This window comes from Flavonifractor hominis, assembly GCF_040095835.1.
In the GTDB taxonomy this organism is placed as follows: Bacteria; Bacillota; Clostridia; order Oscillospirales; family Oscillospiraceae; genus Flavonifractor; species Flavonifractor hominis.
Genome location: NZ_JBBMFT010000002.1, coordinates 230,686 through 343,291 on the forward strand (window position 1 = coordinate 230,686; position 112,606 = coordinate 343,291).

The 112,606-nt window shown below is 58.9% G+C and carries 112 protein-coding genes, 2 tRNA genes and 1 riboswitch (2 of these 115 running past the window's edge); of the genes, 28 read left to right on the plus strand and 86 right to left on the minus strand.

Annotated features, from left to right (window positions below):
• The 3 genes from selB to WMO45_RS05335 form a co-directional block, all read left to right on the plus strand.
• A protein-coding gene (gene selB, locus WMO45_RS05325; protein WP_349139533.1) for a selenocysteine-specific translation elongation factor crosses the window boundary here: on the plus strand, positions 1-563 show its end. The gene continues 1,234 nt to the left of window position 1, outside the view; only the last 563 of its 1,797 coding nucleotides appear in the window; its start codon lies off the left edge, out of view; it ends in the stop codon at positions 561-563.
• A gap of 17 nt (positions 564-580) precedes the next feature.
• Positions 581-676 (plus strand) — tRNA-Sec (locus tag WMO45_RS05330).
• 43 nt (positions 677-719) lie between these two features.
• Positions 720-932: a ferredoxin gene (locus WMO45_RS05335; RefSeq protein ID WP_349139534.1), complete on the plus strand. Its 213-nt coding sequence runs from the start codon at positions 720-722 to the stop codon at positions 930-932.
• Between the two features lie 58 nt (positions 933-990).
• Here the strand turns inward: WMO45_RS05335 and eno are convergent, their stop codons facing one another.
• From eno to trmL, 5 genes are all read right to left on the minus strand, one after another.
• The gene (gene eno / locus WMO45_RS05340) at positions 991-2,292 is read right to left on the minus strand and encodes a phosphopyruvate hydratase (RefSeq protein WP_349139535.1); all 1,302 of its coding nucleotides are present in this window, start codon (positions 2,290-2,292) and stop codon (positions 991-993) included.
• A gap of 121 nt (positions 2,293-2,413) precedes the next feature.
• Positions 2,414-3,934, minus strand: a complete 1,521-nt coding sequence (gpmI, locus tag WMO45_RS05345; protein ID WP_349139536.1) for a 2,3-bisphosphoglycerate-independent phosphoglycerate mutase — start codon at positions 3,932-3,934, stop codon at positions 2,414-2,416.
• Positions 3,935-3,979: 45 nt separating this feature from the next.
• On the minus strand, positions 3,980-4,753 hold the full coding sequence (tpiA, locus tag WMO45_RS05350; RefSeq protein ID WP_349139537.1) for a triose-phosphate isomerase: 774 nt from the start codon (positions 4,751-4,753) through the stop codon (positions 3,980-3,982).
• A gap of 127 nt (positions 4,754-4,880) precedes the next feature.
• A complete protein-coding gene (locus tag WMO45_RS05355; protein ID WP_349139538.1) occupies positions 4,881-6,152 on the minus strand; it encodes a phosphoglycerate kinase in 1,272 nt (423 codons plus the stop codon).
• Complete coding sequence (gene trmL / locus WMO45_RS05360; RefSeq protein WP_349139539.1) at positions 6,149-6,640, minus strand: tRNA (uridine(34)/cytosine(34)/5-carboxymethylaminomethyluridine(34)-2'-O)-methyltransferase TrmL; 492 nt, start codon at positions 6,638-6,640, stop codon at positions 6,149-6,151. Before trmL ends, WMO45_RS05355 begins: the two co-directional genes overlap by 4 nt.
• A gap of 208 nt (positions 6,641-6,848) precedes the next feature.
• Between trmL and proB the strand changes: the two genes are divergently transcribed.
• From proB to WMO45_RS05375, 3 genes are all read left to right on the plus strand, one after another.
• Positions 6,849-7,664, plus strand: a complete 816-nt coding sequence (proB, locus tag WMO45_RS05365; protein WP_349139540.1) for a glutamate 5-kinase — start codon at positions 6,849-6,851, stop codon at positions 7,662-7,664.
• A 19-nt stretch (positions 7,665-7,683) separates the two neighbouring features.
• Complete coding sequence (locus tag WMO45_RS05370; RefSeq protein WP_349139541.1) at positions 7,684-8,931, plus strand: glutamate-5-semialdehyde dehydrogenase; 1,248 nt, start codon at positions 7,684-7,686, stop codon at positions 8,929-8,931.
• An 89-nt stretch (positions 8,932-9,020) separates the two neighbouring features.
• On the plus strand, positions 9,021-9,356 hold the full coding sequence (locus tag WMO45_RS05375) for a hypothetical protein (RefSeq protein ID WP_349139542.1): 336 nt from the start codon (positions 9,021-9,023) through the stop codon (positions 9,354-9,356).
• Between the two features lie 51 nt (positions 9,357-9,407).
• Here the strand turns inward: WMO45_RS05375 and WMO45_RS05380 are convergent, their stop codons facing one another.
• The 5 genes from WMO45_RS05380 to WMO45_RS05400 form a co-directional block, all read right to left on the minus strand.
• Entirely contained in the window at positions 9,408-10,778 is a 1,371-nt protein-coding gene (locus tag WMO45_RS05380) for an amidohydrolase (protein ID WP_349139543.1), read from the minus strand.
• A gap of 13 nt (positions 10,779-10,791) precedes the next feature.
• The gene (gene ade, locus WMO45_RS05385) at positions 10,792-12,552 is read right to left on the minus strand and encodes an adenine deaminase (RefSeq protein ID WP_349139544.1); all 1,761 of its coding nucleotides are present in this window, start codon (positions 12,550-12,552) and stop codon (positions 10,792-10,794) included.
• Positions 12,553-12,668: 116 nt separating this feature from the next.
• Positions 12,669-13,256, minus strand: a complete 588-nt coding sequence (locus WMO45_RS05390) for a chromate transporter (protein WP_349139545.1) — start codon at positions 13,254-13,256, stop codon at positions 12,669-12,671.
• A complete protein-coding gene (locus WMO45_RS05395) occupies positions 13,253-13,846 on the minus strand; it encodes a chromate transporter (RefSeq protein ID WP_349139546.1) in 594 nt (197 codons plus the stop codon). The genes WMO45_RS05390 and WMO45_RS05395 overlap by 4 nt, the downstream gene beginning before the upstream one ends.
• 3 nt (positions 13,847-13,849) lie before the next feature.
• On the minus strand, positions 13,850-15,772 hold the full coding sequence (locus WMO45_RS05400) for an NAD(+) synthase (RefSeq protein ID WP_349139547.1): 1,923 nt from the start codon (positions 15,770-15,772) through the stop codon (positions 13,850-13,852).
• Positions 15,773-16,411: 639 nt separating this feature from the next.
• Here WMO45_RS05400 and thrS point away from each other — a divergent pair.
• The 4 genes from thrS to WMO45_RS05420 all read left to right on the plus strand — a co-directional run bounded on the left by thrS (position 16,412) and on the right by WMO45_RS05420 (position 21,720).
• Positions 16,412-18,178, plus strand: coding sequence for a threonine--tRNA ligase (thrS, locus tag WMO45_RS05405; RefSeq protein ID WP_349139548.1), 1,767 nt, complete (start codon positions 16,412-16,414; stop codon positions 18,176-18,178).
• Positions 18,179-18,409: 231 nt separating this feature from the next.
• Positions 18,410-20,110, plus strand: a complete 1,701-nt coding sequence (locus WMO45_RS05410; protein WP_349139549.1) for a C69 family dipeptidase — start codon at positions 18,410-18,412, stop codon at positions 20,108-20,110.
• Between the two features lie 135 nt (positions 20,111-20,245).
• Positions 20,246-21,220, plus strand: a complete 975-nt coding sequence (locus WMO45_RS05415; RefSeq protein ID WP_349139550.1) for a LysO family transporter — start codon at positions 20,246-20,248, stop codon at positions 21,218-21,220.
• Between the two features lie 14 nt (positions 21,221-21,234).
• Positions 21,235-21,720: a CYTH domain-containing protein gene (locus WMO45_RS05420; RefSeq protein WP_349139551.1), complete on the plus strand. Its 486-nt coding sequence runs from the start codon at positions 21,235-21,237 to the stop codon at positions 21,718-21,720.
• A gap of 43 nt (positions 21,721-21,763) precedes the next feature.
• Here WMO45_RS05420 and WMO45_RS05425 read toward each other — a convergent pair whose 3' ends face one another.
• From WMO45_RS05425 to proS, 45 genes are all read right to left on the minus strand, one after another.
• Positions 21,764-22,870: a M20 metallopeptidase family protein gene (locus WMO45_RS05425; RefSeq protein ID WP_349139552.1), complete on the minus strand. Its 1,107-nt coding sequence runs from the start codon at positions 22,868-22,870 to the stop codon at positions 21,764-21,766.
• Entirely contained in the window at positions 22,867-24,138 is a 1,272-nt protein-coding gene (locus tag WMO45_RS05430) for an HlyC/CorC family transporter (RefSeq protein WP_349139553.1), read from the minus strand. Before WMO45_RS05430 ends, WMO45_RS05425 begins: the two co-directional genes overlap by 4 nt.
• A 220-nt stretch (positions 24,139-24,358) precedes the next feature.
• Positions 24,359-24,760 carry a hypothetical protein gene (locus WMO45_RS05435; RefSeq protein WP_349139554.1) on the minus strand — a complete coding sequence of 134 codons (402 nt, stop codon included), beginning with the start codon at positions 24,758-24,760 and terminating at the stop codon, positions 24,359-24,361.
• A gap of 142 nt (positions 24,761-24,902) precedes the next feature.
• Positions 24,903-25,244, minus strand: a complete 342-nt coding sequence (gene rplQ, locus WMO45_RS05440) for a 50S ribosomal protein L17 (protein ID WP_349139555.1) — start codon at positions 25,242-25,244, stop codon at positions 24,903-24,905.
• Between the two features lie 146 nt (positions 25,245-25,390).
• On the minus strand, positions 25,391-26,344 hold the full coding sequence (locus WMO45_RS05445; RefSeq protein ID WP_349139556.1) for a DNA-directed RNA polymerase subunit alpha: 954 nt from the start codon (positions 26,342-26,344) through the stop codon (positions 25,391-25,393).
• 81 nt (positions 26,345-26,425) lie between these two features.
• Complete coding sequence (gene rpsD, locus WMO45_RS05450) at positions 26,426-27,028, minus strand: 30S ribosomal protein S4 (protein ID WP_349139557.1); 603 nt, start codon at positions 27,026-27,028, stop codon at positions 26,426-26,428.
• An 18-nt stretch (positions 27,029-27,046) separates the two neighbouring features.
• Positions 27,047-27,448 carry a 30S ribosomal protein S11 gene (gene rpsK / locus WMO45_RS05455; protein ID WP_007494608.1) on the minus strand — a complete coding sequence of 134 codons (402 nt, stop codon included), beginning with the start codon at positions 27,446-27,448 and terminating at the stop codon, positions 27,047-27,049.
• A gap of 15 nt (positions 27,449-27,463) precedes the next feature.
• Positions 27,464-27,832, minus strand: a complete 369-nt coding sequence (gene rpsM, locus WMO45_RS05460) for a 30S ribosomal protein S13 (RefSeq protein WP_349139558.1) — start codon at positions 27,830-27,832, stop codon at positions 27,464-27,466.
• A gap of 19 nt (positions 27,833-27,851) precedes the next feature.
• Positions 27,852-27,965 (minus strand): 50S ribosomal protein L36, encoded by a 114-nt coding sequence (gene rpmJ, locus WMO45_RS05465; protein WP_006573428.1) that lies wholly within the window; start codon positions 27,963-27,965, stop codon positions 27,852-27,854.
• 99 nt (positions 27,966-28,064) lie between these two features.
• Positions 28,065-28,283 carry a translation initiation factor IF-1 gene (infA, locus tag WMO45_RS05470; protein ID WP_009258089.1) on the minus strand — a complete coding sequence of 73 codons (219 nt, stop codon included), beginning with the start codon at positions 28,281-28,283 and terminating at the stop codon, positions 28,065-28,067.
• A gap of 4 nt (positions 28,284-28,287) precedes the next feature.
• Complete coding sequence (locus tag WMO45_RS05475) at positions 28,288-28,566, minus strand: KOW domain-containing RNA-binding protein (RefSeq protein ID WP_349139559.1); 279 nt, start codon at positions 28,564-28,566, stop codon at positions 28,288-28,290.
• A gap of 2 nt (positions 28,567-28,568) precedes the next feature.
• On the minus strand, positions 28,569-29,321 hold the full coding sequence (gene map, locus WMO45_RS05480; protein WP_349139637.1) for a type I methionyl aminopeptidase: 753 nt from the start codon (positions 29,319-29,321) through the stop codon (positions 28,569-28,571).
• Positions 29,322-29,333: 12 nt separating this feature from the next.
• The gene (locus tag WMO45_RS05485) at positions 29,334-29,966 is read right to left on the minus strand and encodes an adenylate kinase (protein WP_349139560.1); all 633 of its coding nucleotides are present in this window, start codon (positions 29,964-29,966) and stop codon (positions 29,334-29,336) included.
• Positions 29,967-29,981: 15 nt separating this feature from the next.
• A complete protein-coding gene (gene secY / locus WMO45_RS05490; RefSeq protein ID WP_349139561.1) occupies positions 29,982-31,313 on the minus strand; it encodes a preprotein translocase subunit SecY in 1,332 nt (443 codons plus the stop codon).
• Positions 31,314-31,754: a 50S ribosomal protein L15 gene (rplO, locus tag WMO45_RS05495; RefSeq protein WP_349139562.1), complete on the minus strand. Its 441-nt coding sequence runs from the start codon at positions 31,752-31,754 to the stop codon at positions 31,314-31,316.
• A gap of 13 nt (positions 31,755-31,767) precedes the next feature.
• Positions 31,768-31,950 carry a 50S ribosomal protein L30 gene (gene rpmD / locus WMO45_RS05500; protein ID WP_087240991.1) on the minus strand — a complete coding sequence of 61 codons (183 nt, stop codon included), beginning with the start codon at positions 31,948-31,950 and terminating at the stop codon, positions 31,768-31,770.
• A 14-nt stretch (positions 31,951-31,964) separates the two neighbouring features.
• Entirely contained in the window at positions 31,965-32,465 is a 501-nt protein-coding gene (gene rpsE, locus WMO45_RS05505; RefSeq protein ID WP_087328901.1) for a 30S ribosomal protein S5, read from the minus strand.
• A 19-nt stretch (positions 32,466-32,484) separates the two neighbouring features.
• Positions 32,485-32,844, minus strand: coding sequence for a 50S ribosomal protein L18 (gene rplR, locus WMO45_RS05510; protein WP_349139563.1), 360 nt, complete (start codon positions 32,842-32,844; stop codon positions 32,485-32,487).
• 14 nt (positions 32,845-32,858) lie between these two features.
• On the minus strand, positions 32,859-33,407 hold the full coding sequence (rplF, locus tag WMO45_RS05515) for a 50S ribosomal protein L6 (protein WP_349139564.1): 549 nt from the start codon (positions 33,405-33,407) through the stop codon (positions 32,859-32,861).
• A 16-nt stretch (positions 33,408-33,423) separates the two neighbouring features.
• Positions 33,424-33,822: a 30S ribosomal protein S8 gene (gene rpsH, locus WMO45_RS05520; RefSeq protein WP_349139565.1), complete on the minus strand. Its 399-nt coding sequence runs from the start codon at positions 33,820-33,822 to the stop codon at positions 33,424-33,426.
• Between the two features lie 130 nt (positions 33,823-33,952).
• Entirely contained in the window at positions 33,953-34,138 is a 186-nt protein-coding gene (locus tag WMO45_RS05525; RefSeq protein WP_006573415.1) for a type Z 30S ribosomal protein S14, read from the minus strand.
• A gap of 14 nt (positions 34,139-34,152) precedes the next feature.
• A complete protein-coding gene (rplE, locus tag WMO45_RS05530; RefSeq protein WP_349139566.1) occupies positions 34,153-34,707 on the minus strand; it encodes a 50S ribosomal protein L5 in 555 nt (184 codons plus the stop codon).
• Between the two features lie 19 nt (positions 34,708-34,726).
• The gene (gene rplX, locus WMO45_RS05535) at positions 34,727-35,044 is read right to left on the minus strand and encodes a 50S ribosomal protein L24 (RefSeq protein ID WP_349139567.1); all 318 of its coding nucleotides are present in this window, start codon (positions 35,042-35,044) and stop codon (positions 34,727-34,729) included.
• 16 nt (positions 35,045-35,060) lie between these two features.
• Positions 35,061-35,429 carry a 50S ribosomal protein L14 gene (gene rplN, locus WMO45_RS05540; RefSeq protein WP_349139568.1) on the minus strand — a complete coding sequence of 123 codons (369 nt, stop codon included), beginning with the start codon at positions 35,427-35,429 and terminating at the stop codon, positions 35,061-35,063.
• A 12-nt stretch (positions 35,430-35,441) separates the two neighbouring features.
• Positions 35,442-35,702 carry a 30S ribosomal protein S17 gene (gene rpsQ / locus WMO45_RS05545; protein ID WP_007494646.1) on the minus strand — a complete coding sequence of 87 codons (261 nt, stop codon included), beginning with the start codon at positions 35,700-35,702 and terminating at the stop codon, positions 35,442-35,444.
• A gap of 17 nt (positions 35,703-35,719) precedes the next feature.
• Positions 35,720-35,923: a 50S ribosomal protein L29 gene (gene rpmC, locus WMO45_RS05550; RefSeq protein ID WP_494337556.1), complete on the minus strand. Its 204-nt coding sequence runs from the start codon at positions 35,921-35,923 to the stop codon at positions 35,720-35,722.
• A complete protein-coding gene (gene rplP / locus WMO45_RS05555) occupies positions 35,920-36,354 on the minus strand; it encodes a 50S ribosomal protein L16 (RefSeq protein ID WP_349139570.1) in 435 nt (144 codons plus the stop codon). The genes rpmC and rplP overlap by 4 nt, the downstream gene beginning before the upstream one ends.
• On the minus strand, positions 36,354-37,220 hold the full coding sequence (gene rpsC, locus WMO45_RS05560) for a 30S ribosomal protein S3 (RefSeq protein ID WP_349139571.1): 867 nt from the start codon (positions 37,218-37,220) through the stop codon (positions 36,354-36,356). The genes rplP and rpsC overlap by 1 nt, the downstream gene beginning before the upstream one ends.
• Positions 37,221-37,235: 15 nt before the next feature.
• Positions 37,236-37,568, minus strand: coding sequence for a 50S ribosomal protein L22 (gene rplV / locus WMO45_RS05565; protein WP_007494654.1), 333 nt, complete (start codon positions 37,566-37,568; stop codon positions 37,236-37,238).
• A 15-nt stretch (positions 37,569-37,583) separates the two neighbouring features.
• Positions 37,584-37,856 (minus strand): 30S ribosomal protein S19, encoded by a 273-nt coding sequence (gene rpsS, locus WMO45_RS05570; RefSeq protein ID WP_007494656.1) that lies wholly within the window; start codon positions 37,854-37,856, stop codon positions 37,584-37,586.
• 15 nt (positions 37,857-37,871) lie between these two features.
• Positions 37,872-38,705 (minus strand): 50S ribosomal protein L2, encoded by an 834-nt coding sequence (gene rplB, locus WMO45_RS05575; protein WP_349139572.1) that lies wholly within the window; start codon positions 38,703-38,705, stop codon positions 37,872-37,874.
• 15 nt (positions 38,706-38,720) lie between these two features.
• Positions 38,721-39,020: a 50S ribosomal protein L23 gene (rplW, locus tag WMO45_RS05580; RefSeq protein WP_349139573.1), complete on the minus strand. Its 300-nt coding sequence runs from the start codon at positions 39,018-39,020 to the stop codon at positions 38,721-38,723.
• Positions 39,020-39,640, minus strand: a complete 621-nt coding sequence (gene rplD / locus WMO45_RS05585) for a 50S ribosomal protein L4 (protein WP_349139574.1) — start codon at positions 39,638-39,640, stop codon at positions 39,020-39,022. Before rplD ends, rplW begins: the two co-directional genes overlap by 1 nt.
• A gap of 17 nt (positions 39,641-39,657) precedes the next feature.
• Positions 39,658-40,383, minus strand: coding sequence for a 50S ribosomal protein L3 (gene rplC, locus WMO45_RS05590; protein WP_349139575.1), 726 nt, complete (start codon positions 40,381-40,383; stop codon positions 39,658-39,660).
• Positions 40,384-40,504: 121 nt separating this feature from the next.
• Positions 40,505-40,819: a 30S ribosomal protein S10 gene (gene rpsJ, locus WMO45_RS05595; protein WP_006573401.1), complete on the minus strand. Its 315-nt coding sequence runs from the start codon at positions 40,817-40,819 to the stop codon at positions 40,505-40,507.
• A gap of 357 nt (positions 40,820-41,176) precedes the next feature.
• Positions 41,177-42,571 carry a shikimate dehydrogenase gene (gene aroE, locus WMO45_RS05600; RefSeq protein ID WP_349139576.1) on the minus strand — a complete coding sequence of 465 codons (1,395 nt, stop codon included), beginning with the start codon at positions 42,569-42,571 and terminating at the stop codon, positions 41,177-41,179.
• A gap of 35 nt (positions 42,572-42,606) precedes the next feature.
• Entirely contained in the window at positions 42,607-43,038 is a 432-nt protein-coding gene (gene aroQ / locus WMO45_RS05605; RefSeq protein ID WP_349139577.1) for a type II 3-dehydroquinate dehydratase, read from the minus strand.
• A complete protein-coding gene (locus tag WMO45_RS05610; RefSeq protein WP_349139578.1) occupies positions 42,956-43,528 on the minus strand; it encodes a shikimate kinase in 573 nt (190 codons plus the stop codon). The genes aroQ and WMO45_RS05610 overlap by 83 nt, the downstream gene beginning before the upstream one ends.
• Positions 43,525-44,682 (minus strand): prephenate dehydratase, encoded by a 1,158-nt coding sequence (pheA, locus tag WMO45_RS05615; protein ID WP_349139579.1) that lies wholly within the window; start codon positions 44,680-44,682, stop codon positions 43,525-43,527. The genes WMO45_RS05610 and pheA overlap by 4 nt, the downstream gene beginning before the upstream one ends.
• Positions 44,683-44,697: 15 nt before the next feature.
• Positions 44,698-45,732 carry a chorismate synthase gene (gene aroC / locus WMO45_RS05620; protein ID WP_349139638.1) on the minus strand — a complete coding sequence of 345 codons (1,035 nt, stop codon included), beginning with the start codon at positions 45,730-45,732 and terminating at the stop codon, positions 44,698-44,700.
• Positions 45,729-46,937 carry a 3-phosphoshikimate 1-carboxyvinyltransferase gene (locus WMO45_RS05625; protein WP_349139580.1) on the minus strand — a complete coding sequence of 403 codons (1,209 nt, stop codon included), beginning with the start codon at positions 46,935-46,937 and terminating at the stop codon, positions 45,729-45,731. The genes aroC and WMO45_RS05625 overlap by 4 nt, the downstream gene beginning before the upstream one ends.
• Complete coding sequence (aroB, locus tag WMO45_RS05630) at positions 46,934-47,998, minus strand: 3-dehydroquinate synthase (protein WP_349139581.1); 1,065 nt, start codon at positions 47,996-47,998, stop codon at positions 46,934-46,936. Before aroB ends, WMO45_RS05625 begins: the two co-directional genes overlap by 4 nt.
• 27 nt (positions 47,999-48,025) lie before the next feature.
• On the minus strand, positions 48,026-49,045 hold the full coding sequence (gene aroF, locus WMO45_RS05635) for a 3-deoxy-7-phosphoheptulonate synthase (protein ID WP_349139582.1): 1,020 nt from the start codon (positions 49,043-49,045) through the stop codon (positions 48,026-48,028).
• A gap of 305 nt (positions 49,046-49,350) precedes the next feature.
• Positions 49,351-50,142, minus strand: a complete 792-nt coding sequence (locus WMO45_RS05640) for a ZIP family metal transporter (protein WP_349139583.1) — start codon at positions 50,140-50,142, stop codon at positions 49,351-49,353.
• 83 nt (positions 50,143-50,225) lie between these two features.
• Positions 50,226-51,665: a proline--tRNA ligase gene (proS, locus tag WMO45_RS05645; RefSeq protein ID WP_349139584.1), complete on the minus strand. Its 1,440-nt coding sequence runs from the start codon at positions 51,663-51,665 to the stop codon at positions 50,226-50,228.
• Positions 51,666-51,810: 145 nt separating this feature from the next.
• Here proS and WMO45_RS05650 point away from each other — a divergent pair, with 145 nt between their 5' ends.
• Positions 51,811-52,287, plus strand: a complete 477-nt coding sequence (locus WMO45_RS05650) for a hypothetical protein (protein ID WP_349139639.1) — start codon at positions 51,811-51,813, stop codon at positions 52,285-52,287.
• A 49-nt stretch (positions 52,288-52,336) separates the two neighbouring features.
• On the opposite strand, the gene WMO45_RS05655 is transcribed toward WMO45_RS05650, so the two are convergent.
• Positions 52,337-54,643, minus strand: a complete 2,307-nt coding sequence (locus tag WMO45_RS05655; protein WP_349139585.1) for an S-layer homology domain-containing protein — start codon at positions 54,641-54,643, stop codon at positions 52,337-52,339.
• A 158-nt stretch (positions 54,644-54,801) separates the two neighbouring features.
• Between WMO45_RS05655 and WMO45_RS05660 the strand changes: the two genes are divergently transcribed.
• Together WMO45_RS05660 and WMO45_RS05665 are read left to right on the plus strand one after the other, a co-directional pair.
• Positions 54,802-56,136, plus strand: coding sequence for a transglutaminase-like domain-containing protein (locus WMO45_RS05660; protein ID WP_349139586.1), 1,335 nt, complete (start codon positions 54,802-54,804; stop codon positions 56,134-56,136).
• 70 nt (positions 56,137-56,206) lie between these two features.
• Positions 56,207-56,581: a hypothetical protein gene (locus tag WMO45_RS05665; RefSeq protein ID WP_349139587.1), complete on the plus strand. Its 375-nt coding sequence runs from the start codon at positions 56,207-56,209 to the stop codon at positions 56,579-56,581.
• On the opposite strand, the gene WMO45_RS13675 is transcribed toward WMO45_RS05665, so the two are convergent.
• Positions 56,483-57,010 (minus strand): DUF5104 domain-containing protein, encoded by a 528-nt coding sequence (locus tag WMO45_RS13675; protein WP_353963430.1) that lies wholly within the window; start codon positions 57,008-57,010, stop codon positions 56,483-56,485. The two genes, WMO45_RS05665 and WMO45_RS13675, sit on opposite strands and share 99 nt — an antisense overlap.
• Before the next feature lie 217 nt (positions 57,011-57,227).
• On the opposite strand from WMO45_RS13675, the gene mtnA reads away from it, so the two are divergent.
• Positions 57,228-58,292, plus strand: a complete 1,065-nt coding sequence (mtnA, locus tag WMO45_RS05670) for an S-methyl-5-thioribose-1-phosphate isomerase (protein ID WP_349139588.1) — start codon at positions 57,228-57,230, stop codon at positions 58,290-58,292.
• Between the two features lie 49 nt (positions 58,293-58,341).
• Here the strand turns inward: mtnA and WMO45_RS05675 are convergent, their stop codons facing one another.
• Positions 58,342-59,880: a recombinase family protein gene (locus WMO45_RS05675; RefSeq protein ID WP_349139589.1), complete on the minus strand. Its 1,539-nt coding sequence runs from the start codon at positions 59,878-59,880 to the stop codon at positions 58,342-58,344.
• Between the two features lie 182 nt (positions 59,881-60,062).
• On the opposite strand from WMO45_RS05675, the gene WMO45_RS05680 reads away from it, so the two are divergent.
• Complete coding sequence (locus WMO45_RS05680; RefSeq protein ID WP_349139590.1) at positions 60,063-60,695, plus strand: polysaccharide deacetylase family protein; 633 nt, start codon at positions 60,063-60,065, stop codon at positions 60,693-60,695.
• A 312-nt stretch (positions 60,696-61,007) separates the two neighbouring features.
• Entirely contained in the window at positions 61,008-61,625 is a 618-nt protein-coding gene (locus WMO45_RS05685; RefSeq protein ID WP_349139591.1) for a TetR/AcrR family transcriptional regulator, read from the plus strand.
• 64 nt (positions 61,626-61,689) lie between these two features.
• Here the strand turns inward: WMO45_RS05685 and WMO45_RS05690 are convergent, their stop codons facing one another.
• The gene (locus WMO45_RS05690) at positions 61,690-62,979 is read right to left on the minus strand and encodes an S-layer homology domain-containing protein (RefSeq protein ID WP_349139592.1); all 1,290 of its coding nucleotides are present in this window, start codon (positions 62,977-62,979) and stop codon (positions 61,690-61,692) included.
• A gap of 13 nt (positions 62,980-62,992) precedes the next feature.
• A complete protein-coding gene (locus tag WMO45_RS05695) occupies positions 62,993-68,002 on the minus strand; it encodes a fibronectin type III domain-containing protein (protein WP_349139593.1) in 5,010 nt (1,669 codons plus the stop codon).
• Between the two features lie 387 nt (positions 68,003-68,389).
• Between WMO45_RS05695 and WMO45_RS05700 the strand changes: the two genes are divergently transcribed.
• The 6 genes from WMO45_RS05700 to WMO45_RS05725 all read left to right on the plus strand — a co-directional run bounded on the left by WMO45_RS05700 (position 68,390) and on the right by WMO45_RS05725 (position 83,474).
• Positions 68,390-74,062, plus strand: coding sequence for an S-layer homology domain-containing protein (locus WMO45_RS05700; protein ID WP_349139594.1), 5,673 nt, complete (start codon positions 68,390-68,392; stop codon positions 74,060-74,062).
• 220 nt (positions 74,063-74,282) lie between these two features.
• Positions 74,283-75,344: a substrate-binding domain-containing protein gene (locus WMO45_RS05705; RefSeq protein WP_349139595.1), complete on the plus strand. Its 1,062-nt coding sequence runs from the start codon at positions 74,283-74,285 to the stop codon at positions 75,342-75,344.
• A 103-nt stretch (positions 75,345-75,447) separates the two neighbouring features.
• The gene (locus tag WMO45_RS05710; RefSeq protein ID WP_349139596.1) at positions 75,448-80,751 is read left to right on the plus strand and encodes a glycosyl hydrolase family 28 protein; all 5,304 of its coding nucleotides are present in this window, start codon (positions 75,448-75,450) and stop codon (positions 80,749-80,751) included.
• Between the two features lie 124 nt (positions 80,752-80,875).
• Entirely contained in the window at positions 80,876-82,141 is a 1,266-nt protein-coding gene (locus WMO45_RS05715) for a putative DNA modification/repair radical SAM protein (protein WP_349139597.1), read from the plus strand.
• Positions 82,142-82,401: 260 nt separating this feature from the next.
• On the plus strand, positions 82,402-83,166 hold the full coding sequence (locus tag WMO45_RS05720; RefSeq protein WP_349139598.1) for a TIGR03915 family putative DNA repair protein: 765 nt from the start codon (positions 82,402-82,404) through the stop codon (positions 83,164-83,166).
• A complete protein-coding gene (locus WMO45_RS05725) occupies positions 83,163-83,474 on the plus strand; it encodes a TIGR04076 family protein (protein WP_349139599.1) in 312 nt (103 codons plus the stop codon). The genes WMO45_RS05720 and WMO45_RS05725 overlap by 4 nt, the downstream gene beginning before the upstream one ends.
• Positions 83,475-83,977: 503 nt before the next feature.
• Here WMO45_RS05725 and WMO45_RS05730 read toward each other — a convergent pair.
• The 8 genes from WMO45_RS05730 to WMO45_RS05765 form a co-directional block, all read right to left on the minus strand.
• Entirely contained in the window at positions 83,978-84,823 is an 846-nt protein-coding gene (locus WMO45_RS05730; RefSeq protein WP_349139600.1) for a zinc dependent phospholipase C family protein, read from the minus strand.
• 123 nt (positions 84,824-84,946) lie between these two features.
• Entirely contained in the window at positions 84,947-85,648 is a 702-nt protein-coding gene (locus tag WMO45_RS05735) for an ABC transporter ATP-binding protein (protein WP_349139640.1), read from the minus strand.
• Between the two features lie 13 nt (positions 85,649-85,661).
• Complete coding sequence (locus tag WMO45_RS05740; RefSeq protein WP_349139601.1) at positions 85,662-86,513, minus strand: ABC transporter ATP-binding protein; 852 nt, start codon at positions 86,511-86,513, stop codon at positions 85,662-85,664.
• Positions 86,510-87,595, minus strand: a complete 1,086-nt coding sequence (locus WMO45_RS05745; protein WP_349139602.1) for a branched-chain amino acid ABC transporter permease — start codon at positions 87,593-87,595, stop codon at positions 86,510-86,512. The genes WMO45_RS05740 and WMO45_RS05745 overlap by 4 nt, the downstream gene beginning before the upstream one ends.
• 10 nt (positions 87,596-87,605) lie before the next feature.
• The gene (locus WMO45_RS05750; protein WP_349139603.1) at positions 87,606-88,478 is read right to left on the minus strand and encodes a branched-chain amino acid ABC transporter permease; all 873 of its coding nucleotides are present in this window, start codon (positions 88,476-88,478) and stop codon (positions 87,606-87,608) included.
• 195 nt (positions 88,479-88,673) lie between these two features.
• Complete coding sequence (locus WMO45_RS05755) at positions 88,674-89,873, minus strand: ABC transporter substrate-binding protein (protein ID WP_349139604.1); 1,200 nt, start codon at positions 89,871-89,873, stop codon at positions 88,674-88,676.
• Positions 89,874-90,006: 133 nt separating this feature from the next.
• On the minus strand, positions 90,007-90,729 hold the full coding sequence (gene ymfI, locus WMO45_RS05760) for an elongation factor P 5-aminopentanone reductase (protein ID WP_349139605.1): 723 nt from the start codon (positions 90,727-90,729) through the stop codon (positions 90,007-90,009).
• Complete coding sequence (locus tag WMO45_RS05765) at positions 90,726-91,517, minus strand: alpha/beta hydrolase (protein ID WP_349139606.1); 792 nt, start codon at positions 91,515-91,517, stop codon at positions 90,726-90,728. The genes ymfI and WMO45_RS05765 overlap by 4 nt, the downstream gene beginning before the upstream one ends.
• 125 nt (positions 91,518-91,642) lie before the next feature.
• Here WMO45_RS05765 and WMO45_RS05770 point away from each other — a divergent pair.
• Positions 91,643-91,718 (plus strand) — tRNA-Val (locus tag WMO45_RS05770).
• Positions 91,719-91,882: 164 nt separating this feature from the next.
• Here the strand turns inward: WMO45_RS05770 and WMO45_RS05775 are convergent.
• The 11 genes from WMO45_RS05775 to WMO45_RS05825 form a co-directional block, all read right to left on the minus strand.
• A complete protein-coding gene (locus WMO45_RS05775; RefSeq protein WP_349139607.1) occupies positions 91,883-93,298 on the minus strand; it encodes a tyrosine-type recombinase/integrase in 1,416 nt (471 codons plus the stop codon).
• Entirely contained in the window at positions 93,256-94,464 is a 1,209-nt protein-coding gene (locus WMO45_RS05780) for a tyrosine-type recombinase/integrase (protein ID WP_349139608.1), read from the minus strand. Before WMO45_RS05780 ends, WMO45_RS05775 begins: the two co-directional genes overlap by 43 nt.
• A gap of 112 nt (positions 94,465-94,576) precedes the next feature.
• Positions 94,577-96,187, minus strand: a complete 1,611-nt coding sequence (locus tag WMO45_RS05785; RefSeq protein WP_002605633.1) for a recombinase family protein — start codon at positions 96,185-96,187, stop codon at positions 94,577-94,579.
• 100 nt (positions 96,188-96,287) lie between these two features.
• Positions 96,288-96,470: a transposon-encoded TnpW family protein gene (locus WMO45_RS05790; protein ID WP_002605634.1), complete on the minus strand. Its 183-nt coding sequence runs from the start codon at positions 96,468-96,470 to the stop codon at positions 96,288-96,290.
• Positions 96,467-97,324: an ATP-binding protein gene (locus WMO45_RS05795; RefSeq protein ID WP_002605635.1), complete on the minus strand. Its 858-nt coding sequence runs from the start codon at positions 97,322-97,324 to the stop codon at positions 96,467-96,469. Before WMO45_RS05795 ends, WMO45_RS05790 begins: the two co-directional genes overlap by 4 nt.
• On the minus strand, positions 97,321-98,079 hold the full coding sequence (locus tag WMO45_RS05800) for a phage replisome organizer N-terminal domain-containing protein (protein ID WP_002605636.1): 759 nt from the start codon (positions 98,077-98,079) through the stop codon (positions 97,321-97,323). Before WMO45_RS05800 ends, WMO45_RS05795 begins: the two co-directional genes overlap by 4 nt.
• On the minus strand, positions 98,069-98,260 hold the full coding sequence (locus tag WMO45_RS05805) for a hypothetical protein (protein ID WP_006058351.1): 192 nt from the start codon (positions 98,258-98,260) through the stop codon (positions 98,069-98,071). Before WMO45_RS05805 ends, WMO45_RS05800 begins: the two co-directional genes overlap by 11 nt.
• Positions 98,261-98,446: 186 nt before the next feature.
• On the minus strand, positions 98,447-100,069 hold the full coding sequence (locus tag WMO45_RS05810) for a relaxase/mobilization nuclease domain-containing protein (protein WP_002602093.1): 1,623 nt from the start codon (positions 100,067-100,069) through the stop codon (positions 98,447-98,449).
• The gene (locus WMO45_RS05815) at positions 100,041-100,439 is read right to left on the minus strand and encodes a plasmid mobilization protein (RefSeq protein ID WP_002602094.1); all 399 of its coding nucleotides are present in this window, start codon (positions 100,437-100,439) and stop codon (positions 100,041-100,043) included. The genes WMO45_RS05810 and WMO45_RS05815 overlap by 29 nt, the downstream gene beginning before the upstream one ends.
• A gap of 533 nt (positions 100,440-100,972) precedes the next feature.
• On the minus strand, positions 100,973-101,176 hold the full coding sequence (locus WMO45_RS05820) for a helix-turn-helix domain-containing protein (protein ID WP_002602095.1): 204 nt from the start codon (positions 101,174-101,176) through the stop codon (positions 100,973-100,975).
• Positions 101,166-101,570, minus strand: a complete 405-nt coding sequence (locus WMO45_RS05825; protein ID WP_055151961.1) for an RNA polymerase sigma factor — start codon at positions 101,568-101,570, stop codon at positions 101,166-101,168. The genes WMO45_RS05820 and WMO45_RS05825 overlap by 11 nt, the downstream gene beginning before the upstream one ends.
• Before the next feature lie 300 nt (positions 101,571-101,870).
• On the opposite strand from WMO45_RS05825, the gene tet(O) reads away from it, so the two are divergent.
• Both tet(O) and tet(40) read left to right on the plus strand, forming a co-directional pair.
• Positions 101,871-103,790, plus strand: coding sequence for a tetracycline resistance ribosomal protection protein Tet(O) (gene tet(O), locus WMO45_RS05830; protein ID WP_000691758.1), 1,920 nt, complete (start codon positions 101,871-101,873; stop codon positions 103,788-103,790).
• A gap of 69 nt (positions 103,791-103,859) precedes the next feature.
• On the plus strand, positions 103,860-105,080 hold the full coding sequence (tet(40), locus tag WMO45_RS05835) for a tetracycline efflux MFS transporter Tet(40) (RefSeq protein WP_349139641.1): 1,221 nt from the start codon (positions 103,860-103,862) through the stop codon (positions 105,078-105,080).
• Positions 105,081-105,251: 171 nt separating this feature from the next.
• Here the strand turns inward: tet(40) and WMO45_RS05840 are convergent, their stop codons facing one another.
• The 6 genes from WMO45_RS05840 to WMO45_RS05865 all read right to left on the minus strand — a co-directional run bounded on the left by WMO45_RS05840 (position 105,252) and on the right by WMO45_RS05865 (position 109,355).
• A complete protein-coding gene (locus tag WMO45_RS05840) occupies positions 105,252-105,458 on the minus strand; it encodes a hypothetical protein (protein ID WP_349139609.1) in 207 nt (68 codons plus the stop codon).
• Between the two features lie 2 nt (positions 105,459-105,460).
• Positions 105,461-105,733 (minus strand): DUF6809 family protein, encoded by a 273-nt coding sequence (locus WMO45_RS05845; protein ID WP_349139610.1) that lies wholly within the window; start codon positions 105,731-105,733, stop codon positions 105,461-105,463.
• Positions 105,734-105,878: 145 nt separating this feature from the next.
• Entirely contained in the window at positions 105,879-107,846 is a 1,968-nt protein-coding gene (mobP3, locus tag WMO45_RS05850) for a MobP3 family relaxase (protein WP_349139611.1), read from the minus strand.
• The gene (locus WMO45_RS05855; RefSeq protein ID WP_349139612.1) at positions 107,834-108,247 is read right to left on the minus strand and encodes a hypothetical protein; all 414 of its coding nucleotides are present in this window, start codon (positions 108,245-108,247) and stop codon (positions 107,834-107,836) included. The genes mobP3 and WMO45_RS05855 overlap by 13 nt, the downstream gene beginning before the upstream one ends.
• A gap of 314 nt (positions 108,248-108,561) precedes the next feature.
• On the minus strand, positions 108,562-108,990 hold the full coding sequence (locus WMO45_RS05860; protein WP_349139642.1) for a helix-turn-helix domain-containing protein: 429 nt from the start codon (positions 108,988-108,990) through the stop codon (positions 108,562-108,564).
• Between the two features lie 149 nt (positions 108,991-109,139).
• Positions 109,140-109,355 (minus strand): helix-turn-helix transcriptional regulator, encoded by a 216-nt coding sequence (locus WMO45_RS05865; protein WP_349139613.1) that lies wholly within the window; start codon positions 109,353-109,355, stop codon positions 109,140-109,142.
• 149 nt (positions 109,356-109,504) lie between these two features.
• On the opposite strand from WMO45_RS05865, the gene WMO45_RS05870 reads away from it, so the two are divergent.
• From WMO45_RS05870 to WMO45_RS05880, 3 genes are read left to right on the plus strand one after another with little or no spacing between them, the layout of a single operon-like run.
• Positions 109,505-109,639: a hypothetical protein gene (locus tag WMO45_RS05870; protein ID WP_349139614.1), complete on the plus strand. Its 135-nt coding sequence runs from the start codon at positions 109,505-109,507 to the stop codon at positions 109,637-109,639.
• A 38-nt stretch (positions 109,640-109,677) separates the two neighbouring features.
• Positions 109,678-110,727 carry a DUF6076 domain-containing protein gene (locus WMO45_RS05875; protein WP_349139615.1) on the plus strand — a complete coding sequence of 350 codons (1,050 nt, stop codon included), beginning with the start codon at positions 109,678-109,680 and terminating at the stop codon, positions 110,725-110,727.
• The gene (locus WMO45_RS05880) at positions 110,724-111,569 is read left to right on the plus strand and encodes a sigma-70 family RNA polymerase sigma factor (RefSeq protein ID WP_349139616.1); all 846 of its coding nucleotides are present in this window, start codon (positions 110,724-110,726) and stop codon (positions 111,567-111,569) included. The genes WMO45_RS05875 and WMO45_RS05880 overlap by 4 nt, the downstream gene beginning before the upstream one ends.
• A gap of 195 nt (positions 111,570-111,764) precedes the next feature.
• A riboswitch (cobalamin riboswitch) is annotated at positions 111,765-111,956 on the plus strand.
• Positions 111,957-112,044: 88 nt separating this feature from the next.
• Here the strand turns inward: WMO45_RS05880 and WMO45_RS05885 are convergent.
• Positions 112,045-112,606: the 3' portion of an adenosylcobinamide amidohydrolase gene (locus WMO45_RS05885; RefSeq protein ID WP_349139617.1), read on the minus strand. 551 nt of this gene lie beyond the right edge of the window; 562 of the gene's 1,113 nt are visible here — the last part of the coding sequence; the start codon falls outside the window, past its right edge; the stop codon is at positions 112,045-112,047.

Consider the following 112,606-nt stretch of genomic DNA (forward strand, 5'->3'; position numbering starts at 1 on the left):
CGTTCCTCTCTCCCCAGGGAATGGAGGAGCTCTGCCGCCAAGTGCTGCTTCAGGTACAGGCCAGGCCGGGCATTACCCGCAGAGCGCTGCTGGGGCTGCTGTTCCCGCCCCCTGCCCGGCGGGAGGCGGCCTTCCTGGACGCGGCGGCAGACCAACTTAACCTGGTCCGGGAGGGGGAGGCGCTCTTTCCACCAGGCAGCGGGACAGCCCCCAGGCAAGACGCTGCGGTGGAGGCCTTTTACCGTCAGGCCGGCCTGACCCCGCCCTCCAATGCGGAGGCGGAATGCGAGTTTTCCGGCGGCCCGGCTGCCTTTCGTCAGGCGGCGGACCGTCTGGTCCGCCAGGGCGTACTGACCCAGCTCAGCCGGAGCTACCGTATCCACACTCCCGCCTGCCGCCAGGCACTGGAGCTTCTGCGCACCCGGTTCGGCTCCCAACCCTTTACCTTGGCACAGGCCCGGGACGCACTGGGCATTTCACGGAAATACACCCTGCTGCTACTGGAGTATTGGGACCGGCAGCGGCTGACCCGACACATCGGGGATGCGCGCACATTGTCGTAGCGCCATCCCCGCTATATGGGGGCGGATGGGCGCCTGGTGAGCCCCGCGGTCTTCAAAACCGTTGCGGACGGTATTCCCGTCCGGGTGTGTTCGATTCGCACCCGCCCTCGCCATACACAGCCCCGGCGGATGAGTCCTTCTCCGCCGGGGCATGCTATGTTCCGAAAGGAGCGTGGAAATATGGAAGTGACCATTGACCGGGCCAGGTGCATTGGCTGCGGTCTGTGCGTATCCGCCTGTCCTGACGTGTTTCATCTGGCAGAGGACGCCCTGGCCCAAGTACACCGGCAGCCCGGCCCCGCCCATCTGCCCGCCGTCCGGGCCGCAGCGGAAAGCTGCCCGGTAGGCATTATCCATCTGGACGCATAAGTCAACAAAAACACAAGGGGCCGCTGCCAATGGCAGCGGCCCCTTGTAGTTACTTCGATTACTTCAGGTTGAAGAAAGCGTCCATGCCCAGGTACTGAGCCACGTCGCCCAGCTCCTCCTCGATGCGGAGCAGCTGGTTGTACTTGGCCACACGGTCGGTGCGGCTGGGAGCGCCGGTCTTGATCTGGCCAGCGTTCAGGGCCACAGCGATGTCGGCAATGGTGGCGTCCTCGGTCTCGCCGGAGCGGTGAGAGACGATGGCGGTGTAGCCGGCGCGGTTGGCCATCTGGATGGCGTCCAGGGTCTCGGTCAGGGTGCCGATCTGGTTGACCTTGATCAGGATGGCGTTGCCCACCTTCTTCTCGATGCCGGTCTTCAGACGCTCGGTGTTGGTGACGAACAGGTCGTCGCCCACCAGCTGGACACGGTCACCGATGGCCTTGGTCAGCATGCCCCAGCCTTCCCAGTCGGTCTCGGCCATGCCGTCTTCCAGGGAGATGATGGGATAGGTGTCAACAAACTTCTTCCACATGTTGACCAGCTGCTGCTGGGTCATCTTCTTACCGGACTTGGGCTGGATATAGCACTTCTCTTCCTCGTTCCACCACTCGGAAGAAGCGGCGTCGATGGCGATCTTGAAGTCCTCGCCGGGCTTGTAGCCGGCCTCCTCGATGGCCTTGACGATGACCTTCAGAGCATCCTCATCCTTCTTCAGGTTGGGAGCGTAGCCGCCCTCGTCGCCCACGCCGGCGGCGGGAGTGCCGTTCTCCTTCAGGGTCTTCTTCAGGGTGTGGAACACCTCGGCGCACATACGCAGAGCCTCGCGGAAGCAGCAGGCGCCCACGGGCATGATCATGAACTCCTGGATCTCCACGTTGTTGGTGGCGTGAGCGCCGCCGTTGAGGATGTTCATCATGGGCACGGGCAGGATCTTGGCGTTGACGCCGCCAATGTAGTTGTACAGGCTGGTGCCCAGGCTCTCAGCGGCAGCCTTGGCGCAGGCCAGGGAGGCACCCAGGATGGCGTTGGCGCCCAGCTTGGTCTTGTTGGGGGTGCCGTCCAGCTCGATGAGAGCCTTGTCGATGGCGGTCTGGTCCAGCACGTTCATGCCCACCAGGCACTCAGCGATCTCGGTGTTCACGTTCTTCACAGCGGTCAGCACGCCCTTGCCCATGTAACGGCTCTTGTCGCCGTCACGCAGCTCGCAGGCCTCATAGATGCCGGTGGAAGCGCCGGAAGGCACAGCGGCGCGGCCAACGGTGCCGTCCTCCAGGTAGACTTCAACCTCAACGGTGGGGTTGCCACGGCTGTCCAGAATCTCACGGCCCAGCACGTCAACGATCTCAATGATCTGCTTCATAATGGTATGACTCCTTTCGTGGTTGTGGACGCCGAAGGCGCCCAGACACAGGTTTTCTCTGTGGGGGCGGGCATTTTCCCGCCAGTGGTTCTATCGGTACGGCGGAATCCCGCCGAATACCTCAGTTCAGGATCAGCGTCTCCCCGTCCATTTCCGCGGGCTTTTCCAGGCCCATCAGATCCAGCATGGTGGGGGCAATGTCGGCCAGGCGGCCGTCCCGCAGCTTCACATCGGCACCCACGATATACAGGGGCACCTGGTTGGTGGTATGAGCGGTGTAGGGGGTCTTGCCGTCATCATCCAGCATGCGGTCAGCATTGCCGTGATCGGCAGTGATGAGGGTGATACCGCCCATCTTGGACGTGGCCTCCACCACCTTGCCCACACCGGCGTCCACGGCCTCCACGGCCTTCACGGCGGCGTCAAACACACCGGTGTGGCCCACCATGTCGCAGTTGGCAAAGTTCAGAATAATCACGTCATAGTTGCCGCTCTCAATGCGCTTGACGGCCTCCTCAGTGACCTGGGGAGCGCTCATCTCGGGCTGCAGGTCATAGGTGGCCACCTTGGGGGAAGGAATGAGGCAGCGGTCCTCGCCGGGGAACACCCGCTCCTCGCCGCCGTTGAAGAAGAAGGTCACATGGGCATACTTCTCCGTCTCGGCGATGCGCAGCTGGGTATAGCCTTGCTGGGCGATATACTCACCAAAGATATTCTTCAGCTCCCGGTGAGGGAAGGCAACAAGCACATTGGGCATAGTGGCGTCGTACTCGGTGGTGCAGACATACGTCACGGGGAAATAGCCGTGCTTACGCTCCACATCGGTGAAGGCGGGATCCACAAAGCAGCGGGTGATCTCCCGGGCGCGATCGGGGCGGAAGTTGAAGAAGATGATGGAGTCGCCCTCCTTCACCTTGCCGTCCTTGGTGCACACGATGGGCTCCACAAACTCGTCGGTCACACCGGCGTCATAGGACTTCTGCACGCCGGCAACAGGATCGCTCTCCTGATTGCCCTCGCCCAGAGTCATAGCGTTGTAAGCCCGCTGCACACGGTCCCAGCGCTTATCCCGGTCCATGGCGTAATAGCGGCCCATAATGGTGGCCACCTGGCCCACACCCAGCTCTTTGCACTTTTCCACAATCTTTTCCACATAGCTCTTTCCGGAGGCGGGGGGCACGTCACGCCCGTCCAGGAAGCAGTGGACATATACCCGGCTCAGGCCACGCTTTTTGGCCATCTCCAGCAGGGCATAGACATGGGTGATATGGCTGTGCACGCCACCGTCGGACAGCAGGCCCATCAGGTGCAGCGCGCCGTCTCGCTCCTTGCAGTCATCCATGGCCTCAATGTAGGCCTCGTTCTGGAAGAAGCTTCCGTCCTCCACAGCCCGGCTGATGCGGGGCAGGTCCTGGAAGACCACGCGGCCGGCGCCGATGTTGGTGTGTCCCACCTCGGAGTTGCCCATCTGGCCATCGGGCAGGCCCACATCCAACCCGGAAGCCGCCAGCTTGCAGCCCGGGTTCTCGGCAAAAATCCGATCCAAATTGGGTTTATGGGCGGCGGTAATGGCATTGCCTTCTTTTTCGGCCCGCAGGCCAAAGCCGTCCATAATGATCAGGGTAGTCGGTGTTTTACTCATAATAACCTCAAATCTATATTCTCTCTTGCTGTACGCGGTTCCGGTTTACTCCTGGTTGGCCGCGTTCACAATGGCCACAAAGTCGGCAGGCTTCAGACTGGCGCCACCAATGAGGCCGCCGTCCACATCCGGCTGCTCCAGCAGGCTGGCGGCGTTGCCGGCGTTCATGGAACCGCCGTACTGGATGGTGACCGAACGGGCCACACGGGCGCCGTAGAGCTTGCGCACCACAGCACGGATGGCCTCGCACACCTCGCCGGCCTGCTCGGCCGTAGCGGTCTTGCCGGTGCCGATGGCCCAGATGGGCTCATAGGCGATGACCACATGGCGCATTTTGTCGGCGGGAACGCCGGACAGCGCGGCCTTCACCTGGTAGGAGATCAGGTCCATGGTGACCCCAAGCTCCCGCTGCTCCAGGCTCTCGCCTACACAGACGATGGGATACAGTCCTGCTTCCAGCGCAGCATGGACTTTTTTATTGACGGTAAAATCGGTCTCGTTGTAGTACTGCCGCCGCTCGGAGTGACCGATGATAACATATTTAACCCCCAGCTCCTTGAGCATGGCCGGGGAAACCTCTCCGGTATAAGCACCGCTGTTTTCATAGTGGCAGTTCTCTGCGCCAATGGACACGCGGCTTTCCTTAAACAGCCGTACCGCAGCCTGGATATTCACTGCCGGTACGCACAGCACGACCTCACACCACTTGGGTCTGCCCAGCAGCGGCTTGAGCTCTTCCGCAAAGGCCCGGGTCTCGGAAAGGGTCTTGTTCATCTTCCAGTTCCCGGCGATGATAGTTTTCCGGTATCTACGATTCATGGGTGGGATGGCCCCCTTCTATCAAAATCTGGTGACCAGCTGTCCCGGCACCGGACCTCCCCCCGACGAGGGGTCCGGTGCCGGCAAGTCTTTCTTCTCGCTGTCTGATTGGCCGAAGCAGCGCTTCTTACTTGTCCAGCAGGCAGGCCACGCCGGGCAGCTCCTTACCCTCCATAAACTCCAGGGAGGCGCCGCCGCCGGTGGAGATGTGGGTCATCTTATCGGCATAGCCCAGCTGCTGCACAGCAGCCGCGCTGTCGCCGCCGCCGATGATGGTGATGGCGCTGGTCTCGCTGAGGGCCTTGGCTACGGCCTCGGTGCCCTTGGCAAAAGCGGGGAACTCAAACACGCCCATGGGCCCGTTCCAGATGATGGTGCCGGCGTCCTTCACCGCGTCGGCATAGGCGGCGATGGCCTTGGGGCCGATGTCCATGCCCATGCAGTCGGCGGGGATGTTCATGCTGTCCACAGTGATGGGCTCAGCGTCGGCGGAGAACTCCTTGGCGCACACGGTATCCTCAGGCAGCAGGAGCTTGACGCCCTTCTCCTTGGCCTTCTTCATCATGTCGTTGCAGTAGTCCAGCCAGTCCTCCTCCAGCAGGGACTTGCCGACAGAACCGCCCTGAGCCTTCAGGAAGGTGTAGGTCATGCCGCCGCCGATGATGATGGTGTCGGCGATCTCCAGCAGGTTGTTGATGACGCCGATCTTGGAGGAGACCTTGGAGCCACCCAGGATGGCCACCAGGGGACGCTTGGGATTGGCCAGGGCGCCGCCGATGATCTCCAGCTCCTTCTGGATCAGGAAACCGGACACAGCGGGCAGATAATCCGCCACGCCGGCGGTGGAGGCGTGCGCACGGTGGACCGCACCGAAGGCATCGGACACATAGACCTCTGCCATGGAAGCCATGGCCTTGGCCAGCTCGGGGTCATTCTTGGTCTCACCCTTCTCAAAGCGGGTGTTCTCCAGCAGCATGATCTGGCCGGGCTTCAGCGCAGCGGCCTTAGCCTGGGCATCAGCGCCCACCACGTCGTTGGCCATGATGACCTCACGGCCCAGCAGCTCGCTCAGACGGGCAGCCACCGGCTTCAGGGACAGCTTGGCCAGGGACTTCTTCCACTCCTCCTCGGTGATGGAGGCGGGGTCCTTGCCCTTCTCGGCCTGCTTCTTCACATAGGAATCAAAGGTAGCCACGGGCTTGCCCATGTGGGAGCAGGCGATGACGGCGGCATTCTGATCCAGCAGATACTGGATGGTGGGCAGAGCAGCCCGGATACGCTTGTCATCGGTGATAACACCGCTGCCGTCCTTGGCCATAGGCACATTGAAGTCACAGCGCAGCAGGACCTTCTTGCCCGCTACGTCGATGTCTTTCACAGTCTTCTTGTTGTAGTTCATATGCTAGCTCCTTTCATCTCGCCTTCCCCGGTCAGACCGGGGAAATCCAGTTGCCGTAGGGCTTCATATACCAAAACTGCCGCAGAATTGGACAGGTTCAGGCACCGCGCCTCCGAGCGGATGGGAATGCGGATACACCGCTCCCGGTATGCCTGCCGGAATGCCTCGGGCAGGCCCGCCGTCTCTTTGCCAAAGATGAGGTAACATCCATCCCGGAACTGCGCCCGGGTATAAGGCTGAGGCGCTTTTGCGGTGGCCAGCCAGATATCCTGTGCCCCCGTCTTGCGGAAAAAGTCCTCCAGGTTCTCATAGACCCGCAGGTCCACCAGGTGCCAGTAATCCAGTCCCGCTCGCTTGACCGCCTTATCGCTGATGTCAAAGCCCAGAGGCTTGATTAGGTGCAGCCGGGTCCCGGTCACAGCGCACGTACGGGCAATATTCCCCGTATTTTGTGGGATCTCCGGCTCAAACAACACGATATTGAGCATTCTCCCACCTCTTTCCGCTCTCCTTTTGGTCAGCGGAGGCTATTGTACTCCAAAATGCAAAGAATTTCAACCGTAAATCGGCGAAAAAGTATTGAAACCTCGAGTTTTCTTTGTGGAATTGGTCCATTTCCGCACTTTCTTCTTTTCCGCTTTCACCCGGGATGGAAATGTGATATGATACGGTACAGATAAGAGGAGTGTGAATCAAGTGGAAACGTCACGGACCTATCGCCGACTGGTGGTCAAGGTGGGTACCTCTACCCTCACCCGTGAGACCGGCAGTCTGAATCTACAAAACATGGAGCACCTGGCCCGGGTGCTCTCCGACCTGGAGGGGATGGGCTATCAGGTGGTGCTGGTTTCCTCCGGCGCCATTGGCATCGGCACCCGGAAACTGCGCCTGGACGCCCGGCCTACGGAGCTGCGTATGAAGCAGGCCACCGCCGCCGTGGGCCAGTGCATGATGATGCATATTTATGACAAGCTCTTCGCCGAGTATAACCGCACGGTGGCCCAGATCCTGCTCACCGGTGAAGATGTGGATGCACCCATCCGCTCCCAGCACCTGCGCAACACGTTTGAGGCTCTGCTGGAATTGGGGGTTATCCCGGTAGTCAACGAGAACGACTCGGTCTCCTCGGCCGAGATCGAGACCGGCCAGTGCAAGGTGCTGGGAGACAACGATACCCTGTCGGCCATCGTGGCCCGGCTGTGCGGGGCCGACCTGCTGGTGCTCTTCAGCGACATCGACGGCCTGTATGACGCCGACCCCCGTACCCATCCGGAGGCCAAGCTCATCCACCGGGTGGAGGCCCTTACCCCCGAACTGCGGGCCATGGCCGGCGGCGCGGGTACCTGGCGTGGAACCGGCGGCATGGCCACCAAGCTCAACGCCGCAGCCATTGCCATGGAGGCCGGAGTGGAGATGGTCATCGCCAACGGCGCCCGGATGGAGGCCTTGTACGACATCGTGGAGGGCAAGGACGTGGGGACCCGTTTTTCAGCCCCCAAGACACACGCTTAACAGACAGGAGGGATTCCTTTTGACCATTCTGGAAACACAGGGCCTGGCGGCCAAGCATGCCGCCCGGGTCCTGGCTGTGGCGGGCACGGCCCGAAAAAATGACGCTCTGGAGGCCATCGCCCGCGCCATCGAGCAGCGGCAGGCGGAGATCCTGGGCGCCAATGCCGCCGACCTGGAGGCCGCCCGGGCCGCCGGGCTGCGTCCGGCCCTGCTGGACCGGCTGACCCTGGATGCTCGGCGCATCGCCGGCATTGTGGAAGGGGTCCGCCAAGTGGCCGCCTTGCCCGATCCCATCGGGGAAGTAACCAAGATGACCACCCGTCCCAATGGGCTCATCATTGGCAAGCGCCGGGTCCCTCTTGGGGTCATCGGCATCATTTACGAGGCCCGGCCCAATGTGACGGTGGATGCCGCCGTTCTCTGCCTGAAGTCGGGCAACGCCGTTATCCTGCGGGGCGGCAAGGAGGCCTTCCGGTCCAACCAGGCCCTCGTGGCCATCATGCGCGATGCGCTGGAGCAGGCGGGGCTGCCCCAAAACTGCGTATCCCTGGTAGAGGACACCAGCCGTGAGAGTGCCAACGAGCTGATGGGGCTGACGGAGTATCTGGATGTACTCATTCCCCGTGGGGGTGCAGGGCTCATCCGCAGTGTGGTGGAGCACGCCAAGGTGCCGGTGATCCAGACCGGTGTTGGCGTATGCCATGTGTACGTCCACGAAAAGGCGGATCTGGATATGGCCGCCCGCATTCTCCACAACGCCAAGACTTCCCGCCCCTCCGTGTGCAACGCCGCTGAGTGCGTGCTGGTGGACCGGGCGGTAGCCGGCGACTTTCTTCCCATGGCCTGGGAACTGCTGCGCACCAAGGATGTGCAGCTGCGGGGCTGCCCTGAGACCCGGGCCATTCTGGGCGACTGGGTCCGGCCGGCGGAGGAGGCCGACTGGGACACGGAATTTGGCGACTACATCCTTGCGGTCAAGGTGGTAGGCGGCTTCGACGAAGCGGTGGATTTTATCGCCGCCCATGGTACCGGCCATTCCGAGGCCATTGTTACCGGCGATTACTTCGCCGCTCAGCGTTTTCTGGACGAGGTGGACGCCGCGGCGGTGTACGTCAACGCCTCCACCCGCTTTACCGACGGTTTTGAGTTCGGACTGGGCGCGGAGATCGGCATCTCCACTCAGAAGATGCACGCCCGCGGCCCCATGGGTCTGGAGGAGCTGACCAGCTCCAAATTTGTGATCTACGGTAACGGTCAGATCCGCTGAGCATAGGATAGAGCGCCCCCTGAGCAGGCTCATTTACATACGGCAGGCCCATTTGGCCCGCCGTATGAATCTGTATGGGGGTGGCGCCGATGTTGGAACGCCGGGTGGAATTGGAAGGCGGTCTGCTCAGCTGTGATCTGGGGGTGCTGTCACCGGATGGCGGGCAGGTACTGGAGTGTACCCTGCGCCTGACGGCTGTAGCGCCCGAACGCCGGGTGGCGGTGGAGGTGGAAGCTCTGGAACGGGGTGCCGTGTGTGCCGCACGGATCTTTACCGTCCCTGCTCATCATGAGGCCGGACCCAGGGACATCGTCCTGACCGGTATCCGCCTGTTCTTTCCCGGGGGCGATGGCCCCCGTTCTCTGACTCTGCGTGCTGACGCCCACTACGTTGACCGCAATGAGCGCTGCGCGCTGAAGCGTTGAAAAAGGCCCGGATCCCAATTGGGATCCGGGCCTTTGCCTGTTTGGTATGCTTCAGGACTCCACCTTGACCACAGGGAAACGGTCGGGCAGCTTGATGCCCGCCCGGTCGTAGATGGCGGCGCCACGCTCGCAGGCCTCCTTCAGGATGGCCTCCTCGTCCAGCACCAGGATCTTCCGGTCCCGCATGAGCCACTTGCCGTCACACATGGTGGACTGGACATTGGCGGAGTGCATGGCGGTGACCAGAGCGGCGATCTTGTCGTTCACCGGCATCATGGAGGGGCCATGGGGGTCGATGACGATAAGGTCAGCCTTCTTGCCGGCCTCCAGGGAGCCGTACAGGTTCTCGTCCATCAGAGCACGGGCGCCCCACTTGGTGGCCATCCGCAGGATGTCCTGAGCGGGCACCACGGTGGGATCCAGCCGCCAGCCCTTGTGGATCAGGGAGGTGAGCCACATCTCATCCACCATGTCCATGTGGTTGGAGGAGGAAGCGCCGTCGGTACCGATGGACACGCAGATACCCATGTTCAGCATCTTGGGGATGCGGGCAAAGCCCAGCACCCGCATGGCGGAGGCGGGGTTGTGGGACACCTTCACGTCCCGCTTCTTGAAGAGCTCCAGCTCCTCGTCGTTGAGCCACACCGTGTGGACGGCCAGCAGATTCTTGTCCAGCACACCCAGGTTCTCCAGGTGCTTGACGGTACCCTCGCCCCAGCGGGCGTAGGTGTACTCCTTCTCCTCCTTGGCCTCGGCCACGTGCATGTGAATGCCCACGCCGTACTTGTCGGCCAGCTCCTTGGTGCGCACGCACAGCTCATCGGTGTTGTTGAAGATGGTGCGCAGGCCGAACCATACCTGGACGCGGCCGTCGGCGGTGTTGTGATACTTCTCCAGGTCCAGAACCTGCTGCTCCAGCTCCTGCTCCATGGTGCGCTGCCAGATCTTGGGCAGACCATCGCCGCAGTCCATGACGGACTTGGCCAGCTTGCCCCGCAGGCCGGACTCCTTGGTGGCCCGGGCCATGCCGGAGACGAACTGCCCGCCGGGCTCGGCAAAGGAGGTGACGCCGGAGCGGATCAGCTCCAGGGAGGTCATCAGGGTGGAGACGTAGGAGTCCTCCTCGGTCATGTTGCTCTCATAGGGCCACATCCGGTCGTGGAGCCAGGTGATGAAGTCCACGTCGTCGCCTACGCCGCGGCTGATCTGCTGGGAGGTATGGACGTGGGTGTTGACAAAGCCGGGCAGGACGTACTTGCCGCCCAGCTCGATGACCTCCGCATCGGGCTTCACCAGAGCAGGGTCCACCTTGCCTACGGCGATGATCTTGTCGTCCTCCACCAGCACGCCGCCGCCGTCATAGACGGTGTCATTGGCGTCCATGGAGAGGACATAGCCATTCTTCAGATAAGTCTGTGCCATTGCCGCTGCCTCCTTATTCCACCGAAATGACGGGGTCGATGATCTGGAACTTGCTCACGTCAAACAGACCCTGGTCGGAGATCGCCAGCGCGGGGATGAAGATCAGGGTGATGAAGGACAGGGTCACGTTGGGAGAGGGCACGGTGCAGCCCCGCTGCGCCATGGCGGCGATGACCGCCCGCAGCTTCTCGGCAATGACCTCGCCCTCCTCGTCAGCCAGCAGGCCGCAGATGGGCAGTGCGATCTCCTCGATCACCTTGCCGCCGTCTACGAACACCAGGCCGCCCTGGAGCTCCTGAATGCGGTTGACGGCCAGAGCCATGTCGTCGGGGTTGGAGCCCACCACGCTGACGTTGTGGTGGTCGTGGCCTACGGAGATGGCGATGGCGCCGGACTTCAGGCCGAAATTCTTGATAAAGGCCCGGCCGATGGAGCCGTTCTTGCCGTAGCGCTCCACGCAGGCGATGCGCAGGACGTCGTTTTCCACATCAGGCTGCACCACACCGTCCACCACCGGCAGGGTAACGGTGAGATCGTCGGTGAGCAGGGACACAGGGGATGCGCCGATGACATGGACGGTGGCCTTGGAGGCCTTGGGATCCACCTTCAGTACCAGATCATCTCCGGTAACGTGTTTCATATGTACAGTACCCAGCAGCTTGTCACTGTAGGCAGGGGCCTTCAGCTCACGGGTGAGGGCGCCGTTGTCCACGATGAGTTCGCCCTTGGACACCACCTGCTCCACCTTGCACTGCTCCAGGGAGGACAGCAGCACGATGTCGGCATACTTGCCGGGCACAATGGAGCCACACTCGTTGTCGATGCGGAAGCTCTCAGCAGGGTTAAGGGTGACCATCTGGATGGCAGTCACCGGGTCCACTCCCTCCTCCACGGCAATGCGCACCTTGTGGTCCAGGTGGCCGCAGTCCTTGATGTGGAGGGCGTCGATATCGTCGGACACCATGCAGCAGTGGCGGGCGTCCACGTGGTTCTCGGTGAGCACCTTCAGGCAGGCACGCAGGTCGGTGGAGGCGGAGCCCTCCCGCATCAGCACATGCAGACCGGCACGCAGCTTCTGGAGGGCCTCCTCCTTATTGGTGGACTCGTGGTCGGAGTTGATGCCGGTGGAGGCATAGGCATTCAGGTTGGCGTCATAAGTGGCCGGTGCGTGGCCCTCGGCGGTCTTGTGGTACTTCTCCGCCAGCTCCAGCATGTGGGCAGAGGCGGGGCTGCCGCCCAGGATGGGGGGCACCAGCACCTCGGCCAGGCCCACGGCCTGGGGCAGCTGGATGAGCTCGTCCATCATGGAGGCGTGGAGGGTGGAACCGGTGGTCTGAAGCCCGTTTTCCTCCATAAAGGCAGGGACGGGATAGTAGAGCTTCACAGGGGTACCGGCGGACTCGGCCAGCACTTCCTTCATGCCCTCTACGCCGGAGACAATGGTGACCTCCATGAGGTCGCTGGCCACGGCAGTGGTACCGTGCTTGACCACCATCTTGGCAAACTCGGTGTAGGTGAGCATGCTGCTCTCAATGTGGATGTGAGCGTCGATAAAGCCGGGGGCCAGATACTTGCCGGCGGCGTCAATGATCTTGGTGTTCGGGCCGCAGCACCCCTCGGGCAGGCTGCCCACGGCGGCAATGCGCTCCCCTGCAACCGCCACGTCGGTCTCATAGATCTCGGCCGTGTGTACGTTGATCAGCTTGCCGCCCCGGATGATGAGGTCGGCCGGCTCCTGTCCCAGAGCCACCGCGATCAAGTGTTTATCCATCATTCGTTCCACGTCTCCTTCTGTCTCATATGGGGCGGCTCCCCGTGGAAGCCGCGCTTTTTTTTAGTATAACATACATTGTCTCCGCAAAAAAGGGGTTGGCCGGAAATGCCGCCCTTTCACAGTTGGAACACGATCCCGACCAGAGCCGAAACGGCGATAAAAACTACCGGGTGGAGCTTTTTCAGCCCCGGCAGGCGGAGCCCCACAAATACAGCCGCCGCCAGAGCGATGGCTGGCCAGTAAAAGAGTTCCGTTCGGGTCACAAATTCCCCCGGGGCGGTCTCCACCCCCGTTTCGTGAAACATCAGGGCAATCACGCACACTTCCGCCAGTGCCGCGGCGATAAGGCCGGTGGAGGCGGGACGGATGCCATAGAACACCGCCTCGACGCTACGGCTCTCCCGAAACTTCTTCAAAAACCCGGCGATGATGGCGATGATGATAATGGCCGGACATACCAGTCCAAGCGTAGCCACCACGGCCCCCGGCACGCCGCCGGTGTGGAATCCCACATAGGTGGCCATATTTACCCCCATGGGACCTGGAGTGGCCTCGGACACAGCGATCATATTGGCCAGCTCTCCGGCGCTGAACCAGCCGGTCCTGCCTCCCATATCCGACAGGAAGGGAATGGTGGCCAGGCCTCCGCCGATGGAGAACAGCCCTACTTTGAAAAACTCATAAAAAAGTCGGAGATAGATCATGCCTTCGGCCCTCCTTTGGCAGCCCGGGCCCACAGCCCGGTCACACCTGCCGCCACCACAAGCACGATGGGAGAGCAGATAAAGTCCAGCACCGCCCCCAGCGCGTTTTCTGGAAAGTGCGCAAAATTACCCGCCAGAGCCAGGGCAAGCACCACCAGGAAAATCACCAGGGTCAGTCCATCCACAATGGTGGTCCGCCGCAGTTTGAGCACGCTGCTCAAGATCAGCGCACATACACAGGCCCGCACACCGTTGAAGGCATGGACCACGGCGGGGATATCGGCAAAATTCTGCAAAAAGGCGGCAATGACCAGGATGATGACCAGCGAGGGGAACACTACGCCCAGTGTAGCCACAATGCCGCCGGGCACACCTTTCTGCTTCTGCCCCACGAAGGTGGCCGTGTTGACAGCGATGACGCCGGGCGTACACTGGCCGATGGCAAAATAGTCGGCCAGTTCCTCTTCACTGGCCCAATTCTTTTTCTCCACGATCTCCCGCTGGAGAATGGGCAGCATGGCATAACCGCCGCCGAAGGTACACCCGCCAATGCGGGCAAAGGTCAAAAACAGGTCCGCATAACGGTTCATGGATTACTTCAGGTCCTCCAGTTCCTCCAGCCACAGCTGGGCCACTGCATCGGAGGGCATGCGCCAGTCGCCCCGGGGAGACAGGGCTACCGAGCCCACCTTGGGCCCATCCGCCAGACAGGAGCGCTTGAACTGCTGGGAGAAGAACCGGCGGTAAAAGTTTTTCAGCCACTTGAGGAGGGTCGCGCGGTCATAAGCCCGGCCGAAGGCCTGCTCTGCCAGCCGGAGTACCTTCCGGGGCGGGAATCCCCAGCGGACAGCATAGTAGAGATAAAAATCATGCAGCTCATAGGGGCCCACCAAATCTTCGGTCTTCTGGGCGATCTTGCCCTCAATGGCGGGGAGCAACTCGGGCGAGACCGGAGTGTCCAGAATATCAGCCAGCACACCGGAGAGCTGGGGGTCCTCCGCCTCCTTATCGTCGGAGATGAAGCTCACCAGATGACGCACCAGGGTCTTGGGAATACCGGCGTTGACGGCGTAGTTGCTCATGTGGTCCCCGTTGTAGGTGCACCAGCCCAAAGCCAGCTCAGAGAGGTCGCCGGTGCCTATGACCAGCCCGCCGGTCTGGTTGGCAATGTCCATAAGCACCTGGGTCCGCTCACGGGCCTGGCCGTTTTCAAAGGTCACATCATGATCCTCCATGGACTGGCCGATGTCCTCAAAGTGGACCTTCACCGCCCGGCCGATGTCGATGGTCTTGAGGGTGCAGCCCAGCCGCTCGGCCAGCAGCACCGCATTGGACTTGGTGCGGTCGGTGGTGCCGAAACAGGGCATGGTGACAGCAATGATATCGCTGGCAGGCCGGTCCAGCATCTCCATGGACACCGCCGTGATGAGCACGGCCAGGGTGGAGTCCAGACCGCCGGACAGGCCCACCACCGCCGTCTTGGCTCCGGTGTGCTCCAACCGCTTTTTGAGGCCCAGAGCCGCCATGTACAGGATCTCATTGCAGCGCTCGGCTCTATCGCTCTCATTCTGGGGTACAAAGGGCGTGGGAGATACCGGCCGGGTCAAGCGGGTATCAGACAAATCCAGTTCAAAGCAGATCCGCCAGCTCTCCCGGTTCCGGTCGGCCTGATAGGTGTTCATCCGCTGGCGTTCGTAGGCCAGCCGCTTGACGTCGATCTCACTGATGGTAAGACCGGAGGCAAACCGCCGCTCAGCCAGAATGGTGCCATTCTCAGCGATAATATTATGGCCGCCAAACACCAGATCGGTGGTGGACTCCCCCTCGCCGGCGTCCGCATATACATAACCGCACACCAGACGTCCGGACTGACCGGACACCAGCGACCGGCGATAGGCCGCCTTCCCCACCAGCTCATTGGAGGCAGACAGATTTAACAAAACGGTAGCTCCCGCTCGGGCCAGGGCAGCAGAGGGCGGCTCAGGGGCCCACAGGTCCTCGCACAGCTCCACCCCGATCACCAGTTCGGGCAAATCGTCACAGGCAAAAAGGAGGCTGCGGCAAAGAGAAACTTCCTCCCCGCACAGTTCAATCATTACATCCACTCCGGCCCCGGAGGCAAACCATCTTTGCTCATAGAACTCCCCGTAATTGGGCAGATAAGTCTTGGGCACCAGCCCCAAAATATGACCATTTTGTATTACAGCTGCGCAATTATACAGTTTGTTGTCGTATTTGTTCCATACAGGCAAACCAATGGCAGCAATCATATCCAGGTTCTTGGTGGCCTCCAGAATGGTGGCAAGCCCGTCTTCCGCCCCTCTCCTCAAAGTGGGCTGCAAAAACAGGTCCCCGCAGGTATAGCCAGTGAGGCAGAGTTCAGGCAGACAAAGCACTTTGACTCCCTGCTTATCCGCCTCCCGCATAAGGGTAAAGATCTGCTCGGCATTGTAACGGCAGTCGGCTACCCGGATCTTCGGGGTACCGGCGGCTACTTTGATAAAACCGTCGCGCATGATAAGCGCCTCCTTTTCCCGTCTGTTCAGAATACCGTTATGATACCCCAATTCCCCTTTAATTGCAATGTGAGAAGTACCGAAAAGCCCCGGCCTTCCGGCCGGGGCTTTTCGGGTGTGTGTGTTGTTGTGTGTTTTTGCAAAGGTGTTAGAGAGGGATAAGAGAGGAATTGGTTGGGAGGATGGTCTTGTGTTCGATTCATCTCTGAATCTGGTTTTATAGTACCCGTTAAATAAGACAAAATCATGACCGAATTATGAATAGTATGTGAATTCTAACGTTTTCCCCCTCTGCACCGGAAAATACTCCTCCCGCTTGACACCGAGGCCGGTTGGTGATATAGTGTCTGCGTCAAAGAGGCAATGACGGGGACACCGCGCCGCACCACCTGTCAGAGAAGGAGCGCCATAGGCTGAAAGCGCTTCCCAGGTATGGTCAGCGTTCAACCACCCCCGAGCCGCCCATGAACGGCATATGCCAAGTAAATGAGCCGGGACCGCCCGTTACAGCGGCAATCAAGCGGCGGCCCGTCGGGCCGCAAGCAGGGTGGAACCGTGGAGCTGTACGCTTCACCCCTGGATCGTCAGGGGTGAAGCGTTTTTTTACACCCCTAAAGACTATGTTAGGAGGTATTTCTTATGTCCGAAGAAGTCAAGAATGAATTTTCCTTTGAAAATCCCGAGTACCGCAAGACGTACTGGCATACCTGCTCCCATGTGATGGCCCAGGCCGTCAAGCGTCTGTGGCCTGAGGTAAAGCTGGCCATCGGCCCCTCCATCGATGAGGGTTTCTACTATGATATGGACGCCCCCTTCGCCTTCACCCCCGAGCATCTGGAGCAGATCGAGGCCGAAATGCGCAAGATCTGCAAGGAGAAGCTGAAGCTGGAGCGCTTTGAGCTGCCCCGGGAAGAGGCTCTGAAGTTCATGGAGGAGAAGGGCGAGCCCTTCAAGGTGGAGCTGATCCAGGACCTGCCTGAGGACGCCCACATCTCCTTCTATAAGCAGGGTGAGTTTACCGACCTGTGCGCCGGCCCCCACCTGGACTCCACCGGCCGCATCAAGGGCAACGCCATCAAGCTGACCGCCTGCAACGCCGCCTACTGGCGGGGTGATTCCAACCGCGAGACCCTGCAGCGCATCTATGGCATCGCCTTCCCCAAAAAGGATGAGCTGGATGCCTATCTGCAGCGCATCGAGGAGGCCAAGAAGCGGGACCACCGCAAGCTGGGCAAAGAGCTGGGCCTCTTCATGCTGCGGGACGAAGGCCCCGGCTTCCCCTTCTTCCTGCCCAAGGGCATGGTGCTGCGCAACACCCTGATTGACTACTGGCGTCAGGTCCACAAGCGCTACGGCTACGTGGAGATCTCCACCCCCATCATGCTCAACCGCCAGCTGTGGGAGCGCTCCGGCCACTGGGATCACTACAAGAACAACATGTACACCACCGTCATCGACGACACCGACTTTGCCATCAAGCCCATGAACTGCCCCGGCGGCATGCTGGTCTACTCCAGCGAGCCCCACTCCTACCGGGATCTGCCCCTGCGGGTAGGTGAGCTGGGCCTGGTCCACCGGCATGAGCTCTCCGGTGCCCTCCACGGCCTGTTCCGGGTCCGCTGCTTTACCCAGGACGATGCCCACATCTTCATGACCCAGGCGCAGCTGAAGGACGAGATCAAGAATGTGGTCAAGCTGTTTGACGAGGTCTACTCGGTCTTCGGTCTGCCCTACCAGATTGAGCTGTCCACCATGCCCGAGGACCACATCGGCACCGTGGAGCAGTGGGAGCACAACCAGGACATCCTGAAAGAGGCCATCACCGAGATGGGCAAAGAGTTTGTGATCAACGAGGGCGACGGCGCCTTCTATGGTCCCAAGCTGGACTTCCACCTGGCCGACTCCCTGGGCCGTACCTGGCAGTGCGGTACCGTCCAGCTGGACTCCCAGCTGCCTGAGCGGTTTGAGCTGGAGTACACCGGCGAGGACGGCCAGAAGCACCGGCCCGTCATGCTCCACCGGGTGGTTCTGGGCTCCATCGAGCGCTTCATCGGCGTCATCACCGAGCACTTTGCCGGTGCCTTCCCCACCTGGCTGGCTCCCGTGCAGGTAAAGGTACTGCCCATTACCGACCGTGCCGCCGACTATGCCAATCAGGTTGCCGCCAAGCTGGACGCGCTGGGTTACCGCGTAGAGACCGACCACCGCAACGAGAAGATCGGCAAGAAGATCCGGGACACTCAGCTGGAGAAGGTCCCCTATATGCTGGTTGTGGGTGACAAGGAGGCCGAGAGCGGCGACGTGGCCGTGCGCAACCGCCACGGCGAGCAGACCGTCATGAGCTTTGACGCCTTTGTTGCCAAGCTGAAGGAAGAAGTGGACTCCAAGGCTCTGGAGCAGAACTGATCCTATCCAAGAGGCCCCCGGCAAATGCCGGGGGCCTCTTTTTCCACCCGGATGCACCAAATATTTCCGTGCATCCAGGTGTATTTTTATGCATATATTACCCCCTTTCTCCCTTGACTTTTTACCTGTATCATGAAATAATATTCACATAAATTGCCGATATAGTGAATATAAATTCGCTTTCAACTGTCGGCTTCCAAGGACGATACACCGGAAGAGAGGGAACAGAGTATGAAACAGGCAGCAAAAGTATTGACCACCGCTCTGGCCGCCGCCGTGGCCCTGAGCAACGTAAGCGCTATGGCCTGCACCGGCCTTTATGTGGGCAAGCAGGCCAGTGCCGACGGCACCACCATCATCGCCCGCAGTGAAGACATCAGTCCTTCCGACTATGAGAAGCTCCACCTGGTGGTCCCCCATGTGGACAATCAGCCCGGCCGGGTACTGGAAGACATCAACGGCTTCCAGATGCCTCTGCCCGCCACCACCTATCAGTACACCATGATGAGTGACTACGCCGACGCAGGAGACGGGATCTATCCTGCCGTGTGCAGCAATGAGATGGGGGTGTCCGTCACCGGCACCGTGTCCGCCTCCCCCTGTGAACAGTGGGAAGAGGCCGACCCCTATGTGGACGACGGCCTGCGGGAGGCTGTGCTTCCTGCCGCCGTGGCCTGCTGCTCCGCCACCGCCCGGGAGGGCGTGGAAAACCTGCTGGAGCTGGTGGATACCTATGGCTCAGCCGAGGGCAACATCGTCATGATCGCCGACCAGGAGGAGGCCTGGATCGTGGAGATCTACGGTGGGCACCAGTATGCCGCTATGAAAATGCCCGAGGACGCCGTAGCCGTGTTCGGCAACCAGTTTATGATCGGCTGCGTGGACCCGGAGGACACGGAGAACTACATCTTCTCTGACGGGCTTTTTACCACCATCGACACACTGGGTCTGGCCGTGATGGAGGATGGTCAGTATAACCTGGCCAAGTCGGTCACAGATGGCAGCCGCAGTGACAGCTCCAACATGCGCACCTGGATCGGCCACAAGGTGCTGGCCCCCTCCAGTGTGGGGGACTACAACACCGACACCTTCTATGAGCTGTTTTATACCCCCGATGAAAAGGTAACTCTGGACGATGTAATGGCCATCTACCGCAACCGGTACGAGGGTACCGAATATGACGCCGACCAGGAGGGCAATGAAGGTGTGCGGGCCATCGCCGTCTCCACCACTCCGGAGACCCACATTATCCAGATCCACGACGATTACCCCACCCAGAGCGCAGCGGTGACCTGGCTGGCCGCCGGCGGCGCGGAGCACTCGGTGTTCCTGCCCGAATTCAGCGGCATCACCGATACCGCCGACGCCTGGAAGACCGACAGCGCCACCTATGTGGAAAACAGCGTCTACTGGGCGTTTAAGAAGATCTGCGGCCTGGCAGACACCGACCGCACTCTGTACAGCCAGGGGGTGGAGGACTACTGGACGCTTCAGGAGGCCATGATGCAGGCCGAGATGGAGGCTGCCGGGGAGACCGTCAAGGCCCTCTACGCCCAGGATGAGGCCCAGGGCGACGCCTATGTCACCGCCCTTGCCCAGCAGATGGTAGAGGAGCAGATGGCCAACGCCGACCATCTGTATGCCGAGCTGCTCACCACCGTGACCCACAACAGCGGCCTGAGCAGCGGTAAGACCCCCACCACCTTTGAGGCCACCACCGCCCTGCGGGCGGCCGCCGAGTTCAAGGGCTACACCGTAACCTGGGACGCCGCCACCGGCGGCATTACCCTCACCAAGGGTACGGATACCCTCTCCCTCCAGCCCGGCAACAGTTCCGCCGTGAAAAACGGCACCGAGCTGACACTTGCTTCCGCTCCTTACACCGTGGACGGCGTGACTTATGTGCCCATGAGCTTTATCCAGAGCCTGTAACCGGAACGTTCCAGTGCCCTCCCGCAGCCGCCGGGAGGGCGCTTTTTTGCCCATTCGCGCCAGGGGTGGACTTTCCCTGACGGCCATGCTAGAATAGGACCCGGACTCCAATCAATCTGCAAAGGATGGATGGGTATGAATACCACCCTCAGCACACTGAGCAGTCTGGCAATCTACATCGCCCTTGTGGTCGTAGGGGCCATCATCGGCTCCCGCCGGCAGGTGCGCAGCCGCCCTCTGGTCTGGCTGGGCAAACTGCAATTTGTAGCACTGATGATCCTTATTGTCACCCTGGGCGTCAATCTGGGTGCTAACGATGAGGTCATCGCTTCCCTGGGGCAGATCGGCCTGGCCGCCCTGGTGATCACCCTGTTTGCCATGGCCGGCTCTCTGCTGTTTCTCACCCTGCTGCGGCGCTTTGTGCTCCGGCTGGATCATGTGGGCCTCCCCCGGGGCAGCGCCCAGACCGGACAGGAAGAAAAGCATTCGGCCGGAAAGGCTGACAACGCTCTCACCAAATGGATCGTCATCGCTGTGGTACTGGGCATGCTGGCCGGCCGGTTCGTCCTGCCCCCGGCCGTCACGGTCCACTGCGGCTCAGTCATCACCTTTGGACTGTATCTGCTGTTGTTCTTGGTTGGCATGGATATGGGCCGGCAGGGTACCTTCCTCAGCGATGTGAAGGCCGCCGGCTTCCAGGTGCTGCTGGTTCCGGTGGCGGTGGGCGCGGGCTCGCTGGCCTTCGCGGCCCTGGCCGGGCTGCTGCTCCCCCTGGGCGTCAAGGACTCTATGGCTGCGGCCGCCGGGCTGGGCTGGTACTCCCTGGCCCCCACCCTGCTGGCTCCCTATTCCCTGTCGGTCTCCGCCGTCTCCTTCCTGTCCAACGTGATGCGGGAGATCTTCGCTATCGTCTCCATCCCCTTTGTGGCCAAATATGTGGGGTATGTGGAGTGCGCCTCCCTGCCCGGCGCGGCCGCCATGGATACGGTGCTTCCCGTGGTGGTGGGCGCCACTCATGAGCGCATTACCATCTACTCCTTTACCTCCGGTGTGGTCCTCTCCCTGGCGGTACCGCTGCTGGTACCGGCCATCGTGGCCCTGCCGTTCTGAGGGAGGTGAGCGCGATGGAGATCGAACGCCGCTGGCTGGTGGAGGGCTGGCCTCAGCAAGAGGCTGCCTCCACCCTGGAGATGGAACAGGGCTATTTCTGCACCCGTCCCGCCGTACGCATCCGCCGGGAGGCCGTACAGGGCGGCACCACCGCCTATGTGCTCTGCTTCAAGGGCAAGGGAGGCCTGAGCCGGGAGGAGATCGAGCTGCCGCTGAGCCCCGACCACTATACCCGGCTGAAGGCCATGCTGGACAGGCCCATAATTGAAAAGCAGCAGCGCCGCTATGCCCTGCCCGGCGGATACACGCTGGAGGTCAATTCGGTGGACCCCGCTCTGGAAAGCGGCTTCTTCTACGCCGAGGTGGAATTTCCGGACGAGGCCTCGGCCCTGGCCTGGGCACCACCGGCGGAATTGGCCGGCTATCTCTGCCATGAGGTCACCGGACAAAGCGGCGAGAGCATGGCTGCCTACTGGGAGCGTACCCGTCTGGCAAACTAAAAAAGAGTCCCGCGGCAGATAGCCGCGGGACTCTTTTTTCTTTTTAAATCAGCTGCTGGAAGAGCGCACAGGCCTTTTCCAGCAATGCGTCCGGAAAGTCAAAATCCGCACTGTGCAGGGGCGGATGCTCCTCCCCATCGCCCAGCAGGAACAGGGCGCCCTCCGCCTGCCGCAGATACCAGCCGAAATCCTCCGAGGCCCGCATGGGCTCTGCCATCTCGATCACCGGCATCCCCAGTGCCCGGGCCGCTTGCCGGACCTTTTCCGCCCCGGCGGGGTGGTTGGCCGTCTCGGGAAACACGTCCTGCTGCTCCAGTGTCAAAGTCAGGCCGTCCTCCCGGGCCGCCTGGCGGGCCAACTCCGTCAGCGCCCGCTCCAGCTCATCCAGCTCCTGCTGGTACTGGGCCCGCAGGGTGAGCAGCAGCGCCCCCCGATAGGCCGAGATTCCGAAGGCGGGTTCCCCCACGTCGATCTGGACCACGGTGGCCATCACCAATCCCCGGTGGTCCTCCCGGCGGGTAAGCTCCGGCAGGGCGGCCACCACCCGGGCCACCGCCTGGGCCGGATTGCGGCCCAGTTCCGGTGTGCTGGCATGGGTAGGTGTTCCCTCAAAACGGAGGGTCAGACCCTTGGAAGCGCAATTCATGGTCCCCTCCCGCAGGGCCACGGCCCCCAGAGGATACCCGGGCATATTGTGGAAGGCGTAGACCTCCCCGATCCCCTCTTCCCGCAGCAGGGCGGCACAGGCCTCGCCTCCGCCGCCCACCTCCTCGGCGGGCTGGAACACAAGATATACATCCCGGTCCGCCCCGGTCTCCTCCAAGGTCAGCCCCAGCAGGGCCAACGCCGCGCTGTGGCCATCGTGGCCGCACTTGTGAGCCACGCCGGGACACTGGGAACGGTAGGGCAGCGGTGTGGTTTCCTCCATGGGCAGGGCATCAAAGTCGGCCCGGAAGGCCACCTTTCCCGGCCCCCTGCCACGGCACAAAGCATAGAACCAGCTGCCCCGGTCCACCAGCTCCAGGTGGGTATGCTCCCTCAGAACGTCCATCAGGTGTGCCTTGGTCCACACCTCCTGCCCGGACAGCTCCGGGTGGGCGTGCAGAGCATGGCGCAGCTCCTGGGCAAGACTCCGTGTCTTTGCGTTCACTGGTCCTTCCCCTTTTCCTCTTCTTCCGATGCAAGTACGACCACCCGGATTTCCAGCACTCGGCGGTGATCCACTTTGGTAACCGTCACATCCAGACCGTCCGCCACAAAGTGGTCGCCCTCCTCTGGCACCCGGCCGATCTGTTCCATGACCCAACCGGAGATTGTGTTTGCGTCGCACTCCCCCTTGATGGAAAACAGGTCAAACAGGTCGGTAAGGTCAGCGGAGCAGGAAATGAGGTAACTGCCGTCCTCCTGCTTTTTAAATTCCTCGATGACTTCGTCGTGTTCGTCCCAGATCTCCCCTACCAGTTCCTCCACGATGTCCTCCAGGGTCACCAGGCCCTCGGTGCCGCCGTACTCATCCACCACGATAACCATATGTGCTTTCTCCTTCTGGAGGATGCGCAGCAGTTCAGAGATTTTGGTGTTGCCTGTGGTGTAAAGCATGGGACCCATGATCGTCTTTACATCATCGATTCCACGGTAACGCGCGGCGTGGAAATCCTTTTCATGAATCACACCTACGATATCGTCGATGTCCTCATGGTAAACCGGAAGGCGGGAATAACCGCTCTCGGCAAAGGCCTGGGCGATCTCGTCCATGGAGTCAATATCCTCCACCGCCACAATGTCAACCCGAGGGGTAAGAATTTCATCCACCTCCAGGTCATTAAACTCGATGGCCGAGCGGATGAGCTTGCTCTCATGCTGATCCAGGCCGCCTTCGCTCTCCGCCTGGTCCACCAGGGTCACCAGCTCCTCCTCAGTGATCCCACTGTCATCCGACTTGCGGATCACCTTGGACAGCAGTTTCTTCCACTGACTGAACAAGAAGTTCAGCGGAGTGAGAATGGTTCGGAAGAGCCCCAGCAGCGGCGCAGAAAACATGGCAAAGCGCTCGGGAGACTCCTTGGCCAGACTTTTGGGGGAGACCTCGCCGAAGATCAGGATCACAATGGTCAGCACGGTGGCAGACACTGTGGGGCCCCGTACGTCATCAATCAGGCGGATAAAAAGCACCGCGCCAATGGTAGTCGCCACATTGTTGACTATATTGTTGCCAATGAGCAGTGTGGACAACAGCTTATCGTAATCTTCCGACAGGGCAAGGGCCCGTGCAGCCCGCTGGTCTCCGTTGTCCGCCCAGCTTTTCAGGCGGGCCCGGTTCAGAGACGTAAAGGCGGTTTCCGAGGCGGAAAAATATCCGGACATAACCACCAGGAAAATCAGGGCAACGATCATCGCAATACTGGCACTGTCTAACATAAGAACTCCATCAACTCCACTCATATCATTCATTTTGTGTGTAAACGCGCAAAAGGACAACCCTATTCCCGTAAAACCACGGCATAAGGCTGTCCCCAATGAATTCTATACTTTTTGCAACTAGGCGGAGGTTCGTCCACGAAGGTTCACCGTCTCCTCTTTCAGATGATTAGGGAGAGTATATCACATATCCCTTCTCATTGCAAGATGTTTCCCACAGTCACTCCTGTACATTGATATAGGTTGGAATATCGCTCTGCTTCTCAAATACGCGAATCTCATCGTCCTGTGCAGAAAACACATAGAGCTGACCATCTGCCCATACGGCATACATTGGCCGCCCAGCAAAATTCATGCAGATCTGGACCCCGTCCTGTTGATACGTCCCCCGGTCCACTGTGCCAAAGGGCTTATATTGTGCGCAACCTCCATCCGACTCAAAGACCAAATAGGTCCCGTCTCCATTCAGGACAGTGCCGGTGACATAGGTGCCCACCACATGCAGCTGCGCTCTCTGCTCCAGCGTATGGATATGCACGGACTGGACGATGAGTCCGGTCAGCAAAGCTGCAAAAAGCCCGGCAATCGCCAGATAAACCGCCATTCTCCCTTTGAACGACATGGCATATCCTCCAATTCGCACACATCTCCGGCCCTTTTTATGCTCTCATTCTATCTGACAAAGGGAAATGTGTCAATCTGGGAAAGCAAAAGCGCGGATATTCCACCTTTTGTGGAATATCCGCGCTTTCTTCTTTCCTTGCTTACACCAGCTGAACGATGGCCATCTCGGCAGCATCGCCGCGGCGAGGCCCGATCTTCACGACACGGGTGTAGCCGCCGTTGCGCTCAGCGTACTTGGGGCCGATCTCATCGAAGAGCTTCTTGGCCACGTCCTCCTTGGTCAGGTAGGACAGCGCCTTACGGTAGTTGGCCAGGTTGGCGTTCTTCGCCAGAGTGATCATCTTCTCAGCCAGAGGAGCCACTTCCTTGGCGCGGGAGACGGTGGTCTTGATCTGGCCGTTCTCCAGCAGGTAGGTGGTCATGGCGCGCAGCATAGCCACACGCTGATCGGTGGGCTTGCCCAGTTTACGGTTATGGGACATGTCAATCCACTCCTATCGGATGTTCGCCAAGGCGAACTCCATTCTTTGAAATTCGTCCGGAGGGTCTCCCCCCGGAAGAGCGCCCTTTCGGACCACAGGACCGGGAGGGGACGTTACATGCCCCCGGTCCGCTCTTCCCTCTGGCTTTAGTTGTTGTTCTCGTCGTCAGCCAGGTGCAGGCCCATCATGGCCAGCTTGTTGATAACCTCTTCCAGGCTCTTGCGGCCCAGATTGCGCACCTTCATCATCTCATCCTCGGTCTTGGAAATCAGATCCTCCACCGTGTTGATGTTGGCCCGCTTGAGGCAGTTAAAGGAACGGACCGACAGATCCAGCTCCTCAATGGTCAGCTCCAGCACCTTATCCCGCTGCGCTTCCGCCTTCTCCACCACCGTGGACTTGGAGCCCATGGTCTCAGAGAGATCGGTGAAGAGGACAAAATGATCGCACAGGATACGGGCGCCCAGGCTGACCGCGTCCCGGGCGGTGATGGTACCGTCGGTCCATACCTCCAGGGTCAGCTTGTCAAAGTCCGTCAGATCGCGTACACGGGTGTTCTCCACCGTGTAATTGACCTTACGCACCGGCGTGTAGATGGAGTCCACCGGGATCAGACCAATGATGGCCTGGGCCGGCTTGTTCCGGTCGGCGGGCACATAGCCGCGGCCGTGGGACAGAGTCAACTCCATATTCAGGCTGGCATCGGGACCCAGAGTAGCGATATGCAGGTCAGGGTTGAGTACCTCAACCTCACCGTCGGCCTTGATGTCGCCTGCTGTCACTTCGCACTCGCCGTTAGCCTCGATATAGACCGTCTTAACTCCCTCACAGTGGAGCTTGGCGATGATGCTCTTGACGTTGAGAACGATCTCGGTCACATCTTCCTTCACGCCGGGAATGGTGGAGAACTCGTGCTGCACACCAGCAATCTTAATGGAAGTGACGGCGGTGCCAGGCAGGGACGAGAGCAGGATGCGGCGCAGGGAGTTGCCCAGGGTCGTGCCGTAGCCGCGCTCCAGAGGCTCCACCACATACTTGCCGTAGGAACCGTCGCCGGGGTTCTCCACACATTCGATGCGGGGCTTCTCGATTTCTACCATGTGTTACCCTCCTTTTCGCGGCTGCGGGCGTCGCGCCCGCAGCCCTATACAGCTCACCAATAATCGAGGGTACAAGCAGTATTACTTGGAGTACAGCTCGACGATCAGGTGCTCCTCGATGGGCAGATCCACATCCTCGCGGGTGGGCATCTGCACCACAGTGCCCTTCAGAGTGTTCTTCTCACGCTCCAGCCACTTGGGCAGCAGCACGGAAGGCGCATCCTCGCCGGTCAGGCGCTTAAACTTCACAGAGGAGCGGCTCGCCTCACGGACCTCGATCACATCGCCGGGCTTGACCAGGTAGGAGGGGATGTCCACCCGCTGGCCATTGACGGTGAAGTGGCCGTGACCCACCAGCTGACGGGCCTCACGGCGCGTCATGGCGAAGCCCAGCCGGTACGCCACGTTGTCCAGGCGACGCTCCACCAGCACCAGCAGGTTCTCACCGGTCTTGCCGGGCATACGGGCGGCCTTCTCATAGTAGGAGCGGAACTGCTTCTCCATGATGCCGTAGACAAACTTGACCTTCTGCTTCTCGGTCAGCTGAAGAGCATACTCGCTCTTCTTCTTTCTCATCTGGCCGCCGGGATTGCGGTTGCTCTCCTTCTTGGCATAGCCCATAGCGGCAGGAGAAATGCCCAGCGCACGGCAGCGCTTGGCGATAGGCTGCATATTCTTTGCCATTTGTTCTTCCTCCTTCTCTTACACGCGGCGGCGCTTCGGCGGACGGCAGCCGTTGTGGGGAATGGGAGTCACGTCCTTGATCAGAGTGACTTCCAGACCCACGGCCTGCAGGGCGCGGATAGCGGCCTCACGGCCGGCGCCGGGGCCCTTCACGTACACCTCGACGGTCTTCAGGCCGTGCTCCATGGCAGCCTTAGCGGCAGTCTCAGCAGCGGTCTGCGCGGCGAAGGGGGTGGATTTCCGGGAACCGCGGAAGCCCAGGCCGCCGGAGGAGGCCCAGGACAGGGCGTTGCCGCCCATGTCGGTCACGGTAACCATGGTGTTGTTGAACGAGGAGCGGATATGCACCTGGCCCTTCTCAACGTTCTTGCGCTCACGGCGCTTGCGGATAACCTTCTTACCCTTGGTAGCGGTAGCCATGTGTTTCTCCCTCCCTTACTTCTTCTTATTGGCGACAGTGCGCTTGGGACCCTTGCGGGTACGCGCATTGGTCTTGGAACGCTGACCACGGACAGGCAGGCCCTTGCGGTGACGCATGCCGCGGTAGCAGCCGATCTCGGTCAGACGCTTGATGTCCATCGCCACGTCACGGCGGAGGTCGCCTTCCACAGTGTAGCTGTGGCTGATGATCTCACGCAGCTTAGCCTCATCGGCCTCAGTCAGGTCCTTCACGCGGGTGTCGGGGTTGATACCGGCCTCGGCCAGGATCTTATTGGCGCTGGTGCGCCCAATGCCGTAGATATAGGTCAGGCCAATCTCGACCCGCTTATCCTTCGGCAAGTCAATGCCAGCAATACGTGCCATACTGTTTCAGCACCTCCTATTAACCTTGTCTCTGCTTATGCTTGGGGTTCTCACAAATAACCATGACCTTGCCCTTGCGCTTGATGATCTTGCACTTCTCGCACATGGGCTTCACGGACGGTCTAACTTTCATGTTTGTACCTCCTGTTCAGCCTGATGGCCCCGGCACGGCGGAGGCAAGGCCCCGCGTACCCGCGCCGGTCGTTGTTGGGTTCTGGTCGGATGGGACCAATCACTTGCTTCGCCAAGTGATCCGGCCCCGCGTTACGTCATAAGGGGACATCTGGACCGTCACTTTGTCTCCGGGCAGGATGCGAATGAAGTTCATGCGCAGTTTGCCGGAGATGTGGGCCAGAATGATATGGCCGTTTCCGATGTCCACATGGAACGTGGTATTGGGAAGGGACTCGGTCACGACGCCCTCCACTTCGATCATATCGTCCTTTGCCAAAGCGTCATACCCTCCTTAGTTCCTCAACTCGGAAAGCGGCCAGCGCCCTCCGTATATCTTGGTTTGAGATCCTGTCTCCCGCCTGGATCCGATCCAGGACCGGGTGCCGGAACTCTCCTACCGGTGCCGTGTGTACAGCTTTCTTCCGTTTGGGAGAGGCCAGCTTCCGCCGTTTCCCGTCACAGAGCAACAGGTAGGCCCCCTGCGTCTCCAGGACGCAGAACAGCTCACCCCTGTCATGCCCGGCCAGGGAACGGACAATGCGCGCTACCGCATCCGCCATACTCAGTCCTCCGCTACGGTAAGCACTTCCGGCTCCCCGTCGGTAATGAGAATGGTGTTTTCGTAATGCGCCGTCAGGCTTCCGTCGGCGGACACGGTGGTCCAGCCGTCCTTGAGTACTTTCACGCGCCAATCGCCCGCGTTTACCATAGGCTCCACCGCGATGGTCATACCCGGCATCAGCCGAGCACCATGGCCGGCAGGGCCAAAATTCGGCACTTCAGGGGGCTCGTGGAGCTTAGCACCCACACCGTGACCTACAAAGTCCCGCACGACAGAACAGCCATTTGCTTCCACATACTGCTGCACTGCATGGGAGATGTCGTAGACTCGGTTACCTGGACGTGCAAACCGGATGCCTTCCCAGAAGCTCTGTTCCGTCACACGGATCAGATGCATTGCTTCATCGCTCACCTGCCCGCAGGCAAAGGTAGCGGCGCAATCTCCGTGGAAGCCATTTAGGTAAGCACCTACATCCACACTGACAATGTCGCCCTCTTTCAATTTCCGGGGGCCGGGAATCCCATGGATCACCTGCTCATTAATGGAGATGCAGGCAGAACCGGGGAACCCGCTATATCCCAGAAAAGAGGGTTTGGCTCCGTGGCTTTCAATAAATTTGCGCACTGCGGTGTCGATCTCATGGGTCGTAACACCGGGGCGCACCATGGAGCCGGCCAACGCCCGGGCTTGGGCGGTCAACCGCCCAGCCCGGCGCATCAGCTCGATCTCCCGGGGAGATTTCAATGAGATCATTTCCATCTCAAATCACTTCCCCAGCAGTTCCAAAATCTTCTCACTGGTTTCTTGGATCCCGCCCATATCAGGCACGCTCTTCAGCACGCCCATCTTGGCATAGAAATCCTTCAGCGGCTCGGTCTCGCTGTGGTAGACTTCCAGACGGTGCATGACCGTCTCGGGCAGGTCGTCCTTACGCTGCTCCAGCGCGCCGCCGCACTTATCGCAGACGCCCTCCTGCTTGGGAGGCGCAGCCACAATGTGATAGGTGGCGCCGCAAGCATGGCAGGTCCGGCGTCCGGTCATGCGCTCCATGATGACGCTGTCTGCAATCTCCAGGGAGAGCACCGCGTCAAAGCGAATGCCATGCTGCTCCAGAGCCTCAGCCTGGGCAATGGTGCGGGGCACCCCGTCCAGAATGAAGCCGCCCGCGCAGTCGTCCTGAGCCAGCCGCTCCTGAATGATGCCGATAATGACCTCATCGGGGACCAGCTTACCCGCGTCCATAAAGCTCTTGGCCTGCAGGCCAATGGGCGTGCCCGCCTTTACAGCTGCGCGGAGAATGTTGCCGGTGGAAATGGTGGGGATCCCCAGCTTGGCACTGATGATCTCCGCCTGGGTCCCTTTGCCGGCGCCGGGTGCGCCCAACAGAATGATTTTCATAGCCTTGATACCTTCTTACTCCAGGAAGCCCTTGTAATGCCGCATGAGCATCTGAGCCTCCAGTGCCTTGGTGGTCTCCAGGGCCACGCCCACCACAATGATGATGGAGGTGCCGCCGATGGCCAGACTGCTCTGGCCGATCACCGCACCGGTGATGATGGGAGCGATGGCGATGATGGCCAGGTACAGAGCACCAAACATGGTGATCTTATTGAGCACCTTGTGGATAAAGTCGGCGGTGGGCTTGCCGGGACGGAAGCCAGGGATGAAGCCGCCGTTCTTCTTCAGGTTGTTGGCCACTTCCACAGGGTTGAACTGCATCGTGGAGTAGAAATAGCTGAATCCCACGATGAGCAGGAAGTACACCACGATATAGTAGATGCTGGTGGTGTTGAAGATCTGCAGGAAGGTGTACCAGCCGGAGCCCTCCACCTGGGCAGACGGCACGAACATGCCGATGGTCGCAGGCAGGGAGGCAATGGCCTGGGCAAAGATGATGGGCATAACGCCGCTCATATTCACCTTCAGGGGGATGTGGCTGGACTGACCGCCGTACATTTTCCGGCCCACCACGCGCTTGGCGTACTGTACCGGAATGCGGCGCTCGGAGTTCTGAATGAACACAATGAGCACCACAATGGCCAGCATACCGATGACAATGAGAATGGCGCCCCACCAGGGCAGGCTGAACACATTCTCGCCGGTAACGCCGTCCAGATTGTTCCGCACGCCGGTATACATGGTCATAACCATGCCGGGCACACGGGACAGAATGCCGGCAAACAGGATGATGGAAATACCGTTGCCGATACCGAACTCGGTGATCTGCTCACCCAGCCACATAATAAATGCGGAACCAGCGGTGAAGCAGAGGATGATCACGATGGCCGCCCACCAGCCAGGCAGACCGGCGGTGTCAATAAGCGCACCGTCGTTGGTGGTCCGGATGAGCGTGTAGTAGCCGAAGCCCTGCAGCAGAGCAATGGCTACAGTAACGTAACGGGTGATGGCCGCAATCTTCTTCCGGCCCTCCTCGCCGCCCTCCTTCTGGAGACGCTCCAGAGCGGGGATAGCGACGGTGAGCAGCTGGATGATGATGGAGCTGTTGATATACGGCTGTACGCCCAGGGCAAAAACGGCGGCCATGGAGAAGGCGGTGCCGTTCATGGCGCCCAGCAGGGAGAAAATGCCGCCCATGCTGTTCATCGTACTGCTCAGCAGATCGCTGTCAATAAACGGCACGGGGACCACAGAGCCCAGCCGGAAGACCAGAAGCGCGAAGACCGTAAAGAGGATCTTCTTACGCAGATCAGGAATCTTCCACGCGTTACGGATGGTCTCGATCACTTAGACCACCTCGTACTTTCCACCTGCCGCAACGATCTTCTCCTTGGCGGAGGCGGAGAAAGCGGAGGCACGGACCGTCAGTTTCTTGGTCAGGGTGCCGTTGCCAAGCACCTTGTAGCCGTACTCACACTTGGAGAGGATGCCCTTCTCCAGCAGGTCGCACACGTTGACCGTGGCGCCATCCTCGAACTTGTTCAACGCGGAGACATTGATTGCCTCCAGGGGCTTGGCAAAAATATTGTGGAAGCCGCGCTTGGGGATACGGCGGGTCAGAGGCATCTGGCCGCCTTCAAAACCCACGCGCACACCGCCGCCGGAACGGGCCCACTGGCCCTTCTGGCCGCGGCCGGCGGTCTTACCGTTACCAGAACCATGGCCGCGGCCCTTACGATAGGCCTTGGGGTTGGAACCGGCAGCGGGGGAAAGATCATGCAGATTCATTTCGCGCACCTCCTTACTGTTCCTCGGTAACCTGCAGCAGATAACCGATGTGGGCAATCTTGCCGCGGGTCGCCTCATTGTCGGGCTGTACGGTGGTGTCGCCGATCTTGCGCAGCCCCAGAGCCTCGGCGGTAGCCTTATGCTTGGCGATACGGCCGTTCAGGCTCTTGACCAGCTTGATGTTCAGATTAGCCATGTTCACGGCCCTCCTTAACCTACGATCTCGCTGACGCTCTTACCGCGGATGCGGGCGACCTCCTCAGGACCACGGAGAGCCTTCAGGCCCTCAAAAGTGGCGGAGACCACGTTCTGCGGATTGTTGGAGCGCAGGCACTTGGCGCGGATATCACGGATGCCGGCGGCCTCCATGACGGCGCGGACAGGGCCGCCGGCGATGATACCGGTACCGGGGGCAGCGGGCTTCAGGAGCACGCGGCCGGCGCCGAACTCGCCGATGACCTCATGGGGAATGGTGGTGCCGGACAGGGTCACATTGCACATGTTCTTCTTGGCATCCTCAATGCCCTTGCGGATTGCCTCGGGCACCTCAGCGGCCTTGCCCAGACCGAAGCCCACGCGGCCCTTCTCGTCGCCCACGACCATCAGCGCGGCAAACTTGAAGATACGGCCGCCCTTCACGGTCTTGGACACGCGGTTCAGAGCGACGAGCTTCTCGGTAAACTCGCTGGGTTCTCTCTCAAATCTAGCCATTTATCGTTTTCCTCCTCCCTTAGAACTGCAGGCCGCCCTCACGGGCGCCCTCGGCCAGGGCCTGCACGCGGCCGTGGTACACGTAGCCGCCGCGGTCAAACACGACGGTATCGATGCCGGCGGCCTTGGCGCGCTCGGCGACAGCCAGGCCTACCTTCTTGGCAGCCTCGCAGTCGGAGCCCTTGCCCTCAAAGCCCTTCTCCAGGGAGGAAGCAGACACCAGAGTCTTGCCGGTCACGTCGTCGATGACCTGGGCATAGATGTTGGTGTTGCTGCGGAACACGTTCAGGCGGGGACGCTCGGGCGTGCCGGAAATCTTGCCGCGCACTCTCTTGTGGCGCTTAAGCCGCTGAGCGTTGGTATCGGGTCTGTTGATCATTGTGGCACACCTCCTTATTTCTTCTTGACGCCGGTCTTGCCTTCCTTGCGGCGGATGACCTCGTCAGTGTATTTGATGCCCTTGCCCTTATAAGGCTCGGGGGGACGCTTCTCGCGCACTTCGGCAGCAAACTGGCCGACCTTCTGCTTGTCGACGCCGCTGATGACGATCTTGTTGGCGCTGGGGACCTCGATGCTGATGCCCTCGATCTCCTCCACAGTGACCTGATGAGAGAAGCCCAGGTTCATAACCAGCTTGTTGCCCTCCTTGGCCACACGGTAGCCGACGCCGTTCACGTCCAGCTCCTTCTTGTAGCCCTCGGTCACACCCACGATCATGTTGTGGAGCAGGGTGCGGGTCAGGCCGTGCAGGCTGCGGTTCTCCTTAGCGTCATTGGGACGGGTCACATGGATCACATCGCCCTCCTGGGTGATGGTCATGGCGGGATGCAGCTGCTGAGTCAGGGTGCCCTTGGGCCCCTTCACGGTAACCAGGTTACCGGCTTCGATCTTCACGTCCACACCGGCGGGGATGGAGATCGGCATTCTTCCGATACGAGACATTTTCTACTCTCCCTCCTTACCAGACAAACGCCAGGACCTCGCCGCCGACATGGGCCGCGCGGGCGGCCTTGTCAGTCATGACGCCCTTGGACGTGGACACGATGGCAATGCCCAGGCCATGCAGGACCCGGGGCAGCTCGTCAGCACCGGCATAGACACGCAGGCCGGGCTTGGACACGCGGCGCAGACCGGTAATAACCTTCTCCTTGCCGGCGTTGTACTTCAGAGTGACACGGATCACGCCCTGAGTACCGTCGTCGATCAGCTGGAAGTTCTTGATATAGCCTTCATCCAGCAGGATCTGCGCGATGGATTTCTTCATGTTGGACGCGGGGACGTCCACGGTGTCATGCTTGGCGTTGTTCGCGTTGCGGATGCGGGTGAGCATATCCGCAATGGGATCGGTGATATGCATGATGTTTACCTCCTATCAGAGTTACGGGCAAGGCCCGTATCAGCGGCAAGGTATCGCAGCTAGGCAACTGCGACCTATTGCACGCCGGCTGGGAAATTTATCAAATTACCGGCCAAGAGGCGGGCTGGGTTTACCAGCTCGCCTTCTTGACACCGGGAATCTGACCCTTGTAAGCCAGCTCGCGGAAGCAGATACGGCAGATGCCGTAGTCCCGCAGGTAGGCATGGGGACGGCCGCAGATCTTGCAGCGGTTATAGCGGCGGGTGGAGAACTTGGGCTCCGCCTGCTGCTTCAGGATCATAGACTTCTTAGCCATTACGTTCTCCTCCTTTACCGGGCAAAGGGAGCGCCGATCAGAGTCAGCAGTTCCTTGGCCTCTTCGTCGGTCTTGGCGGTGGTGCAGATGACCACGTCCAGGCCGCGGATCTTGTCGATCTTGTCGTACTCGATCTCGGGGAAGATCAGCTGCTCCTTGATGCCCAGGGCGTAGTTGCCGCGGCCATCGAAAGAGTTGCCGTTGATGCCCCGGAAGTCACGCACGCGGGGCAGGGCCACATTGAACAGGCGGTCCAGGAACTCCCACATACGATCGGCACGCAGGGTGACCTTGGCGCCGATGGGCATGCCCTCACGCAGCTTAAAGTTAGCCACGGACTTCTTGGCTTTGGTGATGATGGCCTTCTGGCCGGTGATCTTGGTCAGATCGCCCACAACGGCCTCCAGCACCTTGGAGTTGTCCCGGGCCTCGCCGCAGCCGCAGTTGACCACGATCTTGTCAATCTTGGGGATCTCCATGACGCTCTTGTAGCCGAACTTCTGCATCAGAGCAGGAGCGACCTCGGCCTGGTACTTTGCCTTCAGGTTGGGCACTTTCTTATCAGCCATTGTCTATACTCCTCCTCTCTCAGATCTCGGCGCCGCACTTCTTGCAGACGCGGACCTTCTTGCCGTCGGCCAGCAGCTTGTGAGCAGGCCGGGTGGGCTTGTTGCACTTGGGGCAGACGCGCTGCACCTTGCAGGCGTAGATGGGGGCTTCCTTCTTGATGATGCCGCCCTGCTCGCCCTGGCGGCGGGGCTTCTGGTGGCGGGAGACGATATTAACCTTCTCCACCACGACCTTGCCCTCCTTGGGCAGGACGCTCAGGACCTTGCCCTGCTTGCCCTTGTCCTTGCCGGACAGAACGATGACGGTGTCGTCCTTACGAATGCTCATCTTATTCATGTCTTCTCCTACCCCCTTACAGCACTTCGGGAGCCAGGGACAGGATCTTCATATAATCCTTGTCACGCAGCTCGCGGGCCACGGGCCCAAAGATACGGGTACCGCGGGGATTCTTGTCGTCCTTGATCAGGACGGCGGCGTTCTCGTCAAAGCGGACGTAGCTGCCGTCGCTGCGGCGCACACCCTTGGCGGTGCGGACGATGACGGCCTTCACGACCTCGCCCTTCTTCACGGTGCCGCCGGGCTGAGCCTTGCGGACGGAAGCAACGATGACATCGCCAATGTTACCAAACTTGCGGCTGGAACCGCCCAGCACGCGGATGGTCTTGATCTCCTTGGCGCCGGTGTTGTCGGCAACCTTCAGATAGCTCTCCTGCTGAATCATTCCGGCACCTCCTTACTTCGCCTTTTCGATGATCTCGACGACGCGCCAGCGCTTGTCCTTGGACAGGGGGCGGGTCTCCATGACCCGGACGCGGTCGCCGATACCACACTCGTTCTTCTCGTCGTGCGCCTTCAGCTTGTAGGTGCTCTTGACGATCTTCTTGTACAGGGGGTGGGCCACACGGTCGGCAATGGCCACCACCACGGTCTTATCCATCTTATCGGAAACCACCAGGCCGACTCTGGTCTTGCGGGAAGAAGTTCTGTTCTCCATGATCTAGTTCCTCCTTCTTATCGGCCTGCGAGCTGCTGCTCACGGATGATGGTCTTCACGCGGGCAATGTCGCGCTTGACCTCAGCGATCTTCACGGGGTTCTCCAGCTGATTGGTGGCGTGCTGAAGACGGAGCTGGAAGAGATCCTTCTTCAGGTCGCCCAGCTTGCTCTCCAGCTCAGCCGCGCTCATCTTGCGGATTTCAGTAGCCTTCATCTTCATTCACCACCATTCTCGGTCTCGGCGGTCTGCTTCGCCACGATCTTGCACTTGACGGGCAGCTTGTGGGAAGCCAGACGCAGGGCCTCGCGGGCGATCTCCTCAGAGACGCCGGCAATCTCGAACATCACACGGCCGGGCTTAACCACGGCCACCCAGTACTCAGGGGAGCCCTTACCGGAACCCATGCGGGTCTCAGCGGGCTTCTCGGTGATGGGCTTATCGGGGAAGATCTTGATCCACACCTTACCGCCACGCTTGGTGTAACGGGTCATGGCGATACGGGCGGCCTCGATCTGATTGCTGGTGATCCAGCAGGGCTCGGTAGCCTGCAGACCAAACTCACCGTAGGTCACGGTGTTGCCCTTCAGGGCCTTGCCCTTCAGGCGGCCGCGATGCACGCGGCGATATTTCACTCTCTTAGGCAGCAGCATTAGTTGGAGCCTCCTTCCTTGGGAGCAGCGGGACGGGCACCGCCCTGAGGACGGGCACCGCCCTGGGGACGGTTGTTGTTGAAGCCACCCTGAGGACGGCCGCCCTGGCGGTTAAAGCCGCCGCCGTTGCGGTTGAAGCCGCCCTTGCGGTCGCCGTCGCGGCGATCGCGGCGGGGACGGTCGGAGCGCTCCTTGAAGTTCTTGGTGTCCAGAGTGCGGGGGGTGGTACGCAGGGTCTGGGTCAGCACCTCACCCTTGTAGATCCACACCTTCACGCCGATGCGGCCGTAGGTGGTGGCAGCCTCAGCGAAGCCGTAGTCGATGTCGGCGCGCAGAGTCTGCAGGGGAATGGTGCCATCGTGATAGTGCTCGGTGCGGGCGATCTCAGCGCCGCCCAGACGGCCGGACACCTGAGTCTTGATGCCGCGGGCGCCCATGCGCATAGCGCGGCCCATGGCGTTCTTCATAGCGCGGCGGAAGCCGATGCGCTTCTCCAGCTGCTGAGCGATGTTCTCGGCCACCAGCTGAGCGTTGGTATCGACCTGCTTGACCTCAACGATGTTGAGGGCCACGCTCTTGCCGATCATCTTCTCCAGCTTCAGGCGCAGGGCCTCGATGGCCTCGCCGCCCTTGCCGATGACGACGCCGGGACGGGCGCAGTGCAGATAGATGCGCACCTTGGCGTTGTCACGCTCGATCTCGATCTTGGGGATCCCGGCAGAATACAGGGTCTTCTTCAGGTAGTCCCGGATCTTCTTGTCCTCCACCAGCAGGTCGCCGACCTTCTCATTGCGGGCGTACCAGCGGGAGTCCCAATCTTTGATGACACCCACGCGCAGGCCGTGGGGATTGACTTTCTGTCCCATATTCTTCCTCCTCCCTTAGCGCTCAGCCACAGCGATGGTGATGTGAGAAGTGCGCTTGTTGATCCGGTAGGCGCGGCCCTGGGCCCGGGGCATCATCCGCTTGATGATGGGGCCGGGGCAGGCGAACACCTGGGAAACATACAGCTTCTCGGGGTCCATCTGGTGGTTGTTCTCCGCGTTGGACGCGGCGCTCTTGAGGAGCTTCAGCAGCAGCTCAGAGGCAGCCTTGGGGGTGCCCATGAGGATGGCGTTGGCCTGGGCCACGCTCTTGCCGCGGATCAGGTCGCAGACGATCTGCACCTTACGGGGAGAGATACGGGCATATCTCAGATGTGCTTTCGCTTCCATGTTCTCTCCTCCTCCTTACTTACCAGTCTTGCTGCCGGCGTGGCCGCGGAAGGTGCGGGTGGGGGCGAACTCGCCCAGCTTGTGGCCCACCATATCCTCGGTCACGTACACGGGCACATGCTTGCGGCCGTCGTGCACGGCAAAGGTGTGTCCGACGAAGGAGGGGAAGATGGTGGAGGCGCGGCTCCAGGTCTTCAGGACCTTCTTCTCGCCGGTCTGATTCATTTCGTCGACCCGCTTCAGCAGCTCGGGGGCGCAAAAGGGGCCTTTCTTGATACTTCTGCTCATCTTTTACTGCCTCCCTTACTTCGCGTTGCGGTGCTTGACGATGAACTTCTCGGTGCGGTTCTTCAGCTTGCGGGTCTTGTAACCCATAGCAGGCTTGCCCCAGGGGGTGACAGGGCCGGGACGGCCGACCGGGCTCTTGCCCTCGCCGCCGCCGTGGGGGTGGTCATTGGGGTTCATGACGGAACCGCGGACGGTGGGCCGCCAACCCATGTGACGCTTACGGCCGGCCTTACCGATCTGGATGTTGGACCAGTCGGTGTTGCCCACCTGACCGATGGTGGCCTTGCACTCCTCGCGGACGTAGCGGACCTCGCCGGAGGGCAGACGGACCTGAGCCATGCCGTTCTCCTTGGCCATCAGCTGAGCAGCCTCACCAGCGGCGCGCACCAGCTGGGCGCCCTTGCCGGGGTAGAGCTCGATGCAGTGGATCAGCTCGCCCACGGGGATGTTGGCGATGGGCAGGCAGTTGCCGGGCAGGATGTCGGCGTCGGAACCGGTCATGATCTTGTGGCCGGCCTTCAGGTTCACGGGAGCCAGGATATAACGCTTCTCGCCGTCCTCGTACTGGATCAGGGCGATGTTGGCGGAGCGGTTGGGATCGTACTGCAGGTTGATGACCGTAGCGGTACCCTCTTTGTTCCGCTTAAAGTCAATGATGCGGTACTTCTTCTTGTTGCCGCCGCCGCGGTGGCGGACGGTGATGCGGCCGTAGCTGTTGCGGCCAGCATTCTTCTTCAGGTTCTCAGTCAGGCTGCGCTCGGGCTTGGCCTTCTTGTCGATGCCCTCGAAGGCGCTCACGGTCATGTGGCGGCGGGAGGGCGTCGTGGGCTTATAAGTCTTGATAGCCATTGTTCGTTATCCTCCTTACACCATGCCTTCGAAGAACTCGATGGTCTTGGAATCCTCAGTCAGGGTGACCATCGCCTTCTTCCAGTTGGCCCGGCGGCCGGCGGGCCAGCGGCCGGTGCGCTTGGCCTTACCCTGCATGTTCAGGGTGTTGACCTTGGCGACCTTCACGCCGAAGATCTCCTCGATCGCCTTGGCGATCTCGATCTTGTTCGCGCTCTTGGCCACCTCAAAGGTGTACTTCTTGAACTCGGTCTCCGCCATGGACTGCTCGGTGATGACGGGGCGCTTGATGATGTCATAAGCGGTGGTAGCCATTACGCAAACACCTCCTCGATGACGGCCAGGGCCGCCTTGTCAACGATAAACTTGCCGGCGTTCACGATGTCGTAAACGCTCAGGATCTTGGCGGTGGTGGTCACCACGCCGGGGATGTTGCGGGCGGACTTGATGACAGTCTCGTTCACCTCGGGGGTGACGACGACAGCCTTCTTGGCGCCCACAGTATCCAGGAAGCCCTTCATGGTCTTGGTCTTGATCTCGTCCAGGTTCAGGCTGTCCACAACGACGATGTCGCCGGAAGCGGCCTTAGCAGAGAGGACGGACTTCAGAGCCAGACGCTTGACCTTCTTGTTCAGCACGTAGCTGTAGTCGCGGGGCTTGGGAGCAAAAACGATACCGCCGTGGGTCCACTGGGGAGCACGGGTGCTGCCCTGACGGGCGCGGCCGGTGCCCTTCTGACGCCAGGGCTTGATGCCGCCGCCGGAGACCTCAGCGCGGGTCAGAGCACTCTGAGTGCCCTGCCGGCAGTTGGCCAGATGGTTCTTGACCACCTCGTGGACGACGGTCTGGTTGGGCTCGATCCCGAACACAGCTTCGGAGAGCTCCACTTCGCCGACCTGGTTGCCGGCCATGTTCACAACGATTGCCTTAGGCATTTGAGTTCTCTCCTTTCTTACTTGTTACGGGCGGAAGCCTTCTGGGGATTGACGCGGGCGGAAGCCTTCTGCGGGTTGCTGGAGATGCCGGCGGCAGCGCCCTTCTCCTTGACGTTGATCACGGAGTTGCGCAGGAACACCACACCGCCCTTGGGGCCGGGGATGGCGCCGCGTACGGCAATGATGCCCAGCTCGCTGTCCACCTTGACCACGTCCAGGTTCAGAACAGTAACCTGCTCGTTACCCATCTGGCCGGCGCCGATCTTACCCTTGAAGATACGGGAAGGATCGGTGCTGGAGCCCATGGAGCCGGCGTGACGATGCACAGGGCCAGTACCGTGGGATTCCTTCAGGCGGGCGGCGCCGTGGCGCTTGATGACGCCCTGGTAGCCGTGGCCCTTGCTGATGCCGGTCACGTCCACGCGGTCGCCCTCGGCGAACACATCGACCTTCACCTCGTCGCCCACATTCAGAGCGTCGCAGTTGGCCAGCTTGAACTCCTTCAGAGTCTTCTTGCGAGCCTCGCCAGCCTTCTTCAGGTGGCCCAGCTCGGGCTTGGTGAGCTTCTTCTCGGCCACGTCCTCGTAGCCCAGCTGCACGGCGTTGTAGCCGTCCTTCTCCTCGGTCTTCTTCTGCACCACGGTGCAGGGGCCCGCTTCGATCACGGTGACCGGGATGACCTTACCTTCGGCGTCAAAGATCTGCGTCATGCCGACCTTCTTGCCGATGATGGCCTTTTCCATGTTTTTTCCTCCTTAAATAAGGTTATTGGTTGACGTAGGTGGGCATTGGCTCCCATTGCTCCGCCAACTTGACCCGTCCGCCTCAAAACGCGGCGGACTGCGGTACAAACAAAGGAATGGATTAGAGCTTGATCTCGATCTCGACGCCCGCGGGGAGCTCCAGGCTCATCAGAGCCTCCACCGTCTTGGGAGAGGGCTTCAGGATGTCGATCAGGCGCTTATGAGTGCGGCGCTCGAACTGCTCGCGGGAGTCCTTGTACTTATGGACGGCGCGCAGGATGGTCACGACCTCCTTCTTGGTGGGCAGGGGAATGGGGCCGGACACGGAAGCGCCGGTGCGCTTGGCGGTCTCAACGATCTTCTCAGCGGACTGGTCAATCAGCTGGTGATCGTAAGCCTTCAGGCGAATGCGGATCATTTCTTTCTGAGCTGCCATTGTGGTTCCTCCTTAAAAACATACGAAGTGGGTTGAGCACGCTTCGTACGGTGAGAAATCTTCAGTACACGTTTCCGTGCGTATCACTCCGTGACATGAAGAAAACCGGCACAAGCAGGCCGGTTTTACCCATGCACAGCGATATACGCCGTGCACAGATTCCTCAGCCGCCCGATTCTAGCTCGGACATACTCCGCGGAAGTTACCGGCTCTCGCCGCAATCTCCCGCATCATCGCAGACTGCGTCCCACAAACGGACGCTCACATATAATAACCGAAAACATCGCTTCTGTCAATAGCTTTTGCGCGTTTTTTGAATTTTTTTGGGCGGCCGTCCGGCGGACGGCCGCCCTCTGGTCATAAAACGTCCCGCAGCAGGTCCTTCATAGCTGCCGGGTCCACTTTGGTCTGGGTAAAATGCTCCAGCGCCAGCACCGCCTGGTTGACCAGCAGTCCGAAGCCGTTGACCGTCTTGTGCCCCCGCTCCCGGGCCTGGCGAAGCAGCTCGGTCTCCGGCGGGGCGTAGATGAGATCCACCACCGGCACCGACGGCTCCAGCCGGTCCAGGAAGTCGAAGCTCTCAAACTGGCCCTCGGTCCCCTCCATGCCCAGACTGGTGCAGTTGACCAGCAGCTGGCACTGGGCGGCCTGCCCGGCCAGAGTCTCCCCATCGAATCCGGCAGGATGGAGATGAGCCGGGTCATGGTCGCACAGCGCCTGCGCTTTCTCCCAGGTGCGGTTGCACACCACTACATCCGCGCCGGCCTGCACCAGTTTGAGGCAGACTGCCTTGGCTGCTCCTCCCGCCCCCAGCACCAGCACTCTCTTACCGGCCGGATCGATCTCCGCGTCGGCCAGGGCCCGCAGGAATCCGGCGCCGTCGGTGTTGTAGCCGTAGGTCTTCCCATCCCGGATGCACACAGTGTTCACTGCGCCGATCAGCCGGGCGTCCTCGTCCAGCTCGTCCAGCAGCGGCACCAGGTCCTCCTTGTGGGGCATGGTGGCGTTGAACCCGGCATAGCCGGCGTACTTGGCACAGGCCAGCCACTGCTCACAGGTGCCCCGGGGTACCCGCTGCCAGAGATATACATAGTCCAGCCCCAGCGCACGGAGCATGGTATTTTGGATCACAGGGGACTTGGAGTGGTCCACCGGGTCCCCGATGATACAGAGCTTTCTGGTGGTGCTGGTCACTTCCACCTGCATATCGATCTCTCCTCTCTTTGGTTCCGGCCGGTGGTCGGGCAGGGCGGCATTCACCCCCAAAGCTACGGCCACGCCCACTACGGTCTCAATGATCCGGGCGGCGGCGTAGTAGTACCGCGTCACACCGGTGACCCCGGTGATGAGGATCACACAGGGCAGAATGCAGGCCATGCCGCAGGCGGTGGGCCGCCGAATGAGTAAGCATAGCCATACCCCCGCCACACACACCGCGCCCAAAACCGGCATCTTGACCCACGGATCGTCCAGCAGAGGTCCCAGCAACAGAGTAGCGGTACCCAGCGCACCGCCCACAATGACACCAATGAGTCTGGAAATTCCCTGCTGAAAAGTCTGTCCCAGGGTGCTCTGGACGCAGATGATACAGGCAATACAGGCGTAGAGCGGCCCCATCTGCCCCAGCACACCCCCCAGCTCACTGCGGTAGGTCAGCCCGAAAGGGACAAACAGAGCGTAGGACACCATGACCGCCACCGCAGTCTTGATCACCCGCATGCCGATGCGGGGCAGGGGTACCGGCTTTTTCATAAAAACTCCTTTTTATCAATGGACGTCCTCTTGGGCTACGTTTCTTTTGAGAGAAAATACCCCATGGCCGCCTCATACCCATACAGGCCCAGACCGCAGATCTGGCCTACGCAGGCAGGGGCGGTGACACTTTTGTGGCGGAACTCCTCCCGCTGATGGATGTTGGAGATATGCACCTCGATGCAGGGCACGTCCACCGCCTTCAGGGCATCCAGGATGGCATAGGAATAATGGGTGTAGGCTCCCGGATTCATGACAATGGCGTCATACTTCCCCTGGGCAGCATGAATGGCGTCGATAATAGCCCCCTCGTGGTTGGACTGAAAGCAGTGGGCCGTGGAAGCGTGGGCGGCCGCAAAGTCCTCCAGCCGGCGGCACAGGCTCTCATAGCTGTTCTGGCCGTAGATCCCCGGCTCCCGCCGGCCCAGCAGATTCAGATTCGGTCCGTTGATGATCAGAAAGTTCATGGCGCAACACCTCCAAAATGGCCTCCGCCGTCTGGGCGGGAGTGTGAGTCCCGGAAATAATATAGTCGGCCCACCGCCGGTAGATGGGCTCCCGCTGGGTAAAGCGGTCCAAAAAGGCCGCTCGGCCGTCCTGGCCCAGGGGCCGCCCGGCCATGGAGACCGTGTCGTAGATCTCCCCCGGGTCCCGGTTGAGCCAGAACACGGTGGCGCTGTCCTTCAGCGCGGCGATGGCCTCCGCTCGGGTGGGCAGGCCGCCGCCGCAGGCGATGACCAGATCCCGCTCCCGGGCCAGCGTCTCCGCCGTCTCCCGCTCCAGGTCCCGAAAATACGCCTCGCCCTGATGAGCAAAGATCTCAGGAATGGAGCGGCCCTGGGCAGCCTCGATGTACTGGTCGGTGTCCACAAACCGGCGCTCCAGCCGTTTGGCCAGCCGCCGGCCCACCGTTGTCTTTCCGCAGCCCATCATGCCGATGAGAACGATGTTCTTCACGGCTCGTACCCCTTGAAGTTACCCAGCACCCGGAACTCCACGGCCAGCTGGCTGAGTTCATGAAGCACTCCATCCATGCCGGGGGCAGACAGATCGCCGGTGAAGTCCAGGAAGAAGAGGTACTCAAACCCCCGCCCAGGGATGGGGCGGGACTCGATTTTCATCAGGTTGAGCCCCTGAACCGCAAAAATGGTGAGAATCTCATGCAGCGAGCCGCTCTGATGGGGCAGGCGGAAGACAGCGCTGATCTTGTTTCGGCCGGGCCGCAGCTCCATCACCGGGGAGACCACCACGAAGCGGGTGTGGTTCTCGGCGTTGTAGTTGATGCCCTCGGCCAGAATGTGCAGGCCGTAGAGCTCTGCCGCCCGGCGGGAGCCGATGGCGGCGGCGGTGCGCTCCCCGGTCTCAGCCACCTGCTTGGCCGAGCCGGCAGTGTCCAGAACGGGCACCCGCTCCCAGTCCCGGTGGGCGTCCAGGTACTTTTCACACTGCATGAGCCCCTGCTCGTGAGAGTAAACCGTGCGGATATCCTCCAGCGCCACGCCGGGCAGAGCCATCAGGCAGTGCTCCACCTTCACCTGGCTCTCCCCTACCATATAATAATTATACTGCGCCAGCAGGTCGTACACCTGTCGAATGGAGCCGGTGGAGCTGTTTTCGACGGGCAGCACGGCATAGTCGGCCTCCCCCCGCTCCAGAGCGGCAAACACATCGGTAAACCAGGGCAGCCCCCGGCTTCTTACCTGCCGGCCGAAGAAATCCACTGCAGCCTCTTCGCTGTAGCAGCCCGGCTCCCCCTGGTAGACCACCCGTGGATCGCACAGAGGTTCCCGCCGGTGAGCGGCCGCCGCGGCAAAAGCTGCCCAGCCCGGGTCCTCCGCCCCTTCCCGCACCAAGTGGCGCTGCTGGCGGCGGGAGATGGCCATGATGCTCTCATACAGGGCGGCAATGTCTGCCTTCCGGGCAGGATCATCCGTGAGGGCAGTCTTGGCGGCGATGACCTGCTTTTCCCGCCCGGCATCCAGCACTGGGATGCCCTGGCGCTGCTTGTACTCCCCCACCTTGCCGGTGACTACCATCCGCTCCAGGAACAGGCGCACCAGTTCCCCGTCGATACGGTCGATCTCCTGCCGGTATTGTTCCAATTCTGTCATGCTTTCCTCTCCCCCTCAGATGCCCAGTACCGCGCAGGCGGCCAGGGCGGCGGCGGCCTCGATCACCGGCACCGCCCGGGGGACGATGCAGGGATCATGGCGGCCGTGGATCTCAATCTCGGTCTCCTCCCCGGTGCGCAGATCCACGCTCTCCTGGGGCAGGGCGATGGAGGGAGTGGGGCGGATGGTGACCTCAAAGGTCACGGGCATACCGTTGGTAATGCCGCCGTTGATTCCCCCGGCGTGGTTGGTGCGGGTGACCACCTGTCCGTCCCGTACCTCAAAGGGGTCGTTGGCCTCGCTGCCCCGCATGAGGGAGAAGGCCACCCCCGCGCCAAAGTCCACGCCCTTGACGGCGGGAACGGAGAAAAGGTACTGGGAGAACACGCCCTCCACATTGCAGCCAAAGTCGGGGGCGCCCAGCCCCGCGGGCAGACCGGTGACGGCGCACTCGATGGCGCCGCCCACACTGTCCCCCTCTTCCTTGGCCTCCAGGATAGCCTGCTGCATCTCCTCCCCCTTGGCGTCGTCCAGTACAGGGAACGCCTTTTGGGCTACCTCCTCCAGCACGCCGGTGTCCTCCAAGGACGCGTCACAGATGCCGTAGATGGAGCTGATGTGGGCCCCGATGCGGATGCCCCGCCGCTCCAGCACCTGCTTGGCCACCGCTCCGGCGGCCACCAGCGGGGCGGTAAGCCGGCCGGAGAAATGTCCGCCGCCCCGGTAGTCCTGGCATCCCTGGCTCTTGATGAACCCGGCGTAATCCCCGTGGCTGGGCCGGGGGGTATAACGGATGGACGCGTAATCGGAGGAATGCTGGTCTCCGTTTCGGATAAGCATGGTCAGGGGCGTGCCAGTGGTCTTCCCCTCAAAGAGACCCGAAAGCACCTCCACCCGGTCATCCTCCTTCCGGGCGGTAGCCGTGGGGCTCTGCCCCGGTTTGCGCCGGTCCAGCTCCCGCTGCACAGCCTCCAGGTCCAGCTCCAGCCCAGCGGGCACTCCCTCCAGCACCACACCAATAGCCGGGCCGTGGGACTCTCCGAAAATCATGTGTCGCATGTATAATTTCCTCCCAAGCTGCGGTAATCCTCCCAGAAATTCGGGTAGGACTTCTTGACGCACTCTGCGCCGGTAATGGTCACCGCTGCGTCACAGCGGATGGCGGCAATGGCGGCCATCATGGCAATGCGGTGGTCGTTGTGCCCCGAGACAGTAACTCCGCCGGCCAGGCGCTCCTTTCCGTGGATCACCAGGTGGTCCTCAAACTCCTCCACCTGAGCGCCCAGTGCGCTCAGCACTTCCGTCACCGCGGCCAGCCGGTCGCTCTCCTTGATGCGCAGCCGGGCCGCGTTGACGATGGCTGTGGTCTCGCCGCTGCGCAGGGCAGCCATGGCGGCCAGAGGGGGCACCAGGTCGGGACACTGGCTCACATCCAGCTCCACCCGTCCCTTTGCTTGCAGTTTTAAAAAGTAGGGCACAATGCGCATATCTCCCTGAGCCGAATAAGCATTGAGTCCCTGAATATCCAGATCACAGCCCAAGCTGACGGCGGCATACCAAAACGCAGCGTTGGACCAGTCGGCCTCGATGGTGATATCCCGGGACTGATAGTGCTGCTTCCCCGGTATCCGGAAGGTCCGGTCTCCGTCATATTCCACCTGAATCCCGAACTGTTTCAGCGCGTCCAGGGTCATGTCAATATACCCTCTGGATTCCAGGTCCGTGGTAAGCAAAATCCGGCTGTCTCCATTCAGCAAAGGCAGGGCATACAGCAGGCCGGTGATAAACTGGGAGGACACGTCCCCCCGCAGGGTATAATCTCCGGCAGTAAGGGTCCCTGCCACCGTCAGCACGTCGTCCTTCTGTTCATAGGAGATTCCTTTCTCCCGGAACAGAGCAAAGTAGGGCTCCTGGGGCCGCTGCATGAGCCGTCCACGGCCGGTAAAGCGTCCTCCGCCCCGCAGAGCCAAGGCCACCGGGATGAGAAAGCGCAGGGTCGATCCACTCTCCCCGCAGTCCAGTTCCGGCAGCTCCTCTCCCGGCGTCTTCAGAGCGGCCATACACCGCCTGGTGGCGTCAATATCCTCCGAGTGGCCCAGATTCCCGATCCGGCTCACCTGAGTGCCGAGCGCCGCAGCGATCAGGACACGATGCGACTGGGATTTGGACGGAGGCGGCGTCACCGTCCCACGCAGCAGGGCCGGCGTAATGGTAAGGTCGAAATGAGCGGGCATCATATCGGCAGTCACGTTCATCTGAGTTCCTCCAGCAGGGCAGTCTTGGGCATCTTGTGGGGCACGGCGCGGCCGATCTGTTCCAGCAGAATAAGGGAGATATCCGCCCCCGCCCCCTTTTTATCCAGGCCGACGGCGGCCGCGTACTCCTCCGGCGTGCAGGGGATGGCAGTGGGCAGGCCCAGGGCCGTCAGGACCCCGGCGATGCGCTCCGCCGTCCCGGCGGGGGTCACCCCCAGGGTGCTGCCCAGTTCGGCTGCTTTCACCATGCCGGCAGCCACCGCCTGGCCGTGGGTCCACTTCTCGTAGTTCCCCGCCAGCTCGTAGGCGTGGCCCAGGGTGTGGCCGAAGTTCAGCAGCATCCGTTTCCCCGTGTCCCGCTCGTCCTCTTCCACTACAATTCGTTTTAGATTGCAGCAAGTATACAAAATGGATTCGATTTCTTCCATCAAAAGGCTCCGCGTCGGCCGCTTGGCCAGGAAGGCAAAGAAGTCCTTGTCGAAAATGCAGCCATACTTGACCACTTCCGCCATTCCGTCGGCAAAGATGGCATCGGACAGGGTGTCCAGGGTATCCGGGTCCATGAGCACCAGTTTGGGCTGCCAGAAAGCTCCCGCCAGGTTCTTGCCACGTTGGAGGTCAATGGCCACCTTCCCTCCCACCGAGGAATCCACCTGAGAGAGGAGGGTGGTGGGAATCTGGACAAAATCCACCCCCCGCAGGATGGTGGCGGCGGCAAAACCCGCCAGATCCCCCACTACACCGCCGCCCAGAGCCACCACCGCATCGGTGCGGGTGAGACGGGCATCCATCATGGCCTCCCACAGCCGGGCCAATTGCCCGGCGCACTTGGCCTCCTCCCCGGCGGGGACAGTGCACACGGCGGTACGGAATCCCGCGGCCGTTAGACTGGCCTCCAGTCTGGCCCGATAGAGGGGTTCCACATGGGAGTCAGTAACCACAAAGAGGGTCTCCGCCCGGGGCAGCACCTTCCGGCAGGCCTCTCCCGCCCGGTCCAGCACTCCCCTCTGGATGATGATTTCATATTCCCGCCCCGGCAGGGCGACGGTGAGCGTTTTCATGGGTCGTTGTCCTTTCCGCGCTTGCTTTTATTTTACCAACGTCTTCTCCACCAGGTCAACCATAGCCGCGACCTTCTTCATCAGCGCGTCAAACTTCTGGGGCGTGAGGGACTGCTGTCCGTCGCACTTGGCGTGGGCAGGATCGTTGTGGACCTCGATGATGAGGCCGTCGGCGCCGGCAGCCACCGCAGCCAGGGCCAGAGGCTCCACCATCCAGTACATACCCGCGGCATGGGAAGGATCCACGATAACGGGCAGGTGGCTCATCTGTTTGACGGCGGGAATGGCGGACACATCCAGCGTGTTGCGGGTATAGGTCTCAAAGGTACGCACCCCGCGCTCGCAGAGGATGACGTTCTCATTGCCGGAAGCCATGATATACTCGGCGGACATGATCCACTCCTCATAGGTGTTGGCCAGGCCCCGCTTGAGCAGGATGGGCTTGCTCATCTTGCCCACCTCTTTGAGCAGTTCAAAGTTCTGCATGTTCCGGGCGCCCACCTGCACCACGTCCACCTCCCGCTCGAAGAGGTCGGCCATGCGGGGGTCCATAATCTCGGTGACAATGGGCAGGCCGGTCTCCCGCTTGGCCTCCAACAGCAGGTCCAGGCCGGGAGTACCCATGCCCTGGAAGGAATAGGGGGAAGTACGAGGCTTAAAGGCGCCGCCCCGCAGCATCACGGCTCCCGAAGCCTTCACATCCCGGGCCACGGCGCAGATCTGCTCCTCGCTCTCCACCGAGCAGGGCCCGGCAATGACGGAAAAGTTACCCCCGCCGATCTTGGCGTTCCCCACCGTAACCACCGTGTCTTCCGGGTGGAACTTGCGGTTGGCCTTCTTATAGGGCTCCTGCACCCGCATGACCCGCTCCACATGGGGATTGATGGAGATCTTGTCCATATCCACAGCGGTGGTATCGCCCACCAGACCCAGGATGGTACATCCCACGCCATTGGTAATGCCCACATCCAGATCCAGCTTTTTCAGGCTGCCCACCAGTGCATCGATATCCTCCTGCCGGGTGCCGGGCTTCATAACAACTACCATAGTTCAACATCCTTTCTAAACATACAAAAAGGGCGCCCATTGATGAAATCAATGAGCGCCCGCAACATATGCCGGTATCGTGGGGCCCACTTTGATCCGGACCCCATCCCATTCATTTCATCCCACGCTGCGTTCCATGCCAAAAAAGCCGGCGCCCGTAAATCGAGCCCAGCCATAGGAAAACAGGAAGGATGCAGTTGTGAGGGTCTGATACGCCATGGTTACTTCCTCACTTTAACAGGTTGCTGTCATTATACCCCCTGTACTTGGGAATTGCAACCGGAAATTTTCACAAAGCATCCCTGTCAGCCCAGGGCTACATCCAGCACCATCATGATGAGAAACCCCGCCATGACGCCCAAGGTGCCGGTATTGGAGTGCTCTCCCAGGTGGGCCTCGGGAATCAGCTCTTCCACGACTACATAGAGCATAGCCCCCGCCGCAAAAGAGAGCAGCCACGGCATAAGCGGGGCAATCCCTCCGGCCACCAGCACCACCAGCACACCAAACACCGGCTCCACAACGCCAGACAGACTGCCATATACAAACGCCCGTCCGGCAGATAGTCCCTCCTGCCTCAGCGGCAGGGAAATAGCCGCTCCTTCCGGAAAATTCTGAATACCAATCCCCAACGCCAGAGCTGCCGCCGCTGACAAGGCTGCTCCTTCTCCCCCGTGCTGGACTGCCAGGGCAAAGGAGAGTCCAACTGCCATCCCTTCTGGGATATTGTGGAGGGTCACCGCCAGCACCAGCAGGGTGGTCCGCCGCCAGGAAGAGGGCAGCCCCTCAGGCTGTGCCGCATCCTGGTGCAAATGGGGCAGCAGTACATCCATCAGCATCAAAAAGCCAACGCCCAAGGCAAAACCGCCCACCGCCGGCAGCCAGCCAGGCAAGCCCGCCGCCTCTGCCTCCTCAATGGCGGGGATAAGCAGACTCCATACCGATGCGGCGATCATGACCCCCGCAGCAAACCCCAGAAAAATACGCTGAACAGAGGGCTGCAACTGTTTGCGAAAGAAAAAAACCATAGCAGCGCCCAGCGTGGTCATGGCAAAGGTAAACCCCGTGCCGGCCGCCGCCCATAAAATGGGATACATTGTGTTCACTTCCTCTCTTGTAATTAGTTCCAACTAACCATTATCTCCCAAAAAGGGACCCGGATGGGTCCCTTTCTGTGGGATCAATAGGCTACGCCCCAATATACCATGTGCTTGGCCGGCTTGCCGCAGCAGGCACAGGTATCGCCCAGGTGTTCCTGCTCCAGAGGAATGCAGCGGGAAGAAACTCCAGCCACTTCCTTCATTTTCAGCTCACAGGCCTCGTCGCCGCACCACATGGTCTTGGCAAAGCCGCCCCGAGCGGCCATCTTTTCCTTGACCTCCTCCATGGTAGCGCAGGCGTAGGTGTTCTCCTCCAGGTTGCGCTTGGCCTTGTCAAACAAGCCCTGCTGCACTGCATCCAGCATGGTCTGGACCGTCTGCTCAATATCGTCCAGGGAGACAAAGCTCTTCTCCCCATTGTCCCGGCGGACCAGAACGCACTGGTTTTTCTCCATATCCTTGGGGCCCATCTCCAGACGCAGAGGCACGCCCTTCATCTCGTACTCGGCAAACTTCCAGCCGGCGGACTGGTCGGACACGTCCATCTTCACCCGGATGCCGGCGGCCTTCAGGCGGGCCATGACGGCCTCGTTGGCCTCGATGACGCCCGGCTTATGCTGGGCCACAGGGATGATGATGACCTGAGTGGGGGCAATGCGGGGGGGCAGCACCAGACCGTTGTTGTCGCCGTGGGTCATGATGACGCCGCCGATGAGCCGGGTGGACACGCCCCAGGAGGTCTGGAAGGGATGGTGGGGCTGATTGTCCTTGCCCGCAAAGGTGATGTCAAAGGCACGGGCAAAGCCGTCGCCAAAGTAGTGACTGGTTCCGGCCTGGAGGGCCTTCTTGTCGTGCATCATGCACTCCACGGTGTAGGTGGCCTCGGCGCCGGAGAACTTCTCCTTGTCGGTCTTGCGGCCCTTTACCACAGGCATGGCCAGGTAGTTCTCACAGAAATCGGCATAGATGTTGAACATCTGCTCGGTCTCAGCAATGGCCTCCTCGGCGGTGGCGTGCATGGTGTGGCCCTCCTGCCACAGGAATTCCCGGTGGCGCAGGAAGGGGCGGGAGGTCTTCTCCCAGCGCAGCACAGAGCACCACTGGTTGTACAGCTTGGGCAGGTCCCGGTGGGAGTGGATGATGTTGGCGTAATGCTCACAGAATAGGGTCTCAGAGGTGGGGCGGATGCAGTAGCGCTCCTCCAGCTTCTCGCTGCCGCCCATGGTCACCCAGGCACACTCGGGGGCAAAGCCCTCCACGTGGTCCTTTTCCTTCTGCAGCAGGCTCTCGGGGATCAGCATGGGCAGATACACGTTCTCATGCCCGGTCTCTTTGAACTTCTCGTCCAGAATCTTCTGGAAATTCTCCCAAATGGCATAGCCATAGGGACGGAGGATAAACATGCCCTTGATGGAGGAGTAGTCGATGAGCTCCGCCTTCTTGCACACGTCGGTGAACCACTTGGCAAAGTCCACCTCCATATCGGTGATCTGCTCCACCTGCTTTTTGTCCTGTGCCATACTCTATCTCAATCCTTTTTTCAAAATAAACATGGGGTTCGTTTTATTTTATTCACATATCCCTCAAAAGTCAAGGGGCGTACGGGTTTGACGCATAAATCATGGTGTTTGCGCCAAACTGAAGGAGAAGGGACGGTGTGTGTCCATGCGTGTTGGTATCTGGGAGCGAAACGAGGGGATCTGTGCGGCAGTGCGCGCCGGTATGGGGACGGCCGCAGCACAATTGTATTGTGGAAGCCATCCCGCAGAGTTTGCCGCCGCCCCCCTTGACCTGTTGTGCGTCTCCCCCGGCTCATCGGGCTGGGCGGGAGCGGGAGCGGTGCACTGCCGGACAGTGCTGCTGCCCGGAACAGCGGGCCCTCTGGCCCGGGCTCTGCGCTGTGCTCAGACGGTCAGCTATGGAACCTCCCCCCGGGACAGCCTCACCTTCTCCAGTCTGGAGGGCGGGCACATCAGTCTGGCTCTGCAGCGGGAGCTGGTCACTTTGGACGGCACGGTGCTGGAGCAGCAGGAACTGATCCTCCCCTTTCCCCAGGGCGGCGCTCCCCTGCCTGTCCTGGCAGCGGCAGGCACCCTGCTGCTCATGGGGGTACCGCCTCAGCATCTGATGGCTGTCCTATGACGCAGGCGGGGCCCGGACTATTTGGTCCGGGCCCCGTACCGTTTCAGATTTAAAGTTTCAACACCAGGGTGGCCACGAACTTGGCGCCGCTGTAGCTGCCAAAGAGCTGCACCCGGTCACCGGCAACCAGCTTGCTGAGGTAGACGCTGCTGCCGTCGGCGCCGATGAACTGGGCGCCCGACACGTCGGCGGTAAGTACGGTGCCGTTTTCCAGCTGGAGCATCAGAGTCTTGTCGTTGTTGTTGGCTACCAGGACGGTACCAGTGAGCTGGGAACCGGTAGAGGTACCCTGCGTCACTTCAATGGATACCACACTCTCCCCGCTGACTACCATGGCCACCTGATCGTTGGGCTTGAGGTTGTAGAGGGAAACGGCCGTGCCGTCCTGGGTGACCGATACTCCGTCGGCCACGGAATAGGAGGCGCTGGTGCCGTCGGTCAAGGTCACATCGATGGTGATACCCGAGGTATCCTGCACCACACGGGTGATCGTGCCAGTGACGTTGGCACTCTGGGGCGTGGTCTCCAGTGTGGTGACCGTATTGTAGCGTACGGTCACCACCACCTGGTCACCGCTGCGGAGCTGATCGATGGAACTGGCCTTTCCGTTGCGGTAAATCGTGGGCAGGGCGGTCAGATCCAGTTCAAACGTGACCACGCTGTCCCCGGCGGTACGCACAGCCAGGATGGTAGGCGTACCGTAAGTAATGGAGTCGATGACCCCTTCCGTGGTGGTGGAGCTGGGGTAGGAATCCACCAGTACCGCCTTGCCGCTGGAGATCTGCAGGGTAACAAAGGCATTCTTCTCCAGCTTCTCCAGAACAATGTTCTGACCGTTATAGCGTATGACGGCATTGGGATCGATATCGTAGGTGGTGCTCTTGCCGGTGGCCAGATCGCTCAGTGTGATCTCATTGACCGTGCGGGAATAGGTAAAGCTCTTCACCGAGCCCTGCACATACTGGGTGACGGTATCCACCGCAATGCTGGCCAGCTGACCGGTGCTCTCGTTGGAGACCCGCAGACTCACATAGTCCCCCACGTTGCTGGACGTAAGGGTGCCGGCCACACCATTGATGGTAACTCCAGCCCCCGTGGGCAGGGTATAGCGCTGCGTTTCTCCGTTAAAGGCACAGACCTGCAGGCTCTGCCCGCCGGAGGTGCTCTCCACCGCCGTCAGAATCCCGCCGGCGGCCCTGGTCCCGCCGGAGAGCTGCAGAGTACTCAGATGTCCCTGGCTGTCCACCTGGCACACCGCGCTGGTGTAGCCCGACTGGGGATCAATGAGCTCGGGCCCGCCTACTGTTTTACCTACCTGGACCTCAGTAAAGCGGTCGATATCCAGGCTCTTTACGGAGCCCTCTACGCTCAGGGTAATGTTGTCAGCCGTGACGCTGGTGGGAGTGCCGTTATAGGTAGTCAGCACACCACCCAGGCGCACAGACTCAGCCGTACCACTGCTGTTCAGATTCACCCGGGCATACTGGCCCACCTTCAGTGCAGAGGTAGTGGAGAGCATGTTGTTTTCATACACCGCCACAGTGGCAGGCAGGGAGACGCTGCGGGTACCGGAGAGGTTGCTCTCCAGCGTGAGCAGGGTGACCCCGTTGGTCCCTGCCGACACGGCGGCAATGGTACCGCCCACCCAGTCATATGTGGTGTACGCAGGCAGCTCGGCGTAGATGCCCCGGTCATCCATAAAGTCAATGGCCCGGCGCAGCATGGTGGCCATCTCCGCCCGGGTCAGGGAACCCTGGGGCATAAACTGGTTGCTCTGGTTGCCCTGGACGATACCGTACATGTTCAGCAGGTACACATAGGGCTGCAGCGCCTGAGAAATGGACGAAGCATCCTCAAAATTCATGGAATAGCTGCTCAGCCCCCGGGCCAGCGGTTCCAGCTGCATGGCCCGCACCAGATACATGGACAGGGTCTCACGGGTAATGGCCTTGGCCAGACTGCCGGAGTCGGCCATGGCCTTCAGCTCGGTTCTGGAGAGGATGCCCGTTTCCAGACAGACCGCCATCTCCTCGGCAGCCCAGGAATACATCTCTTCCGGCAGCAGAGTCTTTAATTCCTCCGCCCAGTCCTCCGCGATCTTGGCCTTGTCCGTGGCGGAAACGCCGGTGGCTCTGGAGCAGAAGAGCAGAGCCTCACAGGCAGTCATCTTGCGGTCCGGGGAAAACGTGGTGCTGCTGGTACCTTTGACAATCCCCTGGGTGGCCAGGTACTCCACATCCTCCTTGGCCCAGTGGTCCGTCATATCCGTAAAACTGACGGCTGCCGCCGGAAGCGTCAGCAGGGAGAGCATCATCAGAACGGTCAGCGCCAGCGCTGCCAATCGCTTTGCTTTCATACTCGTACCTCCATCGTCTTGGTTTCCATAACAACTATATAACTACAGTAGATTATAACGGCTCTCCTCTGAAAAAGCAACACGGAAAAAGGCGGGCGCTTGGCAGGGGGGCTCCTTTGTGCTATGCTAAAGTCAAGTTTGCAAGGGAGGTCCGATCCATGTCAAAAAACGATGCGTTCCTGCACCTGTACGACGCCCTGCCCGACGACATTGCCCGCCGGAAAGCCATGGGCGATCTGGAGGGAGCCCTGCGGCTCATCGACGCCCGGCTCGCCGGCGGCGCACAGCCTCAACTTGCCCCCCGTCTGGAGGCGGAGCGGCTGCGCCTGACCCGGCTGCCCTATGATTACCCCTATACCAAGGCTCAGGGTCTGGAACAGATCCGTGCCGAGTGGCCCGCCTGCACCCCGGCCCAGCTGGAGGCTCTCATGGACGCCGGACGGATCGACTGGCGGATGATCGGCGGGGAAGTCCATCTGCACCGGCGCTTTCTGGAGTCTCTGCGGCTCTATCCCAAAGACGCTCCGGGACTTGTCCACACTCCTGTGGATAACACCGCTCGGGACGCCCTGCTGGCCCGCATGCGGGCGGAGGGCGGTCTCACCGCCAGTATTACCCTGCGCGCCAGCATCCAGGCCCTTGTCCCCGTGGAGGGAAAGGCGGTGGAGGCCTGGCTGCCTCTCCCCGCCGCCTGCCCCCAGCAGAGCCACATCGAACTGCTGGAACACACTCCCGGCGGCGTGGCCGCGCCGGAAAATGCACCGCAGCGGACCATGTGGTGGAAAACTTCCGGCGTATCCGGTTTCTCGGTCACCTACCGCTACCAGTTCCACGCCCGCTACACAGATCCCATGTCCATTGCCGCCGACCCGGTACAGCCCGCCTTTGACCTGGAAGAGCAGTACCCCCACATCGTCTTTACCCCTTACCTGCGGGCCCTGGCCGGAGAGCTGACGCGCGGCTGCACCTCCCCGGCGGAAAAGGCACGGGCCATCTACGACTATGTGACAGAGCAGGTGGATTACCGCTTCCAGCCGGCCTATCTCCAGTTGGACTGCATTGCCGATCAGTGTGCCAAGACCCTGCGGGGTGATTGCGGCGTGTTCGCCCTGCTGTTCATCACGCTGTGCCGCATCGCCGGCATTCCCGCCCGGTGGCAGAGCGGCCTGGCCGTCCGTCCCGACCACGTGGGGCCTCACGATTGGGCCATGTTTTACATCGCACCCCATGGCTGGCTGTGGGCCGACTGCTCCTTTGGTTCCTCCGCCCGCCGCTGCGGCGAGCCGGAGCGGCGCAGTCACTACTTCGGCAACCTGGACCCCTGGCGCATGGTGGCCAACTCCGCCTTCCAGGCTCCCCTTGCCCCGCCCATGTCCGGCTGGCGGCAGGACCCCTATGACAACCAGTGCGGCGAGCTGATGGTGGACGGCCGCGGCCTGGATGAGAGCGAGCGTGTCTGGCAGCAGGAGGTACTGGAATTTCAGCTGCTGTAAAGCATGACCGCTCTTCTGAACACCCGGCGGATGTCATACGCTGTACCAACTGAATCGAGGAGGTACCGCTATGAAACTGCTTCTCTTCCGCCGCAGGACCCTGGCCGTGCTGGCCTGTCTGCTGGCCGCCACCGCCATGTTCACCGCTGTACAGTATCCCGCCGCTGTCAGCGCCGCAGCCACCCAGCGGCAGCTGCCCATCTACTGTGTACAGCGGGATCAAAAAATGGTCGCCATCTCCTTTGACGCGGCCTGGGGTGATGATAGAAAGCGGTCCCCGGAGCGCAACCGCTCCGGGGACCGCCTCATTTTCCCGACCCACGGCAGACAATCGCGGTCACCCGCTTCACTCCTCCTGCTCCGGCTGGTAAATACCGGGCAGCATCATATCCGTCCAATACCGGGTACGTTGCGTCTCCTCGTCTTCCTCCCGCATCACACGTAGTGTGTACAGCCCTTCCCGGTCCGGCTCCAGTGTTTCCAGCGGATAATCTATCATAAGGAATTTATAAGTATTTTGGTCTGTGACAACAGTGTACCACGACTTCATCAGAACAGACCGTCCCTTTGGTTCTATGCTTTCCATTATCGTTCTCCCGCTGGAACCTTTCCAGGACTGAACTGTTCCCTGAAACATAGAAAATAGGTAGTCCATCCCGGCATCAAAGTTTTCCGCCTCCTCAACAGCCCGGGGCGAGAACTGAGCCTTCAGCCCCTCCCGGTCCTCTTCCTGGATCGCCTCCAGCAGTGCTTCCAGGCGTTTATTTTCCTGCTTATTCCAATCTGGGATATAGACCCTACAGCCATGGACGGGGAGAAGGCTCAGGCAGCAGACCAAAACGCCAACCAGCTTTTTCCACAATTTCATGTACATCCATCGCCCTTTCCATCGTACAGCGCAATACAACCTTTCTCTTTTCCAAGTCCACTATAGCATGCTGCATCGGATATCTCCATTGAATTCTCATTAAGTTTTACCTTTTTTTCCAGAACAAAACAGTACCCCCGGAACAGGGCTGCTTGCAATCCGGAGCAAAGCATGCTACCCTTGAAGTAATATGTCTACATTGACTTGAAAGGAGCACCCTGCCATGAACGCATTGAGCCTGGACACTGTCGTACTGGCTGAGAATAAGCAAGAGCTGGTCATCCTGGATCAGACCCTGCTGCCCGGTGAGATCCGCTACCTGCACCTGTCCCGCACTGAGGATATCCGGGAGGCCATCTATTCCCTGCGGGTGCGGGGGGCGCCGGCCATCGGCGTAGCCGCTGCCTATGGGATCTACCTGGCCGTGGCCGGTCTGGAGGAGACCGACATGGACCGGTTCTGTGCGGTCTTTCGCGAGAAAAAGGCCTACCTCAACTCAGCCCGCCCCACGGCCGTCAACCTCTCCTGGGCCTTGAACCGGATGGAGCGGGTGCTGGACGCCGAGCGGGATACCCTGAGCGTGGAGGAGATGAAGCGCCGCCTGTGCCAGGAAGCCGACGCCATCCGCGCCGAGGACATCGCCATCAGCCGCAGCATTGGCGAATATGGTTTCAGCCTGCTGCGCCACGGGGATGGCATTCTGACCCACTGCAACGCAGGCACCCTGGCCACCGCCAAGTACGGCACCGCCCTGGCTCCCATATACATTGCTCTGGAACACGGCTGGGACGATCTGCGGGTGTTTTGTGACGAGACCCGTCCCCTGCTCCAGGGTGCGCGGCTGAGCGCCTTTGAAATGCAGACCGCCGGAGTGGACACCACCCTCATCTGTGACAACATGGCCTCCATCACCATGAAACGGGGCAAGATCAACATCGTCTTTGTGGGCTGCGACCGGGTAGCCGCCAACGGCGACTTTGCCAACAAGATCGGCACCAGCGGCGTGGCCATTCTGGCGCGGTACTATGGCATCCCCTTCTACGTCTGCGCCCCCTCCTCCACCATCGATCTGTCCATTCCCAGCGGGGAGCACATCGTCATCGAGGAGCGTCCGGCGGAGGAGGTCACCCATATGTGGTACGCCAAACCCATGGCTCCGGAGGGCGTCAAGGTGGACAACCCCGCTTTCGATGTGACCGACCACAGCCTGATCACCGGCATCATTACCGAAAAGGGCATCGCTTATCCCCCCTTCGACCGGGCCTTTGCCCGGCTGGGTATTGTCTGAATCATGTGCAAAACCGGGTACCGCATGCGCGGTACCCGGTTTTGCATGCCTATGGCGCCAGCCACTCCCCTTCGTTGGAAAAGGCATAGGTGATCTCAACGCGGCCATCCCCAAAGATCCGGATCTGTCGGATGGTCTCCGCCACGGTGGTACGGTCCAGCTCGGTCAGCTTCCCATTCCGGAGCAGGCGCTCCACCCAAGGGTTTCGGGTCGGCTCCCCCTCTGCCCGGTCCAGCAGCCGGAGCTGTGCTGTCAGCTCCCGCTCCTGGCGCTCGTAATCGGAGCGGTAGCGCAGATAGTCCGCCCGGCTGAGCAGCCCGTCCCGATAGTCCTCATAGGCAGCCTTTTTATGCCCGCAGATCCGCTCCAGGCTTGCCTTCAGCCGCTCTTGCTCCGCCTGCGGCCGCCATTTGGCGCGGCAGTCCGCTTCCCCGGCCAACTGCTCCGCATCTTCCACAGCCGAAAGGAACCGGTTCAGGTCATCCAGTACGATCTGTTCCAGTACGGCATGGGAAATGCGGTGTTTGCTGCATGCGGTCGGTCCATAGCGCTGATAAGACCCACAGCTGTACCAGATCCCCCCGGCGCTTCTGGTCTTTACCATAGCCCGTCCGCAGTCCCCGCAGCGGAGAAAGCCGGCAAACGGGCTCTGGTTTGCCTCAAAGTTCAGCTGCCGCGTCCGTTTTTCCAAAAGGGCTTGTACCCGCTCCCACTGTTCCCGGCCAATGATGGCTTCATGGGTACCCGGCACCACGGTCCACTCCGAGCGGGCCTTCTGCTTTGCCTTGCCGTGCATACCGCTGCGCAGCGCCCGGCCCTGCTCCATATCGCCGGCATACATCCGGTTTTGCAGGATGCGGTGGATGGTGGAGTAGGTCCAATGGGTCGTTTGAAAGGCCGCCTGCCCGTTTCGGTACCGCTGGCCGGAGAGCCGTTTATACTCGCTGGGGCTGGGCAATCCCTCCCCATTGAGCTGCTTGGCGATTTTGATTTTTCCACATCCCTGCTCAAACAGGTCAAAAATACGCTGCACCACCCGGGCCGCCGGCGGGTCGATGAGTAGATGGTTGTGATCAGACGGGTCCTTACGGTAACCGTAGCTGGCAAAGGCCCCCACAAACTCCCCCCGCTGCTGTTTGGTGTGGATGGCCGAGCGCACTTTGTCCGAGATGTCCCGGGCGTATTGGGTGTTGAAGATGTTTTTCATGGGCAGGAGCATATCATACCGCCCCTGCTGGCTGTCCACATGGTCATTGATGGCGATGAACCGCACTCCCCGCTCGGGAAACACCCGCTCCAGATAGCGCCCCATCTCGATGTAGTCCCGGCCAAAGCGGGAGAGGTCTTTTACCAGCACACAGTTGATCTTTCCCTTGTTAATGTCCGCTTCCATACGGTGAAAGGCGGGGCGGTCAAAATGGGTGCCGGTATAGCCGTCGTCCTGATAGAAGTCCACCAGGTGCAGCTCGGGATGCGTCTCTATATACTGCTCCAGCAGCTTGCGCTGGTTGGCAATGCTGTCGCTCTCCGCCTTGTCCCCGTCCTCTCTGGACAGACGCAGATAGCCCGCCGTATTCCATTGCTGCAATGCCCCGTCCCCCCTTCTGCTGTGCAAATTTCTTACCTCTTGTGTGCCTGAATGAGCGCCCGGAGCAGGGCCTCAGGGGACCGGTCCCCAACGAAGAGTCGGATGACCATCCAACCACCCTGCACTGCTCTGGATTCCATGTACATATCCTCCTTTTCCTGTGCATGCTTTCGGCGTATCCTATGTGCTGTATCACAGGAATATGTCTCTGCCGCAATCTCCCATTCCCCTGGGGGAACGAAGACACCCAGCAGCTCATCGACATTCTGGGGCAATATAACGTGAAGGCCACGTTCTTTGTGGTGGGCGACTGGGTGGACAAATACCCCGACTCGGTCAAGGCCCTGGCCGATGCTGGACATGAGGTGATGAATCACTCCAACACCCACGCCCATTTCTCCCAGCTCTCCACGGAGGAAATCGTGGCCGACGTGGAGGCCTGCAACGATAAGATCGAGGCTGTCACCGGTGTCCGCCCCACCCTTATTCGCCCACCCTACGGAGAATATGACGACCACGTCATCACCGCCATCCGCTCCACCGGCATGGAACCCATTCAGTGGGACGTGGACAGTCTGGATTGGAAAGACCTCTCCGCCGGGGAGATCACCAGCCGGGTAACCGGCAAGGTCCAGCCAGGCTCTATTGTGCTCTTTCACAACGCCGCCCTCCATACCCCTGAGGCTCTGCCTGGCATCATTGAGTGTCTGCTCCAACAAGGGTATACCTTCGTTCCCATCTCCCAGATCATTTTGCCCGGCACCTACAATCAGGACTACACGATTGATCACACCGGCCGGCAGTGTCCCGCCTGATTTCTGCGCGCCCAGGAGCAACTGCGCTCCTGGGCGCGTATTTTAAGCATATATTGACCATATAGTCAATATATGCTATAGTTATGCCAAACCTATGGTGGATCGGTAATCGTTCCTTGCGGTAGTTTTTTATGAAAAGCTTCCGCTATCTTTTCATTCTCCACAAGCAATGCGGTCCTCATCCAGCCTTTTACAGGCCGTTTTTTCAAATATAACCGCTGTTTTGGCTTTTTCTCTACACTCATGCCTATGTTGACGCTTTTCTTTTTCCGCTATTTATGATAAGCTAACTCATGAGAGTGAGGCGCATTTATGAAACAAGAAGAACGTGTCCGTCAAATGCAGCAGCGCATTTTAAGTGCCGCCTGTCAGGAATTTGGAAAGCGAGGCTATCTGGGCGCGGCAGTGGATTCTGTCTGTAAAGCCGGAGGCTTTTCCAAAGGTATCCTTTATTACTATTTTAAGGATAAAGACAGCATTTATCTGGCCTGCGTGCAGCTTTGTTTTAACGAGCTGCTCCAATATCTGAATACACACATGTCCGTATATCCAGAGGACGGTGTGGCGCAAAACGTCAATCGATATTTCCAGTTACGAATGGATTTTTTTCAGGATCATCCCGCATTTCAACAGCTGTTTGACCAGAGTTTCCTGTCGCTGCCGGAACATCTGACCGCGGCGATAGAAGAGATCCGTGCCCCCCTTGTCCACTATAATTGGGAGTTGCTGGGACAGATCCTGAGCGGAGCACAGCTGCGCCCCGGTATTACTCTGGAGGAAGCCATGGAACTGCTGGGGTGTTATCAGAGCTTTTTGAACCATAGCAAGCGCATGAAAGAGGCTTTGCAAAACGGTTCGGCTGCCCAGGAAAAGCTGCGCCGTCAGTGGATGAATCTGTTGCTCTATGGTATCGTTGAATCTCCTGCCTGACCTGATATGAAACGGCCGGAGGGCTGCCAGTTTTGGCAGCCCTCCGGCCGTTTTTTCCTTGTATTTAAGGATTGCTCCACTGATCGTAACGCATGAGCAGCGTAGCCACTTCAGCCCGGGTGATCCCGGCCCGGGGGGCAAACCGATTGCCGTCCCGGCCGTTCATCAATCCCGCTGCCTGCACAGCGCCCACCGCTTCCACCGCGTAAGCGCCGATCTCAGAGCGGTCTGCAAAGGCGGGCTCACCCTGGGGCATCGCCTTGCCCATATAGGCGCTGTAGCGGCACAGGATGGCGGCCGTCTGCTCCCGGCTCACATCCTGGTCAGGGGCAAAGACGCCCTCTCCCATGCCCTGGACAATGCCGTTGGCCTCGGCCCAGGACACTGCATCAGCATACCAGGCATCCGCAGGCACATCGGTAAAGCCGCTTCCCCCGGCGGGGGCGCTCTGACCGGACATACGGTAGAGCACGGTCACCAGCATGGCACGGCTCATGGAGGCCTCAGGAGCAAAACGGTTCTCCCCCACTCCCTGGAACAGCCCCCGCTCCGCCGCAAAGGCGACCGCATCGGCATACCAGGCGTCGGCCGCCACATCGTCAAACTGCGGAGCGGCGGCAGTGGTCTCGGCCTCAAACCAGACCTCCACCCGGTCGCTGGATTTCAGGCCGGTAAGTGTGGTCTGCACCGCTACCTCCTGTCCGTTGACCAGGATGCGGGCAATGCGGTAGCCGGCGTCGGGCGTAATGGTTACCTGTCCCCGTTCCACGCGGACCTTTCCTCCGGTGCCCTGCACAGATACCTTGGGCGTAGCATAGGTGGGAGTATCGTCCTCCTCACCGCTGTTCTGCCCACCAGAGCCGGAATCTGAGCCAGAGCCGCCTCCGGAGCCGGAGTCGGAACCGTCTCCGGAACCTTCATCCGAGCCGCCCGGCGTGGTGGTGATCTCCAGCGTCCCCAGCTCAGTACGCACCAGGCCTTCATCCAATACCACGCCAGACCCGGCTCCAGTGACCTGGGTGCCGGCCTTGACCGTAAGGGTACCCAGGCTCACTGCGTCGCTGTCGGGATTCAAAGCAGCCTGAGAGGCTACGTAGAGGGTCACCTGTCCGCTGTCTGGACGAAGGGTAAGGGCAAAATGCTCTACCGAACCGGTAAACTGGATCTCCTCCAGACTGGTGAGGGTGAATGTCACCTCGGCGGCATAGCGCCCAGGTTCCACACCGGTGAGGGTAACCGCAGCGCGGTTACCCTCCTCGTCAAACGCCAGATCAAGCCCGGCCGCCAGGGCCGGCAGATGAAGCATCGCGCCCATGGTCAGAACGCAGATGCCGGTCTTGAGCCAACGATACATGCTGTTTCTCCTTTCAGTTTTCCTTGGCAAAGCGGATCTCAGGCATGCTGTCATAGCGGGGCACGCTGATGTACAGCGTGTCGCTGGTCATGCGCTGGCCGTTGCCCTCAATATCCTCAGCGCGGAACAGCTGGGCCTTGAGCTCAATGAGCACGGCGCTGTTGGCGCTGGGATGGTCGGGGTCGTCCTCATTCACCTGCCGGAACAGGTCCTGATCGGCGGGGATGAAGATGAAAATACCGTCGCTGATGTCGCTGACCTGACCGTCCTCAGGGATCTCGGCCAGCATCAACAGCTCACCCGCCAGAGGCACATCCTCCTGGATGGTGGGGGCAGCATCCGAACCGGGCTGCATCTGCTGCAGCCGGCCCAGCACGTGCACGCTGTTGTAGATGGGGTCGCCCCGGTAGGTACCGGTAATGATAACGGTACCGGCGGGGATGCTCTCCTGTCCGTCCATGGTGTCGTAGACATAGTCCTCGCCCAGTACGCCCACGGCGGCATCTTCGGTGAAGGCAATGTTGTCACCAGGATAGCTCAGCAGCTGGATATCTTCGGGGTTCATTCCGGCGGGCAGACCAGAGATGGCGATCTGTCTGGCATCATACATCCAGATGCGGGTGTCATCGGCCTGTGCGCCGGGCTTGTTGAAATAGTTGAGGAACACGCCCTCGCTCTGACTCTCGTTGCGGTCAAAGCGGCCCTGTTTGGCTACCGTCCAGCCGCCGTTGGGCTTGACGGTACCGATCTCCTGAAGGGGCTGAGCCGCAGGGTTGTTGGACACCAGCACCAGGAAGCTGCCCTGCTGGGGGACCTGCTCGCCGGTGAGCTTGATGCCGCCCACGCTCAGGCTGTTCTCACCCTTGACGGTGATGAGTACGTTGCCTGCTTCGTCCTGCTGGATCTCATAGAGCTCAGGATCAATGGTACGATCATAGGACATGCGCACCGCCGGGGCAGAGGCACTGCCTGCCTCATAACCCAACTGGTCAATGGCCCGCACCGTATAGGTAAAGGTCATGTTATTGGCCGCGCCCACGGTGTCGGTGTAGCTCTGGGTCAGATTTCCATTGCAGACGATAAAATCAATGGGGGTACCGTTGCGCAGGATCTCATAGCCCTGCAGCTTGGAGGCGTCCTCCACGGTAATGGTAAGCGTAATGGTCCGCTCGCCGTCAACCTGCGCCTCCAGGCTGGGCTGGAGAACGGTCTGCTCCCCGCCGCTCAGCCGCAGGCGGCGAGATTCGTCGCTGAGGTACCAGATATCCCGTTGCTCATCGTCATGCTCGGCCAGCTTGGCCAGCACCGGCTGGCTCAGCTGCATGCCCCAGCGGGTAAAGAATTCGCTCAGATCCTTGCCCGTCACATCGCCGGCAATGAGGGCGATCCGCTCATCGCTGGTGTACCCCTCGCCGGCATACTTGCCGCTCTTCCACGCCTGGAAGAAGGCGTTGTAGAAGTCCAGCGGACCACTGCCGCTCAGCACATCGCCGTCGCCGTCATAGGCCAGGTGCAGCTGCCAGTACATCCCCAGCTGGACAAACACATTGCCCGCCTCGCCGGGGCGGCCCTGGGCCACCTTACGGAAAATATCGGGATAGAGCCCGCTGGTCTCCAGCCGGGACTGGCCCAGCAGCGCACCGTCACGGTCAGCGGTCTGCGCCACCAGGGAATAGATGTTATTGGTAATCTCGGCCCGGCCAATCTTATCCATGTTGTGGCCGATCTCGTGGGCAATGCCCCATCCATAGAGGTTGTTGGCCTCCGTACCGGTAAGTCCGGACAGAGAGCTGCCCGTCACCATGCCACGGGTCTCATTGTAGTCGATCCCCACGTAGCTGCCGGCGGCAAACATAAACGCGCCGGAGAACATGCGGGAGAAGCGGATGTTCTGACGGGTCTGCATGGGGTAGCGGCTGTCCGCCAGACTGGCGTCAGCGGAGAGGATGCCCTGGGTCTTGTTGCTCAGGAACACCAGTTCCTCCCAGGCCTGCAGCGCGTCGTAGAGCCGGTCGGTCATGGCCTCCACATCAGCGTTGGCGCCGCCCAGTCCCTCCAGCACCTGGTTGGCGGGCAGGGAGAGCAGCACGCTGGGGGTACCGATTTCGGTGACGTTGCGGGTGTTGGTCCGCTTGGCGCCCTCGTTGACAAAACTCAGTCCGGCCACATAGCTCTTGAGCTGCTGCACATAGGTACGGATCAGCTCCTTGCAGGCCTGTTCGTCGCCATACCACTGCTCAGCGGTGAGCTCCAGCATGGGAATGCGGGTAACCACATTCTTCTGCTCGGACGTATCCCGGATCTGGATGCGCAGATCGCTGCCGTGAGTGCCGGTGTACTCCACGTAGAGCGAGCCGCCCCGCTCGCCGGAGCCGGAGTTGCCGATCTCCTTCAGCCAAATGCGGTTGCGCCCATTCTGCAGCGTATAGCTGGCGCGGGTGGCGTTGGTCTCGGAATACTGCTGCCACTGGACCAGCTGGAGGCTCTCGCCGGGCTGCAGCCCCTCCACGTAGAGGGTGACATACTGCTTGGAAAGGGCGCTTACACCCAGGGGCTGGAGCGCGGAGGCACTCTGGCCGTAGGTGGCGCTGTCCGCCGCGGCCGAACGCTGCTGGAAGCCCTCCACTACCGTCAGTTCACTCTGGCGGCCGTCCAGCAGCTGCTGGGCGTTGTCCAGCTCATCCAGCAGAACACTCCGGTCCACATAGTAAGCCTGGGCATCCTCCGCCTGGGCACGCAGAGCGGCTACCTTTTCGGCGTCCACCCCCTCGGCCAGGGCGGTATGGGAGTCGTTGGCAAACAGGGCGGCAATCTCCTCGGCCAGCCCGTCGTACTGATAGAACGCGATCTCGGACAGGCTGATGTTGCCCGCGCCGGCCCACTGGGAGCCCTCCACGGTGATGGAGCTCACCTGGGACTTGGGGAAACGAATGATAAAGTACTGATTGTCCTTGGCCGCCTCAAAGGATACCTGCTCCTGGGGCACCGCCTGGCCGTTGATGGAAACATTAAAGCGCTCAAAGAAACTCCGGTACAGCCGCTGCTGACCACCGGGCTCCCGGCCCAGGTCGGGCACATAAATCAGGTAGTCCATCTCATAGGCCTGGTCAAAGGTAAAGGTAAAGGCCCGGGAGAGGTGATAGCTGTTGGCGATCCAGCTGGTGCGATAGTCTCCGTCGTAGACCGAGCCAGGCAGCTCACCCTTGCTCAGTTCCCACTGCGTATTCTCCTTGCTGTACTCCACCTTCTGGATGATGGTCTGGTTGTCCAGACGATTGCGCGTAGGCAATTCGGGGACCTCCACCTCGGCGGCCTTGGGGGTACCCAGAGCCGTCAGGGAGACCGGACCGTTGCCGGCCGTGTTGACGCCATAGACCCGCACCTCATAGGTCTGGTCATTCTCCAGGCCGGTAATCACGGCGCTGTTCTGGTACTGGCCGGCCAGGGTCTGGAAGCTCTCCGCCCCCTGGAGGCGGTACTCCACCTTACAATACTGGGTGTACTTGCCGGGCTTCCAGGTCACGGTGAGCAGGGTGTCCCCCTCCTCTACGGTCACGGCATCCGGCTTATCAGGCACCTGCTCCGGCTCGGGTGTGGCGCTGACGATCTCGGACTTGCGACCCTCCCAACGGGTACCGCCGGCCTCGGATACCGGGGCCACGGCAAAGTAATAGGGTACCAGATCCTTAAACCCGGTCAGGGTGTAGCTGGTCTGGTCGGTATCCACCTGGCTGCTCAACCGGTCGGCGCTGGTTCCGTAATAGATCCGGTAGCCGGTAATGTTGGGGAACTCCTTCCAGCTCAGAGTGATAGAACCTTTGCCCGCCTCAGCCTTCAGTCCGGTCACCCGGGTGCTCTCGGCGGTGGGCTCCTGAGGTACCACGTCCTGGACAAACTGGATCTGCTCCACTACCACAGGCTGATCCTGGCGCAGCTCCACCTGGATGGTGACCTTCTTCACCGGCACCCGCTTGCCCAGATCGATGACCACCGTCCGGCGGCCGTCATCCCGCTGCCAGATGGGGTACACTCCGTCGGGCACCCGCTCGTCAAAGGAGATGGTCTCCGTCTTGGTCTCTCCATTTTCCAGATACTCCACCACCAGGCTCCCCTGATCCAGAGGGTTAGCGGCGGAGCTGACAATGGCAATCTGCTCCATGGTGGTGCCGCTCTCCTCCAGAGGGATGGGCAGGGAGAGCTGGGCCGTCTCCTCGGTGGCGGCAAAGGTAACCGCGCTGGTACCGGAGAACAGATCCCCGGCCGTGCCGGTAACGCTCACATGGGCATCCTCCAGGGCGCTCATGGCCGCGTCCACCTCGTCCATGCGAACGGCACGGAGCGCAATGGCGGTGGTATCGATCACCTGGGCGCTGCCCTGGGCAACACTGGTCAGGGTGACCAGCGCCAGGTCGGAGATGTCCATGGCGCCGTCGCCGTTGAAGTCATAGACCGGCGAACCGGCGGACAGGGCAGTCTTCAGCATCTCCAGATCGGTCTCATCCACCCGGCCGTCGCCGTTGACATCGCCCTGAGTAAAGGTGGCGTCGCCGGTCCCCAGCACCAGGCCCTTGGAATAGGTATCCAGCGTCAGCGCGGGGCTGGTGTAGTCGGCAAAGCCAGTTCCTTCAAACTGCAAATAATAGGTGTTCGCCCCCTCCTCAGCGGTGAGGGCATCAAAGGTCACATCTACATAGGCCACGTCCGTACCGGCCTGGTTCATGCGTACCTCCACACTGCCGGAAGCTCCAGGCTGTCCGTCCACCTGGGTCGTCCCCGACTGCGTCAGGTCTGCCGTAGCCACAGCCTTGCTGTCCTGCAGCAGGGTCACCGTAGCTCCGCTGTTTTGCCAGCCCTCCGCCGTGATGGGGTAATCCATACGCAGGGTGGCGGTAATCTCGCCTTCCGCCTGGCTGTTTCCCTCCGGGGCAGAGGCCTCCACCGCCAGGGCAGCGTTTCCGCCCAGCATGGAAAGCCCCATCGAGCCCACAAGCAGGCAGGAAAGCGCTCTGTGATACCAGTTCATGTGCTCCAACTTCCTTTCACTCTCTGTTTTTCTATGCCCCGTCTCTTCCGGTCTCTTCTTCAATCACACGGCGGTACAACTGGGGTCAGGTCGGAATTGTAACATAAACTTTATCAAAATGGTAGTCTTTTTTTAAAATATTACCAACTTTTTTTTGCAGCCCCCATTTCGTGCACAAAACCAACAATTCCGCCGTTGGATTTACCTTATTCTATTGACTAACTGCCCTACTAGCGGTACAATCGAACAGGATTTTTGGTAAAACGTTTTTGCACCATTTATCCAGAAAATGGCATCTAAGCATCCTGTACCTGCCATTTTCACCCTGCGGAAGTCCCGCCTTGCGCAGGAATTTACTCTGGTTTTTGGAAAAGAAGGAGGAGAATCATGCAGCACGTAAAAAAGCTTTTGTCCCTGCTTCTGGCCCTGTGCCTGCTGACCGGCATGCTGCCGGTCCCGGTCGCAGCAGCCGCCGGATTCAGTGACACCAGCGGTCACTGGGCAGAGGATGCCATTGACCGCTGGGCCAGCTACGGCGTAATCGAAGGGGACGGCACCGGTGCCTTTCAGCCCGCCGCACCCGTGACCCGAGGCGCCCTTGCCAAGATCATTGCCGTTACCATGGGCTATGAGACCCAGGCAGCCAACACCTTTACCGACCTGCCCGACGGGGCCTGGTACACCCCCTATGTCCTGCAGTGCGCGGCGGCCGGGGTCATGAGCGGTTATGGCGACGGCCGCATGGGACCCGAGGATCCCGTGACCCGGCAGGAGGCCTGCAAGATGCTGGCTTCGGCCCTGGCTGTGGCTCCCGACAGCGCTCCGGCTGTGTCCTTTACCGATCAGGCCGCCATCGCCAGCTGGGCCCTTCCGTATGTCTCGGCCATGGCCCGGTTGGGGTACATCCAGGGCATCGGCAACGGGCAGTTTGCCCCCGAGCAGACCATGGACCGCGCGTCGGTTGTGACCATCCTGGACAATGTGGTGGCCGAATATCTCTGCAAGAGCGGCACCTATACCAGCCTGCAGAGCGGTTTGGTCATCATTGCCGCTGACGGCGTGACTCTGAAGGATGTCACCGTCCAGGGCGACCTTATCATCGCCGCTGACGGAGCCAAGCTGGACAAGGTCACCGTGACCGGCAACCTGACCGTGCTGGACGGCCATACCGCCGCCCTGACCGACTGCCAGATCAATGGCCAGACCCAGGGCAGTGTGGAAGTCTCCCAGACTCCCTCCGGCAATCATGACAATGACAACGATGACGATGACGACGACCAGCCCGCTCCCCTGCCCACTCCGGTCCCGGAGGAGGATAAGGTCGTATCTCTGAACTGGAACACCTATGCCATGGCCTGCGGCAAGGATAACGACAGCGGCGAGACCCTCACCCTGTCGGTCAGCTATGACAAGAGCGCCTATACCGCTCCCCAGGTCCGCTGGACTAGTTCCGACCCCACCATTGTGGCGGTACAGAGCGACAGCGGCGACTCCGTGACCGTCCAGGCCCGGACCACCGGCTTTGTGAGCGTAACTGCCGAACTGTATGACGGTGAGAAACTGATTGGCTCGGATGTGTGTGCCATCACCTCCATTGACGGGTATGACCGCGCCACCATGCAGACCCTGGAGCTGAGCAGCAGCGAGCTGACTCTGGCGGCAGACGGCCAGGCCGTTACACTCACCCCGCTGTTCTTCCCCGTGGACATCCCCACCGACGGCAAGATGCTGGACACCTCTCTGGAAGTGGTGGAGGACTATGATTCCTCCGTCATTCAGGTCTCCCTCAACGAGGACCAGAATTACGCCGACTTTGCCGACATTGGCGCTCTGGCCAAAGAGGATGTGAAGATTCTCTACGACCAGGTGGTGGTCACCCCTGTGGCCGCCGGTCAAACCACCTTTACCGTCCGTTCCAAGGTCAACGGCCGCACCGCTACCTGTACGGTGACCGTGACCGACGATGCACTGGATGTCACCGGCCTTACCGGCGGCAGCGACGAGGTCATTACGCTGACGGTGGGCCAGCAGGGCCAGAATACCCGCCAGCTCACTGTCACCCCCGAGGGCGGACAGAGCGACATCGTCTGGACTTCCTCCAACCCGTACATCGCCAGCGTGGACCAGAACGGTCTGGTCACCGCCCGCTCCACCTCCAACTACGAAGAGCGCCGGGAGAATTCCTCTGCGCTGGATGCTGACGATGACAATTACAAGACCGTCACCATCACCGCCACCAGCGTGAAGGGCGGCTTCACCCAGAGCTTCAAGGTCATGGTGCTGCCCGCAGCTACCGTGGTCACCGGTCTGTCCGTCAATAAGGATGCGCTCAACCTGGCCGCAGGGAGCGAGGGTTATCTGACCGCCAGCGTCAGCCCGGCCAGCGTTCTCTCTCCCGAGGTGGTCTGGACCAGCAGCAACCCTGACGTGCTGGCTGTGGAGGCGGTGGCGGACACCGTCTACGGCGCGGCCCAGGCAAAACTGACCGCCAAGTCCGCCGGCACCGCCACTGTGACCGCCGCCTATGAGGGCCATCAGGATACCTGCCAGGTCACTGTGACCAACGGCGAGGTGAAGGTGGACTCCATCACCCTCTCCGGTCCCCAGACCCTGGTGCGAGACCAGGTCGCCGAGCTCACCGCTCAGGTCACGGCCACTGCCACCAATCAGCAGCTCTACTGGCTCAGCGACAACCGCACGGTTGTGACGGTGGACCAGGAGGGTAATCTCCAGGGCTACGAGGCCGGCACCGCCAACATCTACGCCATTGCGCTGGACAGCCTTACCGATGCGCAGAAGCAGGTGCTCTTCTTTACCGCCGACCTGGATAAGACGGCCGACGAACAGGCCCCCAGCGACGAGCTGGCCGAGGTACGCAACATCTCCGCTGATCCCGACGCCAAGCAGGCTCTGGACGAGCTGCTTCAGGCGGAAAATGTGGTATACGCCTGCTACCCCGTCACGGTGGACGGCAGCGCCAGCCTCTATCTGCGCAACCTGCACATCCCCGAAGAGACCATCACCTCTCAGTCCGTGGCCCTGCTGTGGAACCGGGATTCCCTCTACACCGCCGGGGATCTCACCGGCACTCAGGTCACGGCCAACGGCGCACTGGTAGCCGAGCTTGGAAATGAGATGAGCTACACGGTGAAGGGCCTGTCTCCTGACACCGAGTACACCTTTACCGTCACCACCTTCTACGGTGATGGACAGAGCGTGTCCGAAACCATTACCGCCCGCACCGACCCGGCCCCCCAGGTGCTCAACGTGCTGGACTTCGGCGCGGTGGGCGACGGCTCCACGCTGGACACCGCCGCCATCCAGGCCGCCATCGACGCCTGCCCGGAAAATGGCGAGGTATGGCTGCCCGCCGGCCACGTTTTCTACTCCGGCGCGCTGTTCCTCAAGAGCGACATGACCCTCCGGGTGGACGGCATCCTCATGGGCAGCACCGACCCCAAGGACTATCCCCGCATGGTCTCCCGTTGGGAGGGCTGGCGCAAGATCTATCAGCCCGCCGAGGAGTGGGCCGGTGAGAACGAGCGCACCGGTCTGGACTATGCCGGCCAGGACAACGAGTATGTCTACTCCAGCCTGCTGACCGTGGGCGTGTATGACGAAGGTGAGAACGGCTACACCGCCAGCTACAACACCGAAAACGTCACCATCTGCGGCCAGGGCCAGATCAACGCCAACGGCTATCAGCTTGGCTACAATGAGGGCCCCAACTCCGCCGTGTTTGGCGGCAGCTGCCCCAACATTGACCAGTCCCTGGTCCGCAGCAATGTCACCATCCGCGGCCACGTGCTGGTTACCCACAATGTCAAGGGTCTGTATGTTACCGACGTCATGATCGCCAACGGTCCCGCCTGGACCATCGATCTCATCTACAGTGAGGACATCACTCTGGACAACATCTCCGTGGTGGCTCTGAGCAACTATCAGACCGAGGTGGGCAAAGGACGCAACTATATCCTCAACGGCGACGGCTGCGATGTGGACTCCTCCACACACACCAATATCCTCAACAGCTTCTTCCGTGCCGGCGATGACGCCATTGCCGCCAAGTCCGGCAAGAATCTGGAAGGCTGGCTGCGGGGCAAGCCCACCGCCTACCTGCGGGTCACCGACGTGTTCAGCCTGGGCAGCCGGTACGGCCTGATCATCGGCAGTGAGATGGCTGGCGGCGCTCACGATATTCTGTTCCAGAACAATGAGTTTAAGGACAACGTCTCCGACAACAGCATGTGGATCAAGGCCCCCAGAGAGCGGGGCGGCCTGGTAGAGGACATTCTTTACCGGGATATCATCAACAACAGCAGCAAGGCGGCCATCCGGGTGGAGGCCGACTACTCCGACAGCTACAAGAAGACCCCCTCCCCCATCAACACCCGCATCCGCCGGCTGACCTATGAGAACCTGGTGGAAATGTCCACCGCTGCCAGCTCCTTTAAGGGCAAGGACAACAGCATCATTCGCGATGTGGTGATCCGGGGCGCCGACTTCAAGGCTCCAGTGAGCCTGGCCAATATTGACGGCGTTACCCTGATCGATGTGGAGGCCGGATACAAGGATGCAGGCAACGCCCAAAACGTTACTGTCATCAACCCGGCCCTGGAGCAGGACGTTGGTCTGGCTCTGGCCGAAGACGCATTCGACGTGAAGGCCGTAGACCTTCAGGCCGGTACCGTCACCGTCCGCAAGGGCACCACTGTGGCTCAGCTCACCGCCCAGATTCAGCCGGAAAAGGCCGCGCCTGGCGAGCAGAGCTACGCCGTGGCCGGCCGGCAGGCGGATGACCCGCTGGCCGAGGGCGACCAGCTCACCGTCACCGCCAAAAACGGCACGGATACCCGGGTGTATACCGTGACTTTCTACCGTGTCGATGAGATCGCCTCCAGCACGGAGATTGAGTCCGTACCCGGCGGTTCTGTGACCGCCATCCAGACCGGCGGTCTGGAAAACAGCCTGTCCGTTCGTACCGGCGCCACCGTACAGGACCTGCTGGACAGCCTCCGTTCCACTCTGGGCGGCACCCAGAGCCTGGCCGTATACGCCGACCGGGACAGCGCCCAGGCCGGTCAGTCTCCCCTGGAGGCTGGCACTGTACTCGCCAGCGGCAGCTATCTGCGGGTGGATGCTGAGGACGCCAGCCAGAGTGCACTGTACCGCATCGCAGTGGAAATCCCCACCGTCTCCTTTACCCTGACCGGTGCGGAAGTGGGCGAGAAGTCTGACAGCTTTACCGACGGCGATATCAAGGAAGACAACCAAAACGGCAGCGACCATTATTTTCAGGCCAACGCCGAGGTAGGCGAATACTTCCAGCTGGCCCAGCCCCTGGAGTTTTTGAGCAGCGCCTCCTATACGGTGGAGATGAGTGCCAAGACTGCCTCCTCTCGTGGTGTATTCGACGTGGTACTGGTGCCTCAGGCCGGTGGCGAATCCATCACTGTGGGCTCCATCGATATGCGCTCCAGCGGTGGCCTGAACATCGACTCGGCTGTGGAGATCCCGGCCGGCAGCTACTTCCTCCGGTTTGTGTGCACCACCAAGGGCTACTTCACCGGCCGGAGCATTACGTTCCTCCCCGTGGAGAAAACCGACTCCGGTCTGGAAAATCTGGCTCTCAACCAGCCGGTCACCGTCTCCAGTGAAGAAAAGCCGGATATCTGCCCGGCGGCCATGGCGGTGGATGGCGTGATTGAGAACAAAACCGGTACCGCAGCTGACACCATGAACAGCTGGAAATCCAAAGAGATCCCTGCCTATATTGAGGTGGACCTGGGTCAGGTCTGCCAGTTGAACAACATCCATCTCTATTGGGAGAGCAAAGACACCCGGGAGTACTATTTCACTGTCTCGGTAAAGGACGAGGCAGATGGTACCTATACCCAGGTGATCGACCACTCCAAGGTCTCCGCCCCCTACGAAACCGATGACCAGTTCCCCGCCGGTACCCAGGCCCGGTACGTGCGGGTAGACATCACCGGCTGCAGCAAGTCCGGTACCACCGTGGCTACCCTGCGGGAGCTGGAAGTCTACGGCCTGGCCGGCTAACCTCTCGCTTTTTCTCTTCAAGACAGCATGCGCCGCTTTGAGCGGCGCATGCTGTCTTGCCATATTGCCCAATTTTCTCTTTTGCAAGTTGACAGACTGCCCAAATTCCATTCTTTTATAAAAAAGTGAATTGACGCAGTTAGCAGAATGTTCTATATTTTATAAGGAAACAGTTTAGTAAAACGTTCTCTTATATGGATTCTGACCAAGGAGGTCACACATGGGAAAGCGTGTAACAATTAAGGATATCGCGGCAGAAGCCGGAGTCTCTACCGGAACCGTTCACCGCGCTCTTTATGGAAAAAAAGGCGTCAGTTCCGCACTGCAGGAGAAAATTTTGGATATCTGTGTGCGTCGTGAATATCAGGCCAACACCGCTGCCGCTGCTCTGAAGCGCCGCTCTCTTCGGATTGTGGGGGCCTTTCCTGTCCCGGACGGCAAGGGCCGTTTCTTCTATTCCAACGTGTGGAAAGGCTTTCGTCGCTGCATTCAGGAACTGCGGGATTATAACATCGAAGAAATCGAAATTGCTTACAGTGAGGAAGACCCTCAGGCTCAGAGCGCCGAGCTGCTCTCCTGTTTCCGTCGGTATGACGGGGCCATTGACGGTCTGGTGACCGTAGGTCCTTTCAGCGATGCGGGCATGCAGGCTCTGCAGGTCTATACAGAACGGGGCGTTCCGGTCTTTCTGGCCTGTGACGACCGCAGTGAGTGCGGCCGCCTGGCCTGTGCTCAGGCTGACCATGAGCGTACGGGCCGTATGGTAGCCGAACTGCTCACCAGTCAGCTCCGGCCGGGCGATACCATTTTGCTGTGCGGCGGCGACGTCCTCCGTCCCTCCCACGCCCAGACGGTCCACGGCTTTGAGGAGTATCTCCGCGCCCACGCTCCTGATATCGGATTGCTTACTTTGTACGGCTATGGCAATGAGGCCGACTTGCGCACCCGGCTGCAAGAGGCGCTGCTCCACCGTTCGGATATTGCGGGAGCCTTCAGCGTCAGCGCCCGGCTGAGCGTGCTGCTGGCCAACGAGGCGGAGGCGCTGAACAAGAGCAACTCCATCCGCATTGTAGCCAGTGACCTGTTTGAGGAGACTGTACGCAACATGGAGCGGGGTATCGTCAAGAACATCGTGTACAAAGCCCCGGAACAACAGGCCTATCTGGCCACCAAGCTGCTGGGTGACTACGTTTTAAAGGGCTGGAAACCCGCCAGCGACATCCAGTACGTGGAAAGTCGGCTCATTTTCCAGAGCGATCTGGATGTGTATAAAAACCGCTAACACCAACATTAACATTGGGATCCCGGCGGAAAGGAGGCTTGTGTATATTCCGGAGATCCAGGAAACAAGAAGGAGAAAGAGCAACAAGGAGGGACTGTTTTCTATGAAGCATTCTTGCAATGCAGCACTCAAGCGACTGCTCTCCGGCGTTTTGGCTGCCTCCATGCTGTGCAGCCTGACTGTCACCGGGGCGTTTGCCGCCGAGCCATCCCAGAGTGGGGTGGAACTCACCTACACCGTGGCCGAAGGTCTGGATTTTGACGATACCAGCGTCTTTTCCGGCTCTGAGGATGCCTGGACCTATGCTGACAGTATTGTAGAGCATGTGGACAGCGCGGTGGACGAAATGCGCGACATTTTTGCCCAGCGCACCGTTACTATCACTGATGAACCCTATAATGCCGAGCCCCATGAGCGCTTCGCTCTGGTAGAGGGCACCTATAAGAAGTCTGCCGAGGATACTGAGGCCGAGATCGCCCTGGCTGCCAAAAACACCAAGGCCATCTATCAGGCCATCAAAGACGTCAGCGAGGCTGGCGGCGGCACCGTAGTCGTTCCCGCTGTGGACGGCCAGGTGTTCTACACCTCGGCCATTCACCTGGAGGACAACGTCAACCTCCACATCGAGGAAGGCGCCACTCTGGCTTTTACCACTGACTATGCCTCCTATCAGGGTGATCTGATGAAGGAAGTCTACGGCGACGGCGTGGACGATCAGGGCCTCACGCTCACCCGCTTTGAGAGCGTGGAGCTGATGAACTTCTCCCCCTTCATCTACGCCTATGGCAAGGAGAATATCGCCATCACCGGCAAGGGCACCCTGGACGGCCAGGCCAGCACCGGCGACGGTTCCCACCCGGAGACCATGACCTGGCACGAGTGGAAGAGTTCCCGCAACTGGACCACCGACAGCGGCACCACCAAGATTGAGGCCCAGAATGCCCCCCGTACCAAGCTCTTTGCCCAGGGCCAGACCAATGTGCCTGTGGCCGAGCGTCAGTACGGCATCTCTGAGTCCCAGGATACTCCCTGGTCGGGTGCGGACGACGGTTTCCTGCGCCCCAATTTCATCCAGCCCTATAACTGCCAGAACGTGCTCATTGAGGGCGTGAATGTGGTCAACTCCCCCATGTGGGAGATCAACCCCGTGCTCTGTGACACCGTTATGGTGCAGGATGTGTATGTGGAGTCCCACATGCATAACAACGACGGCTGCGATCCCGAGGCCAGCAGCAATGTGGTCATCCAGAACAACCGCTTTGACGTGGGCGACGACTGCATCGCCATCAAGTCCGGCCGCAACGGCGACGGCCTGCGCATCGGCCGGGCCAGCTTCAACATCGTGATCCAGGACAACACCTTTGTGGACGGCCACGGCGGCGTCACCATCGGCTCTGAGATCACCAGCGGCGTGAAGAATATCTTCTCCCGCAACAACGAGATGGACAGCGACCAGCTGCAGGCGGCCTACCGCTTCAAGACCAACTACATCCGCGGCGGCGTTATTGAGAACATCTACTACAAGAACGACACCGTCAAGATGGTGGAGAGCGGCAAGCCCGTCATCCTGGTGGATCTGAACTACGACGTAAGCAAGGAAGTCCAGATGATGGAGGCCATGATGGAGGACTTCCCCGGCTCCTCCTATGCCGCCTATATCCCCCAGTTCAAGCACGTGCTGTTTGAGGGTATGAGCGTCAACGCCGCCGGTGAAGAGGGCAAGGGCGGCAAGTACGCCCTGCAGCTCAACGGCTTCCCCATCTCCGGCATCGCCGACTCCGCCATCGTGAGCGACGATCTGGAGGACTGCTACATCTCTGACTTTACCATTAAGGATTCCACCTTCGTGGGCAGCCAGCAGGGCTTCAGCATGAACTACGTGGACGGGCTGACCCTGGACAACGTGACCATGAAGGATACCGCAAACAAGGATTCCGTTACCAACTGCAAGAACCTGACCTTTACCAACTGTGACTTCTCCGATTCCGCGGTGGAGCGCTCCACCTTTGCGGGTGTGGAGAACGCCATTCTCACCGGCACCACCTTTAAGGGTGAAACCCCCAGCGAGCCCGAGACTCCCTCTGAGGGTCACATCGACCTGTCCGGCCTGACCGAGTACAACGGCGTCAAGCTGGCCACCGGTGCTACCGTGACCAAGGAGAGCCTGCTCAAGGAGGACTACAAGGTCAACATCGAGGACTTCGGCGCTGTGGCGCTGGAGGACCGCGCCTCCGGCGATACCGACACCCACGCCGTGGAGAACACCAAGGCCATCAACGACGCGATCAAGGACGCTGCGGCCCACGAGGGCGGCGGTACGGTCGTCTTCCCCGCCGGCACCTTCCGCTGCTACACCATCGAGCTGCAGAGCAACGTCAACCTGTATCTGGAGAAGGACTGCGTGGTCCAGGCTGCCAAGACTACCATGTACGGCCGTGACGGCTCGGTCACCAGCCCCGCCGAGGACTTTAACGCCGACGGCACGCCCGGCAACTACCTGCAGCCTGAGGTCAACATCTATGCCGGTCTGCAGGACGGCGGCCACACTTACTTTGCCAACAGCCTGATCTACGCTGCCGACAAGGAAAACATCATGATCTACGGCGAGGGCCGGCTGGACGGCAGCCAGCTCAATGACGAGGGCACTCTGGATCAGGTCCTGCAGGGCGGAGACCCCAGCAACCCCTCCGACCGCACCGGCCAGACCGGCACCTGGTATGGTAACAAGGGCATCGCCCTGGTGCGCTGCGAGAACGTGGTCCTGGCCGACTTTGACATCCTCAACGGCGGCCACTTCGCCATCATCACCGAGGGCGGACGCAACTACCTCATCGACGGCATGGTCATCGACACCAACCGCGACGCTCTGGACGTGGACTGCACCCAGGACGTAACCATCATCAACTCTCACTTCAACTCCCTCACCGACGACGCCATCGTCTTCAAGGCCTCCTATGGCGCCGGCGTGTTCCAGCCGGTGCAGAACTGCCTGGTGAAGGATTGTGTGGTCAGCGGCTATGACGCCGGTTCCGTACTGGCTGGCACCTACACCACCGACAAGCAGGTAGCTACCGACCGCTGCGGCCCCACCGCCCGCATCAAGTTCGGCACCGAGTCCACCTGCGGCTACAACACCGTGACCATCGACGGCGTGCAGTTCGACCGCTCCCGCGGTTTCTGCCTGGAGGCCGTGGACGGCAGCCCCATCCATGACATCCTCATGGTCAACGCCGAGATGGATACCGTCAGCAGCTCCCCCATCTTCATCCGTATCGGCAACCGCGGCCGTTATCCGGTCACCGGCAACAGCACCGATACCGCTCTGAGCCAGCCCAACAACGTGCGCATCACCAATAACGGCTGGATTATCCCCCAGAACACCGAGGGCAGCGAGTACACCTGGACGGAGTACCCCATCCAGCGCTACTTCCCCGCCTACAACACCAGCAACAAGGTTACCATGCCCAACGGTGTGACCGTCTCTACCGTGGATCCCACCGATCCGGTGAAGCAGAACACCAACAACTTCTATGAGGAAGACGGTAAGTACTACGCCTACAAGTGGGATGAGGCCACCAAGACCTATGTGGTGGATAAGTCCACTGAGATCAACCCCAACAACAACGGCGTGGACGAGCGCGATTACTACGGCGACGCCGTGGGCTACTCCGACCTGGCTGAGGCCTACAACATCTATGTTGGCAATGTCAAGATCACCAACGTGGATCCCCGTTATCCCATTACTCTGGCCGGTCTGGTTGACAGCAAGATCCAGAACGTGACCTTTGAGAACATCGATGTCACCTACCGCGGCGGCATGCGCATGGCTGACGCTGTGGAGCAGCAGCAGCTGGACACCGACTGGGAGTATACCCAGTACATGACCGCTCCCACTACCCAGAGCCTGCCCTGGCTGGTAAACACCTTCTTCACCAAGAATGCCGCCCTGCTGCCCCGCGTGGTGTGGGATGCGGATACCAACTCCTGGGTGGATGATCCCTACAACGTGCCCGAGATGCCCGAGCAGTATCCCGAGCCCTCCAACTTCGGCATCCTGCCGGCTTACGGCCTGTATGCCCGCCACGTGGACGGTCTGAAGCTCATCAATGTGACCTTCAGCTATGAAGTTGCTGATGAGCGCCATGGCGTGGTTCTGGACGACTGCCAGAACGTGGACTTCGTCGACTTCTCCGCCGAGACCGAGGAGGGCGTGGCTCCCGTGGCTCTGGTGACCAACAACTATAAGCGCCACACCGCTATGGAGTATGTGCCCAACGAGCCCTACTTCACCACCACCTGCTCCAGCATCACCGGTCTGGACAGCGCGGATATCCTGCGCCACACCGTCAATGCTCCCGAGCCCAGCACGCCCAAGGACAATCTGTACGGCTATGACACCATTGCCACCGCGGACAATGGCTACACCTACAGCGATCCCGTCTGGACTTACAACGGCAAGGACTTTGATCTGCCTGTCACCGTCCACCGGCCCTTCTTCGAGCCTGTGGAGGACCAGAACGTGAAGGCCGGCGAGACCCTGACTCTCACCGTCGTGGCCCGCAACCCCGCCGCTGAGACGGAGGGTGTCCGCGACCAGGCTGCTTCGGATGCCACCCTCACCTACTCCGTGCAGAACCTGCCCGACGGCGCCAGCTTCAACGCCAGCACCCATACCCTGACCTGGACGCCCACCAAGGCCGGTACTTATGAAGTCACCTTTGTGGCTGACGATGGCGTACTGCCCGTCTCCACTACCGCTACCATCACGGTCACCGGTTCCTCCGACAGCGGCTCTGACGGCAGTGACTCCGGCAGCGATGGTTCCAGCACGACTAACCCGCCGGTGGTCATCGTGCGGCCTGCCTTCAACGACATCGCCAACCAGTGGTACACCGACGCGGCCAACTATGTGGGCCGCAACGGCATCATGAGCGGCGTGGGCGGCGGCCGGTTTGATCCCGACGGCTTCTCCAGCCGGGCCATGGTGGCTCAGGTCATCTACAACATGGAGGGCAGCCCCGCCACGGCCGGTGTGTCCGGCTTCACCGACGTGCTGGCCGGCCAGTGGTACACCGACGCGGTGACCTGGAACGTGTCCGCCAAGATCGTCAACGGCTACGGCAACGGCCTGTTTGGCACCAACGACAATGTGACCCGCGAGCAGCTGGTGGTCCTGCTGTACCGCTACGCCCAGTATAAGGGCTACGGCACCTCCGCCTCCGGCAGCCTGGCCGCCTTTGTGGATAGCGCCAGCGTCTCCGACTGGGCCACCCAGGCTATGAGCTGGGCCGTGGCAAACGGCATCATCAACGGCAAGGACGGCGCCCGCCTGGATCCTCAGGGCACCGCTACCCGCGCTGAGATGGCCAAGATCCTCATGGTCTTCTGCCAGAAGATCGCTCAGTAATCCCCCGCACAACAAAAAATGGGCCCGCGTCATTAGACGCGGGCCCATTTTTTGTCTCTTGACCAATACATTTGTTCCAGTTATAATAATAGTACATAGGTTCGATTTTAGGGAGGGCGCCCTTATGGAACTGCTGGAAAAATTAACGATCCTGGCCGATGCGGCCAAATACGACGCAGCCTGTACTTCCAGCGGACTGGACCGCTCTGCCCGCCCCGGTGGACTGGGCAGTACCATGGCCGCCGGATGCTGCCACTCCTTCTCCGCCGACGGGCGGTGTATTTCCCTTCTGAAGGTACTCATGACCAATCGGTGCATTTATGACTGTGCCTATTGCGTCAACCGCCGTTCCAACGATGTGCCCCGCACCGCTTTTACCCCCCGTGAGTTGGCCGAACTCACCATCGGTTTTTACCGGCGCAACTACATCGAGGGGCTGTTTCTCTCCTCTGCGGTGTGGGGCAGCCCAGACCGCACCACTGAAAACATGGTGCAAGCCCTGCGTCTGCTGCGGGAGGAATACGGTTTCCACGGCTACATCCATGCCAAGGCGATCCCCGGGACGGATCCCGGTCTTACCCAGCAGCTGGGCCTGCTGGCCGACCGGCTGAGCGTCAACATTGAGCTGCCCAGCGAAGGGAGCCTCCGCCGTCTGTGTCCGGAAAAAGCCCGCACTTCTATTCTCACCCCTATGGCTCAGATCCGGGACGGTATTCAGGTATCCAAGGGAGAACTGGCCAAGTACAAACACGCCCCCCGGTTTGCCCCGGCCGGCCAATCCACCCAGATGATCATCGGGGCCACGCCGGAGAGTGACAAACACATTCTAACCCTCACCCAGGCTCTGTATGACAAGTACAAGCTCAAGCGGGTCTTCTATTCGGCCTATATGCCGGTATCAAACCACTCCCTTCTCCCTGCCCCACAGGGATTCAAACCACCCCTGCTGCGGGAGCACCGGCTCTATCAGGCCGACTGGCTGCTGCGCTTTTATCACTTCCGGGCGGAGGAGCTGCTGGACGAGTCCGCCCCCAATTTTGACCCTCTGGTGGATCCCAAGTGCTCCTGGGCCCTGCGTCACATGGAGTTTTTTCCGGTGGAGGTCAACCAGGCCGACTACGAATCCCTGCTGCGCGTGCCCGGCATCGGCGTGGTATCGGCCAAGCGCATCCTCACCGCCCGGCGATGCGGCTCTCTCACCTTCACCGGGCTGAAAAAGCTGGGCGTGGTGCTCAAGCGGGCCCAGTATTTTATCACCTGCGCAGGAAAGATGTTGGAAGGTCTGCGGGTCAATCCGGACGGAGTGCTTCGCCACCTGGTGGCCCAGGAGCGGCCTATGTTGGCCCAGGGCGCTCCGGAGCAGCTATCTCTATTTGAGCAGACGGGATAAGGCGGAGAACATCAGAATGGGCATCTTCTCTCCTGAAAAAGGGATCGCTTATTGCGGGTTAGCCTGTTGTGTTTGCAGCAAAAACGCCCATTATTCCGGCTGCCCGCTATGGCCCGGACGCCCTGGCAGAGCGTTTGGGCCAGCAGGCTTCCTGTGGCCCGGACAGCTGGTAGGCGATTATGACGTCCTCGATCGGGAAAATGAGATCTGTGCCATGGTATGGGGAAATCAACTGCCCAACCGGAAGGAAGGAGTGTCTTATGGCTTGGAGCCAGGTGGCCTACCACTATGACGGCAGTTTTGCTGGTTTTTTATGCTGTGTGTTTGAAGCCTATCTTCATAAAGAAGCCCCTGCCTGTTTTCTTGGCCCCGAGGATGGACGCTTCTCCCTGTGGCCGGAGCGGGCGGTGGACACCGATCCGGCCCATGCCAGCCGGGTCTATCAGTCGCTGGACAGAAAACTCGGTGTTCAGGGCCGGAGGCTTGTGACCTACGGCTTCCTTACCTGCCTGCCGGAGAAGGAACTGGTCCTGTGGGAGTTCCTGCGGCTGGGCTATGAACGAGGCCCCGGAGTCGTGCGGGACCTCACCGATGAGCGGGTAAATACCCTCACCAAGGCGGTCCAACACCTCACCGGGGAAGCTCACCAGCTCAAAGGCTTTACCCGGTTTTCCCAGCAGGAGGGAATGCTCATTGGAGAAATTGAGCCCAAAAACCGGGTGCTCCCCTTGCTGCGTCCTCACTTCTGTACCCGCTATTCCGGTGAATCCTTTGTGCTCTACGACCGGACCCACAGGGAAGCCCTGTTTTACCATCCCTATCAATGGGGCATCGTCCCTCTCGCCGAGTTTCACCTGAATGGGCCGGAACAGGAGGAGCTGGACTACCGCCGGCTTTGGCGACGGTTCTACAATACCATTGCCATCGAGGGCCGGTATAACCCCAAATGCCGCATGACTCACATGCCAAAGCGTTATTGGAACACCATGACAGAGTTTCAGATGGGAAAGGAGTCCTTGCCATGAAAGCCGTACGCATTACTGTACTGCGCAAACAGTTTTATGAGGATCTGGCCATCCGTTTTCTCCGCGAACCGCCTTCCGAGTGTAGCTGCGACTTTTTTCAGGAGGGAGATGTTTTTCTTTATACGGGCGGAGCTGAAATGCCCGCCGGATTCTGCCCCTGGGCCTGGATCGACCTTTACCGCTCTGTTTCTGCCCTCTCCTGCGGTGCCACCTATACTCCATGGCAGCGGTCTGAAGGCACCTCTGTGGTCTGCTGCAGCGATGGTATCCGTCCCGTCACTTTTCTTTTGGAAACGACCACTTTATAAAACGCAAACCGCCCCGCCGGACAAGTCTCCGGCGGGGCGGCCTGCAAAAGAAGAAAAGAAAGAAAAGGAAATGAGGAACGCAAATTTAATTGTCCTGCGCCCGGTCAAAGCGCATGAGCATGGTGGCTACCTCGGCGCGGCAGGTACAGCCAACTGAACCGTCAGCTTCGCTGTACAAACCAATGCAAGCCATCGTTTCCCCTTCATGCACTTCTTTTTTCATCGGCTCGTGACAAAACAGCCCACACAATAGCAGTTTTATTTTACCTTTCTAAAAATCGACTGTTTAGTCTATTTCATTGATGATTATACTATTCCTTTAACTGGTGTGCAAGTATATTTGTCGGATTCTCTTTTTTGCACAATGGTATATCAAGCATTTTATAGAGTAAAACATTTTTGTGCGGAAGGATGTTTTGATATTTTCTATTTTCTTTTCCAGATAGACCTTTTCTATATAAAATTTCCGCCCTGCGCATTGCACAGGGCGGAAATTCAAAGGCTTATGTAGTGGTCACCAACGGTTTTTTCCCATTTTGCCAGTGAACCCTCTGGGGCGGGGTTCCCTTAAAATCCCGGTCAAACCAGAGCGGCACCGGCCGTTCTGCCTCAATGGCCTGAAAAAACGCCGTGATCTGCTCGGCCGTCTCCGGAATGGCCCGCTCCAGAAGATAGTCCAAGTCGGCGTTGCTCTGGGCCGCAGAGGGATGGGGCTGTTCCTTCAGCGCGATCCCCTTCGCTGAGCGGATGGGCAGCATATGACTCACGGCACCAATGACCCGCCCGGCCGGCCGGCCGTTGGCCCGCGCCAAAACGCTGGAGTAAAAGTGCATAGACCGATACGCCCGGCGCATCTGTTTTGGGGACGCATGTACAAACGCCTGGGCTGCCGCCTCCCATACCATCCGGTCGCTGGGCATCTCCGGCAGATGTGCTTTCTCCGCAGCATCCAGACCATCCTGCACCATGAGCATCCGATCGTACTCCCCCTCCATGGCCATATGAGAAATGGGGCCATCGGCCGCCCGGTCGTTCACATAGCCGTGGCAGGCGCTGTCCAGGGCCAAATGGCAAAGAAAGCCCGCTCCATAGCCCACGGACATGGGGATCTCCGCTTCGATGGCCTGCCGTAAACGTTCCACCGCAGGCAGAGCGGAGGTCCGGTGCATCCTTACGCCCTCCCGCCGTACGGCGTTGGGGCGCATGGGCTGATAAAAAAACAGCGGGTCAGGCCCAAGGCAGCCCAAGTCAAAGGCCTCCCGCTCCTCTTGAATCGTCTCGGACAAGCCGGCCGGCAGGTCCTCCAGGACCCTGCCGCCAAATTTCAGGTGTGCATAATAGTTCGGCATATTGCGTTCAGGCTCCTTCTGACATGGTAACGATGAATGGTTTGATCACCCTTATTATAGCACGAACGGTCAAGGGGAGGATTTGGAAAAAGCCCCGGGGAGAAATCTCCCCGGGGCTTTGCTTCAGCCGCCAAGATAGGCTTTTTTTACGGCCTCGTCCGCCAGCAGCTGCTTGCCGGGGCCGGAAAGGGTCACCCGCCCGGTCTCCAGCACGTAGCCACGGTCAGCTACCGACAGAGCCATCTGGGCGTTCTGCTCCACCAGCAGAATGGTAGTCCCTGCTTTGTGCAGACGCTGAATGATATCAAAGATCTGCTCCACCAGGATAGGAGCCAGACCCATAGACGGCTCATCCAGCATGAGCAGTTTGGGATTGGACATGAGAGCCCGTCCCATAGCCAGCATCTGCTGCTCGCCGCCGGAGAGGGTACCTGCCACCTGTTTGCGGCGCTCCTTCAACCGGGGGAACTGCTCGTACACCCGGGCCAGATTGGGGTCCACCGTGGAATTCGGCTGGGTAAAGGCGCCCATCTCCAGGTTCTCCTCTACCGTCATCTGCTGAAACACCCGGCGTCCCTCCGGAACCTGCGCCAGACCCCGGCCTACCAGTTTGGCAGCCGGTACGCCCTGGATGGGCTGCCCCAGAAATTCAATGGACCCGGTGCGGGTGTGCAGCAGACCCGAGATGGTCTGCAGCGTGGTGGTCTTGCCCGCGCCGTTGGCGCCGATGAGGGTGACGATCTCCCCCTCGTTGACCTGGAAGGATACGTCCTTGACCGCGTGGATCGCGCCGTAATAGACGTTGATGTTTTTTACCTCAAGCATCACAGCCATGCACTTAACCCTCCTTGTTGGTGCCCAGGTAGGCCTTGATGACCTCCGGGTTGTTCTGGATCTCGGTGGGAGTGCCCTTGGCAATGATCTGACCGAAGTTGAGCACACAGATGCCCTCACAGATGCCCATAACCAGGTTCATGTCGTGCTCGATGAGCAGAATGGCGATCTGGAAGGTATCCCGGATCTTAACGATGTTCTCCATGAGCTCCGCCGTCTCCGAGGGGTTCATGCCCGCCGCCGGCTCATCCAGCAGCAGCAGGGACGGGTTGGTGCCCAAGGCCCGGATGATCTCCAGCCGGCGCTGAGCTCCGTAAGGCAGGCTGCCCGCCTTGGCATTGGCCAGATCCTGCATGTCGAAAATGGAGAGCAGCTCCAGTGCCCGCTCATGAGCCGCCTTCTCGGCCTTCCAGTAGTTGGGCAGGCGGAAAATTCCGCTGAGCATACCACAGTGGATGGAGTTGTGCATGCCGATCTTGACGTTGTCCTCCACGCTCAGATTATCAAACAGGCGGATGTTCTGGAAGGTACGGGCGATACCTGCCCGGTTGACCTGGACCGTATTCATGTTGTGGGTGTCGATGCCGTCCAGCAGTACAGTGCCCCGGGTGGGCTGGTACACTTTGGTCAGCAGGTTGAATACGGTGGTCTTGCCGGCGCCGTTTGGCCCAATGAGCCCGGCGATCTCGGTGCGGCCAATGGCCATGTTGAACTCATTGACGGCGGTGAGGCCACCGAAATCGATGCCCAGGTGCTGGGCCTCCAAGATGGGACTTTTGTCCACATCCCGCTCGGGAATCTTATTGACGCTGGGCACAGGCACCAGCTTGGTCTCGGGGCGTTTGGGGAAACTCATGCCCTGACCCCTCCCTTCTCTTCCTGCGTTTCCTGCCGCCGGATCTTGCTCCACAGCCCGCCGAAAAACGCCCGGGCGGTGGGGTTGTTGGTAGCGATCATCACCAGGATCAGCACGATGGCATATACCAGCATGCGGTACTGATCCAGATTGAAGGAGCGCAGCAGCTCGGGCAGGTAGGTAAGAAATGCCGCGGCGATGATGGAGCCCCGGATGTTGCCGATGCCGCCCAGCACCACGAACACCAGCACCAGGATGGAGGTGTTGAAGTCAAACTTCTTGGGCGCGATGGAGGAATAATTCATGGCATAGAGCACGCCGGCCGCACCTGCCAGCACAGCGGACGTAACAAAAGCCATAAGCTTATACTTGGTTGCGCCGATGCCTACGCTCTCGGCGGCAATGCGGTTGTCCCGCAGAGCCATGATAGCCCGGCCAGAACGGCTGTGCACCAGGTTGAGCACTATGGTAAGGGCAATAATCACCAGCACAAACCCGGCAACAAAGGTAGCCAGCTTCACGTTGGCCGTAAATCCCTGGGGCCCCTTCAGGATAGCCTTGCCGCCCTCGCTCAGTCCCAGAGCCATCTCATTCTCTAGCGAGAAGTGAAGGCCGTTCTCATCCACACCAACATAGAGCACATTGATGATATTCTTGATGATCTCGCCAAAGGCCAGGGTCACGATAGCCAGATAGTCACCCCGCAGGCGGAGCACCGGCACACCCACGATGATACCGGCTACGCCGGCCAGCAGCGCGCCCACCACCATGGCCACCACCAGACGCAGCGCGTCGTTGGGGATGGCACCCTGGAGGGAAATGGCGGTAACCACGCCGGAGAAGGCGCCCACGCTCATAAAGCCCGCGTGGCCCAAGCTCAGCTCACCCGAAATACCCACCACCAGGTTCAGGGAGATGGCCATGACTACATAGGCGCAGATAGGCACCAGCTGTCCCTCCAGGGAGGAGCTGAGCATACCACCGGCACTCAGGGCCTGAAGGATCACAAACGCCGCAATAACGATGCCATAGGTGATGACATTGTCGATGAGCCGTTTCCGGCCCGGATTGAGTTTTTTCATGTCCCCCACCTCACACTTTCTCGCGCACGGTCTTGCCCAGCAGACCGGCTGGCTTCACCAGCAGTACGATGATGAGCACGGCAAAGACTACCGCATCGGAGATGTTGGTGTTGACCACCTTGGCAAAGGTCTCAATGATGCCCAGCAGGATACCGCCCAGCATAGCCCCGGGAATGGAGCCAATGCCGCCGAACACAGCGGCGGTAAATGCCTTGATGCCGGGCAGGGAGCCGGTAGTGGGCATCAGAGTCTGGTAGTTGGAACACAGCAGCACGCCGGCAATGGCGGCCAGCGCCGAGCCAATGGCAAAGGTCATGGAAATCGTGCGGTTGACGTCGATGCCCATGAGCTGGGCGGCCGCCTTATCCTCCGAGCAGGCCCGCATGGCCTTGCCCATTTTGGTCCTGGTGGTAAACCAAGTGAGGGCAACCATGATAACGATACAGGCCAGCACCGTCACCATGGAAGCATAGGTCACATTGATCCCCTCAATGGGCAGGGATCCGGTGGGCACCACAGGAGTAAACACTTTGGTATCAGCGCCCCACAGCAGCAGGGCGGCGTTTTGCAGGAAATAGCTCACACCAATGGCCGTGATAAGCACAGCCAGGGAGGACGCCTGCCGCAGCGGACGGTAGGCCAGCCCCTCGATGACCACGCCCAGGACGGTACACACCACGATGGACAGCAGAATACCCACCACCGGGGGCAGTCCAAAGCTGCCAGTGGCAAAAAAGGTCACATAGGCGCCCACCATGATAACATCACCGTGGGCAAAATTCAGCATCTTGGCAATGCCGTATACCATGGTATAGCCCAGGGCGATGATGGCGTAGACGCTGCCCAGGCTGATCCCGGTGATCAGATTATTGAGGAAGCTCAAACCATTCACCTCTCTACTTATTTTCTCTCTGAACCTCTTTGTATGGCAGAAACACCGGCGGTCCCACCGGGCTGCCGATGTTTCCGCCATACACAGCGCAAAAGGGATATACGGGGAAAAGCGGGCTGCCGGGCAACCCCGGCAACCCGCTTCTGTTCCCAGCCAAGCGGTCGTATTTTGCGATGCGCTTGCGGATTACTGTGTGACGTATACGCCGCCCTCGACCTTGACTACCACAGGATCCTTGGAGACCTCGCCGTTCTCGCCCCAGGTCATGCCGGTACCGGTCAGGCCGTCCACGCTGAAGTCACCGGAGGTAAAGGTGGCAATCAGAGCCTCGCAGATCTCCTCCGCGCTCATGTCGGCGGTGACACCGGCAGCGGTGCAGGCCTCATAGATAGCGTACATGCAGTCATAGCCGTCGGCCGCAAACTGGTTGGGAATGCCGCCGTAAGCGGTCTCATACTCGCTGACAAAGGTCTTGGTGCGCTCATCCTCGCCCCAGGCGTTGAAGGGGGTCATGAGCATCAGGCCCTCGGCCAGAGTGGTGTCAAAACCCTCCAGGTCCAGGATGCCGTCCATGCCGTCGCAGCCGAAGAAGGTAGGCTCATAGCCCATGCTCTTGGCCTGATTCAGAATCAGAGAAGCAGGGGTGTAGTAGATGGGCATAAACACCAAGTCGGCGCCGGCGCTCTTGGCAGCGTTCAGCTGCACGTTAAAGTCGGTGTTGGTGTCATCCGGGAAGGTCTGCACGGTGACCACCTCCAGGCCGATCTCGTCGGCGGTAGCCTGGAAGGCGTTGTAGATGCCGGTGGAGTAGGCGTCGCCGTTGTTGTAGATGACGGCGATCTTGGTGCCCAGGTTGTTATCCTTGATATAGTTGGCCGCAGTAATGCCCTGGTTGGGGTCGGTAAAGCACACCTGGAACACGTTGTCCCGGCCCTCCGTCACGTCCGTGGAAGACGCGGAGGGAGTGAGCTGGAAATAGCGGTCCGCGTTGGTCTCAGCCGCCACGGCCACACAGGGAATCGTCGTGGTGCAGCCGTAGATGATCTGAGTGCCATCATCCTTCAGCTTGCCATAGGCGTTGACGGCCTTCTCGCTGTCGCCCTCGTCGTCCTGGAAATCCAGTTCAAACTGCAGGCCGCCCAGAGCGTTGATCTCCTCCACAGCCACTTCAGCGCCCTGCTTGGTAGCCAGGCCATACACGGCGTTGGAGCCAGTCAGGGGGCCAATGCCGCCGATCTTGATGGCGGCGCTGGTGGTTTCGCCGGAAGCGCCCGAAGGAGTCTCGGCCTCACCGGTGGTATCGTTGCCGCTGCTGCCGCAGCCAGCCAGAAGGGACATGCACAGCGCGCCCGTCAGTGCAAGAGACAGGATGCGAGTCTTTTTCATGATCCATTCCTCCTCAATGAAGTTGTTGACAATTATATTCGTGTCGCCCGAAATTGTCAACCTATAAAATGCACAACGGCACCCTGCTGTCAGGTGCCGCTGTGGTGGTATATAGACAAATTCTCCGTTCGTCTCAGATGACCAGACCGCCGTTGGGCGCCAGTACCTGCCCTGTAAGGAACCCCGCGTCATCTGAGGCCAGATACCAGATGGCCTGGGCCGCATCCTCCGGCTGTCCAATGATACCCAGCGGAGTCTCCTCCGCCAGAGCCGCCAGGGCCTCCGCATCCAGATTGGCGTTCATTTCCGTGGCGATTACCCCCGGTGCGACACAGTTTACCGTAATCCCAGAAGGTCCGACTTCCTTTGCCAAAGCTTTGGTCAGGCCGATTACCGCCGCCTTTGCCGCAGAATAAGCCACCTCGCAGGAGCCGCCTATCTGTCCCCACATGGAGGAGACTGTCACAATGCGTCCCGCTTTCCGGTGAATGAAGTGAGGCAGTGCCGCCCGGATGGTATAGAAAACACCGTCCACATTGACCGCAAACATCCTGCGCCAGTCTTCATCGGTCAAATCACCAAACAGTTTTTGCTGAGCGATACCCGCATTGCATACCAGAATGTCAAGTTGACAAAATTTATCCAACACATTGTCAACCATATTCTGTACCTGTACCGGGTCGGACACGTCAGCCTGTACGGCCCATCCTCCGATCTCCTCCGCCAGGACCTCCGCCTGCGCCCGGGAGCGATTGTAGTTGACCACGACCCGGCACCCCTCAGCGGCAAAGCGCCGGGCAGCTGCCGCACCAATGCCCCGGCTGGCCCCCGTGATAAGCACCACCTTTTCTTTCATCCTTCTCTTCCTTTCAGCCAGTCCACGCACAGCGGATGCCATGCCGCGGCGTGGGCGTTGTAATGGGCCTCATCCCGGGCACTTTCCCGGTCGGCCAGCCCCATGGCGTGGGGGCCGTCGGAAAACAGGTGCAGTTCAAAGGACACTCCCTGCTGCCGCAGTGCTGCGGCATAGTCTATGGTATTCTCCACCGGCACAGTGGCATCCCCCACCGTGGCCCATAAAAAAGTAGGCGAATGCCTTCCTGTGACCTGCCGGTCCAGCCGCAGCTCCTCCGCCCCTCCCAGAGGAGCCAGATAGCGCGCGGCGTGCACCACCGGATAGCCCAGCACCGCCGCATCGGGCCGCACCTGCTCCGGGGACAGTCCCAGCTGCTGTTTCAGCATGGGGTGATCCCAGCGGGCCGCCAGCCAGCCGGCCAGATGTCCTCCGGCGGAAAACCCGCATACCGCCACCCGGTCAGGCCGGAAGCCGTATTCCTCCGCGTGTACCCGCAGCCATGCCAGGGCCGCCGCTCCTTCCAGAAAAGGCTGAGGCCATCGCCGGGGCAACACGCTGTACTCCAGTACAAAAGCCTGTATCCCGGCGGCCAGGAACGCCAGCGCCACCGGCTCGCTTTCTGCCGGAGCAATGCGCTCATAGCTTCCGCCGGGCAGAATCAGCACCGCCCAGCGCTGCCCATCGTCAGCCAGCAGCCCGGTGCGGCCCCGACAGTAAGTCGTCAATCGCCCTGTGCTGTCCTCCAAAATCGTGGACAGCACGGGGACAGGAATGGTCTCATGGATCAACGCACGTTCCTCCTTTTCTGTTCACTTCTCTCTGAGTATATCAGTCTGTTTCACCGCTGGAAAGAGAAATTTGAAAAAAGTATTGACATTTCTTTTTTCTGCGGGTATAATAGTCCATGCTGTTTGGACGATTAGCTCAGCTGGTAGAGCATCCGCTTGACGTGCGGGAGGTCACAGGTTCAAGTCCTGTATCGTCCACCAGAAAAGCCGCTATTTTTGAAAGAAAACAGCGGCTTTTTGTTGCTTTTTTATTCATTTTCTTCCTCACGCTATTTTGCCAAATTGTTTTTGACCACATAACAGCCACAGACAGGAAAAATCACCGTCCTCCGGAAGCACTTCTTCTGGAGGACGGTTTTCTGTTCTCAGCCCGCTTTTTTCTTGGCCCGAAGTGGTTCCAGCTCTCTTTTCATCTCCGCAATCAGCTTCGCCAGTCTCCGTTCACACTTCTCCTCGGTTGAGGCATATACATTTCGTGCAATGCGTTTCCCATTGACCCTTGGGGAGTACCGCCCCTCCCAGAGGTGGTCGTTGATTTTAGTAATACACCCGGTTCCCGGCTTGCGGTACTTGCCCTTCACCGCCTGGAAGTCCGTTGCCTTTGGCCTCTGCTGACGCTCCGGCTTGGTAGGCGGCTCTACACCAGCGATTCCCCGGTCGATCCGGTCGGCGGCCTTCCGCCTCATCTCATCGGTCACATGGGCATAGACATTCAGGGTAGTGGCGCTGGACACATGGCCGATGATGGCAGACAAGGTCTTTATGTCCATGCCATGCTCCAGGGCGTTGGTGGCAAAGGTGTGACGCAGGTCGTGAAACCGCAGATGCTTACACCCCGCCCGTTTCAGCACAGAGGTCAGTTTTTTCCGCACCGCTGCCGGGTCCAGGGGAGAATCCGTTTTCTTTGGCGAGGGGAACATCCAGCGGGAGGAGCAGCTTTTACGGTACCGCTCCAGAACTTTCAGGATAGGCCCCGGCAGAATCACGCTCCGGCTGGAGGTCTTGGTTTTGGGCTGTGAGACTACCAACTCTCCCTTGATCCGCTGTACCTGCCGCTCTATCCGCAGCGCCCCTGTTCGGAAGTCCAGGTCATCCCACTGCAGGGCCAGGATCTCGCCCCGGCGCAGTCCGGTGGACAACTCCAGCAGAAGAAGCTCATAGCACCCGTCCTCTTTTGCCTGAATGAGCAGGCGTTGGATCTCCTCCCCCGTCAGCACGGCCATCTCTCTGGGATGGGTGGCTGGCGCTTTGCAGTTTGCGGCTGGATTTTTTAGAATCAACCCATCCGCCACCGCCTTGTCCAGCGCCATGCGGCAGGTCACATGACAGCTTTTTACCATGCGGTCGGACAGCCCCGGACCGTACTGCTCCACCCTCAGGAGCCGTCCTCCCTGTTTCAGACGGTGATAAAACTGCTGGAGATCACTTTGGGTCAGTTGGGAAAGGGGTATGTATCCCAACTCCGGGATGATGTGTTGATAGATCCGGTTTTCATAGTCCACCCGAGTCTTGGGCTTGATGGCTGGTTTGCAATCTGTCTGATACCAGCGATCCAGCCAGGCCCCGAAGGTCATGTCCCCCTTGGGGCGTTTCGCCACAGCACCTTTGAGGCTCTCTTTCAGTGCCTTCAGCTTGGCCGCACACTCCCCCTTGGTCTTGGCCAGCACATTTTTCGTCTTTGGACGGCCCTTTTCATCATGGCCCACCACATACCGCCCCTCCCAGCGGCCATCCTTTCTCAGGTGGAGACTGCCGTCGCCCCGTTTCCGTTGTTTTGCCATGGTTCCATCTCCTCTCCCAACAGTTCTGTCATGAAGCCCCCTACGATCTCGGCGGCATTACGGTGCATATCTCCGGTCACATGGGTATAGGTGTCCAGGGTGAAGCTGGCCTTTGTATGCCCCAGGATACTGGACAGGGTCTTGGCATCCACTCCGCTGGCCAGGGCGTGTGTGGCGAAGGTATGGCGCAGATCATGAAATCGAAGGTCAGGCAGCCCGGCCTTCTCCAATAAACCTTTCAGACGCCGGTAGGCACTGCCTGGACTGACCGGATGCTCTGGACAGAGGGGATTGGGGAAGATCCACTCCGTCAGGGCGGACTTTTTTCGCTCCCGCAGAAGACGGGCCGTACTGGACGGAAGCAGAATTGTCCGGGTTCCTGCATAGGTCTTTGTACTTCCCGCCTCCACCCCGCCACCCTTCCTGGCATGGATGGTACGGCATACTTTTAATGTTCCGGCCTCCTCATCAAAGTCTGACCACCTGAGTCCGCACAGCTCACCTCTCCGCAGACCGGTGGTTAGTTCAGTGAGGAAGAAGTCCCGCCAGACCCAGTCCTTTTGAATTGCCGCCTTGAACGTGTTTAATTGGTCATTATTGAGAATCCCTTTTGCCCTCTTGATGACCTTAGGCGGTGTCACTCCATCGGCAGGGTTAGCCGGAAGCAAACCTTCCTCTGTGGCCGTTCTCAGAGCATGATGCAAGGTGGTGTGAATCCCATGGACAGTTGTCGGGCTCAGCCCAAAGCCCGAGGCTTTCTTTCTCCCCACTCGTCCGCACTTCAGGAGCATTTGGTAGAGACCGCTTAAATCTGCCGGGGTAATTCTGAGCAGCGATTTTTCTCCCAGGTAAGGCTTGACATGGTTGTCCATATCCCTCCGGTACCCATCCAGAGTACTCTCCCGAACGGTTCCTGTCATATACACATCCAGCCACTTGTCCAGCCATTGGGACAAATTCATATTACTTTCCTCAGTCAGATCCACGCCCTGATAGGCGTTGATATTCTGCCGGAGCTTAGTGGTCAGTTTCTTCTGGGTGTCGGCATAGATGTATCGAAAGATGGAGTCGCCATTTTCCTTATGTCCAATAACGATGCGGCCCTCCCAGCGGCCATCTTCCCTTTTACGCACCATGCCGTCCCCGGATGGTCGTCTCTTCGCCATTTTGCTTCACCTCCTGTGTCTTTGCTGATGTGTGATAAAGAAGTAGTAGAAGTGTAAAAAATTTTGCCGTTCCTATCCGGCGTTTGCGCATTGCGCCGGATAGGTCGGGCGGTCATTCGGGCAGGTCTACCTTGCCAACGAAAGAGTAATAAATATCAATGTCCTGTCTGCGTGTGCCGTTCTCGTCATAGCTGCACTCATGCACAACGATTTTCTCCACAAACTCACGCAAAAGGGTAGGGGTAAGTTCTTCAAAGCTGGTGTACTTGCGGACAACATTCATAAACTTTTCTGCGTTTACCGTGGCTTCCTGCGCTTTGGAAAGCTCTGCCCGGATAGCGGCGGCTCTCTCTTTCAGTTCTTTCTGCTCGGCTTCATAGTCTGCCGACAGCTCCGTGAAACGCTCGTCTGAAATGCGCCCGGTCACGCTGTCCTCATACAGCCGCTTGAAGATAGCGGATAACTCGCTGATACGCTTCTCGGCGGCTTCCAGCTCCTTTTTCCTTGCGGCGTTCCTGCGCTTGCCCCCGTCCTCGTTCTGCTCGATCAGCAGCTTCATAAACCGGGCTTCGTGCTTCGCTGCATAGCTGGTGACTTTCCGCAGATTGTCGGTCACTCCGGCGGTCAACAGGTCGGTGCGGATAAAGTGCGCCGTACAGTCACGGGTACGCTTCTTGTAGCTCCCGCAGATATAACAATCCTGCTTGCGGGTGGCGTTCTGGTAACGCTGCTGGTAAAGGACGCTGCCGCAGTCGGCACAAAAGAGTATGCCGGAGAATAAGCCCACTTCATCATAGCGGTTCGGGCGTTTGCGCTGCTTGCGTAACTCCTGCACACGCTCCCACATCTGGGTGTCAATGATAGGCTCATGGTGGTTCTCGAAAATCGCCTGTTTCTCAATGGGGTTCTCTACGCTGTGCTTGGTCTTGTAGGACGGCTTCTCCGTCTTGAAGTTTACCAGACAGCCCGTGTACTCCCTGTTTTCAAGGATATGTACCACGGTATTGGTCGCCCACTTGCACTCATAGCCGGGGTGGTAGCGGCGGGTGCTTCCCGTCCGACGGTATTCCAGCGTTCCCGGCGTGGGGATCTCCTGCTCTGTGAGCATACGGGCTATCTTGGTCGGCCCGTTCCCGGCAAGGCACAAGCTGTAAATCTGCCGCACAACAGGGGCGGCTTCCCCGTCAATGATAAAATTTTCGTCCTCGTCCATAAAGTAGCCGTATACGGGTTTGCTCGTGACGGGCTTCCCGCTCATACCCTTAGACCGTTTTACTGCTTTGATTTTCTTGCTCGTATCTCTCACCAGCCATTCGTTAAAAATGTTCCGCAGAGGGGCAAAATCATTGTCGCCCTGTGCGCTGTCCACTCCGTCATTGATAGCGATAAAGCGGACGCCTTTCTGTGGGAAAATCATTTCCGTATACATTCCCACTTGCAGATAGTTTCGCCCTAACCGTGACATATCCTTGACGATAACGGTGCCGACTTTTCCGGCTTCAATGTCCGCAAGCATGGCTTGAAAACCGGGTCTTTGGAAGTTCGCCCCAGAATAACCGTCATCTGTGTACCATTGCAGATTGGAAAAGCCGTTCTGCTTCGCATAGGTTTCAAGAATACGCTTCTGGTTTGAAATAGAATTGCTCTCACCTTGCAGCTCGTCCTCGTGGGATAATCTCGGATAAAGGGCGGTAATAAGGTTTCGGGTGGTCTGTCTTAACATAGTGTCCTCCATTTCCGACAGCCAGCCCCACTATTCCGTATGACTATCATACCACACGCCGGGGCTGGCTGTACAGTCCTTTCTGCTTCTTTACGTCCCGTCAAATTGCCGATTTTTGTGTAGCAGCTTCCGCTTCCAGCACTTTCAGCATTTTATCGGCGGCGGTGGCGGTGGTGTCCTGCTTGAAATAGCCGGAAACGACAAGGACAGAATTACCTATGCGGATTTCCGTCACGCAATCCGGGCGGCGGGTGCTGCGGTCATTCTTTGGGGTGTTGGTCATAGGCGGCTCTCCTTTCTGTTCATCAGCTTTTTCAGTTGTCCCATTTTCTCCTGCGCCGTGGCTTTTCGGAAGTTGCTCCCGGTAAAGCGGACAGGAGAACACATTTCAATCAGACGGTCATAAATGCGGGCGTGGGCGGTGTCCTCCGGGTGCTGCAAGTCCTCCAGCGTGAGATTAGTCGTGACGATCAGCGGCCTGCCGCTGCGGTAACGGCTGTCAATCACGTTGTAGACCTGCTCTAAGCCGTATTCCGTTCCCCGTTCCATTCCAAAATCGTCAAGGATAAGCAGCGGGAAGCTGCAAAGTCGGGAGATATATTCATTCCTGCCCTCAAAGCTGGCGGCAAGGTCACCCAATATCAATGCAAAGTTTGTCATGCACACGGGGATTTCACGCTCCATAAGGGCATTTGCGATACAGCCCGCAAAATAGCTCTTGCCTGTGCCAACGCCGCCCCATAGCAGATAGCCAATGTTGCGCTCTTTCATGGTTTCCCAGTTCTCCACATAGAAATGGGCGTGTTCCATTTGCGGGCACTTGCCGTTGTCGTTCTCAAACGTCCAGCCCTGCATAGCCGGGTCTGTAAAGCCCCGCCGCTTCAACCGCTCGACAGTTTCAAGGTGACTGCGCTGTTTCTCTGCGGCTTCCCGTTCCTCACGCTCTGCCCGCTGGCAGTCACATTCTGCCGGGTGGCGGTCACGCCCCAGCCATGCGGCGGTTTCTTTGGGGAAATAGCCCTCTTTGGGCTTGTGGCACTTCCCGCAGTATAAAAGCCCGTCCTCGCCGGTGTAGTCCTCCGGCTCCGGCGTGGTGTCGGTCATATTCAAAATCATTTCATCAAATCCATTCGTCATAAGCTCTCGCCCTCCTTACAGGTATAATCGGGTATGCCCTTTTTCGGGGCTTTCTTGGCTGCGTCCTCCTGCGCCCACTTGAAAATCGTGGCTGCATGGCTCTTGTATTTCCTCCCGCTGGAAGCGATATGGCAGGATAGGCGGTCAATGTAATACTCCCACTTGCCGGGAAGCTCTGTTTTCAGCCCGTCAAGCTCCGTATCGGAAAGAATGACATTGTGGTATCTGCCATAGGCGGCGGGGGCGGGGTGTCCCGTTTCTAACTCTCTCTCTTTTTCTATTTCTATATCTATCTCTTTCTCTATCTCTATCTCTGGTGGACAAATGTCCGCTCGATATGGTGGACATTTGTCCGCCCCTGTCTGCGGCAGGGCTTTTTGTTCCTGCAAAGCCAGCCGCGCCCTGCGCTTGCGCTCCCCCTCGGTAGAGGACTGGCCGATTAAAAGCTCAATGTTGCTCATGTAGAGTGCGCCGCTTGGCAAAGGCTCCACAAGCCCCAGCTTCATAAAGATTTTCAAAGCTCTCTCTACGGTACCTACCTGCTGGCGGGTAATGGTCGCAATCATCTGGGCGGTGTAGGGGATATTCTCGTCAAGCTGCAATTTCCCGCCGTTTTTCAGCGATTTCAAGTACAGCTTCAAGAGAATGTTGGAATAGATAACGCCGTCCTGCATACTTTCCAGCAGAACGATTGCATCATCGTCAAAATAGCTCTCTTTCAGCTTGAGGTAGTAATATTTGCGGTTATCTGCCATAGGCTGCGTCCTCCTTTTTCCAGCGTTTGGAATAATAGCGAGGGCATAGTATGATAACCGCCCGGAAGCTCTGTTTGCAGTCACGGGTGCAGCCCCGGCATAGGTCGTTGTAAGTGATACGGTTGCGGTGGTTGAGGAAGAAAGACCATTCCAGCCGCCGCTTCTTGCTCATTCTCGGCAATGGTAAGCTCCTTTCTGCCGTTCCTATCGGTGTAGCGGGATAGGGGGCATTTTCTGTATGTTCTCGGTATCATTTTCGGGCTTTTTCTGCCCTGTAAGCCCCGTTTGGAAGTCGGGGAGTATTGCGGTAAGGGTTCATATCATACCTGTATTTTTGTAGGGTTTCGGTATCATTTCGGGGCGGTCTTTAACGCTCCTGTTCACGCTTTTTCTGCTGGCTCGGTGCGCCCCTTAAAATCTGGTCGATATTGCGTCTGACTGTCTGAAGCTCCTGCGCCCGCTGGCGTTTCTCCCGGTAGTCGTTATATCCGGCGTTCTTCTGGACGGTAAGCTGCTCAATCTCCCTTTGCAGGGCTTTGCTGGCTGGCAGCTTGGTTATTCCATGCTCCCGGAAATAACGGGCGGCTGTGTCCGCTATGATAAAATCGCTTTCGTGCTGTTCCCGGTAGGCTCTCCGGGCTTTCTCCGATTTCTGCGCTTTCAGACCGTCACGGGCGGGCTTCGTGCCGATATAGCCCAAAAGGTTGCGCTGCAATTCCTTTTTCTCCCGGATAGCGGCTTCCAGCCCTTTCAGTCCGGCAAGGCTCTCCTGCGTGGCGGTGTTGGCTGCGGAAATGGCAGCGTCCAGCTCGTCCGGGGAAGAAAAGCCATACTGCTGGTAGAGCATGAGGGTAGCCGACATCTGTTTGAGGTTGTGCATGGTCGCCCACTTCTCATAGCCCCGTCCTTTCCCCTCGGCTCGCTTGGCGGCTATGTCTACCATGCGCTGTACAGCGTCATTGTTCGGGGCGTTTTTCGCTTCTTTTTTCGTCCGTAAGCGGTCTTTGATACTGCCGGGGTATTCCGCTATGGCTGCGGGTTTTTCGGCGGCTCTGGCGGCGTTCTGCTCCAAAACGGAGAGGACAGCAGCCCGGTCAAAATCGTCCCCCAGCTTCCGGGCGGTAATTGGCTTCGTCCTGTCCGGCGTGAGGTAACTTAGCCGCCCCCGGCTCTCCTTGACGGTCACACCATGCCGGAGAAGCAGGGCGGCAAACTCATCAAAGCCGGAAGCAGCGGCAAGGGCTTCCCGGATAGTCCGGCGCAGCTTCGCCTTATCCGTTTCAAACTTGGTCTGCCGGGGCGCGATACCGTCCGCAGCAATAGGGGCGTTGGCTCTGTCAAGGGCAGCCTGTCCTTTCTTCTGCGCCCAATACTCACGCTCGGTAATGCGTTCTTTGCTGCCGTTCAAAAGGTCTATCTGGTAAAGCCCCTCGCTGTGGCACATCTCCATGACTTCGGCTTTCAGATAGTTCATAGCTGCGTCCGTACAGCGGTGCTTGCAGCCTGCTTTCCTGTCCGCTGGCCTGTCCATGTGGGGCAGCATGGGAACCTCCGCAATCCGCAGACTGTTAATGACGATATGCACATGGATATTTTCGGTGTGGCTGTGTCCGTCCGGGTGGGTGCAGACAAGGGCCTGGTGTCCGGGGAAATGCTCGGCGCAGAACTTCTCGCCCAGCTCCTGCGCCCGATCAACGGTCAAGCCGTTGTCCGGGCCGTCCCGTGGGTCAAAGCTGATGATGTAGTGGTGGCTCTTTACGTCCTCCCGTTTCTGGTTCTTGCCGTAGCGGAGATTGGAGCGCATACAGGCAACGGCAAAATCCTCCCCGCCACAATTCAGAGAGGATATGCGGTAGTCTACCCTCGGTATGAGCCGCCCGTCTGCGTCAAGGGTGGGCTTCATGGTAAACTCGTCATGCTCGAATGTGAGGTATTTTTCAGCGTCCCCGTAGTTGGCATTTTTAGAGCTGATATGTTTGAGTATCGCCAACGGCTTCACCTACTTTCTGCAAGACTTCAAACTTCAAGGCGGCAAGGTCGGCGGCGGCTCCCCGCACTTCCTTTTCCAGCCCCCGGTAGGGGCTTCCGTATTCGTTCAGGCTCCGGGCAATCTGGTTTAAGTTGCCGCCGATTTTCCCGTACTCTGCCGTGAGCTTGGAGAGGGCGGCAAGCAGCCCGTCATTGACCGGGGAAACGGTGACAATGGGGCGTATGGTCGCTTTCCGTATGGCTTGCCGGATAAACTCGGACTGGCTGATTTCATAAGCCGCCAGCCGCCCGGTGAAGTCGGCGTATTCTTCATCGGTCATGCGGGTCTTTACCACATGACGGCGGTGGGGCGTATTGTATTTCTTTCGCATGGTCTGTGACCTCCTTTCTCGCCCGACAGGGCGCATAGCAGGGTTTGGGGAAGGCACTCCCCAACAAGATTCCCGCAGGGGCAAAAATAAGCGGAGAGCGAATTTTGGCACCTCGGTAGAATCTTGCTCTGAAAAACTCCGGCGTTCCCCGGCTCCCGTCCTTTCCGCTAACAAAACGTTTCAAAAGGGCTTTGCTACCCGCTATTCCGGCTTATCTTGAAAATTTTCCTTTCACTACCTACAACACCACGCAAAGCAAAATGGACGGAGATTTTTAGAATTTCCCCTCTATTCCCTACAACACCACGCAAGCCGGAATAGGCGGACAATGGCAGTATTTTTTTCTTTGATACCCTCTACGGATAAGTAAGGGATTTTGCCAACTGCGGCGGCTATTTTCCCTTTTGTTTTTTCATACTGGGGATTTTCAAAAATGCCAAACAGGAACGAAAAAAAGCAGCAAATCTGTTGAATAGATTTACTGCTTTCTGGTTGCCGGCGAAGCGGCGGTTATTCAGTTGTAGGCGGTAGGGCTATCTCCCAAAGCGGAACTTGAAAATAGCTGTGAGAAGCGTCTGGGTGATGTAGTCCTCTGTATCTTGGTCTACCCGTCCATTCACACGGGCGGCACATTGTATGCGGCGGCGGTAATACTGCAATACAGTTCCCACCGCTTCCGGCTCCCCGCTGGCGGCTTGGACGATTGTTTCATAGGGGAGAAGCCTATTATTTCTCATATGCCATTCCCTCCATTTCCGCTTGGAGCTGCCGTAGGGCTTTTCGGATATGGTAGCCCGCTGTGCTGCGGCTGCGCCCGTACTGTCTGCCAATTTCGTGCTGTGGAATACGCTTGAAAAAGGACAGGTAAATCATTTCCCGCTCCCGTTCGTCCAGCCGTGACAGGGCTTCCGCAAGTAAACCGCTGCTGAAAATGACCGTATCGCCGCAAAGGGTAAGTATGTATTCCTCGTCCGGCTCCGGGGCTTGGAAATATTCATCTGTCGTGCCTAAAGGGTAGTGCTTTTCGTCTGTGAGGTATTCAAGGGATATTTCTCTTTTGTGCTTCCTGCTCCGTGTCCTCGCTGCGTTGATCGTTGCATTTCGGATATTTAGTTTGTCAGCTTGACAAATAAAGGGTTAAGGAATATAATTAGATTCAGTATTATACAAGGAGTTAATAAATATGCGGCAAGGTATTCTTAAATAAACTGTCAATTTGATAGTGGGAACAAAAAGTAGCAGTCCCGTTTCACTTTTAATATGGGGCTTAGTTTTTTGTACCCAGTTTAAGAATACTTTTATCATGTAATTTTATATGCCCGAAAACATATAAGTGTTTTGGGGCTATTGGAGTTATTTACCCAGTGATAGGAGTATTTATCACTGGGTATTTTTATGCCCTTTTTTGGGTGTTGATAGGAGGAAAATCACATGAAAATAATTAACTTAGGCATTCTGGCTCACGTTGACGCAGGAAAGACAACATTAACGGAAAGTTTATTGTATACCAGTGGTGCAATTGCAGAACTAGGGAGCGTAGATGAAGGCACAACAAGGACAGATACAATGAATTTGGAGCGTCAAAGGGGAATCACTATCCAGACAGCAGTGACATCTTTTCAGTGGGAGGATGTAAAAGTCAACATTATAGATACGCCAGGCCATATGGATTTTTTGGCGGAAGTATACCGTTCTTTATCCGTATTAGACGGAGCAGTATTATTAGTTTCTGCAAAGGATGGCATACAGGCACAGACCCGTATACTGTTTCATGCACTACAGATAATGAAGATTCCGACAATTTTTTTCATCAATAAAATTGACCAAGAGGGGATTGATTTGCCAATGGTATATCGGGAAATGAAAGCAAAGCTTTCTTCGGAAATTATAGTGAAGCAAAAGGTTGGGCAGCATCCCCATATAAATGTAACGGACAATGACGATATGGAACAGTGGGATGCGGTAATTATGGGAAACGATGAACTATTAGAGAAATATATGTCAGGGAAACCGTTTAAAATGTCAGAACTGGAACAGGAAGAAAACAGGAGATTCCAAAACGGAACGTTATTTCCCGTTTATCACGGAAGCGCTAAAAACAATCTGGGGATTCGGCAGCTTATAGAAGTAATTGCCAGTAAATTTTATTCATCAACGCCTGAAGGTCAATCTGAACTATGCGGGCAGGTTTTTAAGATTGAATATTCAGAGAAAAGGCGGCGTTTTGTTTATGTGCGTATATATAGCGGAACATTGCATTTGAGGGATGTTATTAGAATATCTGAAAAAGAGAAAATAAAAATCACAGAGATGTGTGTTCCGACAAACGGTGAATTATATTCATCCGATACAGCCTGCTCTGGTGATATTGTAATTTTACCAAATGATGTTTTGCAGCTAAACAGTATTTTGGGGAACGAAATACTGTTGCCGCAGAGAAAATTTATTGAAAATCCTCTCCCTATGCTCCAAACAACGATTGCAGTAAAGAAATCTGAACAGCGGGAAATATTGCTTGGGGCACTTACAGAAATTTCAGATGGCGACCCTCTTTTAAAATATTATGTGGATACTACAACGCATGAGATTATACTTTCTTTTTTGGGGAATGTGCAGATGGAAGTCATTTGTGCCATCCTTGAGGAAAAATATCATGTGGAGGCAGAAATAAAAGAGCCTACTGTTATATATATGGAAAGACCGCTTAGAAAAGCAGAATATACCATCCACATAGAAGTCCCGCCAAATCCTTTCTGGGCTTCTGTCGGGTTGTCCATAGAGCCGCTCCCTATTGGAAGCGGAGTGCAGTATGAAAGCAGAGTTTCACTTGGATATTTAAATCAATCGTTCCAAAATGCGGTTATGGAGGGGGTTCTTTATGGCTGCGAGCAGGGGCTGTATGGATGGAAAGTGACAGACTGTAAAATCTGTTTTGAATATGGATTGTATTATAGTCCTGTAAGTACCCCCGCAGACTTTCGGCTGCTTTCCCCTATCGTATTGGAGCAGGCTTTAAAAAAAGCAGGGACAGAACTATTAGAGCCATATCTCCACTTTGAAATTTATGCACCGCAGGAATATCTCTCACGGGCGTATCATGATGCTCCAAGGTATTGTGCAGATATTGTAAGTACTCAGATAAAGAATGACGAGGTCATTCTGAAAGGAGAAATCCCTGCTAGATGTATTCAAGAATACAGGAACGATTTAACTTATTTCACAAATGGGCAGGGAGTCTGCTTGACAGAGTTAAAAGGATACCAGCCAGCTATTGGTAAATTTATTTGCCAACCCCGCCGCCCGAATAGCCGTATAGATAAGGTTCGGCATATGTTCCACAAGTTAGCTTAACAGCTTGCAAAAGTCATATAAAATGAGATTTGAAAGGATTAGAGACTAATTATGATGAAATGTAACTTCATGTTTGCTAAAAATTCAAAGGCATATTCTGTCTACCTGCTGTTCCGATTTGTCTGTTCCCTGGCGGTTTCTATGTCCACAGTGCTTTCCATCGTGTACCACCTGGAGGTGGTGCAGCTGGATGTTTTCCAGCTTGTCCTGGTAGGGACGGTTCAGGAGACCTCCTGCTTTCTGTTCGAGATACCCACCGGTGTGGTGGCGGATTTGTATAGCCGTCGGCGCTCGGTGCTGATTGGAATGTTCCTCTACGGCCTGGGCTTTCTGATGGAGGGTGCGCTACCGTGGTTCGCGCCGGTTCTGCTGGCCCAGGTTGTCTGGGGTTGCGGTGATACCTTCATCACCGGCGCTCTGGAGGCGTGGATTGCCTCGGAGGAAGAGGACAAACCCATAGACAAGGTGTTCCTGCGGGGCAGTCAAATGGGGCAAATCGGCGGCGTTCTGGGCGTGGTGCTGGGCACACTGCTGGGAAACATAAACCTGCAAATGCCTCTCATCTTGGGGGGCAGTTTGTGCTTGTTGTTGGGGCTGGTGTTGGGTCGCATCATGCCAGAAACCAACTTCTCCCCTGCTATTGAGGAACGGCAGGGCTTGCTTAAAGACTTTGTCTGCCTGTTCAAGCTCAACCTGGGCTTTGTGAAAGGCGCACCTGTGTTGCTGGCGCTCTTAGCAATCACACTATGCGGGGGACTTGCCAGTGAAGGCTTTGACCGGCTCTCCACCGCTCATTTTCTGGATGACACGGTAATACCCGTTATCGGGCCGCTGAACAGCGTCACTTGGTTCGGTGTTATCAGTCTTATCGGCAGCGGCTTAGGTATTCTGGCTTCTCAGTTGCTCATCGCCCGCATGGAGAAAAAAGGGACTGTCAGCCGAACCAGTGTGGTCATGTCCACCAGCGCCGGGTATATCCTGTGCCTGGTTCTCTTCGCGGTGGGGCGGAGCTTTTGGTTCATGTTGTTGGTGTTCCTGCTGGCGCGGCTTATGCGCACCATCAAGGAGCCTGTGCTGGCCGCCTGGATGAACGACCATGTGGATGAGAAAATGCGCGCCACAGTCTTTTCCACCAGCGGACAGCTGGACTCTTTCGGGCAGATCATCGGCGGGCCTATTGTGGGGCTGGTAGCCCAGCAGGTGTCCATACCCTGGGGGCTGGTCTGTACCGCTTTCCTGCTGTTGCCCGCGCTGTTCTTAGTGCCGGTGGCGGGAAAGAAGCGGGATTGATATGGCATAGTTAAGTTTACTGACGAGCGGGAGATTACTTCCGCTCGTCTTCATTTAGTAGCGCAAAATTTGAGGACTCTTTATTTCCTTATTCGGTATAGCGGAGGCGGCTGTCAATTCGACATAATTTTCTTGTGATACTTTACCGTACATGAGCATTATCTTTGCGCGCTACTTTACAGGGGGGAACCGGTGTGGCTCAGCCACCCGCTGGTACAGTACCGCACCGCAGCTGCGGCAGAGCAGGTATTGCAGCCGGTTACCCAGCAGACCGTGCTTCTTAAAGGTAATCAGTGCCTCGCCGTGCTGCCAGCCCAAGCCGATGTCCTCGCTCCCGCAATACTGGTATCGCTGAACGGGAAACTGCGTGTTCCTCATGTTTATCCCTCCTCTTCCAGTTGGAGCCGGATACGCTTATCCTCCAACTCCCGGAGCAACCCCATGGCCAGTCTGAATCCAGCCTCGAAGCTGACCTGAGCAAGCTCCGCTTTCAACTGCTCTTGCGCATCTATCAGATGCATCAGCGTCTGCCGCTGCGCCTGGTTCAGGTAATTCCGCACCTCCTGGCGGGTGTTTTCAATCTCTTCCTCTAGTCCGCTGAAACCCGTGGCTCGGAAGTAGCGCCGGTACAGTTCGTTCATGTAATAGCCCATGCGTGCCGCCTCCTTTGCAGCAACACACAATACCCTAATCTCAGAGGAATAGCCAGTGATTTAAACTACAATTATCAAACTGTTATCAATTTCTCCAGTCCATATTTGAACGACTCCTATCATTGTTAACATTGTGCTATTTTGCTTACCATCTGCCCATGGTCATGCCACCCATATTTTGCTCCTCCACATGGTCATCCGGCCTGTGGCCCAGGGCAATCCGCTTTTCCTGGAGCGTCTGAAGCCGCTTGTGGTCAATGTGCAGCCCCGTGCTTGTGGAATCCTCCGGCACATTGTCCCGGAAGATGCTGCCCATGTGGTGGAGAAGCTGGGTGACAGAGAGTAGCAGGCCAGGCGGCCCAGGCTGGCCCTGCTCCATCCGCTCCTTGAGAAACTGCGCATAGGTGTGGCCCTGTATTGCCGCAGCCCGAAACCAGCCATAGGCAATGTTCTGGTCCTGCCCCACACCCTCCCCCATCAGGTACAGCTTGCCCAGCAGATACTGCGCCCAGGGGTTCTGCGCCTCTGCCGCCTGCCGGAAATACTCCGCCGCCGTATTTGCATTTTTAGGTACGTGCTCACCCCTCAGATACTCCTTGCCCAGGGCATAGGCTGCATAGTCGTTTCCGTTTTGAGCGGCCGCGTTCAGCCACCGGATGCCTTCGCTGGGATCGTGTACGTCGGGATCGTCAGAGAGAAGCAATTTGCCAATCGCATATTGAGCCTGGGGTAGTTCATGCTTCGCCGCCTGCTCCAGCCAATACCTGGCCTTCTCCGCGTCAGGGATCAGCAGCCCGCCGTCCCGGTACAGCTGCCCCAGGAAGGTCTGGGCGTAGGGATCACCCATCTCCGCCAGCAGCTCCAGCCTTTCGGCGGCTTCATCCCGTTCTTCCAGCGGGAAGGTCTCATCTTCAATGATCCTCCGCAGCTCCCGGCAGGTCCAGGTGAGTGATCGTTCATCCACCCAGTCACCGTTGTCTTCCATCTCTCTGTCCTCGAAAGAGATATGGTTCAGCCGGACGTGCTCGGCCTCCTGAATCACCGCATTCTTGATGGCGCGGAACTCTTTCTGTTCAGAGAGCGGCGGGCGCTGCCGTTCTCTCCCGGAGTAGAAGTCATTCACTTTGCATTGCAGCTCCCACCACTTCTGGTAGCACCTGTCCACAACAGGCAGGTGCTCCATCTGGTTTACAATCTCGTCCACCTTCCGCTTCAAGGACTTCGGGAGATACCCGTAGGACTTCTTACCCTTCACATCTTCGAGACTCTGGGCAAGGTTCAAGATCATCCGCTCTGCTTCAGGATGCTCACAGACCGACTCACTCATCTGCCGGGACAGCTCCAGCATGGCGTTCCGGGTCTCCCGCACCAGTTCGTCCCGGCTTTCAGACTTCTGCTCATAGAGGTGGAGCATCTCCTGTTTGAAGATCTGATTGGTGAGGGATGACTTGATCTGCCGGATACCGTCTCTGGACAGATATGCCTGTCCAGGTTCCACCGACCACGCCATCATGTGGACGTGGGGATGCTCCCCTTCATTGTGGAAGGCAGCGTACCACCGGAAGTCCTGGGGCTTGATGTTCATGGCGGCGGCGATATCGTTGCGGTGTGTGCGCAGAAGAGAACGCCACGCCTGGGCATTGTCATAGCCCAGACGCTCAGCGTCCACCCGGTGGAGGGAGATGATGTGTGTCCACACATTTCCGGTGTAGTGCTCCAGTTCTCCCATGGCCTTGTCCAGATCCACACTGTCCTCGTCGCCGAACAGCCCGTGGTCACCCAGACGTTCTGCACGGGGACGGGTAGCGATGTATCTGGCGTAGCCCTCCGAGGATTGAACCTGGGACCGGTTCTCCTCCAGCACCAGCGTGATGAACGATGAGGCGCTGGCTTTGGTGGGGTGCTGCGTGTAGCTTTCATACTCCAGCAGATCTTTGGTGTCAGGAAAATCTTTCACCAGTTTTGTAATGAGCTGCTCCTGCTTACGTGTAGGCGGACGGTCATCCGGGATGATCTCCACCCGCTCCCGCGTGGCGATGTACTTCATGTAGCCACTTGCACCCTGGCCGCCGCCGCATTTGATGTAGGGGCTCTTAACAATCAGTCTTGCCATGGGTCATCCTCCAGCTCCCGCAGCTTCTGTACCAGCGGCACCTTGCCGTTGGTCTTTTTCACGTTAGCCACACTCTCCGCCCGTTGACGGCGCAGCTCTTCCTCGCTCACGTTGACACACTTGAACAGCATACTCAGTCCCATATCCAGCTCCACCGCCTGTTTGAAGAGCAGCGATGCCATACGGTTTTCCATCTGATCCAGTCTGCCGTCCAGATAGGACTGGACGGCGGAGGGCAGAAACAATCCGGAGTTGTTGGCGCTGAGATAGTCCAGATAAAAATCGATGGCGTTTTCGATAAATCCAGTGATACTCCAGCTGCCGTCTTCCGTATATCTCCGCTCTAGGGCCGCCTTTTTCTCCGGCGACAGGTAAAGGGGGAATTTCTCTTTTTTGCTCATCATGGCCTCCTTTCCGGGGCTTGACCCCTATTTTTCCTTGTGGGAGTAAGCGTTGAGGGATAGTGACCGTAGAACTTCCTTTCCTCTCTGCTTTTGACCCCATTTTCGGTGTTTCCAGGAATCCCTGAAACTGCCCGCACTGCGGGCAGAAGTGATTGGCAAAGGCGTCGATGTTGACGCCTTGCCTTTATCCCGCTTCTTATTTCGTCCCTCGAAAGCGGCCTAATCCGCCCTCAAAACCCCAGGTGGGGCAGGGGCTCTGCTCTGCCCAGGAGGAGGGCACACAACGCTTCACAGCGGGGCACACGGGTGTTTCACGCCTCCAGGCGAAGCATCTGCTGTTGATAGCAATGATCCATTGCCCTCTGTATCGGCAGGACAGTGTAGAGGTTATTGCCGTTCCACTTCATGCCGTGCTTGTCAATATAGGTTGTGTTTTCAGCTGAGATGAACTGCCTGTCCACCAACTTTGCGATGTGCTTCATCACCGTGGACACAGTAAGATGTACCGCACCCGAGATCGTGCGGTAGCTGGGATGACACTGATGGGTGCGGCGGTCTTCACAGTAGAGCAGATAGGCGTAGACTGTGATGGCACCGTGACCAATGTTCAGGAAGAGCAGTTCATTGGGCAGAGAGAAAAAATACTTGCTGGTGATCTTGAGTAACGGAATCCTGTTTTGATCCAGCAGCCCACGATGGTTCAGTGCAAGGATCTGTTCCGCAGCCATGTCTTTGCTCATGTGCAAACGGAATGCAATCTCCTCTGCACTTGGAGCAATATAATTTTTGCAATGCACATGGAGATAGTGGAGATAAACAAGGACAGCAAATCCTTGCGGCTTGAGATTCCATTTCCAGATGTCATTGGGAATTGAGAAACGACACCGGTTCATCCGCGATCACCTCCCTCCGTGTGCTCCGTGACCCATCGGATGAATTGTTCCTTGGGCACCACCATGCGGCTGCCTACACGCAGTACCGGGAAGCCTGGTTCGTGCATGAGCTCGTATCCGCTGGATGGCGACACGCCCAGCACCTGCGCTACCAGATTTGCATTGAGAAAGAGCGGTAGCTCATCGTAGGTTTTGTAGACAGATTCTTTCATTTCAAATTCTCCTTTACAAAAAAGTAAGGACACCAGCGGCGGTACTGATGTCCTTCTGCTTGTATTGTGTCGGAGATTTTGATAGACTGAGAAAAAGGCGGGACAATTTATTTTCCAGGTGGGACAATTTTAGAGGGGGCAAAGTTTATATGCATGGAGAGATTGTATTTTACACCCATGGCAGCACCATAGAGTACGGCGGTGAAATTTTTGCGGCCGGCGAGCTGACCGCAGACATATTGAACTTTACTCCCCAGGACTACCGGCCCATTCAACGCCTTTAAACCGCATGAAGGAGTTGGCCAGGCAGTACGAGGACACATTGGAGCGCGGCGTATGGTGGGAACTGAACAATCAGTTTATCGAGCTGCGCAGTCAGTTGATGCGGTATCGTGTATTTCAGATTTTACTGAAGGAGGATGACCAGTTTCTCAACGAGACCCAGCAGTATACAGAGAGCTATTCTTTGTTCACTGACGAGGAGATGGATGAGCAGGACTGCACTGTGGAACGATGTCTTGATCTGTACCAGAAGGAGGAAGAGGAACACCGGACACCACCATTTCTCCTCATTGTGAATGGTGGTAGGGAGGACAAGTGGCGGTACTACAAACTGCAGATGGCCCGCTATCAGCGATACATCGATGATGTTATCGTGTTCAATCCTACGATCCATAACTTTATCAACTTTCTTCTCTCCAAATTGAAACGGAACTCTCCGGAGGCGTACGCCGCCGCGCTGTATCAGCTTTACAATGACGAGCGGCTGGTGGAGAAGCTGATCGCGAACCCCATTGGCCCGGATCGGCCCTTCTATCAGAAGTACGACCCCTGTGTGGTAAGCTATCTGCCCAGAGAATTCCCGGACGGAACCTTCGCCATCGCCCAGGAGCACACAACGGACAGTTTGCAGATGCTGCTGAAGGCCGACTTCATGACAGCGCTGAACGCCGGACATAACATCCGCCGCTGTATTGTCTGCAAGAAATACTTTCTGGTCCACAGCGGTGTCCATGTCCTCTACTGTGAGGGGCGTTGCCCGTTGGACGAGCGCTTCACCTGCCGGCAGTATGGTAGCTATGAGATCCAAAAAGAACTGGCACGGGATGTGCCGAAAATCAAGGCCAAAATTACCGCTTTTAACCGCATCCGAAAAGACTATCAGCGGGGAGCCATTACAGAGGAAGAGATGCGCCGCCTGAAGGACGCTGTGCGGGACGAGCTGTTTGACGCACTGAGCAGCCCCGACATCTCCAATGAGGACTTCAAGCAATCAATCTCCTCCGAGCGCCTTTATCCACTTTACGGCATATCCCGTCAGGCCAAGCCTCGGGGACGTCCCCGCAAGGTGGAGGACGGTGACGATGCATGACCAACGAGGAATTGTTGGAGCAGATGGCCAACGGCGATGAGGCAGCTTTGACCACACTGTGTCTGATGAACACAGGACTGGTTAAGGAGCGTGCCTGGTTGATTGCCCGCCAGTATCACTGCCTGCGTCAAACTCAATACGGTAGTCTGGGCGATTACGCAAAAGAAACGCTCTCCGAACTGGAGAGCGTGGGAATGTTGGCGCTGGTGGAGTGTATCCGCACCGGCAGTTATGACACGGAGAAGGGCCGGTTTACCACTTACATCACCCCGTTTCTGGACGGAGCCATGCGGCGGCATCTGGAATGTAGTATGGGGACACTTGCCCTGGATCGGGACAGCATGGGGCTAGTGCGAAAGACGCAACGCCTTTACTATCAGGAAGGGAAAGAACTTAGCGAGATCTGTATGTCCCTTGGAATCTCTTTCCGTGCGGCTGCCAGGGCAGTTGCCTACCCCACACATTTCTTCTCTGTCTATGATCTACAAGGCCCGGATGATGACGGCGATATTTACGAGCGGCTTACCATCAACCACCTTTCATACTCTGCGGAGGATGCTGTGATCCGCGCAATGACCATGAAATGCCTGCGGGAAGAGTTTATGCAGCTTTCCAAAAGGGATCAGGAGATTTTGGGACGGTGTTTCGGTGTGTACGGTTTTCCTAAGTCAGATCTGCGGGAAATCGCCATGCGAAACCGCGTGAAGGAGTCCGGTGTGGAAAAAGCCAGGGATCAGGCACTGAAACACCTTCGGGATCGGTACCGGAATAGCTTTGCCTGGAAGCTCCGCCGGGCCAGACAGATTGTGCTGGCGGTCATATGTACAGAACATCTTTGTTAACAGCATGATAAAAAATTCAGCTATTCAATGTAATGTAAGGTAGTGGCGGACAGCGCAGCCCTAATGCGCCGAGAGTTTACAATTGACTTACTGCAAATACTCTTTATAATGGTAACCAAACGAATATAGTGCTCCGACTTTTGTGGCACCGGCGCGTTCCTCTTCAGAAGACACGCCGGGACGTTCCGCTGAACAAGGGAATTGGGTGAAACTCCCAAACACGTTTCCGGGAACCGGATGTAGTCTCGGATTCTGTAGCTGTGAGCATAGAGTGTCTGTTTTTTCTGCGAAAGCAGGTCACTGGCAGGCTGTAATGGCCTGACTGGGAAGGCGAACCAGATGCGCAGATGCGGTTGTCCGCATCGAGATATGCGAGTCAGAAGACCTACAAAATAACGGGTGTTATTTCTTTGCGAAACAACACCCGTGCTGTCTGGAAAAGCGGTAGCATTTGCTGCCGCTTTTTATTTTTGGATCAAATGGGCGCCTGATCGGGATACAGCCGTTCTTGCTCCAGCAAGTTGGACATGAGCAGCTGACAGAGAAAATGCTCCAGTTTATCCATGAGTGCAGCTTCCTGAAGCAGAGATAAATCACAGCGATAGTGCCGTTGAATCTGGCGCAGCAGATGCTCTCCCCAATCTCCGGCCTCCAGCTCAGTCAGCATTCCAGCACGGCGCTGATCTTCCAAATGCACATAGAGCACCACAACTCCAACCAGGAATGCGTCCTGATCCAGTTTTTTTATGGTTCGGGCAATTGCGGTATCTTGCCCCGGTCGCCGGGCCAGGCAATGAGCGGACAGCGTGTCCGCAGTGATCCCAAAGCGATGCAACCTCTTGAGTACGGTATGCTGCTCCTGCGCACAAAAGCCTGTTTGTCGAAACAGCGCCTCCGTGACGGCCTCCCGGACGGCCAGCGCCGCCAGTTCTCCAAATTTAAAATGTTTGCCTGCGTTCAGCAGCATTCCTTCCTGTCCGGTTCCGCAAATGATGACTATGCCGTCTGTCCCGGTTCCGGTGGCAAGCTCTTGTGAT

Excerpts from the sequence above, each read along its gene's own strand:
- rplN (WP_349139568.1), bottom strand. The coding sequence starts at position 35,429 with ATGATTCAGCAGGAGAGCTATCTGAAGGTTGCCGACAACACCGGCGCC.
- rplD (WP_349139574.1), bottom strand. The coding sequence starts at position 39,640 with ATGCCTAAGGCAATCGTTGTGAACATGGCCGGCAACCAGGTCGGCGAA.
- WMO45_RS05665 (WP_349139587.1), top strand. The coding sequence starts at position 56,207 with ATGAAACTGCTTCTCTTCCGCCGCAGGACCCTGGCCGTGCTGGCCTGT.
- pheA (WP_349139579.1), bottom strand. The coding sequence starts at position 44,682 with ATGACAGAATTGGAACAATACCGGCAGGAGATCGACCGTATCGACGGG.
- aroF (WP_349139582.1), bottom strand. The coding sequence starts at position 49,045 with ATGGTAGTTGTTATGAAGCCCGGCACCCGGCAGGAGGATATCGATGCA.
- tpiA (WP_349139537.1), bottom strand. The coding sequence starts at position 4,753 with ATGAATCGTAGATACCGGAAAACTATCATCGCCGGGAACTGGAAGATG.
- WMO45_RS05880 (WP_349139616.1), top strand. The coding sequence starts at position 110,724 with ATGACCAACGAGGAATTGTTGGAGCAGATGGCCAACGGCGATGAGGCA.
- WMO45_RS05415 (WP_349139550.1), top strand. The coding sequence starts at position 20,246 with ATGAATACCACCCTCAGCACACTGAGCAGTCTGGCAATCTACATCGCC.
- WMO45_RS05775 (WP_349139607.1), bottom strand. The coding sequence starts at position 93,298 with ATGGCAAAACAACGGAAACGGGGCGACGGCAGTCTCCACCTGAGAAAG.
- WMO45_RS05695 (WP_349139593.1), bottom strand. The coding sequence starts at position 68,002 with ATGAACTGGTATCACAGAGCGCTTTCCTGCCTGCTTGTGGGCTCGATG.
- WMO45_RS05430 (WP_349139553.1), bottom strand. The coding sequence starts at position 24,138 with ATGTTAGACAGTGCCAGTATTGCGATGATCGTTGCCCTGATTTTCCTG.
- WMO45_RS05785 (WP_002605633.1), bottom strand. The coding sequence starts at position 96,187 with ATGTTAAGACAGACCACCCGAAACCTTATTACCGCCCTTTATCCGAGA.
- rpmD (WP_087240991.1), bottom strand. The coding sequence starts at position 31,950 with ATGGCTAATCTGAACATCAAGCTGGTCAAGAGCCTGAACGGCCGTATC.
- rpsD (WP_349139557.1), bottom strand. The coding sequence starts at position 27,028 with ATGGCAAAGAATATGCAGCCTATCGCCAAGCGCTGCCGTGCGCTGGGC.
- WMO45_RS05685 (WP_349139591.1), top strand. The coding sequence starts at position 61,008 with ATGAAACAAGAAGAACGTGTCCGTCAAATGCAGCAGCGCATTTTAAGT.
- rplV (WP_007494654.1), bottom strand. The coding sequence starts at position 37,568 with ATGGAAGCGAAAGCACATCTGAGATATGCCCGTATCTCTCCCCGTAAG.
- mtnA (WP_349139588.1), top strand. The coding sequence starts at position 57,228 with ATGAACGCATTGAGCCTGGACACTGTCGTACTGGCTGAGAATAAGCAA.
- WMO45_RS05800 (WP_002605636.1), bottom strand. The coding sequence starts at position 98,079 with ATGGCAGATAACCGCAAATATTACTACCTCAAGCTGAAAGAGAGCTAT.
- WMO45_RS05640 (WP_349139583.1), bottom strand. The coding sequence starts at position 50,142 with ATGTATCCCATTTTATGGGCGGCGGCCGGCACGGGGTTTACCTTTGCC.
- rpsH (WP_349139565.1), bottom strand. The coding sequence starts at position 33,822 with ATGCATATCACCGATCCCATTGCGGATATGCTCACCCGCATCCGCAAC.
- rpsJ (WP_006573401.1), bottom strand. The coding sequence starts at position 40,819 with ATGGCAGCTCAGAAAGAAATGATCCGCATTCGCCTGAAGGCTTACGAT.
- WMO45_RS05815 (WP_002602094.1), bottom strand. The coding sequence starts at position 100,439 with ATGCGAAAGAAATACAATACGCCCCACCGCCGTCATGTGGTAAAGACC.
- WMO45_RS05435 (WP_349139554.1), bottom strand. The coding sequence starts at position 24,760 with ATGTCGTTCAAAGGGAGAATGGCGGTTTATCTGGCGATTGCCGGGCTT.
- rpsS (WP_007494656.1), bottom strand. The coding sequence starts at position 37,856 with ATGAGCAGAAGTATCAAGAAAGGCCCCTTTTGCGCCCCCGAGCTGCTG.
- WMO45_RS05865 (WP_349139613.1), bottom strand. The coding sequence starts at position 109,355 with ATGAAAGAATCTGTCTACAAAACCTACGATGAGCTACCGCTCTTTCTC.
- rplE (WP_349139566.1), bottom strand. The coding sequence starts at position 34,707 with ATGGCTGATAAGAAAGTGCCCAACCTGAAGGCAAAGTACCAGGCCGAG.
- WMO45_RS05445 (WP_349139556.1), bottom strand. The coding sequence starts at position 26,344 with ATGGTAGAAATCGAGAAGCCCCGCATCGAATGTGTGGAGAACCCCGGC.
- WMO45_RS05690 (WP_349139592.1), bottom strand. The coding sequence starts at position 62,979 with ATGTATCGTTGGCTCAAGACCGGCATCTGCGTTCTGACCATGGGCGCG.
- WMO45_RS05710 (WP_349139596.1), top strand. The coding sequence starts at position 75,448 with ATGAAGCATTCTTGCAATGCAGCACTCAAGCGACTGCTCTCCGGCGTT.
- WMO45_RS05680 (WP_349139590.1), top strand. The coding sequence starts at position 60,063 with ATGTGCTGTATCACAGGAATATGTCTCTGCCGCAATCTCCCATTCCCC.
- WMO45_RS05860 (WP_349139642.1), bottom strand. The coding sequence starts at position 108,990 with ATGAGCAAAGACATGGCTGCGGAACAGATCCTTGCACTGAACCATCGT.
- WMO45_RS05375 (WP_349139542.1), top strand. The coding sequence starts at position 9,021 with ATGTTGGAACGCCGGGTGGAATTGGAAGGCGGTCTGCTCAGCTGTGAT.
- WMO45_RS05400 (WP_349139547.1), bottom strand. The coding sequence starts at position 15,772 with ATGCGCGACGGTTTTATCAAAGTAGCCGCCGGTACCCCGAAGATCCGG.
- rplB (WP_349139572.1), bottom strand. The coding sequence starts at position 38,705 with ATGGCTATCAAGACTTATAAGCCCACGACGCCCTCCCGCCGCCACATG.
- WMO45_RS05715 (WP_349139597.1), top strand. The coding sequence starts at position 80,876 with ATGGAACTGCTGGAAAAATTAACGATCCTGGCCGATGCGGCCAAATAC.
- WMO45_RS05380 (WP_349139543.1), bottom strand. The coding sequence starts at position 10,778 with ATGGCACAGACTTATCTGAAGAATGGCTATGTCCTCTCCATGGACGCC.
- map (WP_349139637.1), bottom strand. The coding sequence starts at position 29,321 with ATGATCTCATTGAAATCTCCCCGGGAGATCGAGCTGATGCGCCGGGCT.
- WMO45_RS05755 (WP_349139604.1), bottom strand. The coding sequence starts at position 89,873 with ATGAAAAAGACTCGCATCCTGTCTCTTGCACTGACGGGCGCGCTGTGC.
- rpsC (WP_349139571.1), bottom strand. The coding sequence starts at position 37,220 with ATGGGACAGAAAGTCAATCCCCACGGCCTGCGCGTGGGTGTCATCAAA.
- aroE (WP_349139576.1), bottom strand. The coding sequence starts at position 42,571 with ATGAAAAAGCCGGTACCCCTGCCCCGCATCGGCATGCGGGTGATCAAG.
- WMO45_RS05840 (WP_349139609.1), bottom strand. The coding sequence starts at position 105,458 with ATGAGGAACACGCAGTTTCCCGTTCAGCGATACCAGTATTGCGGGAGC.
- gpmI (WP_349139536.1), bottom strand. The coding sequence starts at position 3,934 with ATGAGTAAAACACCGACTACCCTGATCATTATGGACGGCTTTGGCCTG.
- eno (WP_349139535.1), bottom strand. The coding sequence starts at position 2,292 with ATGAAGCAGATCATTGAGATCGTTGACGTGCTGGGCCGTGAGATTCTG.
- WMO45_RS05420 (WP_349139551.1), top strand. The coding sequence starts at position 21,235 with ATGGAGATCGAACGCCGCTGGCTGGTGGAGGGCTGGCCTCAGCAAGAG.
- mobP3 (WP_349139611.1), bottom strand. The coding sequence starts at position 107,846 with ATGGCAAGACTGATTGTTAAGAGCCCCTACATCAAATGCGGCGGCGGC.
- WMO45_RS05335 (WP_349139534.1), top strand. The coding sequence starts at position 720 with ATGTTCCGAAAGGAGCGTGGAAATATGGAAGTGACCATTGACCGGGCC.
- WMO45_RS05625 (WP_349139580.1), bottom strand. The coding sequence starts at position 46,937 with ATGAACGTGACTGCCGATATGATGCCCGCTCATTTCGACCTTACCATT.
- WMO45_RS05730 (WP_349139600.1), bottom strand. The coding sequence starts at position 84,823 with ATGCCGAACTATTATGCACACCTGAAATTTGGCGGCAGGGTCCTGGAG.
- rplF (WP_349139564.1), bottom strand. The coding sequence starts at position 33,407 with ATGTCTCGTATCGGAAGAATGCCGATCTCCATCCCCGCCGGTGTGGAC.
- WMO45_RS05780 (WP_349139608.1), bottom strand. The coding sequence starts at position 94,464 with ATGGCGAAGAGACGACCATCCGGGGACGGCATGGTGCGTAAAAGGGAA.
- WMO45_RS05525 (WP_006573415.1), bottom strand. The coding sequence starts at position 34,138 with ATGGCTAAGAAGTCTATGATCCTGAAGCAGCAGGCGGAGCCCAAGTTC.
- rplR (WP_349139563.1), bottom strand. The coding sequence starts at position 32,844 with ATGATCAACAGACCCGATACCAACGCTCAGCGGCTTAAGCGCCACAAG.
- WMO45_RS13675 (WP_353963430.1), bottom strand. The coding sequence starts at position 57,010 with ATGTACATGAAATTGTGGAAAAAGCTGGTTGGCGTTTTGGTCTGCTGC.
- WMO45_RS05725 (WP_349139599.1), top strand. The coding sequence starts at position 83,163 with ATGAAAGCCGTACGCATTACTGTACTGCGCAAACAGTTTTATGAGGAT.
- WMO45_RS05395 (WP_349139546.1), bottom strand. The coding sequence starts at position 13,846 with ATGAACCGTTATGCGGACCTGTTTTTGACCTTTGCCCGCATTGGCGGG.
- WMO45_RS05855 (WP_349139612.1), bottom strand. The coding sequence starts at position 108,247 with ATGAGCAAAAAAGAGAAATTCCCCCTTTACCTGTCGCCGGAGAAAAAG.
- aroC (WP_349139638.1), bottom strand. The coding sequence starts at position 45,732 with ATGATTTTCGGAGAGTCCCACGGCCCGGCTATTGGTGTGGTGCTGGAG.
- rpmJ (WP_006573428.1), bottom strand. The coding sequence starts at position 27,965 with ATGAAAGTTAGACCGTCCGTGAAGCCCATGTGCGAGAAGTGCAAGATC.
- WMO45_RS05870 (WP_349139614.1), top strand. The coding sequence starts at position 109,505 with ATGCATGGAGAGATTGTATTTTACACCCATGGCAGCACCATAGAGTAC.
- WMO45_RS05795 (WP_002605635.1), bottom strand. The coding sequence starts at position 97,324 with ATGACGAATGGATTTGATGAAATGATTTTGAATATGACCGACACCACG.
- rpsE (WP_087328901.1), bottom strand. The coding sequence starts at position 32,465 with ATGGCTAGATTTGAGAGAGAACCCAGCGAGTTTACCGAGAAGCTCGTC.
- WMO45_RS05355 (WP_349139538.1), bottom strand. The coding sequence starts at position 6,152 with ATGAACTACAACAAGAAGACTGTGAAAGACATCGACGTAGCGGGCAAG.
- WMO45_RS05790 (WP_002605634.1), bottom strand. The coding sequence starts at position 96,470 with ATGACCAACACCCCAAAGAATGACCGCAGCACCCGCCGCCCGGATTGC.
- proS (WP_349139584.1), bottom strand. The coding sequence starts at position 51,665 with ATGGCACAGGACAAAAAGCAGGTGGAGCAGATCACCGATATGGAGGTG.
- rplC (WP_349139575.1), bottom strand. The coding sequence starts at position 40,383 with ATGGAAAAGGCCATCATCGGCAAGAAGGTCGGCATGACGCAGATCTTT.
- WMO45_RS05740 (WP_349139601.1), bottom strand. The coding sequence starts at position 86,513 with ATGAGTTTCCCCAAACGCCCCGAGACCAAGCTGGTGCCTGTGCCCAGC.
- WMO45_RS05700 (WP_349139594.1), top strand. The coding sequence starts at position 68,390 with ATGCAGCACGTAAAAAAGCTTTTGTCCCTGCTTCTGGCCCTGTGCCTG.
- rplO (WP_349139562.1), bottom strand. The coding sequence starts at position 31,754 with ATGAATCTGCATGATCTTTCCCCCGCTGCCGGTTCCAACCCCAAGGCC.
- WMO45_RS05410 (WP_349139549.1), top strand. The coding sequence starts at position 18,410 with ATGAAACAGGCAGCAAAAGTATTGACCACCGCTCTGGCCGCCGCCGTG.
- rpsK (WP_007494608.1), bottom strand. The coding sequence starts at position 27,448 with ATGGCTACCGCTACCAAGGGTAAGAAGGTTATCCGCAAGCGCCGTGAG.
- aroB (WP_349139581.1), bottom strand. The coding sequence starts at position 47,998 with ATGAAAACGCTCACCGTCGCCCTGCCGGGGCGGGAATATGAAATCATC.
- ymfI (WP_349139605.1), bottom strand. The coding sequence starts at position 90,729 with ATGAAAGAAAAGGTGGTGCTTATCACGGGGGCCAGCCGGGGCATTGGT.
- WMO45_RS05650 (WP_349139639.1), top strand. The coding sequence starts at position 51,811 with ATGCGTGTTGGTATCTGGGAGCGAAACGAGGGGATCTGTGCGGCAGTG.
- WMO45_RS05720 (WP_349139598.1), top strand. The coding sequence starts at position 82,402 with ATGGCTTGGAGCCAGGTGGCCTACCACTATGACGGCAGTTTTGCTGGT.
- rplX (WP_349139567.1), bottom strand. The coding sequence starts at position 35,044 with ATGAATAAGATGAGCATTCGTAAGGACGACACCGTCATCGTTCTGTCC.
- rplP (WP_349139570.1), bottom strand. The coding sequence starts at position 36,354 with ATGCTGCTGCCTAAGAGAGTGAAATATCGCCGCGTGCATCGCGGCCGC.
- aroQ (WP_349139577.1), bottom strand. The coding sequence starts at position 43,038 with ATGAACTTTCTGATCATCAACGGACCGAATCTGAATCTGCTGGGCCGG.
- WMO45_RS05655 (WP_349139585.1), bottom strand. The coding sequence starts at position 54,643 with ATGAAAGCAAAGCGATTGGCAGCGCTGGCGCTGACCGTTCTGATGATG.
- rplQ (WP_349139555.1), bottom strand. The coding sequence starts at position 25,244 with ATGTCCCATAACCGTAAACTGGGCAAGCCCACCGATCAGCGTGTGGCT.
- WMO45_RS05705 (WP_349139595.1), top strand. The coding sequence starts at position 74,283 with ATGGGAAAGCGTGTAACAATTAAGGATATCGCGGCAGAAGCCGGAGTC.
- WMO45_RS05745 (WP_349139602.1), bottom strand. The coding sequence starts at position 87,595 with ATGAAAAAACTCAATCCGGGCCGGAAACGGCTCATCGACAATGTCATC.
- WMO45_RS05475 (WP_349139559.1), bottom strand. The coding sequence starts at position 28,566 with ATGGCGGATGCGGTAGCGCGCATTGTCCGTTCCCTGGCCGGGCATGAC.
- rpmC (WP_494337556.1), bottom strand. The coding sequence starts at position 35,923 with ATGAAGATGAAGGCTACTGAAATCCGCAAGATGAGCGCGGCTGAGCTG.
- trmL (WP_349139539.1), bottom strand. The coding sequence starts at position 6,640 with ATGCTCAATATCGTGTTGTTTGAGCCGGAGATCCCACAAAATACGGGG.
- thrS (WP_349139548.1), top strand. The coding sequence starts at position 16,412 with ATGTCCGAAGAAGTCAAGAATGAATTTTCCTTTGAAAATCCCGAGTAC.
- WMO45_RS05820 (WP_002602095.1), bottom strand. The coding sequence starts at position 101,176 with ATGAGAAATAATAGGCTTCTCCCCTATGAAACAATCGTCCAAGCCGCC.
- rpsQ (WP_007494646.1), bottom strand. The coding sequence starts at position 35,702 with ATGGAGAACAGAACTTCTTCCCGCAAGACCAGAGTCGGCCTGGTGGTT.
- WMO45_RS05390 (WP_349139545.1), bottom strand. The coding sequence starts at position 13,256 with ATGATCTATCTCCGACTTTTTTATGAGTTTTTCAAAGTAGGGCTGTTC.
- ade (WP_349139544.1), bottom strand. The coding sequence starts at position 12,552 with ATGATGGATAAACACTTGATCGCGGTGGCTCTGGGACAGGAGCCGGCC.
- WMO45_RS05735 (WP_349139640.1), bottom strand. The coding sequence starts at position 85,648 with ATGCTTGAGGTAAAAAACATCAACGTCTATTACGGCGCGATCCACGCG.
- rplW (WP_349139573.1), bottom strand. The coding sequence starts at position 39,020 with ATGGCTACCACCGCTTATGACATCATCAAGCGCCCCGTCATCACCGAG.
- WMO45_RS05845 (WP_349139610.1), bottom strand. The coding sequence starts at position 105,733 with ATGGGCTATTACATGAACGAACTGTACCGGCGCTACTTCCGAGCCACG.
- rpsM (WP_349139558.1), bottom strand. The coding sequence starts at position 27,832 with ATGGCACGTATTGCTGGCATTGACTTGCCGAAGGATAAGCGGGTCGAG.
- WMO45_RS05485 (WP_349139560.1), bottom strand. The coding sequence starts at position 29,966 with ATGAAAATCATTCTGTTGGGCGCACCCGGCGCCGGCAAAGGGACCCAG.
- WMO45_RS05660 (WP_349139586.1), top strand. The coding sequence starts at position 54,802 with ATGTCAAAAAACGATGCGTTCCTGCACCTGTACGACGCCCTGCCCGAC.